The following is a 115,343-nucleotide window of genomic DNA, read 5'->3' as shown; positions in this document are numbered from 1 at the left end:
ATGTTTAAACCAATGGCTAATGGAATTAAACCTAAAATAGTTGTAATTGCCGTAAGTAAAACGGGTCTTAAACGTGCTTTACCTGCTTTTAAGATGCTATCAAATAAATCTTCTGTTTTTAAATAATCAGTTTCACCAAGATTTAAGTCATTCTTCTTTCTGTCAATTAATAATTGAGCGTAATCTAAAAGAACCACACCATTATTCACTACAATACCAGCAAGCGAAATGATACCAACCATGGTCATCATAATTACGAATGCACTACCTGAAATTACAATACCTCCAAATACACCAATGAAACTTAGGAAAATAGCAATCATTATAATGGTTGGTCTAGAGATAGAGTTAAATTGAAATATTAATATGAAGAAAATTAACCCAAGGCCAGTGAAAAATGCTCCCATTAAGAAGGCCATTTGTTTGTTTTGTTCTTCAATCTGCCCTGTGTAATCAATATGAATACCTTCAGATAGATCTTCAAAACTTTTCATTTCATTCTGAATCTGAGTTACAATAGCTCCAGCATCTGTAAAACCAGGTGCTAATGCAGAATATACAGTAACCACACGTTTAGCATCTTTGTGCTTTATAGCGTTAAATCCTGAGTTGTTTCTCTGTTTTGCAACAGCAGATAATGGTACTTCTTTAAGTTGGCCTGTATTATCTCTAAACGTTATATTTTGATTGAATAAGGCACTCGTATTATATCTGTTTTCTTCATTAAAACGCACATAAATATCAAAATCGTCACCATCTTCTTTATAAATTCCGGCTTTAGATCCAAAAATAGAATTTCTTAATTGGCTACCAATTTGATTTGCTGTAACGCCTAATTCACCAGCTTTTTGTCTATCAATTTCAACAAGCATGGTTGGCTTATCTTTATTTACATCAATTTTAAGCTCGTCAATTCCTGCAACGTTTTTAGAGTTTATAAACTCGCGCATTTTTTCTGCAGTAGCAATAAGCTCAACGTAATCATCACCTTCAATTTCAATATTAATTGGTGATCCAGCAGGTGGTCCATTAACATCCTTTTCAACAGAAATTAAAACGCCTGGATAAATACCAACCAAAGCAGCTTGTACTTTTTGTCGTAAAATTTCACTGTCTTCACCACGACGGTATTTATACTCTCGCATGGATGCTGTGATTTTTGCTTTATGCGGCATTTCTGCGGCAGAACCAGAATCGGTATTCGGATTTCCGGCACCTTCACCAACTTGTGATACTGCACTTTCTACAAGGAAATTTCTGTCACCATCCATGTAGTGCTCTTGATTGATAACTTCATAAACGCGATTCTCAATTTGTTTAGTAATAGCGTTTGTTTTTTCTATCGCAGTGCCTTCAGGATATTCGATGTAAACAATAATCTGATTGGGTTTATTATCAGGGAAAAACTCTATTTTAGTACGTTGTGTTGAAACTGAAATTCCGAAAGCAATAAAAGAGGCAAACAATAAGACAACAGTAATTGCCGTTAAAATTTGAGGTTTCCAACCTGTTAATGCCCAACGTAATTGACGTTCGTACCAATTTTCTAATTTTACTAAAGATTTGTTTTGAAAACTATTAGCCCATTTTCTTATGAAAAAGCGATAAGCCCAAAGCATTATAGCTGTGAAAATCATTATAGTTCCTAAACCTCTGTAAGTACCTCCAAACAAAAGAATAAGTATACCAATAGCTCCTACAATAACGGTAATTCTTATAATTTGATTTATTGGCATATCCTTATCTTCAATAGTCATGTATCGAGATACTAGAACAGAGTTGAAAAATATGGCAACAAATAATGAAGACCCTAAAACAATAGATAATGTTATTGGTAAAATCTTCATGAATTCTCCCATAATTCCTGGCCAAAGACCTAATGGAACAAAGGCAGCAACGGTTGTTGCTGTAGAAATAATAATAGGAAAAGCAATTTCACCAATACCTTTTTTGGCAGCTTCAATTCTGCTCATGCCTTCCTCTTCCATTAATCTGTAAACGTTTTCAACAACTACAATTCCGTTGTCTACTAACATACCAAGTCCCATAATTAAACCAAAAAGAACCATAGTATTTAAACTATAACCAATAAGACTTAATATCATTAGAGACATAAACATTGACATTGGTATAGCAAAACCAACGAAAAGGGCGTTTTTAAATCCTAAGAAGAACATTAAAACAGTAACCACTAAAATAACTCCAAAAATAATGTTGTTAACCAAATCATCTACTTGCCCAATGGTTTTCTCAGATTGGTCGTTGGTAATAGACACTACTAAATCTTGAGGAAAAACATTTTCTACAGCGTCATTTACAATGTCTTGAATTTGCTCAGCAGCTGCCACCATGTTTTTTCCTGCTCGTTTTTTAACATCGAGCATTACTACTGGTTTTCCAGATTTTCTAGCAAAAGTTGTTTTGTCTTCTTCGTTAAAAGAAACAGTAGCCACATCTTTTAGATAAATAGCATTACCATTTTCGGCTTTAACAACAAAGTTTTCTAATTCAGATGGTTTTTGTATTTCTCCAATAATTCTAATCGTACGACGTTGTCCACTAGTTTTTAAATTACCAGCAGATTGTGTAACATTACCATTACCAATAGCTCCAAGAATATCATTAAATGTAACTTTAGCAGCCATCATTTTATAAATATCAACGGCAACTTCTACTTCTTTTTCTTGAGCACCTCTAATATCTGCTTTTTTGATTTCTTGTAAGTTTTCAATTTTATCTTGAAGATATTCCGCATAATCTTTAAGCTTTTCAACAGTGTAATCTCCTGAAATATTAATGTTAAGAATTGGCATTTCTTCTGAAAGACTTAGTTCAAAAACGTCAGGTTCTACTTTAGCACCATTAAAAGTTGGCCAATCTTCACTTGCTGTTTCGGTATCAATCTCATCTTTTACTTTTTGCAAAGCACGTTCAACTGTAATATTCTCGTCAAACTCTACAATAAGCATCCCATAATCTTCTTGAGAGGTAGATGTCGTTTCTACAACATTACTCACCGTTTTCAGTTTGTCTTCTAAGGGATCTATAATTAGCTTTTCAATATCTTCAGCAGTGTTACCTGGATATACTGTGCTAACGTAAATTTTAGTTTCGTTTACCTCTGGGAAGTTTTCTCTAGGCATGCTAAAAAAAGCAGAAACACCTAAATAGAAAAAGACAGCAATTAGGACATACATGGTCGTTTTGTTGTTAATGGCCCACGACGACATCCCGAATTCCTTTTCGGTATTTTTTTTCTTTTTATTGGTCATTACCTTCTTCTTTATAGTTGATTACTTCTACCGATTGTCCATCTTTTACACTACGAGCACCTTCGTTAACAATTTCGGTTCCTTTATCAAGGTTCTTTAAAATTTCAATAATGTTACCTTGAGTTTTTCCTGTTTCAATAATGACACGTTTAGCTGTTCCAATATTTTTTTCGTTTTTATCAGTTACGATATAAACAAATTGTTCTCCATCTGCATTTTCTGAGATTACACTTTGTGGAATTAAAATAGCATTTTCGCTCGTGTAATCATTAATTTTTAATCGTGCTGTAAGGTTCGGTTTAATGTCCTTGTCTTTGTTGGCAACTTCAATCTCTACTTTAAAAGTTCTGTTGGCAGGATTGATAAAATCACTTGCTTGACGAATTGTTGCATCAATTGTTTTTCCTAAAACAGGAATTTCAACTTCAACCTTTTTACCCTTTACAACATTAGAAATGTAGCTTTCTGGCACTTCAACCTCAATATACATTTCATCAAGGTTTACAATACGCATTAATGGTGATTGTCCTGCAGCAACAACACTTCCTTGTTCTGTAATAACATCGTCAATGGTGCCAGAAAAAGGAGCTTTAACGGCTGTTTTAGCAACTTGTTGTTGTAGTTGACTTACAGCTTCTTGTTGAGACTCGTAAGTAGATTTTGCTTGTAAAAACTGAATTTCACTTCCTATGTTTTGATCCCAAAGACGTTTTTGACGTTCGTAAGTTGTTTTTGCTAGTTCCGATTGAATTTTTAATTGAGCAACTTGTTGGCTTAAACCACCATCATCAATTTTGGCAAGTAGTTGTCCTTTTCTAACGCGTTGACCTTCTTTTACATAAACATGTGTTAAAATGCCACTGTACTCTGGTGTTATAGTTAAAAGGTTTTTTGTTGTTACATTACCTTGAAGCTCTAATACATGTTCAAACTTTTCTGCCTTAGCTGTAAAAGTTGTTATTAACGGAACGTGTTTGGTGGTATCTAAAGTTTTTATTTTTTCATCTAACAATTTAATTTGATCGTGAATGGCTTGTTGTTCATTTACAAGTTCTCCTCTTTTTTTACGAATAGATTCTAAACTATTACTTTGTAATACATTCTCCGTGGAGTTTTTTTGTTCGCCTCCACACGAGACTAAAAGTAAAGTAATAACTAAAATTGAATATATGTTTTTCATGATTGGTTAGTTTAATGATATGGTATTTAATGCGGTTTCTAATGTTGCTTTGGTATTGATAACATCTAGCATAGCTTGAAGCAACTCTTGCTGTGCAGAATATAATTGGGTTTGCGCTTGGCGAAGTTCAAAACTAGTCCCAATACCTTCAAAAAATTTGGTTTGGTTTTTAGTTTCAATGCGTTCAGCCAATGCTAAGTTTTCTTTCTTGTTTTCGTAATCTTCAATAGCGAATTGATAATCGCTTTTAGCAGATGCTATCTGAAGTTTTATACGTTGTTCTGTCTCTGTTAAATCTGTTTTAGCTTTTTCTAGATTGATTTCTGCACGTTGTGTAGAAGCACTTCTCATACCAGAACTAAAAATTGGGATATCTAGACTTACACCAAATAATGATGAACCAAACCAATCTTGACTTTTCTGAGTAAAAGCAAACTCGTCACCATAACCAGAATAACCTCCATTAATAAAAGCATTAAGTGTTGGTAAAGCTTTACTTTTTTCTAGTTTAACTAAGAGCTCTTTTGCTCTAGTATCATTTTGTGCAATTAAGTAATCTATGGTGCTTTCTGGGTTGTTTTCTGCCTCAAGAATTGACAATGAGATATTTTGGTCTGTTAGTGTTTCTAGATTGTCAGTTAACTCTAATTCATTGTAAATATCTAATCCCAAATTGATGTTTAGCATTTGGTAGGCAAGTATCTTTAATCTTTCAACATTATTAAGATTACTTTTTACACCAGACAATGTAATTTGAAGTTGCTCTACACTTTCTTCTTCTCCCAATCCGTTTTCATATATTTTTTGGGTTTCAAAAAGATTTTTTTCAAGTACCTCTATATTACGCTCAAAAATATTGATACTTTCTTCTGCTAAAAGCACATTTCCGTAAGCTTCAATAACCGCTTTTCTAACTTCAAGATCTGTTTTTATTTTGGCATTTTTAGAAATCTCTAAATACACTTTAGCAGATTGCAAGCCTACTAAATAAGAACCATCAAATAATTTTTGACTTAAGGTTGCAAAGGCAGTCATGCTATGTTTTGTTCCGAAAGTGATAGGGATAAAACCTTCAGGAGCGTCAGGTAGCGGCTGAATTTCTAGAGCATTTAAATCGTAATACTCCTCTAATTGTCTAATACCATTTAGTGGATCAAAGGCAGATGCAGGTAATAATGATACTTGTTGTTTTAAATTGTTTTGGTAATCTACACTTGCACTTATTTGAGGTAAACCAGTGGCAGTAGTTTCCTTTTTTTGTTGTTCAGCGACTTCAATATCACGAGCAGCATTAATGGCAGTTCTATTGTTCTCTAGTGCAAAGTCAATGGCTTCTTGAAGCGAAAGACTTTTGGGTTGGTCTTGCGAAAATCCCATTTGAAAAAAAATGAAACTTAAGACTATTATTAGTGTTTTTTTCATCACTTAAATTTGGTTGGTATTTAATTGTGTTAGTTTTTCTAAGCCTTTGGTTGAGCAAATGCCTCTTAAGTGGTATTCTAAATAATTATTCATTAACATCACCATCGAGAAATTTTCGCGAGGAAAAATGTTTTGGTCTTTTAAAGACACCATGCCATTAAAATAAAGTCGCGCTACAAAATCTATTTCTATAGAGTCTCTATAAAGACCTTGAGTTACACCACGTTCTAAATTTTGAGTTACGCAGCCTAACATTTTTTGAAATTGCTTACCTTTTACAGAGGCATAAATCTTGGGATAATACTTTTGAAGTTGGTATTGTGGAGACGATTTCTCATCCTTAAGATTGTGCATTACAAATCTTTTAATTTCATAAACCTCTTCAATTGGGTTTTTATTTAACGCACAAATATTATCAATACCACACGAAATATTTTCAAAAACATGCAAAGCTGTGGCTTCAACTAATTTTGTTTTATTCTGAAAATGCTGATAAATGGTTTTTTTAGAAATACCCATTTCATTAGCAATATCATCCATCGTAACGCTCTTAAAACCTAAGTTTAAGAACAAGTCCGTAGATTTAAATATTATTTTTTCTTTCATTTTTTTAAGTTCCGTTGGGTCAGAATCATTTTAATTATGGCGCAAACTTACAACAGGAAACTTTAAAAACCTAAAAAGTTTCCAAAGTTTTAATAATTTTTTAACATAGCCAACATTAGCTTAAAATATGTTTAAAACATTATTTTTGTCTCATGCAACATATTGAACAATATCAAAAGTCGTTTCTAAACCATTTAGAAGGATTTACAGTACACAAAGAGCCCAAAAATTTGTATAATCCAATTAACTATATATTAGAGTTAGGAGGAAAAAGGTTACGACCAGTTTTAACTTTAATGACGGCTGAGGTTTTTGGAGTAAACGCTCAAACGGCTATGGATGCTGCCTTATCTATTGAGGTGTTTCATAATTTCTCTTTAGTACATGATGATATTATGGACGATGCACCTTTACGCAGAGGCGAAGAAACTGTGCACGAAAAATGGAATTTAAATACAGGAATTCTCTCAGGAGATGCTATGCTCATTATGGCATATCAACTTTTTGAGAATTATGAAGCTGAAACGTTTCAGGCATTAGCTAAACTTTTTAGTAAAACCGCTTTAGAAGTTTGTGAAGGTCAGCAGTATGATATTGATTTTGAAACTAGAGATGATGTAACCATCATTGAGTATTTAAAAATGATTGAATACAAAACAGCCGTTTTGGTTGGTGCTGCTATGAAAATGGGAGCAATTGTTGCTAAAGCGTCTAATGAGGACCAGAATTCTATATATGAATTTGGAAGGCTTTTAGGCATCGCATTTCAGTTACAAGATGATTATTTAGATGCTTTTGGTAATCCTGAAACTTTTGGAAAACAAGTAGGAGGCGATATAATTGAAAATAAAAAAACCTATTTAGTTTTAAAGACTTTAGAGTCAGGATCTAAAGAAACTCAGTCTGCTTTAAAGAAATTAATGTCTAACTCAGAACTTTCAAATGAAAACAAGGTAGATAAAGTAAAAGTGTTATTTACTAATTCGGGTTCAGCCGAAGCAACCCAAGAAGCTGTGAAAGATTATACCAATAAAGCCTTTAAAGTTTTAGAAGGCTTAAATATACCTGAAGATAAAAAACAATTACTTAGAGTATTTGGTGAGCAGTTAATGACCAGACGTGTTTAATGAGTTTACCATCTAATTTTGAGGATTTAATTTCGGAAGCAGAAGGACTAAACTTATATAAAAAACTAATTCTTCAGTTAAATAAAGATTTATTGTACGCTAATATTGATTTAGAATTTGATGAAGAAACGTTGCCTACGAGTTTAAAATTTGTGTTACAAGAAATCGTTTTTAACCTCATAAATTCTAAATTCTCAGACTATCTTAATTTGCTTTATATTGTAGATGTTTCTGAAGCAAAAGTTAGAAGTTTAGATGGTAGCGATGCTCTAAAATTATCTGAAGATGTCACTTTTATTATTTTGCAACGCGAATGGCAAAAGGTTTGGTATAAAGCTAAATATTCTTAATAATAAATTATATCGGATAAAATTGTCTTGTATTTAAATTATTAGTACTTTTGTATTCTAATTTAGTCTCAAACTATATGTTTTCTAAAGCTTGTGAATATGGAATTAAGGCCGCAATTTTTATTGCTGTAAACTCGTCTGAAAATAAACGAGTAAGTCCTAAAGAAATCTCAGAAGAGATAGATTCACCACAAGCATTTACTGCTAAAATTCTTCAAGCATTAGTGCGACATCAAGTTGTTAAATCCATAAGAGGTGCTTATGGTGGTTTTGAAATAGAAAAGGATAAAATTGCAACTATAAAATTAGCACAAATAGTTTATGCTATTGACGGAGATAATATTTATAAGGGTTGTGGTTTAGGCTTACATACTTGTAATGAAAATCATCCTTGTCCTGTGCACGATAAGTTTAAAGTGGTTAGAGAAGAATTGAGAGAGATGTTAGAGAATACAAGTTTAGAACAATTAGCGTTGGATATTAAATCTGGTGTATCATTTTTAAAAATCTAAAAAAATTTGAATACAAATAGGATAAATTTATCCGAAATAAAACTATAATATGGAAACACTTCAAGAAAATACAACAAAAGAAATAGGACAGTATGTTGCAGACGATTTTAGAACAGCAGCAATCTTTTCTAAATACAAAATTGATTTTTGTTGCAATGGTAACAGAACAGTAGAAGAGGCTTGCGACAAAAAAGGCATTGATAGCACTATCTTATTAGATGAATTAAACCAAGTTTTAGATTCTAAAGGTGGTGAAAGCATTGATTATAAATCTTGGCCATTAGATTTGTTAGCTGAGTATATAGAAAAGAAGCATCATAGATATGTAGAAGAGAAAATTCCTGTATTGCTTCAATTTTTAAATAAATTATGTCGTGTGCATGGTGAACGTCATCCAGAATTATTTAAAATCAATGAATTGTTTACAGCTTCTGCAGGCGAATTAGCATCACATATGAAGAAGGAAGAATTAATTCTTTTTCCTTTTGTAAAAAGAATGGTAAACGCTACTCTAAAAAATGAAGCGATTCAATCACCACAATTCGGAACTGTTGAAAATCCGATTGAAATGATGATGGAAGAACACGATACAGAAGGACAACGTTTTAGAGAAATAGCAGAATTAACGGATAATTACAATCCACCAGCAGATGCTTGCAATACTTATAAAGTAACGTATGCTATGTTAGAAGAGTTTGAAAAAGATTTGCATTTACATATTCATTTAGAAAACAACATATTGTTTCCTAAAGCTATAAAATTAGAACAACAATTTGGTTAATAGCAATCCCTAATTAGTTTCTACTTTTGAAAAAAAATCCTGAGATGTTTTCCCTAAACATTTTGGGGTTTTTCTTTTTCTAATTCGTAAATTCAACCGATGCCAAAAAAGTTAGTAGTAATATGTTTAATTAATTTTCTCATTGCTGCGTTAATGGGTTTGGCATTACGCTTTTCATCTCTTGAAGCCATTGGTTTAAATTACAGATTTCTAACACACGCACATTCTCATGTTGCTATGTTGGGCTGGGTTTATTTAATGTTATATACGCTATTTGTACATTACTTTATTCCAAAGCAACCTAAAGTTTTCAATCGATTATTTTGGTTAACGGAATTTGCTGTGGTTGGTATGATGCTCAGTTTTCCGTTTCAAGGTTATGCTGCTATTTCTATTTCCTTTTCTACACTGCATATTTTTTGTAGTTACTACTTTGTTTATCTCATTTTTAAACATCATAAAACCAATTCTGTAGTAAGTGAAAAACTATTAAAAACGTCACTCATTTTTATGGTGGTTTCTACTATAGGTGTTTGGTGTTTAGGTCCTGCAGTTGCAATGCTTGGACAAGCTTCTGCGTTTTATCAAATTGCGATTCAGTTCTTTTTACATTTTCAGTTTAATGGTTGGTTTTTAATAGCTGTGGTTGCTGTCTTTTTTCATCTTTTAAAGGTTGAAGATTCTAAACAATTCAGACATTTTTTTACATTATTAATAGTCTCGATGGTATTAACCTTTGCATTACCCATACAATGGTTTTTACCACATCAATCGTTACTATTTATTAATGGATTAGGTGTGCTGCTTCAAGTTGTAATGCTATATAAATTCATTCAACTTCTAAAACCTAAATTAGAGGTTTTGATGACTAATGCACATAAACTTATGAAGCATATGTTCATGTTTGCGCTTGTTTGTTTTGTCTTAAAAGTAGTGTTTCAATCCCTTTCCATTTTACCTGAGTTTTCGGCAGTTGTTTATGAGCATCGCAATTTTGTAATTGGTTTTATTCATTTATTAATGCTCGGTGTTATTTCAGGATTTCTATTTGCTTTTATCTTAAAAAGTGGTTTGGTAACGAATTCTAAAAGCCTAACTGTTGGCATATATAGCTTTGTTTTAGGATTTCTTTTAACCGAAATATTATTATTAATTCAAGGAATAATGTTCTTTTATGGTATAGGCATACTTCCTAATTATTATCTGCTACTATTTCTGTTTAGTGTCTTTTTGCCTTTAGGAATCGGCTTCATTTTATTTAATATCTATGGAAACACAAAAGATAAATTCACATAAAAATTACGTCCTTGTCTCGGGAAGTTATTCCAATCTGCATAGGTAGAATATTTAGTGTCTAATATGTTTTCAATACCATATTTTAATACTGTTTTTCCGAGTTTATTATGGAAAACGTTTCCTAAATTAAGATTTAGAATCGCATAATCAGCAGTTTCATTTTCACCATACTTGCTACTATAATTACTTTGGTTTCCGTTACCATCTAATTGCAATGCAGCGTTAAATTTAGGTGTATTGTAGTTGAATTCAGCAAAGTAAGAAAACGGTTTTATGAGTGGTAAATTTTCACCATCATTCCCTTTTCCATAATTGTAACCAACCGTTCCGTTGATTGCAAAACGTTCCGATAGTTTATAACTACTATTTACATACGTATTAAAAATAGAGGCATGGTCTAATGCTGTATAAACACGTACACCATTTGCACCAATAGTCATTGAGCTTACGTCTGGCGCAATCTCACCAATAATATAATCCATAATATGGAAATAGGATGATTCTAAACCAATTTCAAAATCATTGAATTTTTGTTTAAAGCTGAAGTTGGCTTCTAAAGCTTTTTCGTCCTTTAAATTTGGATTGCCTATATAATCGTAATTATCAAAACTGTTGAATAAGAAAAAGCCATAACCTTCACTAACAGAAGGTGCGCGTTCGCCATAACCTATACCAACAGATAGATTATAATTCTCTTTTTTAAGTTGATATGTAGATGCTAAACTCACCAAAAACCTATTGTTTTGTTCGTCTACAGTATCATGAAAAATTTGAAGACTTTGTACACCAACTTCTTTTGCTATTTTGTTATTGTGATAGCCTAAGCGTATAGAAGATGCCAGTGTTTCATGGGTACTAAAATGAAAATCATCTTTAATAAAAATACCAGAATATAGGGTTCTAATATCTGGCCAAGTGTACATAAACATGTCTGGTTCACTTGGATTATTAGAAAACATAGTCATTTCTGCAAGTGATTTATTATAGAATCCATTAAGATTAAGTGTGAAATGATGTTTGTTTTTCATCAGTTCGGCTTTACTGTAAAATCCATACGTATCACTCCAACCAGGCATGTCCATTCTTATAGCAACAACAGGTCGCTTAGTATCATCCATAATATGAGTTATGGTATTAAAATACAATTTGGTTTCTAAAGATTTTAAGGCTTTATCTTCTGGTTTGTAGTAGTGCGTTAGGGATGCAATTAAAGCTTCAGCTAAAGAAACATCCATTGGCAAAGCAGGATATCCTACATCTGTAGCTTTATCATAAATAACATTGGCATCTATGCTTTGCGTTTCTGAAAACTTGTAGCCCGTTTTTAACGAGATATTATACTTTTCGAATTGAGAATATAAGATTTCTTCATTGCCACCTGCATCATAATTATCAGATTTTCTATAAATACCGTCAGCGCTAATAAAGAATTTATTGCCTGTGTATTCTAAATCTAGTCCTGTTGCTTTATAGTTGCCGTTAGTTTCATAACCTAAGTCTAATCCAGATTTAAAACCAGAACCATTAAATTTAGAGGATGGTAATTTTAAATCAATGCCACCACCAATTGAATGTCCGTTTTCTGTGCCTTCTTGACCAGAACCAATAGTTACTTTTTCGAGATTAGAAACATCAACGTAAGACGTTATTGGGTCCATTTTATCTGTACAGGCACCAAAAATTTGCATACCATCGATAGTCACCACTAAACGCTCACTCGTCATGTTGTTTATGGTTGGTTCCCAAGCGTAATTACCACGTTTTATCATGGTTACTTTATTAGATTTTTCGAGATAATCATCAATGCTAGACAGTGTTTTTTCTTGTCTGTGATTGCTTAATTTGCGTCTTGAAAGCACGAGGACTTCTTCTAATTTTGTAGTGTCTTTTTTTGTCTCTTTATTGTTGTCTTGGGCAAATCCTAAAGAAGACAATAGCAGACATAGAATGACTGTTATTAGCGTTTTCATAGCTAAAAATTTTAGTGTTTAAAATAAAGGGGTAAAAGGTGTCATAGACGTTAGAGGCGAAACTGAAGAATCACAACCACTATTAAAGTTGGGATTCTTCACTTCGTGCCTCGTTCTGAATGACAGTAAGGAATAAATTAAAATTCCAGTTCTAAATACAAGCTACTCGCTTCGTTTTCATCGGTAACGTCTTCGCCTTTTAAAACATCATCATTAGTGTTCATTAACTTTAGGTTTAGTTTCCAATAACCTGTCATTGTTAATGATAAATCGGCATAATAGAAATTATCAGCATTATTATACGTTAAATCTGTATTGTTAGGTGATGTATGATTTCCCATACCTGGCATACGTGGATCTAAAGCGATAGTATAATCTTCTACAACAGGAAACGTCATCATGTTTTCCATTTTAAACAAACCAACTTTCATTTCGTTTACAGCAATACTTGGGTCTTTTGGTTCAATGAGCGCAAGGATATAATTGGTGCCATCGCTACCCATAAAAGTTGCTGTGTTTTGGTTTTCATATTGCATTACAGAGATAGTTTCAGTAACTGAATAATCTGTACCATCTATATTATAGTTTAAAGTTAATGACCAACCAGAACCATCTGTATTTGTCATTTGGTAGATGATAAAACCTTCATAAACGGTATCTTTTCCTAAAGCTTTTGAAATTGTAGATTTAGGCGAAGAATGTTCCATAGTTGGCATTTGCATCATTGGCATCCAAGAAAGGGTAGCATCTTCAATATAGCTATCTGTTGTGTTGTCTTTAATTCTAAGACTAATCATATTATAGCCAGTTTCAAATAGACCTTTCTCGTTGTAAAGCTCTATAGTTTCGTTGCCATTAACAATGGTTTGAATAAGTTCTAATCCTTCAACTTCATTAACTATTGTTGTGTTATCGTCGTCGTCTGTTGAACATGAAAAGAATAGCGCAATAAATGCGATTGGTAATAAATATTTAAGTTTCATTTTAAAGTGTTTAAGTTATTTTTAAATGTAATTATCCTGTTTGAAGCCGATTTGGTTTCAAAAAATAGAAGTTTGCCCTAAGTAGAGCTTCAAAAAAAATTAACTTAAATCTGGTGGAGGCGTATGGATAGAATAAAAGCCAGAAACAGGTTGTTTTATTCTGTAATGTGAATTGTTTTGGAATCTTGATAATTGATTGAAATTATCAATGGTGTGGTTTGCAGTTTCATAAATAACAAAAACGTCTAAGCGCGTTCTGTCAGTGGATGGTAATGGTGCGTCCGAGCTCGAATCTGTGTTACTCTGTGCGAGTTGCTTTGCTAAATGACATTTACCATTACAACCTTTTTGGTCGTCTTTTTGAATACAAAGCGTTTTAGCAATAAAATCTTGGTTCACCACAAAATCGGCTACAATAACCACGTTGTTAATATTGTTCGCTAATAAAACGAACGTTAAAAACAAGGCAATGGCTTTATATATAACCTTTAATATCATATTGCTAAATTCGGACTATTTTGTCCTTAATTAAATGATTTTTATCAGTTAATCTTAAAATATTCAAAATAAGTGGCTGTTAAGCGTTGCAAATTTGTCACTTTTTTCTCTAATTCTGAAGTGTTTTCTACATCTTTTATATCTGTAATTTCTTCTAAAATAGGAACGAGTACCACATGAAGCTGGTCGTGCGCTTCACCTTCCATATCGCAGCTTTTTATAATATAGCTTGTTTGTTTTGAAAGTACGTCGCCTAATACTTTTCCACTTGTTGAAGTATTATTCTTTAAAATAGAATCAATACGCTTCATGCCAATATGAGTTTCTTCATTAGCAATCCACTTTTCGTTATTGTTGAGTGCTAAACCTTCTAGTTGAATTGCTGAATGTATTTCAGGCTTAACAGTTTCGTTTTTACAACCAAAAGTTAATGCTAATAGCAACGTGATTATTACATATTTTATTGTCATGATTCTAAATATTGAGATACTAATTATTGACTAAAAATCTTTTTTCTTTGATTTGAATACGATGCGTAAAACAGGCATCACAACCCAAATGGTAAGCATTACGAAAGATACGATTAAACCAAAACTTGTTCCGAAAAATTGTTTGAAAACAGCACCAGTATAACCTAATAAGGCTGAAATGTCTAGTTTTAAAAGAATAAGTGTTCTAGATAAATCTATAGGATTAAGCATAGTGCCAATAAGCGATACTTTATCTAGTGGGTAATCTTCAAATAAAATTAGTGTCATTAAAAAGAGTCCATCATAAATAACGGCCAAAAACAACCAAAGTAAGATGGCATAACCAAAGCCTTTAATTTTATTTTCATTAGATAATGCAATATTGAACGCTAAAGCGGTAAAAATTAAGGTTAAAAATGTACCTGTAATTAGTAACAGTGAAAAGTCCCAAATGGCACTGCTTTCAAATAAACCATAAAACACAAACGGGATGCCTAACCCTAAAATTAAACTCATAGATAATGATAAGGCAACACCTAAATATTGTCCTAAGAATATGGACGAACGTTTAATGGGTTGTGCTAAAAGTAGCTCGGTAAATTCTTGTGAATTATAATAATACATAACGCCAAAAATGGTGCCTATTAATGGTACTAAAACGATGATGACATTCATTAAAGTAATAACTGCTTTTGATAAATCGTTATTCAAAAACAACAAGACAACACCTAATAGTAAATAAAAGGCGAAATACACGTAACTCCAGCGACTACGCATAAGGTCGTAAAAACTATATTTTAATATCTTAAGCATGGTTATCGGTTAATATAGACGCAATCGCATGTTCAAAATCGGGTTGATTGGTCTTGGTTTTTAATTTTTGAATAGAGCCTTTAAAATAAATTTTACCTTCTAGGATAAATACAATTTCATCTGAAATTTCTTCAACAAAACTCATGATGTGCGAGGTAATAAGAACTGTTTTTCCTTTGGCTTTTTCTGCTTTAATTAAATCTTTTAATCTAATGAGTGAAATTGGGTCTAAACCTGTGGTTGGTTCGTCTAAAATAATTAACGGACTATCAAACATAAAAGTTAAAACGAGATTCACTTTTTGCTTAGTTCCACCGGAAAGATTACCTAATTTTTTGTCTAAAAAAGGTTCTAATCTAAAAAGCTCAATTAAGCGTTCATCTTCATTGGTTGGTTTACGTAAATCCTTAATCATTTTGATTAATTCTTTAACACGTAGGTTACTCGGAAAGTTGGCTATTTGCGGTAAATAATCAATTTTATGTCTGTATTCAGAATTCTTTTTAATGTTTTCGCCAAGTACAGTGATGTTTCCTTTATCTGGAATTACCATACCCAAAACCGATTTTATCAAAGTGGTTTTACCTGAACCATTAGGTCCAAGTACGGCGAAAATTCCGCCTTCGCTAATGTTGAGGTCAACACCGCTTAGCACTTGGTTTTTCCCGAATTTTTTATGTAGATTTTCTATGGTTACCATGTTAGTTTTTTTATTTGTGGGTTGTTGTCCAATAAATCATCTGGTGTAAAAACAGGTGATACTTTTTCAGAAAAGTCAATGATATCTATAAACATACTTCGCAGTAAAATGATGGTTTCTGGTGTACGATTTACGATATAAGAAAAGAGTTTTACTGGTCGGTAAGGGATATCTCCAATACCATTTTTATCTAAGTCGTATCCTGTGTAACTGCTCCAGTAATTTTTGTCAAATTCATTGTCATTGACTTTACTGTTGTAAGCAATATCAAAGGAATTGTACAAAAAGTTGTTTTCTGTAAAGATGTTAGTATAGCAAGCGCCTTTCACTTTAATGGCCCAACCATTATTTGAAAATGTATTATGCTTGTAATTAATACGATTAGAACCTTCAATATTAATTCCAATAGTATTGTTCTCAAACGTATTGCCTACAATTTCAGCATCATTAATTTCTTTTAGCAACAGACCGTAAGAAGCTGTTCCCCAATTTTCTTTAAAAATATTATTAAACATTTGTATCCGTTTTGAAAACATCACAGCAACACCAGCACCATTATTTTCAAAGGTGTTATCTTCATATGAGTCGTCGTTAGAAAACATAAAGTGTAAGCCGTAACGTACGTTTAATGCACTGACATTATTTTTAATAACACAATCATTAGAAAATTCTAAATAAATGCCATCTCTAACATGCTGTACAAAATTATGTTCAATTTGAACATTTCTACTGTACCATAGTTGAATACCATTTCCAGAATTATATTCTTCTACAGCTTCTCCAATTATTTTGTTGTGAAAGACTTTTCCATCTCTTGATTTTTCGATGTATATACCAAAGAATAATTTTTCTAAAACTAAATTCTGAATTAAGAAATTTTTGCTGTTCTTAACACGGATGGCTGCATAATCTGCTGTATAACTATTACCAACGTTAATAATGAATAAACCGTCTACAGTAACATTATCTGAGGTAACAGTAATTATTTCACCTTTTAATTCACCATCAATAACAGGATAATTTTCACCAATAATAGTTAAAGGTTTATTGACAAGAACATTATGTTCTTTGTACGTTCCTTTTTTAACCACAATGGTGTCAAAATCTTTTGCCTGTGCAATACCATCTTTTAATGTTGAAATAGGACATGTTTTACAAACCTCGACAGTTTGGGCAACAGTAAGTTTAGCCATTAAAATGACTGCTAATAATACTAGAATATGTCTCATGTTACTAGTCTTTAAATTTGGCTAGTAAGGTTTCCCAAGTGTATAAATCGCCTCCTTTATCTGCTTGAAATTTTTTAGCATCTGCCTTATCTTTAAAGGCTGAAAGGTAAGCACCCATAGGGCTTGGTATATTTTTGCTAATTAAAAATGTCGCTTTTGTAGCATCAATTAATGCTTCTGGTGTGGTGTAGTTATTAGATAAATAAAGTTGAATTTCAGTTGTATCAAAATCTTTCGTGTAGTTAATCATACATTCTGTAGCATCAAATTTATAAACTTTACCTTTTTTAGTGACAATTTCTGCAGCGTGAACCTTATCTACTATAGTCATTTTACAGAATTGACAACCGTCACTTCCATAATCTATAGGTTCTGGTGATACATTACAACTGAAAAATAAGAGTAGTAGTGCAAAAATTAAATAGTGTTTTAGTGTTTGCATGATTTTTAGTGTTTTAGTGTTTGTGAAAATTACAGTCTTAACTTACTGTGTTGTTTTTCTCAGGCTTGCTTTTCTGCCAAGCCAATAAGCAACAAGTGTTAGTGCCATACCAATAAACATAAGGTAACCTCCTATGTGTGGCAATGAAGTTACGTCAAAATTTAGTAATTTTTGAAAACCTAATAGTGGTGGTTTGTAAGACATTGGTGTGCCATCAGGATTTGTTACTTTTATAATAGCATGAGGATCTAAGTTACTTCCGTAATCTATGAGCCAGTTATTAAAATCGTACATTCCTAAAACACCTAATATAGACATAAATAAGAACCAACCTAAAAAGTACTTGTAACTTACTTTTTCTAAATAGCCTAATAAGCCTATGATTACTCCTAAAATTACCATTGCGATAATTACTTTAGGAAAAACTGAAAACTCCCACATATCTTCTGCTTTCGGAATGGTTTTCATTCCAATATAGTGGTTTAAACCGTCTATGTTTTGCAGATCGAACTCTTGTACACCTTTAATACCTTGAATATAAATATTCATTCCTAATGGTTCTGGGTATTGTGGAGCACCTAACATGATGTTCCATAAAGGGAATTTAAAAAGTCCAAGCAACAATAAGGATCCTAATATCATTATAATTCCAGCCTTTTTCATAATCTTATATTATTAGCTAATTAATCATTTAGTGATACCAAATTTTATAATCAAGTAGTTTGAGTTTATTTGGTGTGATTAGTGATTTGAAAAGAAAGGCGAGAGCGACATGTCAACTCTCGCCTTATATTAGGGAAATAAACACTAAAACAAAATTTCCCTAAATTTTTATAAGTAATAAACTATTCTCCTAAAGACCAAGACAATTCAATGTCTGAACTAGCTGGAGATACACGAACATAACCTTGCATTTCTTGGTGTAATGCAGAACAGAAATCTGTACAATAGAATGGCCAAACACCAACTCTTTCAGGTTCCCATGTTAATGTTTTTGTTTGACCTGGTGCAATTAATAACTCAGCATTTCTAGCACCAATCATTGCAAAACCATGCGGTACATCAAAATCTTGTTCTAAGTTGGTAATATGAAAGTATACTTTGTCTCCAACTTTTACACCTTCAATATTATCTGGTGAAAAGTGGCTACGTATCATAGTCATATAAATATGGACGTTTTTACCATCTCTAACAACCTTAGTATCTGCATCGCTAAGCGCTTTTTTAGGATGTTGGTTCTCTGATAACTTAAAGATTTTACGAGAGTTATTTTTAATAATTTCGGCAGGAATTGCTGCTGCATAGTGAGGTTCACCATGAGTTGGGAAATCTAAAAGTAGTTCCATTTTTTCTCCTGAAATATCATATAGTTGCGCCGAGTGTTCCATTTCTGGGCCTGTAGGTAAATATCTATCTTTTGTTATTTTGTTCATTGCGAACATGTATTTACCAAAAGGTTCTGCTGAGTTTCCGCCAGGAATTGTTAAGTGACCTACAGAATAATATGTTGGTTTTCTATCGATAACTTCCCATGTGCCTAATTTCCATTTTACAACTTCAGAAGAAATAAAGAACGTTGTATATGCATTTCCTTTACCATCAAATTCAGTGTGTAAAGGTCCTAATCCTGGTTGCTCAACTGAACCTGCTAAAACATCTTCGAAATTTAAAATTGGAATACCATAAGCTTCGCCAGCAAATTTCTCACTCTCAATAGCAGCTAACATTTTTGTAAATGAGTGTACTGTTAAATTAGCAGATAATTTACCATTACCTACAATGTATTCTCCAGAAGGATCTACATCACAACCATGAGGTGATTTTGGTGTTGGTAATAAATAGACTGCTCCAGGAACTTCTGAAGGATTGACAACACGTACTTCTTTTTTCATTGTAGAAGTAGCTGTGTGTGTGTCATCACTATACACATTGTGTGCATAATTAGCAGGCATCATTGTACCACCACCATTATTTACATATTCTTCAATTTTTTTCCAGTTTATAGCTGCAATAAAATCTTTATCATTTTGAGATGCATTAACTTCTAATAGTGAGTTTGCTTCTTCAGTATTATAAGTGGTGAAGAAGAACCAACCATGAGATTTTCCACGTCCAGGATGTGATAAATCATAGTTGAAACCTGGCATCAATACTTGAAATTTAATATCCATGTGTCCATGTTCTGGATCTACAGATATAAAAGATAAAGCACCTTTAAAGTTTCCTTTATAGTCTTTTATAGACATATCCTTTTGTGGAATTGGCACAGAAAAACGTGTTCCTGCAACTACATACTCAGTATTTTCTGTAATGAATGAAGAACTGTGGTTACCTGCACTGTTAGGAACTTCAATTATTTCTTCAGTCTCAAAAGTAGTTAAACTAATTCTTGCAATACGAGGTGTATTGTTACCATTAATGAAAATCCAACGACCATCCAATTTTCCTTTAGTTTGAGAAATATCTGGGTGATGCGAATCGTCCCAAGGTACAAAACCAAAAGAAGTCTCTAACATCGGTTTAGTTTCTTCAGAATACCCATAACCATTTGTTGGAAATTGTGAGAAAACAGGAATTTCTTTAAACATTCTTCCAGAAGGTAAGCCATAAACGGTAAGGTTACCACTATAACCACCAGATAGAAATGCATAATGCGAATCGTGCTCTCCTGGTGCTATATATACTTTTTCTGCGTTGTTGCTAGATAAGGCTCCAGAATTACTAGACTTACCAGAATTATTACAACTTGTAAATGCGGCAAAAACCGCTACAATTGCAAGTGTTGATTTTAGTATTTTTTTCATTGTTTATTGTTTTAATTAGCGTTAGAATTATTTAGTTGGAGGTAATAAAACTTTGTCAATAACGTGTACAATTCCGTTACCAGCCTTTATACTTGCCAATATTTTTGCTCCTCCAATCATAGGCTCTCCGTCTACGACTTCTACCTTTACATAATCATTATTAGCTTGACCTAGTTTTTTAAATTTCTTTAAAAAATCTTTTGAGTAGTTACCAGGAGTCACATGATACTTTAAAATATTAGCTAAAGCATCTTTATTTTCTGGTTTCAATAAGTTCTCAACAGTACCTTCTGGTAATGCTGCAAATGCCTCATTTGTTGGAGCAAATACCATTAAAGGACCTGCGTTAACTAAAGCATTTTCTAATTGAGCTGCTTGAACTGCAGCAACTAAAGTGGTGTGATCTTTAGAGCCAATAGCAATACTTAAAACGGTTGTACTGCCATCATCTTCAATAAAGGCTTGGCCAGTCCGTTCTGTAGATTGTGTTTCGGTTTTTAGTTCTGATGACGTGGTTGAAGCGTCTTTGCTCGCATCTTTGCATGAGCTAAAAAGAGAAGCAATTGCAAAGACAATAAACAGGTGTTTGGTTAGTTTCATAAATATTTATTTTAAGGTTCTAAAATATTCTAAGACAGCTCTTGCTTCTTCTTCTGTAAGGTGTTGGTTCGCCATAGGTGCACCATTGAATTCCATTAATAAGTCCTTAGCTAGTGGATCTTCTTTAACCATTTGTTCTGGATTAAGAATCATATTCATTACCCATTCTGGAGTTCTTCTTTTTAAAATTCCTGTTGGTGCAGGACCAATAAATTTTTTGTCTGCCTTATGACAAGCGGTACACATTTTTGCATACACTTCTTTACCATGTGCTGCCATGTCTTGGTTAACTTCTGCTTCTAATGTTACAGATTTAATTGGGCCAACTCCTTTATTAGAGAGTTCTACACGTTGTGAAGCTGCCTCTTTCTTTTCTGTTTTTACAGGTGCTTTTTTACCATAACCAGTTTCTGCTTCTTTCTTTTTATCACCACCTCCGCAACTAAAAACAGTTGCAATAGCGATCATTGTTAAAATTTTTAGTGATTTCTTCATTGTTTTAGATTTAATTTTTGTCAAATTTAAATAGGCTAACATGAAAAATATATGATATTTATCATGTATTAGGATAATTTTATCCTATTTAATAATTAATCATGTCTTTTCAGTAAGCTTGAATACAATATTTTTTTGTAATCAACTATATTAGTTAGTGTTAAGGTGAATTTTTGGCGTGAAATTATAATAAAACCCACAAGTTTGATTGCGGGTTTTATTATAAGGAAATTTGTGTTTTGTAGTAATTATAATTTTAGTAAATCTATTTGAATCAACTTTTGTTAAAATCTAAACCTAACAAAAGGCATCCATGCTTCAGAATACACACTTTTATCTTTGTCGTAAAGCATATCGTATCTAATACCAATGGTTACATTGCTACTAGTGTAACCAGCACCTATAAATAGAGCTGGGTACCAATAATTGTCATCTTCGTTAGTTATGTATTTTTCGTCGAAATTTCGACTAACATGTAATTGTTCAAATTCTGTAGAAACCTGTATTTCTCTTATAGGATTAAATAAACCTATAATACTACCTCCTAGTACAGTAGATTTAAATACTTTTTTTTGAGAACTATAAGAAAAATTTAACCCAATGCCAGTAGCTATATAAGGACTAAAACGATATAACGCATTTGGAGTTATAGAACTACTAAAATAGCCATCACCAAAATTTAAGCCCAACCCTCCACCAAATTCTACTTGACTCCAAAAGTTATTAGTTTTAGAGATTGGTTCTTGTGCGAAACAACTGATTGTGAAAAAGAAAATTATAGAGGCAGTAAGTAAGGATTTTTTAAAGGAAATATAATTGTTATTCATAATGAAGGTATTTGTTTTTTTCTATATGTTATAAATATAATAAAACCTTATCTATATTTAGTAAAAGTTGTATTTTTGAATAAATTATGTTGAAACGAAAACGTCTCAAAAAGTATAATGGATAAATATTCTTTTCTTAACGCGGCACATACGGCATATTTTGCTGATTTATATGACCAATACCTCAAAAATCCCGATTCTGTAGAGCCTAGTTGGCGTGCCTTTTTTCAAGGTTATGATTTTGGATCCGAAAATTACGGCTTAGAAGGTGAAATTATTGAAGGTGTTTCTACGCAAATGCCAGAACAACTTCAAAAAGAGTTTCAACTTATAAAACTTATAGATGGCTACAGAAGTCGAGGGCATTTGTTTACAAAAACAAATCCAGTAAGGGCAAGACGTAAGTATGCACCAACACTTGAAATTGAAAACTTCGGCCTATCAAAATCCGATTTAAATACGGTGTTTTCTGCTGGTGAAGTTCTTGGTTTAGGTACATCGTCTACTTTACAAACAATTATTGATCATTTAGAAAAAGTATATTGTGAATCTATTGGTGTAGAGTATATGTACATCAGAAAGCCTGAAGAAATTGCATGGATTCAGAATAAGTTGAATGTTAATGATAATCATCCACAATTTTCTGTTGAGAAGAAGAAACATATATTAAGAAAGTTAAATGAAGCAGTGTCGTTTGAGAACTTTTTACATACCAAATATGTAGGTCAAAAACGTTTTTCTTTAGAGGGTGGCGAAGCTTTAATTCCGGCTTTAGATGCTTTAATTGAGCAGGCATCTGAATATGATGTAAAAGAATTTGTTATGGGAATGGCGCATCGTGGTCGTCTTAGTACATTAACTAATATCTTTGGGAAGTCTGCAAAAGATATCTTTAGCGAATTTGATGGAAAAGATTATGAGCAAGAGGTTTTTGATGGAGATGTAAAATACCATTTAGGATGGACGAGTGATCGTGTTACAGATACAGGAAAACACATAAATATTAACATTGCACCAAACCCGTCACATTTAGAAACAGTTGGTGCGGTTGTAGAAGGTATTTCTAGAGCTAAACAAGATGATAAATACCCAGATAATCCATCGCAAGTATTACCTATAATTGTTCATGGTGACGCAGCAATTGCAGGACAAGGTTTAGTTTATGAATTAGTGCAAATGGCACAATTAGATGGTTATAAAACTAATGGTACAATTCATATTGTAGTAAATAATCAAATTGGTTTTACAACCAATTATTTAGACGCTAGGTCAAGTACCTATTGTACTGATGTTGGTAAGGTAACACTTTCGCCTGTTTTACATGTTAATGCAGACGATGTTGAAGCTGTAGTACATGCTACATTATTTGCGTTACATTTTAGAATGAAATTTAAACGTGATGTCTTTATTGATATGCTAGGATATAGAAAATATGGACATAATGAAGGAGATGAACCTAAGTTTACACAACCATTATTATATAAAGCAATAGCAAAACATAAAAATCCTAGAGATATTTATGCAGCAAGACTGTTAGCAGAAGGAGTAATTAATAATGATTTTGTTGCCAAAATAGAAAAAGAATATAAAGATAAGCTTGAAGAAAAGCTTGAAGATTCTCGTAAGGTTAAGAAAACGGAAATTACACCATTTATGCAAAATGAATGGGTAGATTTTGTATCTGTACAAGAAGATAAAATGATGATGTCCGTGGATACAACGTATTCTAAAGAAGGACTTAGAGAAATTGCAGAAGTAATATCTAACTTACCAGAAGATAAAAAATTTATAAGAAAAATTCAACGATTAATCGAATCTAGACAAACGATGTTTGATGAAGATCGATTAGATTGGGCCATGGCAGAGCATTTGGCATATGGATCTCTTTTATTGGAAGGTAATGACGTTAGAATTTCTGGACAAGATGTAGAACGTGGTACATTTTCTCATCGACATGCTGTTGTAAAAGTAGAAGATAGTGAAGAGGAAATAATCCTTCATAATAAGTTAAGTGATCAACAAGGGAAATTCTTTATTTATAATTCCCTATTATCAGAATATGGAGTAGTTGGTTTTGATTATGGTTATGCTATGGCAAGTCCTAAAACTTTAACTATTTGGGAAGCACAATTTGGTGATTTCAGTAATGGAGCACAGATAATGTTAGATCAATATATTTCTGCAGCAGAAGATAAATGGAAGCTTCAAAATGGTTTAGTAATGTTATTGCCACATGGCTATGAAGGGCAAGGAGCAGAACATTCATCTGCAAGAATGGAGCGTTATTTACAGTTATGTGCAAAAGATAATATGTTTGTTGCTGATTGTACAACACCTGCGAACATGTTTCATTTGTTAAGACGACAAATGAAAGCAAATTACAGAAAACCTTTAATTGTATTTACACCAAAGAGTTTATTACGTCATCCAAAAGTGGTATCAACAGTTGAAGAATTTGCAAATGGAAGTTTTCAAATGTTAATTGATGATGCTAATGCTAAAGCAGATAAAATAAAAACATTAGTTTTTGTTACAGGTAAGTTTTATTATGATTTATTAGAGGAACAAGAAAATCTAGAAAGAGATGATGTTGCTCTAGTTAGAATAGAACAATTATTTCCATTGCCTGCGGATGATATGAGAGCAATGATGAAAAAATATAAAAATGCAGAAGATGTTGTTTGGGCTCAAGAGGAACCAAGAAATATGGGAGCATACAGTCATTTATTAATGCATTTTGACGAAGCTAGACAATTTAGATCAGCAAGCAGAAGACCTTATGGAGCACCAGCAGCAGGAAGTTCAGTACGTTCTAAAAAACGTCATAAAGAAGTTATAGATTACGTTTTTGATAAAACCAAAAACAACCAGAGATAAATATAATTAACGCAACGCAAATTAGAGCTTAACAAAACGAAAAAAGCATGATTTTAGAAATGAAAGTGCCTTCACCAGGCGAATCAATTACTGAGGTGGAAATTGCAGAATGGTTAGTGCAAGATGGAGATTATGTAGAAAAAGACCAAGCAATTGCTGAGGTAGATAGCGACAAAGCAACTTTAGAGTTGCCAGCAGAAGCTAGTGGAACAATTACACTTAAAGCAGAAGAAGGTGATGCCGTTGCTGTTGGTGCTATAGTTTGTTTAATTGATACTAGTGCAGCAAAACCAGAAGGAGGTGAAGTGCCTGCAAAGACAGAAAAGAAAGAAGAGGCTCCTAAAAAAGAAGTTTCTCAGCCAATTGCTGAAGCGTCTAAAACTTATGCAACAGGGACAGCAAGTCCTGCTGCTAAAAAAGTATTAGCTGAAAAGGGAATTGATGCTAGCTCAATTTCAGGGACAGGTAAAGATGGAAGAATTACTAAAGATGATGCTGTAAATGCAGTGCCTTCAATGGGAACACCAACAGGTGGAAATAGAAGTACAACGCACAGTAAGATGTCAATGTTACGTCGTAAAGTGGCTGAGCGTTTGGTAGAAGCTAAAAATACAACGGCAATGTTAACCACATTTAATGAGGTTAATATGACACCAATTTTTGAATTGCGTAAGCAATATAAAGAAGACTTTAAAGCAAAACATGGTGTAAGCCTTGGCTTTATGAGTTTCTTTTCTTTAGCCGTGGTTAGAGCTTTAAAAATGTATCCAGCTGTTAATTCTATGATAGACGGTAAGGAAATGTTAACTTATGATTTTGTTGATATTAGTATAGCCGTTTCAGGTCCAAAAGGATTAATGGTACCTGTAATTAGAAATGCTGAGAATTTATCATTTAGAGGTATAGAATCTGAAGTAAAGCGATTAGCACTTAGAGCTAGAGATGGTCAAATTACTGTTGATGAAATGACAGGTGGAACGTTTACTATTACTAATGGTGGAGTATTTGGTAGTATGTTATCTACACCAATTATTAATCCTCCTCAAAGTGGAATTTTAGGAATGCACAATATTATTCAACGTCCTATCGCTGTAGATGGCAAAGTTGAAATTCATCCTATGATGTATGTGGCGTTATCTTACGACCATAGAATTATTGACGGAAAAGAATCTGTTGGATTTTTGGTAGCTGTAAAAGAAGCATTAGAAAATCCGGAAGAATTATTAATGGATAATAATGTTAAGAAGGCTTTAGAGATGTAGGTCTTAAAGTAAATAAAATTTAAAAAGCGCAATTCCTCTGGATTTGCGCTTTTTTACTCCTAACTAACAAATATTTATATATGTAGTTTTGGTTAGTTTTTATTGCTGAATAAATGTAAAATCTCCTGTAGGAATTACCATTTTAGTATATGTAGGCGGATTTCCTTCTACTATTGTAGTAGGAGCATTTCCGTAAATAAACCCTTCAATAGCAGGTTGTCCGTCAATAGTATTAGTAACAAGTTTTAGTGTAAGTGTGCCTTCTAGACCAGATATGAAGTCTCGGATAATAACCTCTACTCTTCTTTCACTGGCAGGACAACCACTACAAGGTGGTTTATGAATATTTTTTAATAAAGAATTGCCATATATACCAATATTCTGATCATTAGTATTACTAAGTGTATTGGCTATTTCAACGCCATTTTCAATATATTGGTATTCACCGGTAAGATAATCGGTATAGAATTTCCCAGTATATTGTATCGTAGTTTTAATTAATACAATTTTAAAAGATGTATTTCCATTTGTGTATAGCCACGTACCTTCAAAAGGGTCTATAAAATTATTAACATCTTTATAATAAGCGTTTTATACTGATTCACCATCCCATCCATCTAAATCAATAATTAGGGATTGAGCTTTACAAGAAAACGTGATTATAAAAAGTATAACCAAAAATATATAGTGCATATTATTACTGTTTTACCATTGTATATTCTCCAAATGGTACTCTTAGATTTGTAGGTGAATCTTCGCTTGGTAATATCACACTATAGTCATCGTTTACTGTAGCAGTCATTTTTTCAGGATTAGTCTCATCTAAAAGGTAGCGTAAAACTACTGATGTGGATAGGTATGACCGTTCAGGGTCATAAAAACTAAGTCTTAGTCTTCTTTCATTATCATCACAATCGTTGCAGGCAACATACCTGTCCTTAGGAATAATCTGTCTTCCAGATATTTTATGTCCATGAGCGATAACTCCACTACCCTCGTCTAATAATGGTAAAAGATTTACAATCTCAATACCATTCTCCACATATTTATATTCTCCAATAAGTATATCTTCATAATGTTCACCGTCATAAAATAGTTCCAATTTTTGAAGCTCAAAAGTAAGTGTTGTTAAACCATTAGTATAAATCCAAGTGCCAACAAACTTATCGAGTTCGTTATCCAAGTCTTTAATATAACCTCCTTCTGGTGTATTGTGTATATAGGTATCTAAAGGCATAATAGGGGATTGTGCTTTGCAATCAAAAGATGTAATTAGTATTACAGCAATTAATATGTTACATTTTACCATTTAATTGTGTCGCTTTTTAATAATTATTTTTCCAATCACATCTTTGTCATTTCAATATTATTAGGTACGCTAAAATAAGGTTCATTAGGATGTTCGTCGTGGTAAGAATTACTACTTTCAAATTTATCAAGAGCAAATTTCAATTTATTATGTTCATTTATTCCTGTAGAAATTAGAGTTAGTTCCAAACTAAATATCTCATTATTTCGCTCGTAATCTGTAAATGTTATATCTAATACTCCAAATTCTTGTATAATACCTGACGGATGAGAATCAATGACTGAATCATAAGTTAATACATTATTCTCATATTTTTGATATTGAATTTTTAAACCATCTTTATAGTAATCTATACTAGCTTCGGGAAGAATAACATGAAACATTTCAACTTTAGTTAAAATAATTCTGAACTCTTCATTTTCGTTAATATACTTCCAAGTACCTAGATAGGGTTGCATATAGTTGTTAATGTCCTTTACATAATAAGTTCCATTTTTTGTTTCATTAGTTATCGATTCATCTGCCATATCTATAACTGTTTGAGCAGTTATTGATACTGATATAAGTAATAATAGTGTTGTAAATAGTATTTGTTTCATAATATATCTGATTAATTAGCAATCTGTTTTATTAATGTCATTTTCATCTTCATTAAGTTCTAGTTTTTTCCAATTTTCAAAGTTAGCATCAGCTTCATACAAATCTATACCAATGTTATATTCTTTCATGAATTTTAAAAAACCTAGATTTTGATCTTTCTTCGGCTTGCCGTGTTTAATTTTATTTTTTCGATAATAGTCTTTTACTTCCTTTGCAAAACCATCACTACCCATAAGGATAGTAAAATCAAGTAGTTTAGTTCCATCTTTTACTTTCATAACATAGTTCCCTTCATCACATACCAAATAGTATGCCATCTCGTGCTGTAATAAAGGCGATGGAGAATCATCTGAATTTGAATCAGTAAATATATTATTAAAATTAGTAATATCCTTAGGTGAAAATGTACCTATGTGCTTGCGTGTTCCCGAGGCATTTTTTAAATGGTTATGTGCATAAGCCTTAAGAACTGGGTGTGAATTGACAATACCAGAATGATTTTCATCACCATCAACGATTGGTCCACAAGCAGGATTAGATACAGGAGGATTAAAATAAGTTCCGTTATAAATTCCAAAAGCCTTTTCTATATCACCAGGTATTGCATCCGCTAAAACTTGCATGCGCTGTTTAAAAGTTGTGTTTTCAGAATTTTTTCTAAGTTCTTCACAATCTTTAGTTTCATTGGGCACCAAAATCGCAGTAGCGTCATCCATGCAATTACCCTCAGCATCAAGTTCTAGACAATCTTGGGTGCCGTCTGGATCAGTAGTGTCTGGGTCATCTGGATCTGTTTGGTTTGGATTACCAGTTCCGTCTCCAATACCATTACCTCCACCTAATAATCCACCAAAAGGGTCAGAACCTGTACCAGGATTAGCACCACCACCACCAGAGGTGTCACCATCGTCATCCCAAAAACCGTCATCAGAATCATCAGTTGGACAGGGAACTTCTGCCTGTATATTTATAGTATGGCTAGCACTAATATCTCTAGGACTAATAATTGTAATGGTCTGTGCCTCGTAACATGGTTCTCCAACAGATTCTCTGCTCATCATGGAACTAACAAACGTTTTCTGTGCGATATCTATAGGTGTATTTCCTGCTTTTATAGCTTGTTTTTCAGAATCTGTTAAATTATAACTAACAACAGAAGCCTTATAAGAACCATCTACTTGTTTACTGAGCACCAAGTTTTCTACCAAGCCATTGTATTGGTTTCTATGTATGGCAAACGTATAAGAGTCGTAATTACCATAGGTAACATAGTTAACGGTTTCATCATCTACATAAAAATCGTACGCTTCAATATAGACAGATCTTCCTTGTAGATTTGTACTACTATGTAATATGTCGTCAACTTTTGGGAAAGGCGTCTATGATAGCGTTAACATTTTTGTTTTTAGTAACTTCGGCATAATTAATAACTTTAAGCTTAAATGCTAAAGCAGGTTCTTCTGAGGGCACTGCATCGTCTTTTTGGCAAGTATAACATAGCATTAAAATTCCAAAGAGTAGAATGTCAAATTTGAAATAATTTTTTGATTGTTTTTGTCTCATAGACTATTAGGTTAACGATTTAAATTTATTGTGTTTTTATATATTTTAAAATCTAGAATGAGTGAAATAGCACTTTGAGTAAGTAAAAAGCGCAAGTCCATAAGACTTGCGCTTTTTTACTCCTAACTAACAAGAGATTATCTAACTAAGATTAACTAAAAAAATTAACTGCGATATTTGCAGAGATTACGATTACAGAACTTACAACTAATAAAAATATAAATATTTTGTCAGTTTTTGCAGGTGATTCATTTTTCGTGGTTTCCATAAATTTCATGTTTTAAAAAAAGCTCTGAATTATAAGTCAACTCAGAGCTTTTTAGAATTTAACTTGAGACATTGATTAATAGCTGATGTAAAATTGCACAATATTTTAATGCAATACTATACGTAGAACTACGTATTTTTTGACTTATTTGTATAAAAAAAGTCTCGGATTAACTATCCGAGACTTAATGATCCCTAAGAACTAACTAATAGCTCGTTATTAACCCTTAATTAATAACAATGATTAATTGATAACAACTAAATCACTGATGTAAATATCTTAAATAAATGAATGCAAAACTATACGTAGTACTACGTATATTCAGAGAAATCTCAAATTTTCTTTTGCAAATAAATACAAACTTGCTGATTTTGAGTCTAATGCGAGTTTTGTTCTAATGTGACTTTTATGTTTTTCTACAGTTCTAACCGATATATTTAGCTCTTTTGCGATTTCAGTAGCCGTTTTATTGCCTCCAATAAGTTTAAAAATGTTCGTTTCGGCCTCAGTTAGAGTCTTAATTTTGTCAGGAGCATTATTAATTTCGATATAAGATAAAAGTTCTGGACTAAAATAAGGTTTGTTATTACTAACGGAAGTAATGCAACTTTCAATCTCATCTAAAGCAAATTCTTTTAGAACATAACCATAAGCGCCTAATTCCTTTGCTTCATTATAGGTGTTTTCGTCTTTTTCGAAAGTAATTAATACGATTTTCGTTTTAATATTGCTCGCTTGGCATTTTTTTGCAATTTCTAAACCAGTAAAAAAAGGCATTTTTATATCTAAGATAGCAATGTCTGGTCGATGGGCTTTAATTAAAGCTAATGCTTCTTTTCCATTTTTTGCACTGGCTATAACATTAAATTTGTTTTCGTGTAAAAAATCATGTAGACCTTTAAGTACAAGGGGATGGTCATCTGCTATAATGATGGTAGGGTTCATTTTTTTGCTATTAATTCAAATGAAGGGTTAGCTTTAAAGGTAAGAAAAATCTATATTTTATAATGCTTATTTTAGTTTTAAGTACAAGTATTTTTTTTCGTAATCTATAATGCCTTTGCCTTTTTTTAAAACATCTGCACCAATAATGCCATCAACAGGCTCTGCATTATGGTTAATGAGTCCGGTATTAACATGGGATAAATTAAATAAAATTAATGATAAACGATTTTTTTTCCATTTTCCTACTTTTATAGAATTAGATGTAGAAATCTGTGTCATCATATTAGATGCTCCTGCGCCAACGGCTTTGATTTCCGAATCTTTTACCTTGAGATTAAATCGCTCAATAGCCTCAAAACCAACGCAACTATTGGAAGCTCCTGTATCTAAAATAAAACGTCCTTTAATACCATTTATTGAAGCTTTAATTTCAAAATGATTTGTTTTAGTAAACTTTAATTTAATTTTAGAATAACCCTTGCTAATAAGGAAGTCTTTCAGTGTTTCCATTATTTTAATTTGTGCAAAGATAGTTTACTTTTGTAAAATGATAATTACAGATACACACACGCATTTATATAGTGATGCTTTTGATGATGATAGAACGGAAATGATGCAGAGAGCTATTGATGCTAATGTAAAGCGTTTTTTTATACCTGCTATAGATTCAACTTATACGGAAGCAATGCTTCAACTCGAAAAAGATTTTCCAGAGTATGTTTTTTTAATGATGGGCTTGCATCCAACATCTGTAAAAGAAAATTACAAGGAAGAACTTAAGCATGTTGAGGATTTCTTGAAAAATCGAAAGTTTTGCGCTATTGGAGAGATAGGAATAGATCTTTACTGGGATAAATCTACTTTAGATATTCAGATTGAGGCCTTCAAATATCAAATTAATTTAGCTAAGCAATACAAATTACCAATAGTAATACATTGCAGAGAAGCGTTTGATGAAATTTTTGAAGTGTTAGAACACGAAAAGCCAGATGATTTATATGGGATTTTTCACTGTTTCACGGGTGATTTAGAACAAGCAAAACAAGCCATCTCTTATAATATGAAATTAGGAATTGGTGGTGTTGTCACTTTTAAAAATGGCAAAATAGATCAATTTATTAATCAGATTGACTTAAAGCATATTGTTTTAGAAACGGATTCTCCTTACTTAGCACCAAAACCTTTTAGAGGTAAACGAAATGAAAGTGCATATGTAACTAAGGTATTAGAAAAATTATCGGAACTTTACAACGTAAGCGAAGAAGAGATCGCAACTATTACCACAGAAAATTCAAAAGCTATATTCGGAATCTAAATGATAAAACAACCACATATTCTATTAATATATACAGGAGGAACTATCGGTATGGTTAAAGATGTTGAAACTGGTGCACTAAAGGCATTTGATTTTAATAGCTTACTTGTTAAAATTCCAGAACTACGTTTATTAGACTGTACAATTGAGACTATTTCATTTGAAGAGCCGATAGATTCATCCAATATGAATCCTATTTATTGGGCAGATATTGCAACAATTATTGGAGATAATTATCTAGATTTTGATGGCTTTGTTGTTTTGCATGGTAGTGACACTATGAGTTATTCTGCATCTGCACTCAGTTTTATGTTAGAGAATTTAGCAAAGCCAGTGATATTTACAGGTTCTCAATTACCTATAGGAGATTTACGAACAGACGCTAAGGAAAATCTAATTACATCAATTCAAATGGCATCTTTACAAAAGGAAGGAGTGCCAATAATTAGAGAAGTAGGTTTGTATTTTGAATATAAATTATACAGAGGTAATAGAACTACAAAATTAAATGCTGAGCATTTTGAAGCTTTTGAATCTCTTAATTATCCGCATTTGGCAGAATCTGGTGTGCATTTAAATGTGAATTCGGAATATTTATGGAAACCAAATCTTAATGAAAAATTAATTGTAAGAACTGCAATGGATGCTAATATTGGAGTGTTAAAATTGTTTCCAGGAATATCAAGGCCAATTTGTGAAGCGATTCTTACAAGTAAGTTGATAAAAGGCCTCATTTTAGAAACTTATGGTTCTGGTAATGCAACAACAGAATCTTGGTTTATCGCGTTATTGCAAAAGGCTATTAAAAATGGGCTATATATTGTAAACGTTACACAATGTGTAAGAGGAAGTGTAAACATGGGACAATATGAAACAAGTTCGCAGCTAAAAACAATTGGTATGATCTCAGGCAAAGATATAACCACAGAAGCTGCAATAGCTAAAATGATGTATCTTTTAGGTGAAAAAGTAAAACCAGAAGAATTTAAGTTTTATTTTGAAACTTCACTTAGAGGAGAAATGTCTTAAAAATAACACAATAAATTTTAGTGTTTGAAGTTTTTTTCGTTATTTGCCCTAGTGTAATATAACATTAAAATTTAGAGAGAGGTGGCCGAGTGGTCGAAGGCGCACGCCTGGAAAGTGTGTATACTCCAAAAGGGTATCGAGGGTTCGAATCCCTTCCTCTCTGCTGATATTTTTACGTTATAATTGCATATTTTTTTATATCTTTAACACTTTAACTAATAAAATTAAGATTCAGAACAATGAAAAGATTATTTTCTATCCTTGCCATAACATGTTTAATGGCTATCGGAACTGTTAATGCAAATGCAACAACAGCCTTTGCAAGCGCAACAGCAACTGTAACAACTGTAACTCAAGCAGAACCAGCTTCTGAAGACTTGACGTTTCATCAAGAATTAAAAAAGCGTTTTATTGAGGGTGGTCCAGGCTTTATGGGTATTGTACTACTATGTTTAATTCTTGGATTAGCAATTGCTATTGAGAGAATTATCTTTTTAAACCTTTCAACAACAAACACTAAAAAATTAACCCAAAATGTAGAAGATGCATTAAATTCTGGTGGTATCGAAGCTGCAAAAGAGGTTTGTAGAAATACAAAAGGACCTGTTGCTTCTATATTCTATCAAGGTTTAGATAGAGCAGATGAAGACATTGATGCTGCTGAAAAAGCTGTTGTAGCTTATGGTGGTGTTCAAATGGGTCAATTAGAAAAGAATGTGTCTTGGATTTCTTTATTTATCGCTTTGGCACCAATGCTTGGTTTCATGGGTACGGTAATTGGTATGATTCAAGCCTTCGATAAAATTGAAGCTGCGGGTGATATGCAACCTTCTTTAGTTGCAGGTGGTATTAAAGTAGCACTTTTAACAACAGTATTTGGTCTTATTGTAGCTATTATACTTCAAATCTTTTATAATTATATCATTGCTAAAATTGATAGCATTGTAAATGACATGGAAGATGCATCTATCACATTGATGGATTTACTAGTAAGACACAAAAAATAAAAAATAATTATGCACAAAATATTAAAAATAGTAGCCGCTGTACTAAGTTTAGCTGGGATTATATCTCTAGTTAGAATTATTGCTGCTGGAGACGAAGCAATAAAGACTGGTGAAAGCGCTGGTCTTGTAGACCCAATGGCTTATATTGCTTATGTTATATTAGGATTAGTTTTAGCATTTGTAGTGTTTTTTGTTTTAAAAAATCTATTTACAAATACAGCAGGTCTTAAGAATACCTTAATCGGTGTTGGAGCTTTTGTTGCAGTATTAGTTATATCTTATGCTGTATCAGGTAGTGATTTACCTATACAGTATAAAAATGGTGATACATTTGCAACTGAAGGAGAATCAACAATGGTTGGAGCTGGCTTAGTTGCCTTTTATATATTATTAGCAGTTGCCGCAATTTCTATGATTTTCTCAGGAGTAAAAAAAGTAATTAGTAAATAATATAAAAATGGCAAAAAGAGCAGCACCCGAAGTGAATGCAGGATCAATGGCTGACATTGCCTTCTTATTACTTATCTTTTTCTTAGTTACAACAACAATTGAAAAAGACAAAGGATTATTAAGAAGTTTGCCACCTATTGATGACTCTGAAGTTACACCTCCTATTATTAAGCAGAAAAATTTATTTACTGTTTTAATAAACCGTCATAACCAATTATTAGTGGAAGACGAGGAAATGCAATTAAAGGATTTGAGACAAGCAGCAGTTGAGTTTTTAGACAACGGTGGAGGAACTAATGCGGCTGGTGAAACTTGTACGTATTGTAAGGGTAAGAAAGATGAATCTTCATCTGACCATCCAGACAAAGCTATTATCTCAATGAAGCATGATAGGGAAACGACTTATGAAAAGTACATGGATGTACAAAATGAGCTTGTTGCAGCTTACAATATCTTAAGAGAAAGAGAAGCAACAAGATTGTATAAGAAGTATTATCCTAATGCGGAAAAAGTATTTACCGCAATGTTAGAAGAGAAGGAAAAGAACCAATTTAGTAAGGATGAAGTGCTTAATGAGCGTATTGAGACCATTAAGAATTTATTCCCTATGAAGTTGTCTGAAGCAGAACCAGATAAAGACTAAAAGAAACAAATATGTCAAAATTTAGAAAGAAGGAAAAAGGTGAGTTACCGGCAATTTCGACGGCATCACTTCCAGATATTGTATTTATGTTACTTTTCTTTTTTATGGTTGCAACCGTAATGCGAGACAGTTCTTTAATGATTGAAAACCGATTACCTAGTGCAGATCAAGTTGAAAAACTTAAAAAAGATAGAACTATTTTTATCTACGCAGGTAAACCGAGTAGTCAATATAAGCAATTTGGTGTAGAGCCAAGAATTCAGTTTAATGATGCATTTATTGGTTTAGAAGATGTACAGTCTTCAATTTATCAAGGTATTAGTGAAATGAATGAAGAACTGCAAAGTAAAGTAGTAGTAGGTCTTAAAGTTGATAAAGATACCAACGCAGGTTTGGTTTCAGATATTAAACAAGAACTACGAAAAGCTAATGCATTAAAAGTAATGTATATTGCTAATGCAAGAAAAGATGAATAATAGTTATAATTTATAATTATATAAATAGGCGTCCTGATTTTTTCAGGACGTTTTTTTTATGCAAAAATGAATTAAAGATTTTGTAATTTTATAAATATGAAAAATTTTGTTTTTGTGCTTTTAGTATTAATTGGTGTCATTGGATTCTCACAAAATAATAATACTAATAAAGAAGATGTATCTGCACTCTATAAGGATTATAGAGAAGATCAGTTTTATGCATCTGTAACTTATAATTTATTGAATGAAAAACCGTCAGGTGTAAAGCAAAGTGGCTTTTCATCAGGTTTTAATTTAGGCTTTATTAGAGATATGCCTATTAATGAACGAAGAAATGTTGCTATAGGTTTAGGGCTTGGTTTATCTGCAAATTCATATAATCAAAAAAACATATTGATCTCTGAGACGACTAATGACATTGAATTTAGTATTATTGACGAAAGTGATTATAACGTAACAAAAAATAAGTTTACGACTTATTTGATTGAAGTTCCTTTAGAAATTAGATGGAGGACATCTACAGCAAGTGATTATAATTTTTGGCGCATATATACAGGTTTTAAAATAGGTTATTTACTCTATAATTCTACCAAGTTTATGAGTGATATTGAGAACAGTAAACTCTCTAATATAGACAGTTTTAATAAGCTTCAATATGGGCTTACTTTAAGTGCTGGTTATGGCACATGGAATTTTCATTTGTATTATGGTCTTAATCCAATTTTTGATGCAAATTTACAATCTGATAATACAAGTGTTGATATGAAATCCCTTAAAATAGGACTCATGTTTTATGTATTATAACCAATAACTAAGTAGAAAAATTTGTGGAGTTAGGCCCGTAAATAAGCCTATTATTAATTCTTGATTTGTATGGGCTTTTAAATGCAAACGAGATGTAGCAATGGCTCCAAGAATAATCAGCATTAGAGCTATCGTTCCATTTATATTTATTTTGTAATGCAAGCCAATGGCTACGGCAAACATTGTAAAACCTGAGGCTGCAATCATATGTATACTGGCTTTTATTTTAAAAATAGCTAAAATAAAACAAGTTAAAGTAGAGCAAAGAATCCCCAAAAAGAAATAATATAATTCTATAATTTCACTAGGTGTTAGTACTCTTATAAGAATTAATAAGGTAATTACAGAATTAATAAAGAGCGGAATTAAACGCTCTCTAGTACTTTTCAAGTAAATTGAATCGACTTTATTTATGGTTTTAAGCAAAAAAAAGAGTAGAATAGGTAAGATGATAGTGAGAATTACTATTGAAAAAATCTTAGCTTTCATTACAGGCACTGGAATAAACCTAGGTGTTTTAGAAAAGTAGAAAATGACACCCAATAATGGCATTATTAACGGATGAAACACAAACGATATGCCTTTTAAAATAAATTCTTTCATCCAAAGGGCTTTTTAAAGTTCTTTTCTTAAACGAGCCACAGGAATATCTAATTGTTCTCTGTATTTAGCAACTGTACGTCTTGCAATTGGATAGCCTTTTTCTTTTAAGATTTTAGCAAGCGCTTCATCGGTCATTGGCTTCTTTTTGCTTTCTTCTTCAATTACAGTTTCTAGAATTTTCTTAATTTCTCTTGTAGAAACCTCTTCACCTTGATCGTTAGTCATGGATTCTGAAAAGAATTCTTTAATTAGTTTTGTACCGTAAGGTGTATCTACATATTTACTATTTGCAACACGAGAAATGGTAGAAACATCCATTTCAATTTCGTCTGCAATGTCCTTTAAAATCATAGGTCGTAAATTACGTTCATCACCAGTTAAGAAATATTCTTTTTGGTAATGCATAATAGAACTCATCGTAATAAACAATGTTTGTTGACGTTGTCTAACAGCCTCTATAAACCACTTTGCTGCATCTAGCTTTTGCTTAATAAACATTACAGCATCCTTTTGGGATTTAGATTTCTCTTTGCTCTCTTTATACCCTTTAAGCATATTGTTGTATTCTCTTGATACATGCAATTCTGGTGCATTTCTACCATTGAGAGTTAGCTCTAATTCACCGTTTACAATCTTAATAGCAAAATCCGGTACAATGTGTTGAACAATTTTATTATTACCAGCATAAGAACCACCTGGTTTAGGATTAAGGTGTTCAATTTGTTCTACAGCATCTTTAAGTTGTTCTTCATCAATGTTAAATTTTTGCATTAACTTTTTATAATGCTTCTTTGTGAATTGCTCAAAACCTTTATCTATAATAGCCGTTGCCATAGCAACATCAGGACGTTGTTCTTTTCTATGCAGCTGAATACTTAAACATTCCTGAAGGTTACGAGCACCAACACCTGCTGGGTCTAACTGATGTACTATTTGTAATACTTTTTCAACCTCTTCTTCTGTGGTATATACATTTTGAGTAAACGCTAAATCGTCTGTAATATCAGATAATGAACGTCGTATATAGCCACTTTCGTCTACACTACCAACCAAGAAATAAGCAATTTCTTCTTCTTGATCCGAAAGTCTAAAGGTATTTAATTGATTTATTAAATGTTGTGTAAAGGATGTACCAGCAGCATAAGGCACAGATTTGTCTTCATCATCTGCACTATAATTATTGGCTTGAGTACGATATTCTGGGATTTCGTCGTCACTTAAATATTCGTCAATATTGATGTCTTCTGCCTCAATGGTTTCATTGTCATCATAAGTCTCATCAGAATTATCGAATTCGTCAAAGGCATCATCAGATTCATCAGATTCTTTTCCTGTATCTAAGGCAGGGTTTTCTTCTAACTCTTGCTTTAAACGTTGTTCAAAGGCTTGTGTAGGCAACTGAATCAACTTCATAAGTTGAATCTGTTGAGGCGATAGCTTTTGTGATAGCTTAAATGATAAAAACTGCTTTAAAGACATAAAATTTCTGTTGCTTATAAATGTAGTGAAAAAAACGTGACAGGTTTTTAAAATCTGTCACGTTAAATTTAATAACAATTAAAATTCTGCATTTTGAGGTGTTCTTGGATAAGGAATAACATCTCTAATATTTCCCATACCTGTTGAGAACATTACTAAACGCTCAAAACCTAATCCAAACCCAGAGTGAACTGCAGTGCCATATTTACGTAAATCTAAATACCACCATAATTCTTCTTCAGATATATCTAAGGCTTTCATTTTTTCTTTTAAAACGTCTAAACGTTCTTCTCTTTGAGAACCTCCAACCATTTCACCAATACCTGGGAATAAAATGTCCATAGCTCTCACTGTTTCTCTTCCTTCACTGTCTGGCTCATTTAAACGCATGTAAAATGCTTTGATGTTTGCTGGATAATCAAATAAAATTACAGGACATTTAAAGTGCTTTTCTACTAAGAATCGCTCGTGCTCAGATTGTAAATCTGCTCCCCATTCTTCAATGATATATTTAAATTTCTTCTTCTTATTTGGTTTACAGTTTCTAAGAATATCTATAGCTTCAGTATAACTTACACGTTTAAAGTTGTTATCTACAACAAACTTAATTTTTTCAATTAAGCTCATGTCGCTACGTTCGGCTTGTGGTTTTGATTTTTCTTCTTGTAATAGGCGATTTTCTAAAAACTCTAAATCTTCACTATTTTTTTCTAGTACATAACTTAAAACTGATTTCATGAAGTCTTCCGCTAAATCCATGTTGCCAGCTAAATCCATAAAAGCAACTTCTGGCTCTATCATCCAGAATTCTGCTAAATGACGGGTTGTATTAGAGTTTTCCGCTCTAAATGTTGGTCCAAAAGTGTAAACTTTACCTAAAGACATGGCATAAGTTTCAGCTTCCAACTGACCAGAAACTGTTAAGTTCGTTTCTTTTCCGAAGAAATCTTCTTTATAATTTACAGAACCATCGTCATTTAATGGTGGGTTTTTTGCGTCTAAAGTAGTTACTTTAAACATTTCACCTGCTCCTTCAGCATCACTTCCGGTTACAATAGGTGTGTGCATATAATTAAAGCCATTCTCATTAAAATATTTATGCACAGCAAATGATAAAGACGAACGTAAACGCATTACAGCACTAAAGGTATTTGTTCTTGTGCGTAAATGTGCATTCTCTCTTAAGAATTCAAAAGAGTGTTTTTTAGGTTGAATAGGATATGTTTCTGGGTCAGAATCCCCTAAAATCTCTAATGTTTTTACAACGATTTCTACCGACTGTCCTTTTCCTTGGCTTTCAACTAATTCTCCAGTTACATGAACTGCAGCTCCTGTAGTAACACGTTTTAAAAGGGCTTCGTTAAAATTTTCAGAATTAACAACACATTGTATATTATTAATGGTAGAACCATCGTTTAATGCAATAAATCTATCATTTCTAAAAGTTCTTACCCAACCTTTAAGAGTAACATCTTGTAAGGTTCCATCTTGCGATAATAATTGAGCTACAGTTTTTGAAGTCATTTTATAATTATTTTAATGCTAATATATATTATACCAAATGAATTTTAAAATAAACCATTTAATTCAAATGAATTATGGCCTATTTTAAAGTCATGTTAGTCTTATTAATTTTTTTGTTCTGAATCTTCCTCTTCGTCATCATCATCTTCTGAAGGAATAATATTTATTGAAGGTTTTCGCAACACTTCTTTGTTTGCAATATTACGCTCTAAAGATAATAATAGAGAAGGTAATAACAATAAGTTAGAAAGCATTGCAAACAGTAATGTTATAGAAACTAAAGCACCTAAAGCTACGGTTCCACCAAAACTTGAAATGGTAAACACCGAAAACCCAAAGAATAGTACTATAGATGTATAAATCATGCTAACACCAGTTTCTCTAAGTGCTGCGTAAACGGATTTTCTAATTTTCCAATGATTGGCTTGCAATTCTTGCCTATACTTAGCTAAAAAGTGAATAGTATCATCTACTGAAATACCGAACGCAATACTAAATACCAAAATAGTAGAAGGTTTAATTGGTACTCCAAGGTAGCCCATTAAGCCTGCTGTGACTAACAACGGTAACAAATTAGGGATTAATGATACAATAATCATTCTAAACGAACGAAAAAGGTATGCCATAAATAACGCAATAAGAACAATGGCTAAGGTTAACGAAATGGCTAAGTTTTTAACCAAATATTTTGTCCCTTTTTGAAAGACAAGGGCTTTACCAGTTATAATAACATTATAACGTTCTTTAGGAAAGACTTTATCTATTTTGGTTTGTAGATCTTCTTGGATGCGTTCCATTTTTGCCGTACCAATATCTTTCATAAAGGTAGTAATACGAGCATATTGACCAGTACTATCTACAAAATTGCTAAGCATGTCAACATTTGAAGTTGAGTTTTTAGCATAAGATAAAATAAAGTTGTTTTCTTGACTAGTTGGTAATTGATAGTACTTAGGGTTGCCGTTATAATAAGCTTGTTTACTATATTTTACTAAACCAACCACAGAGATTGGTCGAGATAATTCAGGAATGTCATGAATTAACTCTTCTAATTGTTCCATACGTTTTAAAGTCGCTAATTTCATAACTCCCTTTTTACGTTTGGTATCTATCATAATTTCTAATGGCATAATACCATTAAATTCAGTTTCAAAAAACCGTATGTCTCTAAAAAATTCAGTGTCTTGAGGCATGTCTTCTATAAGACTTCCAGAAATTTTAATTTGATAGATCCCAATAATACTTCCAACAATTAATAGTAAAGCTGTAGCATAAATGGTAATTTTTCTATGTTTTACCATGTTCTCCATCCAATTTACAAAAGCACCAATCCATCGTTTGTTTAAATGCTCTAAGTGACGTTCTTTAGGATATGGTAAAAACGTGTAAAGGATAGGAATAATAAGCAAGCATAATATAAAAATGGCTATAATGCTTAGTGAAGCTACAATACCAAACTCTTTAAGCAATTTACTCTCAGTTAGAATAAATGTAGCAAAACCTGAAGCTGTTGTAATATTGGTCATTAAAGTTGCATTACCAACTTTGGTGATTACACGTTGTAAAGACCTTACTTTATTACCATGAGATTTTACTTCTTGCTGATATTTATTAATTAAGAAAACACAATTAGGTATACCAATTACAATGATTAATGGTGGTATCAATGCGGTAAGTACAGTGATTTCATAACCTAGTAGTCCTATGATACCAAACGTCCACATAACTCCAAAACAAACCACAATAAGAGAAATAAATGTAGCTCTGAATGATCTAAAAAATAAGAAGAAAATTAAGGAAGTCACAAATAGTGCAGCTCCTATAAAAATCGGAATTTCACCAACTATAGTTGTTGCATTTAAGGTCCTAATGTAAGGCATACCAGATATGCGAACATCGAGTCCTGTTTCAGCCTCAAATTTTTGAACTTTTGGAAGAAAATCATCTAAAATATAATCTTTTCTTGCAGAGGTGTTTACTATATCTTTCTTTAGATAGATGGCAGTTCTTATGGTTTTCGTTTCTGCATTAAATAAGAAATTATCGTAAAATGGATATTGTTTAAAAAGCTCTTCTTGAAGTAGATCTATTTCTTTAAGGCTATGTATTGAGTCTTTAATAAATGGTTCTAAGTCAAACTTTTCTTCTTTTGTATTTTTTACTAATTTTTGAAGATCTTTTATAGAAAGCACAGACTCTACTTCATCATAACCTTTAAATGAATCGGCAAGTTTGTTCCAAGCATTAAGTTCTTTTACTGAAAACAGACTCGAATCTTTAACCCCTAAAACAATAAGGTTTCCTTCTTCACCAAAAACATCTAGAAAATTATTATAGATAAGATTTACTTCGTGATCGTCTGGTAAAAGATTGGCTTCAGTGAAGGTAAAACGCATGTGTTTCCATTGCAAACTAAAAAACACTGTGGTTAATACAATGGCAATAAGTATAAAGATTTTATTACGTAGAATAAGTCTCGCAATAGCTTCCCAAAATCCTGTGGTTAAAAGTTTAAACATGCGCTTAATAAAATAAGCCGCAAAGGTAGAAAAAAGCTAAGGATTAGTACGGTAATTAACAGTATTATAATTTTGATTATAATGAAATATTGAAGGTAAACTTAAAAGCCATATTATCTTCTAATTTTGGCAGGTGATAACTGCCATAACGATATGCGAAACTCAGTCCAAAACCAAAAAATAATTTATTGATTTCTAAACCAGATTCTGAATATAATTTCTCAAGAGTATTAAAATCAAAGCCTTCATGTCTGCTTTTACTAGTCATTTCACCTAATGCATATCTCGATATTAAAACTAGTTGTGGTTTAAATCGTTCTGATATTTTAAAAGGCTTAAAAGCATGTTTTAATTGAAGTGTAGAAAATTTATCACTAAAAAACTCATTAAAATACATGGTTTCAAAACTGTTGATTCCGGCTACAGAGAAGCGTTGTAAAATGGTTTCTTTTGTAATATTATTTGGATAGGCATGGTACAAATGCGTTAGTGGAGTATCTCCGCCTGCAATTCCTGCAACTAATGTAATATTGGTTACAGCTTCATTTTTATGATTAAATTGGTGAATGGTTCTAAAATCGAGTTTTGAAAATGTAAAATCACTTCCAAAAACAGATTTAAAGCCTTGCGTAAGTTGTAAAGCAAACTTAGGGTAGCCGTCTTTGGTTTCTTTTATTTTATCATTTACTAACTCAAAATGGCTAAAAGGACTCCATTGCATACTAACTTTTGCGGTACTTAAATCATAAGAATGATAACTTTTTCCATCTAAAAGATAATTATAGTAATATGTTGGTGTTATTTTAGAAACTGCCAACTGTGTTTCTGAAAGTAGGTGATTGGTTACTTTATGTTGTAATGATACAGACTTGGTTATGTGTCTATAAAATAAGTTGATATTGATTAAACGTGGCTCAAAAAAGGTGAAAAAACGTTTATCTGTAAGAAATTTTGAGCTTCCAGATTCTTGTAAATCATCTGTGTAGGCAAGATTTACCCATGTGTTTGAAGCTTCATTTACTCTAAAACCTCCACCAATTTTATATTTAAATTTATCATCCCTAAAGCCATACACTAAATAACCATCTAAACGATAGCGTTCTGAAAATTCATCATTGGTAATGCCACCTAAACCTGTTCTAAAACCTTCGTACTGATTAAATTTTATAAGATATCTTAAGTCGAGATTAAAGTACTTAAAAGGGAGGTAACCATTACCAATGGTTTTTAAAAATTCTGTTTTTTTAATAGAATCTTGAGCGTGCTGGGTTGAGTCTTTTTCTGGTCTAGGAGGTTGTTGTTGCGCATAGCTATATGATACGAGCATCAAAAGAAAAACAACAAGCTGACGCTGTAACATTTATGATTAAAATTATGTTTGAAGAAAAATATCTCAAGGAAATTTGAGATGTATACTCTAGTGTAACAGTTAAACCGTCATTATTTCTTTTTCCTTAACCTCTAAAATAGCATCAATTTTCTTAACGTAAGTATCCGTTAATGTTTGCACATCGATCTCAGCGTTTTTTTGTAGATCTTCGGAAACATCAGAATTTTTTATGTCATTGTTTGCTTCTTTACGTGAACTTCTAATACCAATTTTAGCATCTTCGGCCTCTGTTTTAGCTTGTTTTGCTAAATCACGTCTTCTTTCTTCCGTTAAAGGTGGAACATTTATTATAATAGTATCACCATTATTCATTGGATTAAAACCAAGATTAGCAATCATTATACCGCGTTCTATTTCTTGAAGCATAGATTTTTCCCATGGCTGAACAGTAATAGTTCTACCATCTGGAGTATTTACATTTGCTACTTGGCCCAAAGGTGTTTGAGAACCATAATAATCTACCATTACGCTTCCTAACATTGCAGGACTAGCTTTACCTGCTCTAATATTAATTAATTGCTTTTCTAAATGCTTTATTGCAGCATCCATAGCTTCTTTTGCTGAATCTATTATAAATTTAATGTCTTCGTTCATAATGTTGAAATTTTAATTAGATTTTATCAAAATTTGAGTCAAAAATTATTGGTTGACTTTAGTACCGATGTTTTCACCAGTAACTACTTTTAATAAGTTGCCTTTTTTATTCATATCAAAAACAATAATTGGCAGATTATTTTCTTGACTTAGTGTAAACGCTGTTGTGTCCATAACTTTAAGTCCTTTCTTTAAAACGTCTTCAAAAGAAATACGATCAAACTTTACTGCCGTGCTATCTTTTTCTGGATCAGCCGTGTAAATACCATCAACACGTGTGCCTTTTAATATGACATCTGCTTCAATTTCAATGGCACGTAATACCGCAGCAGAGTCTGTAGTAAAATAAGGATTACCTGTACCACCTCCAAAAATAACAACACGTCCTTTATTTAAATGACTCATTGCTTTACGTCTAATAAATGGTTCAGCAACCTCATTGATTTTAATAGCAGTTTGCAAGCGGGTTTTTATACCAGCGTCTTCCAATGCATTTTGTAGCGCTAAACCGTTAATAACAGTCGCTAGCATTCCCATATGGTCACCTTGAACGCGATCCATACCATGCATAGCACCTGCTACTCCTCTAAAAATATTTCCACCACCAATAACAATAGCAACTTCAACACCTAATTCTGTGATTTCTTTAATATCCTTAGCATATTCAGAGAGTCTTTCTGGGTCTATACCATATTGACGATTTCCCATTAAAGCTTCGCCAGATAATTTTAGTAGAATTCTTTTATATTTCATTAGATAGTTTAAAAGTTGAGCAAAGCTACGTAATTATTAGCATCTGTAAAAGTGAAAAAAAAGCCAAAATTGATTTTCTTAAAAAATCTATTCCTTAATTTTTAGTTTTACGTCATTGTTGAGTTATATAAAACAGAAAACCACTATATCTTAGCGATATAGTGGTTTTTATAATCCCGAAACTTGGGACTGTTTGAATATATTTGATTAACCTACAGTAGCACGTTTAAAACCAGTAACTGCAACGTCACCATAAGTTTTAACGTATTCAGCAACAGTTTGCTTATCATCTTTAATAAACTTTTGATCTAATAAACATTGTTCTTGATCTAAAGTTGTGTTATCAGAAATAAAACGTTCCATTTTACCAGGTAAAATTCTATCCCAAATTTGCTCTGGTTTACCTTCAGCTTTTAATTCTGCTTTTGCAGCTTCTTCAGCTTCAGCAATAACTTCTGGAGTTAATTGAGCCATAGAGATGTAACTTGGTACATTCTTTAACGTTTTACCTAAACGTCCTAATTCAATATTATCTTTTTCAATAACTGCGATACGCGCTTCAGTTTCTGATGCAATAAACGCAGGATCAAAATCTTTATAAGATAATGAAGTTGCTCCCATTGAAGCTACTTGCATTGCAACGTCTTTTACTAAAGTTTCAACATTGTCAACTTTGGCAGATAAACCTACTAAAGCAGCAATTTTGTTAATATGAACGTATTGTCCAACGTATGGTGCATCTAATTTTTCAAAAGAAGTGATGTCTAATTTTTCACCAATTACTCCTGTTTGCTCAATTAATTTTTCAGCAACAGTCATACCTCCAAAATCAGCAGCTAAAAATGCTTCCTTTGTATCGTGGTTTAAAGCAATATCTGCTAATTCGTTAGCTAATGCTACGAAGTTTTCGTTTTTACCAACAAAATCAGTTTCACAACCTAAAACGATAGCAACACCAGAAGTGTTATCAGCATTTATTTTTGCGATTGCAGCACCTTCAGAAGAATCTCTGTCAGCTCTTTTTTCTGCAACTTTTTGTCCTTTTTTACGTAATACTTCAATGGCTTTATCAAAATCTCCACCAGCTTCAACTAAAGCTTTTTTACAATCCATCATACCAGCACCAGTTGCTTGTCTTAGCTTGTTTACTTCTGCTGCTGTAATTTTTACAGTATTTTCCATAGTTTTTAAAATTTAAAAAGTCATTTAATTAATTTTCAAAATGAAAAGAACCAAATGACTTTTAATATTGTATAAATGTTATTTATTCTTCTTCTTCAGATACAACAGCTTTTTCTGCTTTTTTAGCTGGCTTTGCTGTTTTTGTTTCTGCTTTATCTGCTTTTTCAGCTTTTCTTTCGTTTAAACCATCTGCGATAGCAGAAGTTACGATAGATAAAATTTTATCTACAGATTTAGACGCATCGTCATTTGCAGGAATTAAATAATCAACTTCACGTGGGTCAGAGTTAGTATCTACCATTGCAAAAATTGGAATATTTAATTTTTGAGCTTCTTTAATTGCAATATGCTCACGCATAATATCAACTACGAATAAAGCACCTGGTAAACGAGTCATGTCAGAAATAGAACCTAAATTCTTTTCTAATTTTGCACGTAAACGATCTACTTGTAAACGTTCTTTTTTAGATAAAGAGTTGAATGTACCATCTTTCTTCATTCTATCAATAGAAGCCATTTTCTTAACGGCTTTTCTGATTGTAACAAAGTTAGTTAACATTCCACCAGGCCAACGCTCAGTAATGTAAGGTTGGTTTACTGCACCAGCTTTTTCAGCTACGATGTCTTTAGCTTGTTTTTTAGTGGCAACGAATAAGATTTTCTTTCCTGATGCTGCTATTTTAGCTAAAGCTTCAGAAGTTTCTTCAATTTTTGCTGCTGTTTTGTAAAGGTTGATAATATGGATACCGTTACGTTCCATATAAATGTAAGGAGCCATGTTTGGGTTCCACTTACGTGTAAGGTGACCGAAGTGTACACCTGCTTCAAGTAATTCTTTTACTTCTACTTTTTCCATTTTGTAATAGTTTACGTTCTGTTAAATTAGCAATGTTCCATTTGGCTTTTGCCGTTGGCTTCATTTAGATGCTAAACTTTAAGTTCTGAAATTGTTTCAGAATCTTTTTAATAAAATAAAATAATTCAGAACTCGCATAAGCAAGTTCTGAACTATGTGTTGTTTGGATATTAACGTTTCGAGAATTGGAATTTCTTTCGAGCTTTTTTCTGTCCGAATTTCTTTCTTTCTACCATTCTTGGATCTCTAGTTAATAGACCTTCTGGCTTTAATACTAGTCTGTTTTCAGGATCTAGTTCGCACATAGCACGACTTAATCCTAAACGTATTGCTTCTGCCTGGCCGGTGATACCACCTCCATATACGTTAACAGTAATATCAAAGTTGCCATCATTGTTAGTCAAGGCTAAAGGTTGGTTTACTTTATACTGCAATGTTGCAGTAGTAAAATAATCCGCCATGTCTTTTTTGTTCACCGTGATTTTGCCACTTCCTTCGGCAAGGTACACACGAGCAACAGCCGTCTTTCTACGGCCAATTTTGTGAATTACTTCCATTTAGTTAATTTCGTTTAATTTCATTGTTTTAGGTTTTTGAGCTGCATGAGCATGCTCTGTACCAGTAACAACTGTTAAATTTCTAAAAAGAGCTGCTCCTAATTTGTTTTTAGGTAACATTCCTTTTACTGACTTCTCTACTAATCTACTTGGGTCTTTCCCAAATAATTCAGTAGCTGTCAAACTTCTTTGACCACCTGGATAACCTGTGTGACGGATGTAACTTTTTTCCGTCCATTTGTTACCAGTTAAGTTGATTTTTTCAGCATTAACAACAACTACGTTGTCACCGCAATCAACGTGTGGCGTAAAATTAGGCTTGTGCTTACCTCTTAAAAGTATTGCTACTCTCGAAGCTAAGCGACCTAAAGTTTGTCCTTCAGCATCAACTAAAACCCACTCCTTATTAACGGTAGCTTTGTTAGCTGAAACTGTTTTGTAGCTTAATGTATCCACACTAATTTGATTTATATTTACGCTTCACAGCGCAAAAAGATTAAACATTCCTCTTCTTAAAAAAGAGTTTGCAAATTTACGATAAACTCTGAGATAACCAAACCTAGATGCAGGTTTTTTTGTGCTGAGAATCAGTGGTATTAAGTTTCAGGATTTTTGTGTTAAGTTTTTTGAGTTAAAGTACTATTGTAATTTACGGCTAATTCTATAAATAAAAGTCCTTTCTGAGAATCTAGTTCGTTCAATCTCTATATGTAATTGAAGCTTATTTTTATCAGCGATATTTGTAATTTTTTGAATATCACAATCTTCGGATAAAATCATTAGAATAGTATGGTCAGATCTTTTTGATAATTGTGGTAATAAATTTTCAAAATATTCAAAATTTTCTCCACAGAACCATGCTTGTTCTTTTACATTTTTTGGGTCTTTAGGATAATAAGGTGGATTGATTATTACGTAGTCGAAGCTTTGGTTTTCAATTTGGTTGAATAAGTTAGAATTTATTATTTCTAGCTCTAAGTTATTTTTAATCTTGGCATCTTTTAGTGCTTTAAGCGCAATACTATTTATATCAGAAGCTGTGACTATGGCTTGCTTAGATGCTGCAAATAATGATACAATTCCAGATCCACAACCCAACTCTAAAAAGGTTTTACTTTTTAAGTCTATAGATGATATGTACTCTAATAGTATTTTTGTACTAAAGGTGTAATGAGGAGGAAAGACTTCTGGCATTACTATAACCTCAATGCCTTCATGCGCAAACAACCTTGGTTTTGCGAAGAATTTTTCCATTCCAAATTTAAGGAAAGGATGTATGGCTTTTTTTAGTAGTTTTCTTATCATTCTGAATAGAACCCTTCTATTTCGGGTTGTCTGTATTTCCAAATTTTATGTAAAGCTTTTATTTCATAAGGCATTTGATATATACCGTATTTATATCTGTAACCAGAGACTAGTTTTAAAATGTTCTTTTTATATCCTTTTATTTTGAAATCTGATACGGTAGGATAATAACCATTCATTACGGTTTCAAAATTTTGAATTTTATCTATCATGTAAGGTTTTAACCAAGGTGTTAAGGGATTTTTGCGTAAGTCAAATTTCTCCCAACTTGGTGCAATCCATTCTTCTAAAGTTTCAGGGAATGAAAAACCAGCATCAATAATTTGTTGATATAATTTTGAACCCTCTGTAGGGACAGGACTATATAAGTAGATAATAATTTCTGCGTTTGGATTAATAGATTTAATTTCTTTGATAAAATTAATATCCCATAGAATTTGTTCGTACACCTTTTTTTCGTCTATACCAGGAAGTCCTAATACAAAAGAAAGTTCAGGAATAATGTCTGCCTTTTTCATGCGTAAAACAAAATCCTTAATCATTTGACCACTTTGTGTGCCTCCTTTATTCATTTGTTTTAACACTTCATCATTACCAGTTTCTGCTCCTAAAAATATCATTTTACAACCTGCTTTTCGCATTAATTGTAGTTCTTCATCAGAATATTTATTTAGTGTATCTATGCGTCCTTCGCCCCACCATTGAATCTCATCATGTAGCACTAATTTAGAAAATTCTAATACGCGTTTTTTAGATGTGAAAAAATTATTGTCATGGAACTCTATAGCATCAATATTATAGTTCTCTTTAAAAAACTGAATATCCTTATATACAGTTGCTGCTGATTTTGCCTTCCATTTGGCATTATATATGGGTACAACAGCACAAAAGGAACAGGTGAAAGGACAACCCATGCTAGAGTGGTAGGCTAAGGTTTTTTGTCCCATAAACGTCTTAGCAAGGTAACGTTCTAAGGGGTAAATGGTATTGAAATATTGATAAGGATATGGTGGTAAGGTATCTTGATTAAGAAGAGCTTCTTTTACTGTTTGAATTATTTTACCATTCTCATCTCTAAAAATGAGATTGCGTATTAACATCAGTTTTTGGTCTGTTTTTCCTTCTAAAACATCTAATAGTTGAGGAAAAGTATTATCTCCTGGTCCATTGACAATATAATCTACATATCCAGAGTTCATGCAAACTTTATATTGATTTGAAGCAAAATATCCTCCCCAAATGGTGATGGTATTTGGAAATAATTCTTTTATTTTTTTTGTGTAAGGAATGGCTTGTTTTAATTGTGGACCAGGCATTACTGTAGAACAAAAATATTTAAATTCTCCAGTATGGAAGTAATTAGAAATAGTTTGCCATGGATCACTTTCCATATTACCATCTACAAAAACATAGTTGTATTTTCCTTGTATAGCAGCACCAACCTGAATAATGGAGTTAGGTATTCTGTGCTTAGAATTAGCGCTTTTTGGGTTAAATATTAAGATTTTATTTCCCATTATTGGATTGTTTTTGCAAAAATATTACCATGGATATTTTCTATGTTCATAGCTCTTATTTTCACGGACATTTCATCAGTAGTTATCCAGTTTTTAAGTTTTAATTGTGGCTTTTCATTAAGAATATAATTAAAAGAATAATTTCCTAAGGTATCTATTTTAGATAAGCATAACAATGTCTCTTCTATGAATCCTCCTGTAAATTCAAACTCAATTATAGGAATCTTATGGTTTAAGGTTCTTAAAATTTCATATTCATAACCTTCTGCATCAATTTTACAAAAATCTGGAATTCCATATTTTTCAATTTGAGAATCTAAAGTTACAACTTTAACCGTTTCTTTTTTATTCCAATAAATGTTTTCAGTGGTGAAGTAGGTTTTGAACTTGCTTGATAACGTTGCTATTTCAATATGATTTCCTAAGAATAAATCTAATTCACCATTTTTAGACCCAATAGCTTTTTTATTTACCTCAAAGTTGGTGTGCTTCAGTTTAATTTTTTGTAAACTTTCATAACATTTGGCTTGTGGTTCAAAAGCGATGACCTTGGCGCCTAATGATAAGTATAATTTGCTCTTAACTCCTAAGTTTGCTCCAATATCAAAACACAAAGCATTTTTTTTAATCAATTTTCGATAAAAAAATAAATTTTTGAAAGTGTTAATTAATTGTAGCATATAGATTTATTGTCTATTTGAGTTAGAGTATAAACCATAAAAGATAGATGGTTTTTTAGGAAAAAATAGTTTTACAGCGTTTTTTAATAAATTGTAAGAATTTAGTTTTATATCATTTTTTTTAAACCAAATCTTATCATTAAAATCCAAAAATCCTTTTGAAGGACTATAAAATAAAGGAATATTATAGCGTTTTTTAAATTCTGAATTTTTTAATTCAAATTGCTGCTTAATTAATGAGGAGTTCTTGTAAAATGCTAACCCAGTAAAAATAATTTTACCATTAGGACTTAACATTTTTATTGCATCATTTAATATAGCTTCATGATTTTGAAAAAACGCCCAATTTCTATTAAAAATAATGAGGTCAAATTTTTTCTCAATTCTATATAATTGGTCAGCATGCATTTGTAATAATGTGAATTCAGTGTCGTAATAAACGTTTGTTTTTAAGCCGTCAAATTCATCATTAAAAAAATTAATCCCAGTTAATTTATGTCCTTTTTTTGAAAGGTAATTACACAACCAGCCATTCCAAGACCCAACATCTAATATCTCTAACTGTTGTTTGTTTTGTATTATTGAATCTATAATTTTTGCGTCTTTTTGCCTTTCTATCCATTCTGTCGTATGTATTGAAAAAGGAAGGTTTTTATACAAATTTTTATCAGTAATTATTAAATTATTTGATTTTCTATAATCTTGAAAAGCATTTAAGAAATAATTTAATTTTGATTTTTCATCCTCAGATATTATGGAATAAAAGCCATCGGAATAGTAGCTTTTTAATTCATTTAATGAACAATATTCGTCTTTATTTGGGTGTAGTATTTTCATTTAATTAGTTTAAATTTATAAAAACATAAAAAACTACATTGGTTTATAAATACACTTATAATTGCTCCCATTATGCCCATTTTTTGTATCAATAAAAATGTGAGAACCAAGTTTAAAAGCGCATTTATAAAATTGATTTTTAAAATAGAGCTTTCTTTCTTATTCCTGTAATACATCATTATATCTACAATAAAGAAATAAGTAGGTATGGAAGCTAAACCTCCAAAAACATAAAAACTTATAGGTAAGTTTAGGATTGCTATTTTTTCTAAAATAAACCATAGAACTGCAGTACATAGAGTTACAAGTGGAAATGAGGTAAAGGCTAAAATCTTTTTAATTTTAGCAATTGATTTTTCAGGAAGTCTATACAAATGTTTAGTAAATGGTAAAATAATTAAGTATGATAATGACTGAATTAATAAGAAAGCAGTAATTGCAATTTGGTACTCTGAAATTTGAGCTTTTGGCATGGTAAAGTTCACAATATATAAGTCAGCTTTTGAGGCAACCCAACCACTCAATCCAAGCATAAAAAACCAAAATGGAGCTATGAATTCTTGGAGCGAAACTTTAAGGTGAAAATGTGCTTTCCACAATTTCATAGCAATAATTAACCATAAAAGTTTGAATAAAAATGCAGCACAATACAGTTTTAAAAACGTTTCTAAGCTAAAGTTGTTAAAATAAAAAATACTACTAAAAATAAGCCCGAAAGCAATTAACTCTGCGGCAAACTGTGCTCCAAATTTTTGGTGGAATATTACTAAACTTTCTAACGCATTATACGAATGCATTAGTAGTACTAGCACAATGCACCAAATAGCAATTGTTATTGGAAAGAATAACAAAAGAATCAATGCTAAAGGGAGTAAAAGGCTTCTGCTAAAAAAATTAGAATAAAATGCTTGATAGATTTGAGAAGGTTGCTTGCTGTATTTTCTAATTAAATAATCTTTATTTCCCCAACCGATAATAAAAACGATTAAGAAAACGGATAAGAGTGCATTAATCATGGTTCCCCAATCTTCTTTTCCAAAAAATTTAATTCCAAATAGTGTAATTAAGAAATTGAACATTGGGCCAGAAAATCCTCGCAATGTATTAATTCCTATGAGTAGTAATCTATTCATTATATAGTTTTAAATAGGATTGAATACCGGAGTCATATTTGTTTAGAGATACACGTTGTTTGTTTGGTGTTTTCGGGTCATTAAGTATGTTCTTTAAAGTTTCTAACATTTCTTTTTCGAAATCGCAAATTCTCCATGTTTCTATAGATTGTGCAATACCAACATCAAATGAAACAATTTGCATACCCGAATATAAGGCTTCTAAAAATACATATCCAAAGGATTCATATTTGCTAGTATGCAACAGTACTTTAGCTTGCGACATTTTTTTTAGAACGGCTTGTCTTGGTAGTTGCCCAATAAGAGTAATATTATTCTTTAGTTTTAAGAATTCAATTTGTTTCTCTAAAAGAACTCGCAACGATCCTTCTCCAATGATTTCAGCCTTGAGATTAGGATTTGTTTTAACTAAGTTGGCTATAATAGTCATGAAGACCGAATAATTTTTGACTTTATTTAACGAGCCAACACTTAAAATGTCAATAGTACTTTCTTGTAATTCAGGGAATGTTGTTGAGTCTAAATCCCACGGAATTATTACAGAATCTAATTTGTAATTTTTAAGTAAGGTTGCTCTATGGTTTTTAGAAAGAGTTACAATTTTTGTGTTACTATTTTTTAATGGCTTTACATAACTGTTATTAAGATTCGCATCTTGTCCCATTACTGTTGTGATGTGCTTAATATTATGCTTTTTAGAAAATCGAGAACCAATTAAAGAGCATTCACCAACCCAAAAACTATGTACTGTAGTTATTGGGTTTTTCAAGTGAATTTTGTTAAGCACTTGTAACGCCTTTTTCCAGGTCCATAGCTTTTTTAAATACTCGTTTTTGCCATTTAAAGGAATAACATCTATACCATGCCATTTATAAGGTTTGTTGGAAAAAGGAAATTGAAATGTTATTAAGGTCAATTGGGTATTTGGCAGTATTAGTTTCAAGCTTTTCAGGTAAACCTGTAAGGCAGGAATAGTTGTGCTGTCTGTTTCAGATTTAGCAAAACCTGGAGTCAAAAAAACGATATGTGAGGTTTTAGTTTCCACTATTTTGAGCTAAGATTTTACGTTTTATTTCATAAAGTTTCCAGCCCTCAAGACCTTCTTCTAGTATTTTTAATTTGTAATTATGTTTAATGTTTTCCCAATTAAGCATTGGATTTTTACCCTTCCATTGGCTTTTAAATTTTTCAGGATTAAATAAAACCAGATCATTAGTGTTAAACTTATCATATTGTTCAATCCACATATTTTTATAATCAAAATCTAAGTCTCTGCCTTTTAGCGCAACATCTATATCAAAACTGTAAAGTGTTTTGTTTTGGTAAGGTTTCATTAACGTTGCGATACTTTTTTCGAATTTATTTCTTTCATAAAAAGGGCGAAAAAGGTAAAGGCATAAAAATATCTGAGTTAATATTAGTAATAAAAATGCGCTATTTATTACCGTTTTGTGTGCCGAAAATTTGTCGATTATATATTGAAAGGTAGGAAATAATAAAACCAAAGCTAAACCAAAGTTTAAAACTAAAAAACGAGAGTTTTGAAAAGGTATTCCTGCCAAAAACAAGCTGTATAACAAATAGGAAATGACTAAAGGTTTGTTTGGTTTGAATTTTAGATTTTTAAAAATAATGGCAAGTATTAAACCAATACCTAGTACAAGAAATTTAGGATGGAATAAGTTATAAAAGGCATAAATAATATTTGGTAATTTATTGTGAGAGATGCCATCAACAGTATTGAATTCTGATTTAAAAAAATTCAATGGAGACCATTTCTGAAGCCAGTCGTGATTTAAAAAACCAGAAACATTCTCACTTCTAATGTAAAAATGCGGAACAGTTAGAAGACCTACAATTATTAAAATAGGAATGAGGTGTATAAGCTGACGTTTAGTTTTTAATAATTTTAGAAGAATAAAAACGCCAAAGGGCAAGAGGACTACAAAACTGGCATAACGCGTCATTATTGCAGATATAGCAAATACAGCTGCAAAGTATAAATTTTTAGAACTATTGTATTTATTAAATTTTAATGCATGGTATATACTAAGAATTATAAAACATGCAGATAATAAATCTGACATTACAACAATACCTAAAATAATTACAGAAGGGGAAAAAATAAAAAACAGAACAATAAAGTGTAGAGTGTAATTGGTATTAGTATAGAGTAGTTTTATAGTCTTGTAGAGGTATATAGAACTAATTATTAAAGCACCAAGACTTATAAAGTTTAAAGTAAATAATATATTGCCAAATATATAATTTGCTAAAGCGCCAAATAAAGGGTAGTACAAGGGCCAAAAATAATCTCCTGCAGATTCACCTCCGTTAAAGGCATTAAATAATGCTTTTGAATATCTTAAATATTCGTAGGAATCTTGCCCATATAGCCCATCAAAACCTAAAGCTCTAATACATATAAATATAAGAACAGGTACTAATGTTAGTACCAGATATGATGTGGGTGAGATGTTGTTCTTGTTGAGATTCAATTATTTAGGGCTGTTGGAAATTTATTGTTTTTTATAGCGTAACCACGGAAAAGGCGAATCCTTTTTAAGTAAAATTTTATTTAGAAATTTATTTTTATTCGAATATAATGTTTTGAATTCTAGAATATCATCAACAGAATGATGAAAATAATTAGATGCCATTTCAGGAAATCCTATGGATGTATAATAATTAAGCGTTCTTTTTTTAGCTTCAGTAATGGCATCGTTTTTATAAAACGGACTATCAATAATATGAATTTCGCCAGTTGGTTTTAAAAACGATTTTAAGGTAGAAAACAAAGTTTTAAAATCTAAAAAATATTGAACACAACTATTTAGTGTAATGATATCGAATTGGCGAATAAAAGCATCTTCAATTTTAAAAATATCACAATAAACAAACTGTAAATTTTGCCTTTCAAAAACACGAGCAGCTTGTTCTAATTCTTCACTATTAACATCGAGTCCTATGACTTCATTTTTTTCAGAAACGGTAGCTAGTGCATTCGTAAACCAACCATTGCCACAACCAATGTCTAGAATATTTAAGGCTTCATTTTTAGAGCTTATGTAATTTATAAATCGCTCTGTAGATTTAATTCTAAACTCCCATTCATTCCGTTTTATATAAGGTAGTAATGCAACGTCTTCATCTGTTAAAACACGTTGTTCTTTATCTCTAACAGCAATGTAAATATCAGAGAATAAATTAGTCGCTTCCGTGAGATAAATAACCTTGTTTTTTATATGTGATTTACTAAAATCCATTATCCTCTATATAATTTCATCGCAGTTTGTGCTAAAATAGATTTCGTTTTTAATTTGAAAGTAGTCAGAAGGTTTTTATCAGGTCCTTTTAAAATTTCCTTACTATAATTAACCTCGTTTACAATGCGTCTCACTGCATAATCATAATACTTTCGAGAATGAGTTCTTGTAAAATCAATATCTCTATCTGTTGAAGTTTCCCAATTAGGTTGCACCGTTATTTTATCTTTAATTTCGTTATATAAAGATGTGCCTTTTATTGGGTATGCCACAGTAATTGTAAAATGTGTTGGGTTGGCAGCTTTTAAATAGGTAATGGTTTCGTTAATGTCTTTTTCATCTTCGCCAGGATAACCAACCATAATAAAAGTACCGGTTTCCATACCTAATGCATTCGTATTTTGAATGGCAGACTTTACAACATCTACATCGACACGTCTATCCATGGCGTCGATGATTTTTTGAGAACCACTTTCTGCACCAATCCAAATTCTAAAACAGCCTGCTTCTTTTAATAATTGCAAAATTTCGTCATTGAGTCGTTCTGCTCTGGTAATACATTCAAAAGGAATTATAGCATCTTGTTTAAGGACTTCTTTATGAAATTCTCTTATCCATTTATGGCTCACAGAAAACACATCATCTACAAACCAAATACCATCCGGATTGTAAGTGTCTTTTAACATTCGCATTTCTGCAGCCACCATTTCTGCTGGTCGTCTTCTGTAACTTTGTCCGTAGACAGCAGTACTGCACCATTTACACGTGTATGGACAACCACGCTGTGTGCTTATGGTCATGGAGCTTTTGCCATGATGTGTTTTCCAAGTGTTTAAATATTTTTCTACAGGAATAGCAGCTCTGTTAGGTAAGGGTAAATCTGAAAGGTCTTTCATTTTAGCTCTTGGAGGCGTTTTTATAACGTTTCCGTTTTCTAAGTAAGCAATACCTGTAATTGCGCTAAAGTCTTCATTATTGGTAATAGCATTATATAATTCTAAAGTGGTTTGTTCACCTTCTCCAATGATGAGAAAATCGACACCAGTATTGAGATAGTTTTCGCAATTATAGGTAATATCTGGACCTCCTAAAATTAGTTTTGGAAAACCATATTTAGCGTCGGTTTTAAGGATTTTCACCAACTTAATTACATTAATTTTTGTCATTAAATTGGTGTAAATGGCGACAGCTTTAGGTTGTTTTTCTTCTATAAAATTTAGTTGTTCTGCTTTAGAATAAAAAGTGGAATCATAGACATGGTTTTCAATAGAATTCTCATCTAAGTAAGCAGAAATATATAACAACCCAAGTGGTGCATAGGGTTTCATAATTTTCTGTTCCTTGTCATCTTCAAGAAGATAATAAGTATGTGTGAGTATAATACTCATAGTTTAGTGAGTTCTATTAAAAAGTGATCAGCATATTTAGACCAAAACGATCCTGTCATTATGGTGTCAACACTTTTTAAAATGGATAAAAAAGGTTGTTTAGATAAAAATGATTTTTCAAGATAAGAAGGAGGTATAGCAAATCCTATCGGTTTTATGTTTTCTTTCTTAAACGATGATTTAGAACGCTGCAGAATATCTTCAGGATTATAATACCATGTTTTAACTTTTATGCCATCTACATTAGCAAAAACAGATGCTGTTGATTGCCTTCTTTTGGCATTTTTAAAATCACCTTTAAGTGAAAAATATAGTTTTTCCCACAAACAATGTTTCGGCATAATCACTAAAACTATCTTCCCATTAGGATGAAGCAAATGACTTGCTGTTTTAAAAAAAGTTTCAATTTCGGTTGTTGATAAACAATTAAAGCCTCCAAAATTTGAAAAAATTACATCGAATTTTGTCTCAAATGAGTTTTCATGCAAAGTGTTTATATCTTGAATTTGGAAACTGACATTTTTAGATTTTGCTTTTGCTACGTTTATCATGCCTTCAGAAATATCTGTAGCAATAACATGATGTCCTAATTTTGAAAATTGAATAGCATCTTCTCCAGTACCACAATTCAATTCTAAAATCGAAAGCTTTTTATCTTGATGAATTATAGGATTGAGATACTTAAAAACTATGCGTCGCTGTGCCTTTCCAATATTAGAAAACGTAAACTCAGCATCATACTTACTAGAAGCACTATCAAAATCATTAACCATTAGACAGTTCCATGTTTTTAAGTTGAATTTTATCTAAAAAAGCAGAAGGCAAATAGTAGCCTAATAACACAATTGATCGCCATTGAGGTTTCGATAACTTAAAAGGGTTTTTAACTAATGTTTTTAAATTTTGAAACGCTTGACTTTTTCGATATTCCTTATGTACATAGCGCTGCAATTTTTTATAATATTTAGAGCTGTAAGTGCCTTTAAAAAGCATCGCTAAATCATCAGAGTCTGTCCAGTTGGCTTTTAGTTTTAAATCGTCTTTTACCTTATCGTAAAATGGGGTTCCAGGAAGCGGGTAGGAAACCGAAACTCCAATATTATCTGGTGCCAATTCTTTAATCATGGCAATAGTTTTGGCAATGTCGGCTTTAGTTTCACCCAAATAGCCAAACTGAATAAAGAATGCTACACGTATATTTTTAGCTTTTAATAATTGCGTAGCTTCATAGATTTGCTCCACAGTGGTTTCTTTATCCATGGCATCTAAAATCTTTTGAGAACCACTTTCTGCACCAACCCAAACTTCTTTTAGTCCGCTTTCTGCTAAAGCATCAATAGTATCTTCTTTTAAGAGTAAATCAACTCTACTTTGAATGTAATATGAAATCGAAAGTTTCTCTTTTTTAAGTTCTATATTAAAATTCTGAACCCAATTAGGTTTCAATCCAAAGATATCATCGCACATCCAAAAACGATTCACGCCATAGGTTTCCGATAAATATTTGATGTGCTTTGTAATGTATTCTGGTGAGTGCGAATTGTAGCGATTGCCGTAAATAGGTTTAGCGCACCAATTACATTTAAAAGGGCAACCACGAGTGGTGGCGATGTTTAAAGTGAATTCATTTCCTCCACTTTTCCAAATGTCTTTATAGGCATCAATGTCAATTAAATCCCAAGCAGGTAAAGGCAAAATATCTAAATCTCGTAAAACGGTTCGTTTTGGGTTTTTAATTATTTCTTCTTCATGTTTAAAGATTAATCCTTTAATTTCGGAGGTGTCTTCATGTTTTTCTAAAGTGTCTAAAAGTTCTTTTAAGGTAATTTCTCCTTCGCCTTGTATTACAAAATCGGCTCCAACATCTAAATATTTTTCATAATGATCTGTGGAATCCGAACTGCAAACCACCACATTACAATGTTGCTTTTTAGCAATTTTTATCATTTCAAAAGCAGCTTCACGCATGGTGGTTAAGCACATTTTTGTGAGATAGTTAAAGCCATCATCGTAAAGCACAAAGGTTTTTGGAGACTGTTTGTCTATGTAAGGTTCTATGGTTTTAGGATCGTCTAAAAGATTGGCATCAAAAACGCCAACATCATACCCGTTTTCTCTTAAATATGAGGCAGCATATAAAGTGCCTAATGGAGGATAGGGAGTTTTATTTTGCCACTGCTTAGGGTCAAACTTATAATAATATGAATGAGAGAATACAACATCAAGCATGTTCCATGGTTAAGTTTAGGTTAAATGCCTTGTTTTTAATGTTGTAGCGCTCGTTTAGCGACACAATTACATGTGTTTGAAAATCTTGAGGGTGATGTTTAGAGACATCATTAGTAGATTTCATCGCAATCTCAAATTCTTTTTTCTTGAGGTGTTTAAAATTAGATTTCCATTTTTTCAAGGTGATTTTTTTAAAAGACTGATCTAGTTTTTCTCCGAGTTTATTGTTGAATAAAACTTCCATAGTGCGGCTCCAAATAGGTTTTTTAAAATCCTCAGCGAGTGATGCTGTATTTATCGCTTTATTTGGGTAATAATTAAAAGCCCAATGGTTTTCAGAAACAAATGCATTGAAAACCGTTTTACCGTAAATAGGTATAAGCGTTATTAATTCCGTAGCCGTAAATTTATTTTGTTCTGCTATTTTTAATTGGTCAGAACTAATAAAATAATTCACACAAAAATATTTTTTTGAATTTAATAGAAAGAGCTTTTTAAATAGAATTAAAAACGTCCTAGCTAACCATAATTTTTTTGGTTTTGTAATGATAAAAAAATCGATATCTCCTTGGTCGTCGTAGTAATTTTTGGCTAATGATCCTGAAATACAAACAGATTCAATATAAGGAAAAGACATAATAAGTTTTGCTCTTTGCAATGCTTTAGGCATAATGTTTTGTGCCATTGTATTGCCCTTAATTCGTCTTTGTACTAATGTAGCATCATTGATATCTGTATAATAATTACCTAGTTTGTAAATTATCTTTTTTTCAATCAAGGTGCGCAGATCTTGTTCAATATCTTCCATACTTTGAGATGAAGAAAATGCATAGATTTCCTCTTTGGTTAAAGGGTATTTGAAAATTGAAAAGTAGATAATAACTTTTAAGGCATTCATTTTTTTAAGCAGCAATTTTTTATAAAAATAAGGCTTAAATTTAGATTAATAGAAAGTGAGGTCTAATTCGTAAGTGCTTTTGCGTTGCTTATCGTTTTGACTTATACTAATCTAGCTTACGAAATACCTGCTATTTGAAAGGCTATTTTTTAAGTGTTTTTTCTTTTAAAAATGATGATAAATATAATCAATTGAAGTTAAAAGCGACTTATTTGGTTGCTCTAGTCAATCTGTCATTTATAGATTTACCTAAGCCGTAATTTGGAAATTCTTCGGCAATAATAATATCAAGATGCATTTTATCTAACTGATGAAGCACATCATATAAATTTGAAGCTGATTCGGCTAAATCACCAGATGTTGAAAGTGCTATTTGAACCTCAATATTAGGATTGTCAATTTCAGACTGAAACGTTATCAGTCCAACACGTTTGTTTTTATGAAGTTTTAATGCCTCTAAGATATTATCCGTTAAAATCGTTTTCGTTTTTGGAGCGTAATGACGTGCCAACATACCAGGAGCATCAGGACTGACTTCTTTGGTATTTTTAATTTCAATGTTACCAACAACGGCTTCAATGGCTTCAATAGCGGTTGAGCCTAATCTGTAAATTACAGGCTCATCGCCTTCAAAACCAATAATAGTAGATTCTATACCACTTGTACATGCTCCACCATCTAAAACCATTTTAATATCATCTTTAAAATACGTTTCTACGTGTTGCGCTGTGGTTGGGCTAATATTGCTAAAAGGATTGGCGCTTGGTGCTGCTAATGGAAAATCTAATTGATTTAATAATTCTAAAGTTGTTGGGTGATTAGGGACACGCACGGCAACAGTATCTTTTCCACCAGTTATTAAATCGGGAATAATCGCTTTCTTTTTTAAAACCAAAGTGATTGGTCCTGGCCAAAACGCTTCTGCTAATAATTGGGCTTTTTCAGGAATATAAGCGGCAATATCAGTAAGTTGATCAATAGACGGAATATGAACAATAAGCGGATTGAAAAATGGACGCTTTTTAGTTTCAAAAATCGACTTTATCGCTTTTTCACTATAGATGTTTCCTGCTAGTCCATATACTGTTTCAGTTGGAATAGCAACAATGTCTTCAGCCGTTAAAAGCGCAACAGCTTTTGATATGTCTTTTGAAATGATACTCATAATCTTAAAATACAGCTGCAAAATTACTTCAAAATCTTATACCACTAGGATTTAAGACGCTTATTTTTCTTTTCCTGTTTTTGTTGTTAAAGCGCATAACCTAATACTGCCATTTCTAAACCTAAAATAGCAATTTTGGCTTTCTTGCTTTTGATTAATGCACTTGTTAATCCTAATACTTTTGTGATAATCATAATGGTTTATTTAAATGTAAATGATGAATTTCTCTTAAAATTAATTAATAAGGAGAACAAAAATTGACTGAAACACGATTAGAATTGACTGAAATAAAACGTTATATAAATTTATTCACAATTAAAAATAATGACTTACCATTTAGTAGTTTTGCAACTTCAAAATTCATAACATGATTTCAGTAGATAATTTAGCGGTAGAATTTAGTGGTCACACACTTTTTAGTGATGTGTCTTTCACTATAAATGAGAATGACAAAATTGCCTTAATGGGAAAGAATGGTGCGGGAAAATCGACCATGATGAAAATTATTGCAGGTGTCCAAAGCGCTACTCGTGGCCATGTGAGATTTCCAAAAGATGCCGTTATTGCTTATTTGCCACAACATTTGCTAACAGAAGATAATACCACTGTTTTTGATGAAGCGTCTAAAGCCTTTAAGCATGTGTATGAAATGCGTGATGAGATGGAAGCGCTCAACAAGCAATTAGAAACAAGAACGGACTACGAATCTGATGAGTACATGAAAATCATTGAACGTGTCTCAGATTTAGGTGAAAAATACTATGCTTTAGAAGATGTAAATTATGATGCTGAGGTTGAAAAAGCCTTAAAAGGATTAGGTTTTAAACAAGAAGATTTTACCAGACAGACCAATGAGTTTTCTGGTGGTTACCGTATGCGAATTGAATTGGCTAAAATTCTACTTCAAAAGCCAGATTTAATTTTATTAGATGAGCCAACCAACCATATTGATATAGAATCGGTGATTTGGTTAGAAGATTTCTTAGTGAATAAAGCCAATGCTGTATTGGTAATTTCGCACGATAGAGCATTTATAGATAATATTACCAATCGTACTATAGAAGTCACTATGGGACGCATTTACGATTACAAAGCTAATTATTCGCATTACTTGCAATTGCGAGAAGATAGACGTTTACACCAAATAAAAGCCTACCAAGAACAGCAGAAGTTTATTGCAGATAATATGCAGTTTATTGAGCGTTTTAAAGGTACATATTCTAAAACCAATCAAGTATCGTCACGTGAGCGTATGCTAGAGAAATTAGAAAAAATAGAAATTGATGAAATTGACACATCGGCTTTAAGGTTACGTTTTCCGGCTACGCAACGTTCTGGCGATTATCCGGTAACGGTTAAAGATGTTTCTAAATCTTATGGTGATCATGTGGTGTTTAAGGATGCTAATATGTCTATTGCTAGAGGTGAGAAAGTGTGTTTTGTAGGACGAAATGGTGAGGGGAAATCTACAATGATTAAAGCTATCTTAGGCGAAATTGATGTAGAAGGGACTTGTGCTTTGGGTCATAACGTTAAGGTGGGTTATTTTGCCCAAAACCAAGCTGCTTTGTTAGATGAAGATTTAACTATTTTTCAAACCGTAGATGATGTTGCTAAAGGTGATGTAAGAACACAGATTAAGAGCATCTTGGGTGGTTTTATGTTTAGAGGAGACGATATTGAGAAGAAAGTGAGCGTTTTATCTGGTGGAGAAAAAACCAGATTAGCGATGGTAAAACTCTTATTAGAACCTGTTAATTTATTAATTCTCGATGAGCCTACCAATCACTTAGATCTAAAATCTAAAGACGTGTTAAAAGAAGCGCTACAAAACTTTGATGGTACTTTAATTTTAGTGTCTCACGATAGGGATTTTTTACAAGGCCTTTCTAAAAAGGTGTTTGAGTTTAAAGAAAAACGCGTTATTGAACACTTTGAAACTATAGATGATTTCTTGGCTAGAAATAGGGTAGAGAGTTTAAAAGGTTTGGATTTGTAAACACACCATAACTGGTTTTATTTTCATCTTAGAGGACGCAAACTAGGAGGTCAAAAAAGTTTTTAGTGTTAAAATCATTTTTGGAATCGTTTTTGTAATTTGCTTGAGTACAATAATTTATTCGACTTTAAAGTTATTTCTGTATGAGAGTATTAGTGTTCATTCTATTTTTAATTCAAACTATCTTTTCGTTTGCACAGTTAGATTCTGGTTTTAATACCAATGAAGCTAAGCAAACTATTGCGATGTGTAATAGTTTCAATTTTATAAAACAATTTGATTCTGCTCATGGTATTATTCCTGAAGGCTTTAATCTCAGCTATACGTCAGATGTTTTAAGCATGGATAATAAGTTTCAGGTGTACGAGAATGGTAAAGTTGGTATCATTAACTACAGAGGTTCTACTAACAAAGTGATTAGTTGGGTAGAAAATTGCTATTCGGCAATGATTCCTGCAAAGGGAAGTATTACTATAGAAGGCAAACCCGCTGAGTATGCGTTTTCAAATGTTAAAGATGCAGCCGTACATGCTGGTTATGGTTTAACGATAGTTATATTGTCTGAAACCATAAAAGCCCAAATAAACGCCTTAAACTCAAAAGGAATTTATAATATTATCATTACTGGCCATAGCCAAGGTGGTGCTTTAGGGACTTTAACACGTGCTTACTTAGAACATTTACCAGTTGGAGAATTATCAGAAAAGAACACCTATAAAACGTATGTGTACGCACAACCTATGTCTGGTAATAAAGAATTTGCCGCAGACTATAACATTCAATTTAGTGATGAAGGCACAAGCTACTCTATAATTAACCCGAAGGATCCAGTGCCTTATTTGCCTGTTAATTATGAAGAAGAAACACTAGTTACTAAAGATAAAATTAAAGGTTGGTTATTTGGTGAGGAAAAATTTAGTGCTAAGGAATTAGGTAAAAATGCCTTTATAAGATTATTTGAAGGAGGACTTACCAGTTATGTAAAGAACAGTAACTCCTTAATGAATAAAATTCTTGGATTACAATTAGGCAAAATAGAAATGCCAGAATTTGTAAGAGATATTAATTATTATCCTACAGGTCACCTTAAAGAAATAGAAGCTTTTGAATACCCTAAAATTGAAGTTGATGTTAGCGATCTAAATGAAGATGAACGAAAAGAATTTACGCAAGGAGACGACGGCAAGTGGTACAAAACAGAAACGAAGTTTTTCCAGCATAGTGCTTATAATTATTATGTTGGTCTGCTTAAAAAATGGGATACAATTTCTTACGACAATTTAGATATGACTTATTTGGAATCTGATTTGTAGTTAACCAATTGAGAGTTTTGCAGCATCTTTCCATAAATAATGAGGCATAGGTTCTTCAAGTTCCCAATTAATACTCATTGGTTTAGAGCCATAATAGTCTTTCAGTTTACCTTCTCCAATGAAAACATAGCCTAAACTATTACCAAATTCATTTTTTGCTTTTTCATACAATATAAGCTTTTAAATCACTGATTGTTATGTTGTTGCTTTTGTTTTTGTTATATTTATGTATGTGAAATCAAACAAGATAATGTATGTATACAATTATAAGTGAAGAAGAAAAGCTAAGACATCCATATTACAAGATTATGGATTTGAGTAAAGATAAACTTCAAGTTGAATTGAACTCTTGGTGTCGATTGGATTTAATTGATTGGTTAGCTTGGAATGATAGAAATGGTATTTATAGAGACGAAGATTCACTTCTTGAAATGGGTAATATTTTAGGTAAAGCAGATGCTATTGAAATTATAAAACGACAGATTTTAGAATAGTAAAATGCTACTAATTGTATGTTGATTGCCATTAGTTTAGGTTATATTTTTGTTAAAAATATTAATATTATGAAACCAACTAGAAAAGGTGAGATAGTAAAATATCAAGGACTTGAAGAAAATTTTAATCAACTTTATGTAATATTAGACTTTATAAATAATGGTATTAGGTCAAAAGCTAGATTACATGATTTAAAAACGGGACAAGTAAGTATGGGATTTGCTAAAGATTTAGAAGTTGATGAAGGACAAACTTTTGAATTAGATTATTATCTTGAACATGGTGAGCATGATTTATTTTAAGTTGTCTTTCCATGATATATTTAAATTAAATCATCAATATCATCTTGAAAAACATTGTTTCTATGGTAATCTAAATACATTTCTCTGTCTTCGGGGAAAATCCTCATTTTGTTTTTTGCATTAGGATTAATATTAAGTTTCTCCCATGTATAAGAACTCAATTGTGTACCGCATATTAATTCTCCATTGTTAGTGAAAGTTATGTAGCCTTGGTCAAATAATTTGTCATATGTCGGTGATAACGCCAGCCCATTTAAATAATCTAAGGCTTGGTCATTCTCTTTGTTTTTTATGCAAATATTATAAGGTTTTATGTGACTTGCAATTAATAACCTCTCATCTGTAATTTTTGAAAACGGACATTGAGGCATGTAGTTTATAACTTCACGTCTATACTTTTCGGATCCTTTTCTATGTGTTCTCTTTATTTCTCCAGATTCAATTTCTTCTTTTTCTAATTCTTCTTCAGTAGTCAGTGATTTTGGATGTACAAAAGACCTAAATTGATAGTCGAGTAGGATTCTAAAATAAAATAAAGGTTCTGCATTTTTATTGTCAACTGGAACTAATTTTAAAATAGATAAATAACTAATACTCGGTAATATTAATTCCCTCCATAATCTCCATATTGAATTGTCAGAACGAATATATCCTCTATTCTGTCTTTGCAAAATATTGTCAGAAGCATCATAAATACTAAAGAATATTTGGTTTGTTTCGAGATTATTTACTTCTTCTAATCTTTCGTTATAATATTCGCTAATATTATTGTGATAATTTTGTTCTTGCGCAAAATACTCTGTTTTAGCATCTCTCAAATACTTCTGAAAATTAGCTTTGCTAAAAAAACATCTATTTTCACTTATTAATGCACCACTTTCTTTAGCAGACTCGAAAGTTTTTCTTTTTTTATTGGAGTCATAGTGTTCTTTTCCCCAAGTTGAATAATTGAAAAAATTAGCCATTCTTTCACCTTTTTCACCATTATAAGTTCCTACATGTTTTTTTGATTCGCCGTTTCCTCTGAATTGAGCTAGCTTATTTTTTCTGTGTATAAAACTATCTTCTGCTCTAAAATCTTGAATAGAATCTATAATGAGATATTCTTTACCTTCAATTTTTATTTTTTGTAGATTCTCCATAAATTAATTGAGCATATTTAGTTGTTTTCTTCTTCTAATTGATTGAATTTTTCTCTATGAAAGTTGAAGTAAGACCTATTGTCGTCATTAATGTCAATTATATTTTCTTCACGAGTTAAAATACTTGATTTTAATTTTAGGATAATATTTTTTTCAAGTCTATTCGATGTCCAAAGTAAGTTACCAGTTTCATCAAATGTGATTAAGAATCTGTCAAATAATTTGTCAAAAGTAGGGGTTAACAATAAACCATTATGGAAATCTCTTCGTTCAATATTTGTAGACTCTTTCCATGGTTTAATATGGCTTGCAATTAGTAACTTAGGATCATTTATATCTGTAAATATGCATGTGTTTAAATCTGAATTCAAAAGATCACTTCTGAATTGAGATTGACCTACTCTAATTTTAGTAATAGCCTCCATAATTGTTTCTCTTTCTCTCTCATTTGTTATTAACTTTTCTATTGAGTTAGAAATTATATCTTCTATATTATCTGAAGAATACATTACCACAGGTGCATATGTTAGATCCCATGTAACTTTAAATAAATCATCTTGATAGTTTTCAAAATTAAAATTTAAAAATGATAATTTAGGGATTAAAAATTCTTGAATTAACCTCCATTCATTGGCAGAATTCTTCTGAGTAAACCATTTAAAATAAGGCTTGGATGAATTGTTGTCATGGATGTAGACTAAGTCGGAATTGAAAAGTAGATAATCGCCTTCAATTGCCATTAATTTCTTTTTTACTAAGTCGTAATCTAAGTTGGGGTTATGATATGAACTACAGTGTTCTTCAAGAAATGATTTTAAAAAAGGTAGTAATGAAATTAAACTTTTTTTACAGATTTTATGTTCAACTAATATCCCTTCATTTTTCTGAATTGCGATTGGGTTTCTTGTTCTATCATTTAATAAGTTTTTAACTCTATTAAGCTCAGTTATTAGTTTTATATTGTTATCAAGTTTGCTGATAAAAACTTCATTTGTACCCAAATAGAATATGTTATTACCACCTTTAGCATCATGTATTTTGAGTTTTCGATTATCTCTTTTAACTCTTTTAACTACCTCATTAGCAATTTCAAAAGGCAAATCAAATATCTTCATTATATCCCGTATTTAGTGATATCCATTTGTTTTAATAATGCTATAAGTACATCAACGACAATGCTATTTCCCGCCTGTCTATACATTTGAGTGTCGCTAACTTCTTGTTTGAAATCGTCTCTGAATCCCATTAGTCTTAAACATTCTTTAGGTGTCAGTTTTCTTATTCTTCCCTTGTTATGTGTGACGTAATTATCAACGCCAGCTCGATGCATTTTGTGCATAGATTGTAGTAAAGGTCTTGCAACTTCTAAATCTGTTTTTATTGAAGTTTTAAAGTTTTTCGTTCCTTCCGTTAAAACATATTTTTTTGTTTTTTCAAGAAGGTAATATTTTTCTTCTACTTCATTAACATCGAAGACTAGTTCATTAAATTCAGGAACTTCTTGGCTCTCAAATATAAAGTCACCATGCCAGTTGAATTGCTGATTTGCTTTTTGACAAATTGCAATATCTCCATTTATTTGAGTATATCTTTTTTTTCTGTTTTTAGAACTTGTAACAAATTTTACTCCTTTTTCCTTTAAATAGTATTTGCTATCAGTATAATCTTCAAGGAAATCTTGCATTTTATACTCTAGTCTAATGGGCTTTGGAAATTCAAACTTCACTTTTTTATCTTTGAATCCAACGACAAAAATTCTTTCTCTATGTTGTGGTACTCCGTAATTTTTAGAATTTAAAACTTGATAAAAGTATTTATATCCAAGTTCATCAAATGTTGCTTTTATTGTTTCAAATGTGTTTCCTCCATCGTGATTAATTAACCCTTTAACATTTTCAAAAATGAAAATTTTAGGTTGACTTTCTTTTACCACTCTAGCAAATTCATAAAAAAGTGTCCCTCTAGTATCTTTAAAACCTTTACGTTTTCCAACCATTGAAAACGATTGACATGGACTTCCTCCAACTAATAAATCTACTTTTCCTTTATATTTTTTACCTTTTATTTTTTGAACATCATCATACCAATTTTCTTCTTCTATATTATAATTAGCAAAATAACTTTGTTTAGCATATTTGTCAATATCACTAGCGAATACAATTTCAGAATCTAATTTAAGCCTTCTAAAAGAATATTCAATAGCTCCAATTCCTGAGAACATTGTCGCAACCCTAATTTTTGCTTTTGGATTAGAAAATTCCATTTCAGTCCAATTTTTGGATTGTTTAGTATTTGCGTAATGAAACTTTAATTGTTCTTCAACTATATTTAGGACATCTTTATAATGTGGATAATCTTTAATTTCTTGAGTAACTTTTGAAGAATAATAATGATTGAGAATATTCTTTTGTTCGGTTTCTAATATTTCAGCTAATGGACTTAACAAGTTTTCTGATAAATTTCTTTCTTCTCGTTCTATTTTTCCAAGTGTTGAGGTATCAATATCTAGATGTAGAGCTACTTTTTTTAATGGAAAGCCAAGTTCTGTTCTACGTTGTTTAATATATTCGCCAAAAGTTGCTGTCATATTTAATATCTTATTTAGGACAAAAATAGTCCAAAAATATGGAATTATAATATGTGTTTATGATTTTTAAATTACATAATTTATCAATGCGCCTCCAACCAATTCAAACCAGTATCCACCTCAACATCCAAAGGTACATCCATAATAAATGCACTTTCCATTTCGGTTTTTATTAAGGTAGTGAGTTCTTCGAGTTCTGGCTTGTAGATGTCAAAGACCAATTCATCATGTACTTGTAAGAGCATCTTCGATTTATAATTACCAGCTTCAAGCTTGTTATAAATATTAATCATCGCGATTTTGATGATATCAGCAGCACTTCCTTGTATGGGTGCGTTAACGGCATTTCGTTCTGCTGCACCTCTCACCACAGCGTTACGTGAGTTGATGTCTTTTAAATAACGACGACGACCCAAAACGGTTTGCACATAGCCATGATCTCTAGCAAAATCGACTTGCTTACTCATGTAGGCTTTTAATTTTGGATAGGTTTCGTAATAGGTGTCAATGAGTTCTTTGGCTTCACCACGCGATAAATCGGTTTGGTTACTTAACCCAAAGGCAGACACACCATAGATGATTCCGAAATTAACGGTTTTAGCGTTGCTACGTTGCTCTCTGGTGACTTCAGCTAATGGGACATTAAATACTTTGGATGCGGTTGAGGCATGAATATCTTCACCGTTTTTAAAGGCTTCAATCATGGTTTCTTCTTCACTTAAAGCGGCAATGATTCGTAATTCTATTTGCGAATAATCGGCAGCCAGTAAGATGTAGTCTTCGTTTCTTGGTACAAAGGCTTTACGTACTTGACGACCACGCTCGGTACGAATTGGGATATTTTGTAAATTCGGATTGTTACTACTTAAACGCCCAGTTGCTGCAACGGTTTGCATATAATCGGTATGCACACGACCTGTTGATGATTCTACTTGTAACGGTAAAGCATCTACATAGGTGCTCTTTAATTTTGAAAGGCCTCTAAAATCTAATATTTTCTGAATGATATCATGGTCTTTTGCTAAATAGGATAAGATATCTTCGCCAGTCGCATATTGACCTGTTTTGGTTTTCTTTGGTTTATCGACCAATTTCATTTTTTCAAACAACACAATACCTAATTGCTTGGGAGAGGCAATGTTGAATTCTTCGCCTGCTGTGGCATAAATCTCTTGTTCGAGTGTTGCGATGTCGTTATTCAAATCTTCAGATAAGGAGTCTAGAAAGTCTTTATCGAGATTAATCCCTTCTAATTCCATGGCTGCTAAGACACGTAGTAGCGGAATTTCAATCTCATCGAATAATTTTTGGGTGTTGGCTTCGCCTAATTCCGTGGTGAAATGTTCTTTTAATTGTAAGGTAATATCGGCATCTTCTACGGCGTATTCGGTTAGTTTTTCTAACGGCACATCGCGCATAGACAATTGATTCTTTCCTTTTTTACCAATGAGTTCTGTAATAGAAATTGGTGTATAGTTTAAATAGGTTTCTGCTAAGACGTCCATATTGTGACGCATATCGGCATTAATTAAATAATGCGCTAACATGGTATCGAAGAGTTTGCCTTTAACGGTAATGTTATATTTAGCTAATACTTTGATGTCGTATTTTAAATTCTGACCTATTTTTTCGATGGTTTCACTTTCGAAAAACGGTCTTAGTATTTCAATCAGTTCTTGCGCTTCCGTTCTATCTTCTGGAAAAGGCACATAAAAGCCTTTGCCTACTTCCCAAGAAAATGCAATCCCGACTAATTCTGCGGTTAATGCATTTAAGCCTGTGGTTTCGGTATCAAAACACACTGACGTTTGACTCATTAAGTTCTTAACAAACAATTTGGTTGCCATACCAGGCGCTACACTTTGGTAAAAATGTGAGGTAGTTTCGGCTGTTTTACGCGTAAACTCAGATACAGCTTCCGTTGCTGATGGTTCTGCGCCACCAAATAATGAAAACTGTCCAGCACCTGCAGATTTTTCTTCAGTTGGAGTCGTTTTAGGAGCTTCCTTTTTATCTGCTGTTGGAGTTGAAGTTCCAGCAGATTGCATAGCTTCAGCAGAAAAGGTTTTATTAAAATTATCAATGAGACGTCTAAATTCTAATTCTTGAAAAATTTCAGTCACTTTTGGAATATCAGGTTCTGACATTTCAAAATCTTTTTCATTAAACTCTACAGGCACATCGAGCATAATGGTAGCCAATTGTTTTGATAATAAGCCGAGTTCTTGATTGGCTTCAATCTTTTCTTTCATTTTGCCTTTTAGCTCATGCGAATTCGCAAAAAGGTTTTCCATGCTGCCGTAAGCTGCTAAAAATTTCTTAGCTGTTTTTTCACCAACACCAGGTAGTCCTGGAATATTATCAGAAGCATCTCCCATCATTCCTAAAAAGTCAATGACTTGTAGTGGATCGGTAACTTCAAATTTCTTTTGTACTTCTGGAATTCCCCAAGTTTCGTAACCACCACCAAAAACTGGTCGGTACATAAATATGTTTTCTGAAACGAGTTGTGCAAAATCCTTATCTGGAGTCACCATAAAAGTTTTATAACCTTCTTTTTCGGCTTTTTTAGCTAAGGTACCAATGACATCATCCGCTTCAAAACCTTCTTTCACCATGATTGGAATATGCATGGCTTTAAGAATTTCCATAATATAAGGCACAGCGGTTTTGATACCTTCGGGAGTTTCATCTCTGTTGGCTTTGTAGGCTTCGAACATTTCTACACGGTCTGCACTTCCGCCTTTATCAAAACAAACGGCTAAATGATCTGGTCGCTCGCGTTTAATGACATCTAAAAGGGAATTCATAAAGCCCATAATGGCTGAGGTATCTTCTCCTTTAGAATTGATTCTTGGGTTTTTTATAAAAGCGTAGTAGCCACGGAAAATTAGGGCGTAGGCATCAACGAGAAATAGGCGTTTTTGATCTGACATTTTATATCATATTTTATTTAAGTGAGCTTTGCAAAATGCTCTTTTTTCATTTCTGCTTCAAAATAAAAATGAAACGTAGCTATGGCTATGTTTAATTTTTCTTTCTCGCATCATCTAAAAAAATCATCATTTTTTGTGTCAGCTAACCTAAACAAAAAATGATATTGCGTTAATTTGAAAATTAATGTCACATTGAGCGCAGTCGAAATGCTTAAGTACTATAGCTTTTGACATTTCTCAAATGTGCCTAAAACTAATAGTGTAAAATGTTTTTGATTGTGCTAATGAGAACAGCCTGCAAATTACAAAAACTAAAGCGTTTATTTAAAAAGCAATTCGTAATTTTCCAAACTTAAATGATACTCATGAAAACATATTCTATAGCCATTCACGGAGGAGCAGGAACTTTAGTAAAAGGGATGATGACGCCTGATTTAGAATCTCAATATAAAGACGCCTTAAGATTAGCCTTGGAGGCTGGTTATACATTTTTAGAGGAAGGTAAAACAGCGATTGAAGCCGTTGAAGAAGCTGTAAGGTTATTAGAAGACTCTCATTTATTTAATGCCGGAAAAGGCTCTGTGTTTACAGCCACCGAATCTCATGAAATGGATGCCAGTATCATGGATGGGAAAACCTTGAATGCAGGAGCAGTGAGTTTAATTACGGGTATCAAAAACCCGGTGTCGTTGGCTCGTGATGTGATGGAAAAAAGCGAACATGTGTTTTTAGCAGGAGATGGAGCCATGCAATTTGCTAAAGAACTCGATTATAAGTTAGAAGATGCATCTTATTTTTATGATGAGTTTCGACACAAACAATGGTTAGAGATTAAGGATACTGATAGTTTTCAGTTAGATCATGCTAAAAAGAAAGATTCAAAATTCGGAACCGTTGGAGCTGTTGCATGTGACCAAGAGGGTAATATTGCGGCCGCAACCTCAACAGGTGGAATGACCAATAAAAAATGGGGACGCGTAGGAGATTCACCAATGATTGGAGCAGGAAATTACGCTAACAACAAAACTTGTGCAATTAGTTGTACAGGTAGTGGTGAGTTTTTTATTAGAGGTGTTGTGGCTTACGATGTAGCGTGCTTAATTGAGCACAAGAGTATGTCTGTAAAAGAAGCTTCAGAAGAAGTCATCAATAAAAGAATCTTAGAGATTGGAGGCGATGGTGGATTAATCGCAGTAGATGCAAAAGGAAACATAGCGATGCCTTTTAATACCGAAGGGATGTATCGTGGTCAGAAATCTTCGAATGGGATTGATGCTGTTTCTATTTATAAATAAAAATAAATCCTTTTGAAGAAAAGGATCAAAGCATTTTTTATTTTGGGCGTTACCTAAAGGTCGCGCTTTCCGTTATATCTTTTGCGAAAAGCAAAAGGATGCCACTACAATCGCTAACGCGGTTATAAGGATTCATTTAAAATTACAAGATAGTTTTATGAGATTTTTTTTACAAAGGGATGTGTTAAATAAAAGGAGCTTCAATAGGTAACACCTTCACTTTTCGGGTTTTAATATTGTATTCATCACCATTAGAAAGTACGTGAATCGTAAGATTAGCCATCGTCATAGGTGTACCTTCTTTAAGAATTTTTTCGTTATTATGAGTTAATGTACTTCCATCAAAAACAATGACCATCCCAGAACCAATTACGGTACATTCATTTCCATTTCTAATAATCATACCTGTATCTTCAGCGAGTCCAAATCCAATAAGATTCGGGAATTTAGCAACCGCTTCAGACTGTCTTCCAAAACGACCACGACGAATAAAATGAGTATCAATAATTAATTCAGGAATCAATCCTAAACCTTTATACATATTTACAGCTCCTTTAATAAAGGATTCAGAAGCGCTTCCGCCTGCAATCATTTCATTAGCCATTACCATAGCGCCAGCACTGGTGCCTGCAATAACAAAACCTTCATCGTTTTTATAACGTTCTATTAAAATCGAATGAATCGTTGTACCTCCAATTTTATCTGTAATTTTAGATTGGTCACCACCAGAAAGCATCACACAATCCGCATTTTTAATCAATTCAATGGCATGTTCGGTTTCAGAATCTTCTTTAGAACGAATGTCTAAGACTTCAACATGTTTACAACCTAAAGTAGAAAATGCAGTTAAGTAATTTTCACCAACTTCAACCGGAATACTTGATGCTGTTGGAATCACTACAATGTTTGCGTCAACACCACCAGCGGCTTCTACCACATGGAACAAAATACCATCATCAATAAATTCTAAAGTGTAAATTTCACTTTCCTCAATACCTTTATCTTCATTTCCGCCAATTGGTATTAGGGTTCCTTTAATCTTCTGCATAATTTTCATCTAAAAATATTGCGCAAAAATAAGCCAATTTTTTTAGTGAAAAATACTATATTTAGAATCTTTCAATAACTAAAACAAACCAACTAACATGAAAATACGCGAAATTAATGCGATGAGAGGACCTAATTATTGGTCAGTAAGGAGACATAAATTAATTGTAATGGTTCTCGATCTTGAAGAGATGGAAGAATTACCCTCTAACAAGATTGAAGGCTTTCCGGAGCGCTTAAAAGCCATGTTTCCGAGTATGTATTCGCATCGTTGTTCGGAAGGTTGTGAAGGTGGTTTTTTTATGCGTGTAGATGAAGGTACATGGATGGGTCATATTATTGAGCATATTGCTTTGGAGATTCAAACCCTTGCAGGTATGGATACTGGCTTTGGACGCACACGTGGTTATGGAGAAAAAGGTGTGTACAGTGTTGTTTTTTCATATATGGAAGAATCTGTTGGACGCTTTGCTGCTAAAGCTGCTGTTAGAATATGTGAAGCCTTAATTGCTGGAGAGGATTATGATATGTCTGAAGATATTCAGGAAATGAGAGAATTGCGTGAAGCGGATCGCTTAGGGCCAAGCACAGGTTCTATTGTTGCAGAAGCGGAAGCGAGAGGTATTCCTTGGATTCGTCTTAATAAATATTCGCTTTGTCAGTTGGGTTATGGTGCGAATCAAAAACGTATTCAAGCAACCGTTACGTCTGAAACAAGTAGTATTGGAGTAGAGTTGGCTTGTGATAAAGAAGATACCAAGTATTTATTAGAACAAGCTGAGGTTGAAGTGCCTCGTGGAGATATTATTAGACGAGAACGCAGTTTAGAAGAGGCTTGTGATTATGTTGGTTATCCCTTAGTTATTAAGCCTATTGATGGCAATCACGGTCGTGGTATCACTGTAGATATTCAAAATTATGAGGATGCTTTAGCGGCTTTTCATCATGCGAAAGAAAGTTCTAAAAGTGGTGCGATTATCGTTGAGAAATTTATCGTAGGTCAGGATTATAGATTGCTGGTTATTAATAATAAGTTAGTGGCTGGAGCGATTAGAACTCCTGCTCATGTGATTGGAGATGGTACATCTACAGTACAAGAATTAATAGATAAAGTTAATAGTGATCCGCGTCGTGGCTTTGGACATGAAAACGTATTAACACAGATTACAGTAAACGAATTAACCAAAACCATTATTAAAGATGCTGGTTATACTTTAGATTCTGTTATTGCAGAAGGTGAACGTTTAATTTTAAAAGACACAGCTAATTTAAGCACAGGAGGTACTGCTGAAGATATTACCGATATTATTCACCCTTCTAATGTGAGTATGGCAGAACGTATTTCAAAAATTATTGATTTAGATATTTGTGGTATCGATATAATGACTACGGATATTTCGCAACCCTTATCTGATACAGGAGGAGCTGTGTTAGAAGTGAATGCAGGTCCTGGATTTAGAATGCACTTGGCACCAACATCTGGATTACCTCGTAATGTGGCGGCTCCTGTAATTGATAAATTATTTCCTCAAAAAGGAGATACAGGTCGTATTCCAATCGTTGCCATTACAGGTACCAATGGAAAAACGACCACTTCAAGATTAATAGCACATATTGCTAAAATGAATGGCTATCGCGTGGGTTATACTACTAGTGATGGTGTTTATATTCAGAATCGCTTATTAATGACAGGTGATTGCACAGGTCCTGCAAGTGCAGAGTTTGTCTTAAAAGATCCAACGGTGAATTTTGCAGTTTTAGAATGTGCACGTGGAGGTTTGTTAAGAGCCGGTTTGGGCTTTAAAAAATGTGATGTGGCTATTGTAACCAATGTGGCAGCTGATCATTTGGGTCTCAAAGGGATTCATACTATAGAGCAATTGGCGAAAGTAAAAGGAGTAGTGCCAGAAACGGTATTACCAGATGGCTATGCGATTTTGAATGCCGATGATGATTTGGTGTATGACATGAGACGCAATTTAGATTGTAATGTGGCCTTGTTTTCTATGGATGAGAATAATCCACACATTAAAGCTTTACAACGCTTAAATGGTATTACAGCAGTATATGAGAATGGTTATGTAACTATTTGTAGAGGGGAATGGAAAATGCGTTTAATGAAAGCTGAAAATATTCCATTGACTTACGGAGGGAAAGCAAAATTCATGATTCAAAATGTACTAGCAGCCGTCTTAGGAGCACATGTTCAAGGCATAAGTATCGAAGATATGAAAGCCGGTTTAGAAACCTTTATTCCTTCAGCAGCACAAACACCAGGACGCTTAAATTTATTTGAATTTAAAGATTTTACGATATTATTAGATTATGCACATAATCCAGCCGGAATGCGAGCTTTACAGAACTTTACAAATGAACTTGAAGCAACGGTAAAAGTAGGTATCATTGCAGGTATTGGAGATAGACGTGTTGAAGATAACAATGAAATGGGCGCTATTGCTGCCGATATGTTTGATGAAATTATTATTAGACAAGACAAACGCTTAAGAGGTAAAACAGAGCAAGAATTGATTAAAATGCTCGATGATGGGATTAAGAAACGAGATCCTAATAAGAAGACGACTATTATCCCTTCAGAGAAAGAAGCGATTAAATATGCTGTAAAAAATGCGGTTAAAGGTTCGCTTATTATATTGTGTAGTGATGTGATTCCGGATGCTTTAGAATTGGTAAAGAAATTTAAAGAGCAAGAAGCGAATGGTGAATTGAACTATGCAGATTAAAAGATTACTATTTCAGGTATTTTAGATCTGGATGTATAAAAATAAAAAAGCCGAAACTTACGTTTCGGCTTTTTTTCAACAATATATGGTTAATAGCAATATATATATGGTTAATAGCATTTTTTGTTATGGCTTAACAAAGCTTTACGGTCTTTACTTTAATTTGAAGACTCTTTCTGTAAGCTTTGATACTGATAATTTCATTACTCTTTTTACGATTCATTTTTAAAACCTTAGCTTTTACTTCTGCAGAAACATTAATGGTTTTAGCTGATGCATTTTCTTCTTTAACTGTTTCAACAATTTCAGTTTCAGTACTAACTGTTACCTCTTGTTGTGCGAATCCTGTAAAAGATACTGTTAAGAATAATATGAAGATTAAAGCATTTTTCATAATCGTAAGAAGTTATATTTGTTTTAACTTCGAGTCAAAGAAACAGAACATCCTGAGTGTAGCTGAAATTTTTAGATGAAACAGGTCGATAAATAGATAACAGGAGGACGCAGGTAAAAAACCTCGATGAAATACATAAATTGCGTTGTTAGCCCTTTGAAATCAGTGAGTTTAATGCTAAACAACACTATTTATAGGATAAAAAACACTTCTTATTTAGTTGTATCGACGAAATGCATGAAATCAACTCGAAAAGGGCATAAATAGAACTTATATGATGAATGACTTTAGTAATAATCCATATTATGAATTGTTTTCTAAACAATACAACAATCAATATACTATAGGTAATCGTACTTACAAAAAAAGAATTAAGACGTTGAATGCTTTGCAACGTGCAATTGAGACGACCTATAGAGCACAGATCCAAGAAGCCTTGCAAAAGGATTTGGGTAAACCGGTAGTAGAAGCAGAGCTCACAGAAATCTATGCCATCATTGGAGATATTAAACATGCTAAAAAGCATTTACACCAATGGATGCGGAAGCAAAGTGTTGCAACACCATTATCAATGTTAGGCTCTAGCTCTCATATTGCATATGAGCCTAAAGGAGTTTGTTTAATTATTTCACCTTGGAATTTTCCTTTCAATCTTACTTTTGGTCCTTTAGTATCTGCTATAGCTGCAGGTAATACAGTTATTATTAAGCCTTCTGAGATGACTCCTCATTCTTCGGATCTTATGTCTATAATTATTACAGATGTGTTTTCAGAGGATGAAGTGGCTTTGGTACAAGGTGAGGTTGAGGTCTCTACCCAGTTGTTAAAACTTCCTTTTAATCATATCTTTTTTACAGGCTCGCCAAACGTGGGAAAAATAGTTATGGAAGCAGCATCTAAACATTTGGCTTCTGTAACCTTAGAACTTGGTGGGAAGTCACCAACTATAGTAGATAAAACCGCTAATATTGATAAAGCCGCAAAAAAGATGATGTGGGCAAAATTTCTGAATTGTGGACAGATTTGTGTGTCTCCAGATTATGTGTTGATAGATGAAGTTATAAAACCTCAATTTATAGACGCTTGTAAAAAGTGGCTTAATACATTTTACGATGACAATCCAAGGATATCAGATTCTTACGGAAGAATAGTTACAGATAAACATTTTGATCGCTTAAGTTCTTATCTCAAAAATGCAAGAACTCTAAATGCAAAGTTTGAAGTAGGAGGTGAAACCGATAGTGCTTCAAAATTTATAGAACCCACTATTATTTCAGATTTAAAACCGGAAGCTAAATTATTAGAAGATGAAATCTTTGGACCTATTTTACCTATAGTCACTTTTAATAATTTAGATACAGCAATTACGTACATTAAGTCCAAGCCACGACCACTAGCACTCTATATTTATAGTAAAAGCAAAGCCAATACTAAAAAAATAATGAATAATACTAGGGCAGGAGGGACGTGTATTAATAATAGTGTGCTGCACTATGCTAATCATAATCTACCGTTTGGAGGCACTAACAATAGTGGCATTGGTAAAAGTCATGGTTTTTTTGGGTTTAAGGCATTTAGTAATGAACGTTCGGTAATGAAGCAACATACGTTTGGAGTCACTGAATTGTTATTTCCTCCTTATAGTGGTTTTAAGGAGAAATTGGCAAGATGGACCATAAAGTGGTTTTAAAAAGAAAAAGTCGCTCCCTACAGCGACTTTTTTCAAAACTCAATAATTTATACTAAGATTAATAGCACTATAAAATTACATTAAGTATACTAAGATTTTAGGTTTTTTTAGTGAATGCCCCCTTTTCTTTAGTGAATAGTATATGGAACGATTTATATCAATGGCTGAAAACGAAAAAGCCGCTCCCTACAGCGACTTTTTCCTCAAAAACATAATCGTTCTTTAAACAATTATTAATTTTTTAATCTTCTGTTGTATTAGTATTTTCTTCTAAAGCTAAAAGTCTTGCTTCTAACTGTTCTAACTTGCTTAATTGTTGTTTTAAGTTTTTATTTTCAGCTTCTAAAGTTTCTACTTTGGTGTTTAGTTCTTGTATGGCTTTTACAGTTACAGGAATAATATCCGAGTAATACACACCTAGATTTGTTACAGGACGCATTTCTTCTGCACCCGTTTCTTCATCTATAGTTACAGATTCTTCTGTTACAACAACCTCAGGAATAGTTTCTAATAAGTTCTGTGCAGAAAAGCCAATCTTAGTAGCTTGGTTGGTTGCATCTTTCCATTTGTACGTAATAGTCTCTACTTGCATTAACTTATCTAAACCATATTCTAAAGGTTTAATATTCTTTTTTTGTCTTAGGTCGCTGGTGTTAATTGTACCATCTACTGCCCAAAGTGATTGCCATCTCCAATTTGAAGTGCCTAAAGATCTTGCATTATCATCATACGGTAATAATCTTCCATGAAGCATAACGTATAAATTACCAGCATCATGTAAGAACTCTGTACTTCCAATTCCTACTGTTGTATCTCTATTGTTTCCGCCAAGTTCAAAATCTGCAACATAGTTTATTGTAGTGCTTAATGAATTTACCGTTCTTGTATTGCCGTTCTCTGCATATCCAGCAGTATCATTATTTCCAAATCTTATAACATTTGCACTAGCATCTAACCAAAATAAATAGGGTCTTGTATCTGACTCCATTCTAAAATCATTTACTGCTGTTCCAAGTTCATTAAAAACAGTAGCTCCATTACCATGTATTCTGTGATTTACGGCGTTATCTTGGTAAAGATCTAAAACACCATCGTCGGCACTATCATAAAGTCTGGCTAATATATCTCCTCCGCTTACAGAACCGTCTCTAAGGTAAATATCATCAGAAAAGAAAGAATTACCTGTAACATTAAAGGTGCCTGCATTATTAACAGCGCCTATAGATACTCTGTTGAGCCCTGCGTCAAGGTTAAACATTCCACTATTTGCATTTGATTCTATTCTAAAATTTCTATCTAGTCCTTGTTCGTTAAAAACAAATTGTGAATTGGTATCTAAGTCAACTGAAACAATTCCGTTTTCCATTATTTGAAGTCTACCATCATCTGCATCATCTATAAATCTTGCTATTACTGTAGATGTAGAGTTAGAATTTTCATCTCTTATATATAGGTCACCACCAAGGACAGTATCACCAAAGGCATTAACTTCAAGTTTATTAACGCCAGCATCTTGTACTTTAAATGTTCCAGTACTGTTAATATTTATATTTAAATCGTTAACTCCGTTGGTTATTGTTGTATTCTGAATAAGACTTCCACCAAGTCTAATATCATTTGCATATGTAGTAAGTCCATTTGTACCAACAGCATTAAGAGTTACATTACCCGTTGCTCCTCCTCCTGTAAGACCAGTGCCTGCATTAACTTGAATGATGTCGCCTCCACTATCTAAAGCAGATAAATTAACAGATTGAGATGTGCCATTTTCTATGCCAACTGTGAGCATATTTGTTGATGAATTAAACCCTAAGCTTTGAATGTTTTGATCATCGGTTCCAGTTCCGTCTTGAAGCGATGCAAGATTAACCGTTTGTAAAGGCTGACCGTCATTTTCTAAAGAAAGTCTTAATGTTGTTCCGCTTAAACTAAGATTGTCAATGGTTTGGTCATCGGTTCCTGTTCCATCTTGTAATGTAGCTAAATTGATAGAGGTTCCTGTTCCGTTTTCTATACCTAAGTTTAAGGTTGTTCCAGTTAAATTAGGTGTTAATAGATTTTGATTATCGGTTCCAGTTCCGTCTTGAAGCGATGCAAGATTAACCGTTTGTAGAGGCTGACCATCATTTTCTAGAGAAAGTCTTAATGTTGTTCCGCTTAAACTAAGATTGTCAATGGTTTGGTCATCGGTTCCTGTTCCATCTTGTAATGTAGCTAAATTGATAGAAGTTCCTGTTCCATTTTCGATACCTAAGTTTAAGGTTGTTCCAGTTAAATTCGGTGTTAATAGGTTTTGATTATCGGTTCCAGTTCCGTCTTGAAGCGATGCAAGATTAACTGTTTGTAAAGGCTGTCCATCATCTTCGAGTGAGAGTCTGAGAATTGTTCCAGATAAGCTTAAGTTGTCAATAGTTTGGTTATCAGTTCCAGTTCCATCTTGTAGGGAAGCAAGATTAACGGTTTGTAAAGGTTGTCCATCATCTTCGAGTGAGAGTCTGAGAGTTGTTCCAGATAAGCTTAAGTTGTCAATAGTTTGGTTATCAGTTCCAGTTCCATCTTGCAGAGAAGCTAAGTTCACAGAAGTACCAGTTCCGTTTTCAATACTTAAATTAAGTGTAGTGCCAGTTAATGTAGCTGCATTAAGATTTTGGTCATCAGTATTTGTGAAAAGTGCAGATGCATCTACAAAACTTAATTGCCCACTTCCATCAGTTGAAATAATTTGATTTGAGCTACCATCCGTTAAAGGCAAATTGTATCCATTTCCTAGTGTGGTTCCTACATAAACTCTACCTATAAAAAAACCTGCCCAATTGTTGGTTCCTCCAGAAGTACTACTAATTTCAGAATAGACACCATATTTAGGTCCAGTTCCTGTACCATTTACAAATAAACTAGTTCCATAATAGTTTGCTGTACTTGTGCCAATAACATGTGTGTAATTACCAAATTTATTCCCTGTAGAATTACCACCAACAAAATTTCTAATGGCATATTGATCTCCAGCTCTAGAAGATCCTAGATTATTTTTAACTCCATAGGATTCACCAGTGCCAGTAAACATATTAATAGAGTTAAAAGTTCCAATCATTTCTCCACTACTATGTCCTGTAATTTGGCTATCAACACCTGTTCTATCTCCTGCAGAGTCATTGAAAAAGGTGTTGTTAATTCCAATTTGTTTTCCAGAAGTATCTGTCCAAAAAGCAGAGTGAATTCCAATTTTTTGACCTGTATTTGCTGTATTATTAAAGAGGTTGTAGACACTTTGATTATTGGTGTTTCCAGTCTGTCTATTATCTATATGAATACCATAGTTTTTATCAGATAGGATATCTAATTTACCATCTGGAGCACTTGTTTTTCCAATACTAATGTCTTCTGAGATTCCTTCGGAAGGATATAAGAATGTGCCAGCATCAAACCACTCAGAACCTTTGATGCTTATCCAATTAGTAATAGTTTGATCCCAATAATAAAACCCTTTGCCATCTGCTGCTGTACCTGTATAAAAAATGAGCATACCATCTCTGGTTGCACCAGGAGAACTAGGAAAAGCGCTCATACGAGGTATTAAAATACCATCGTTATTTGCAGGACTAGATGCATTACTCGCAGAAATGTCTAAACTTGCTTGTGGATTAGTATTGCCCACACCAACTTGTGCAGCAACAGAAAAAATAAATAGAAATGTAAATGAACATGAAAGTAGTAATTTTGTTTTCATAATAACACGTTTTTGAGTAGTCTACTTTTAAAAACAACTAGAGAAAAAATCTTTGTAGAGAAGTTATTATTAAAGCATAATGACTGATTAATAGCAGAATAAATCTAGTTTAAAATCAGAGCTTTAGCGTGTTATTTTTAGTGAATGCACTTTTTTTTATAGTGAATACAGATTAACGTAAGAAATGTGTTTTTCACTGAGTTCCGTTAATCTTAACTATATGCTTTTTAGCCTACTAACGACTAAACTTTTTTGTGAAGCACTTACAGGAATACTTTCATTACTAAGGGAAATGGTGTTTTTGTCAACACTAAGAATGTGTTTTAAGTTGACCACATAAGAACGGTGCGTTTTAATAAAATTATAGCCTTGTAATTGTTCTGAAATGTGTTTTAAAGTATGAGGTACTAAATAGGTTTCTGTATTTGTAATTACATAGCAATAGTTATCAAATGCTTTTAAATATTGTATTGAGTTCTGATTAATACGATGTAGTCTACCTTCGTGTTTTATGGTTAAAAAATGTTGTTTTGATTCGTTGTAATTATGCCATGCCAATTCAATATTGGTTCTTAAACTGGTTTCAGTGAAAGGCTTAACAATATAGCCAAGTGGATTGGTGTGTTTAACACGTTCTATAGTATTAGGATCAGTTTGAGATGAAAGAAATAAATAAGGAATGTTTTTTTTATCTAACTCTGTAGCCAAATCTACACCATCTTTATCTCCAGAAAGTTGAATATCAAGAAGCGTTAAGTCTGGTTTTAGTAATTCTATATCTCGCAGAGCGGTTGTGTAATCTTCAGCATCACCAACAGCAAAAAAACCTTGTTTGCGTAATGCGACTTCAATAGTAGAAACTATTAAAGGTTCGTCTTCAACGATAAAGATGTTTAGGGATTTCAAACTTTATTTATTTAGAGTCTTAATCTAGTTTAAACGCTTTGTTAATGGTCTCTTTTTTTAGTGAATGCCTCATTTTATTTAGTGAATAAGATTTTTAGTATTCCTAAAGAAGCTTATATTTATTTATAACTAAGGTGGCTTCTGTGCCTTTGTTTAGTTCTGATTTATAATTTAAAGTAGCCTTGAGCTTTTTAGACAATGCTTTCATTAAAGTGATACCAAAAGAAGTACTTTTTATTTCTCCCTCAAACCCTTTACCATTATCAATGACTTTTAATACTAATTGTTCTGCTTCTTTATAAAACTGAATACTAATTTTACTTTTGGGTGTCACCTTATCAAAAGCGTGTTTTATGGTGTTTACAATAAGCTCATTTAAAATTAGGCCTATTGGAGTAACGGTTTCAATGTCTAAAACCAAAGATTCTACATTTAATTGGTATTTGATGACTTCTGATTCAAATTGATGACTTTCAAAAATGTCACGTACTAAATCATTAAAATAATCTTGCGTATTAATGCCTACTAGTTCATCCTTGTTGTATAATCTTTGATGAATTAACACCATAGAACGGACTCTGTTTTCAGCTTCTTTTATGGCAATTTTAGCTTCTTTGTCTACAACACTTTCAGATTGTAAATACAAGAGACTAGATACAATTTGAAAACTATTTTTTACGCGATGATGTGTTTCTTTAAGTAGTACATTTTTTTCATCTACGGATGCTTCTAATAGTTTCTTTTGTTTGGCTAGTGTAATACTCTGCTTTTTATTTCTGTAAGAGAAAAATCCTAAAACTAAAACTAACAGCAAACCTGATGCTGCTAAGTAAGAATACAATTTACTTTGTTTTTCTCTAGCTTCTAATTCAATGGCATTTAATTCTTGAGTTTTATTAAACTCATATTCCATTTCTTGTTCTGTCTGTTTTTTTATGTTGTTTTCATTAAAAATAGAATCTTTAGTCTTGGTGTATAATTGGTAGTTTTCTAAAGCCATGTTATAGCTTCCTGTAGATTTATATGATTTGGATAAGCAATCGCAGGCTTCAGAAGTTAATTCTAAATTTCCTGCTTCTAAGGCTAAATCTTTAGCAGTATTACAATTTTCTATGGCTAAATCGTATTTTTCAATTTCGAAATAAAGATTACCAAGATAATTTTTCGCGATGGTTAAGTTTTCTGTAACACCAGCTTTTTCATAGTAATCATGAGCTTGTTTCAAAAAGATTAAAGCTTCGTCATAGTTTTTTAATTTTGAATGTGCATTTCCAATATTTAAGGCCGAACTCATAATAAAACGCATAGGAGCATTTCCTTTTTCTTTTAATACTTTTCCTTTTTCAAATTGTGTTAACGCTTTTTGATAACGACCTTGATTTAATAGCATTTCACCTTCATTAGAAATAATAATTCCAGCATTTACATAAGAGTCAAGACTCAAAGACGCTTTGTAAGCATTTTTATAATAAATGGAAGCCTTGTCAAATTCTTCCATTTGGTTATAATAGTTAGCTAATGAATTATTAAGTACAGAGCTTTCTCCTTTGAATTTACGACGTTGATTTTCATCTAATTTTAACGTGTCAATTTTATCTAAAGCACGTTTAGAATTTAACATGGTTGCAAGTGCTAAAGGAATGTTGCCGTGTTTTCTATAAATGGCACTTTTGGTCATTAAATTAGAGGCTCTTAAAAAGGGCATGGTCTCATCATTGACATAAGAAATGGACTTGTCTAAATATGTTTCAGCGGAATCTAATTGACTGTTGTAATAGAAGAAGTTTCCTAAGGAATAGTATGAATTAGCAAATAGCTTAGCATCATTGTTTGTTTTAGAAATGCTGATGGCTTTATCAATTAAAGCACGCGAATCTTTTGAATACCGAAATTGGCCAGCATTACTTGTAAGGACTCTTATTTTCTCATAATTATCTGTGTAAGTATCTACAGTGCTAATTAATGAGTCAATGACTTTTTGCTTATCTGAATTGTTCTGTGCTGGCAGAAAACTTAAAAAACAGAGCAAGAATATAAAATAAGTATATTTCAATATTATGTAGGTTGGTTAATTTCCTACAATTTAAGCATTTATGTTTTATTATAATAATCCGATTGAATTTGTTCGTTTTTTTCATCTTGAAATTTAGTCATGCTAAACCACTGATGAATTGAATAGCTTCCTATTTCACCTTGCTTATTTACAGCGATATAACCAACCTGAAAGTTCTTGTAATTACTGTTTGGTTTAGTCACAATTCTGCCTATAGCTTCTTCACAAGCTTGTTGCGGTGTTTTACCTTGTCGCATTAATTCTACAACCAAAAAACTACCAACGGTTTTTACCACTTCTTCACCTAACCCTGTGGCTACACAGCCACCAATTTCATTATCTACAAATAATCCAGAACCTATTATTGGGCTATCACCAACACGTCCTCCTATTTTATAAGCCAAACCACTTGAGGTACAAGCACCAGCAATATCTCCATTTTTATCAATGGCTAACATGCCAATGGTATCGTGGTTTTCTATATTAATTATGGGTTTATATTTGGCTTCAATTTTCCATTTTTCCCATGCCTTTTTTGAAGCTTCTGTTAATAGATCTTCGGGTTGAAAGCCTTTTGATATGGCAAATTGTTTAGCTCCTTCGCCAGCGAGCATCACATGTGGTGTGTCTTCCATCACTTTTCTTGCCACAGAAACGGCATGCGTAATATTTTGAAGGTAAACCACAGACCCACAATTACCATGCTTGTCCATAATGCACGCATCTAAAGTAACGTTGCCATCTCTATCAGGTAAACCGCCTTTGCCCACGGTTTGATTTTTTTCATTGGCTTCTTCAAGTCTGCAACCTTGTTCTACGGCATCTAGAGCATTTCCTCCTGCTTGTAGTACTTCCATGGCTTTTGCAGTAGCCTCTTTAACATGCCATGTGGCAACGACTAATGGTAGCGCTTTTAAATTGGCAATAGCTTCTTTGTTTTGTAAGACCGCTGTTTTAGTGTTGATTTCATCACAATTAACCAAAGTACTTCCAAGTGTTAAACCCACACTGGTTAGGGATGCCGTTTTTATAAATTTTCTACGCTTCATGTGTTGATTTTCGAGAATTTTTATAGCCATACCAAAGTATATAAGCATAGCAAACAATAACAAATCCAAAGGCTGCTTTAAATCCGATAATATCAGTAAAGTAACCATAAAGGGGAGGGATAATTGCACCGCCAACAATAGCAGTACATAATAGTCCAGAAGCTTTAGGTTTTAAATCACCAATACCATTAAGTGCTAATGTGAAAATGGTTGGGAACATAATAGAATTAAATAATCCAACAGCTAAAATGCTCCACATACTCACCAATCCAGTGGTGCTAATAGAAATAACAATTAACGCAATGGCGATGGATGCAAACATACCAAGGACTTTTCCAGGCTTCATGATTTTAGTTAAATATGAACCGACAAAACGGCCAATCATTGCACCAGACCAATAAAAGGTAACAAAGACTCCAACGATAGCTTTGTTGTCGTTTTCTGCGAGTCCGGAATTAAGAATTCCTTCTGCAATGGATTTCATAAATCCGTTTTCTTTAATGACTTCAACCAAATTCATATCTAAAAAATAGTTGACTAAATAACTTCCAATGGCCACTTCTGCACCGACGTAAAATAGAATACCAAGGACTCCGAGCATTAGATTTTTTTGTTTGAAAACATCTGCATAAGTCCCTGAAGATTCTTCGCTAATAAGCTTAGGTAGTTTTGCAAACAGAAAAATACCAGCGATAAAAACAATGAATAAGGCCAAGCCTAGAAAAGGAGTTTGAACCGCTGATGCTTCTGCGGCTAAATAGGTTTCTTTTGCAGTGCCCACTAAAGCTGCAATTTCGTCTTTCGTTTTAATTTTATCACTTAATATGAATAAAGCTCCTATAGCAGGAGCAATTGCTGTACCTAAGGAGTTAAAGGCTTGAGATAGATTTAATCGGCTAGAGGCTCCTTCTTCAGACCCTAAAACCGCCACATACGGATTTGCCGCTACTTGAAGAATCGTCATGCCACCAGCTAAAATAAAATAAGCTAACATAAAAATCCCAAACTCACGATAAGACGCTGCAGGATAAAACAAGATGCAACCCAATGCCATGGTTAATAAGCCTAAGATAATACCGCGTTTATAACCAATTATAGATAAGATATAACTGGCAGGAATTGAGAGTAGGAAGTACGCACCGAAAAAAGCAAATTGTACCATTCCTGCTTGAAAATATGATAACGTAAAAAGTTCTCTAAGTCTCGGAATTAAAGAATCTACTAAAACCGTAATAAAACCCCAAAGGAAGAATAGAGTAGTTAACAGTATAAATGAAGAACGATAGGATTTTTGTTGGTTCATGGTTTTATTAGTTAGTTTTTATTTCACCAGGCTTTTTTAGCCTGAAATATATTAGTTAGAGGTTTTATTTTATTGAAATTTCATCTACAAAAATCCAGCTGCGACCATCTGTAGGATATCCTACATGCCATTCTGGGACTTTACCGAGTGTTTTTGCTACAATCTTTACATATTTATAATTGGCATTCGGTGTATTAAATTTAATCGTTTTAATTTCTAAATCGCTATTCTTTTCTGCCGAATTAATAGTTTGTGGAGTTAAAGCTTTAAATGTCTTATTGTTTTTTGAAACAAAACACTGTACTTCCGTTGGATAAAAAATCCAAGCTCCTTGATCTTGTAAAAAATTAACAGTTATTAAATTAATGGGTTTCTCAGTACCTAAATTTATGGTTGCAACCATATCTGTATCTTGATAGCCTTGCCAGCTTCCTGTTCTATAGTTTTTGGTGCTTCTAATACCATCAATAAGCGCATCGTTGCCTCCCGCAGAATATTGATTAGCATACTCACTTTTAAGCGTAATACTTAAATTAGGGTCAATTTTGAAGAATGGAGTAGTTAATTCCGGACTTTTTAAGTCTCCTTTTTCAGAATATAATTTCAATTTGGTGTCTTCAGAAATGGTAAATGGAGCAGCATATAAATTGAATTCATTATCATCTAAAGCGTAATATATTTTAGCCTCAACTTCAGAAGTGGATAGAACAACTTCGGTTGAATCTCTAAACGTAATATCTCCTTTTGCTATAAATGGAGACGGCAGAATTATATAATCTGTAATTTCTGTTTTAGGTGCTGTACCTTCTATTGTTCCCCAAGTTGAAGGTTGATTGGTCATATTAAATTCTAGAGAACCGCCAGAAACAATTGCTGAATGACTTATAAACGTTTCATTTAATGCTTTACCATTGAGTTTCACACTTTCAATATACGTATTTGAATCGCTGAGGTTATTGGCGGTGATGTTGAATTGCTTTCCATTTTCAAGATTAATCGTTGCCTTATCAAAAAGTGGAGTTCCAATGATGTATTCATTACTACCAGGAGTTACGGAATAAAAACCCATGGAGCTCAACACATGCCAAGCACTCATTTGTCCACAATCTTCATTTCCTGAAACACCATCGGGATCATTATGATACAATTCCGTTAAAATCTGATGGACTTTCTCTTGGGTTTTATGTGGCTTGTTAACAAAATTATAGAGGTAAGCCATATGATGACTTGGTTCATTGCCATGTGCATATTGCCCAATTAGTCCAGTAATATCCGATTGATGGCGTCCGGAAATTTCTGTTTTGGCGCTGAATAATTCATCCAGCTGAGCTTCCAATTGATCTTTTCCCCCAAGTAGTTTTATAAATCCTGAAACATCTTGAGGGACATAAAAACTGTATTGCCAAGCATTGGCTTCTGTGTAATTAAAATTTACCTCATATGGATCAAAAGGAGTGAACCATGTATTTCTAAAACGGCCTCGCATAAAATTAGTTTCCGGATCAAATACATTTTTATAATACTGCGCACGCTGAATGTAAGTTTTGTAATCATCTGTTTTACCCATGGCTTTTGCCATTTGTGCAATGGTCCAATCATCATAAGCGTATTCTAGTGTTTTAGATACGGATTCGCTTTCTTCATCTACAGGAATAAACCCATATGTTTTATAAGCTTCAAGTCCAAATTTATCTCTTGTAGCGGAATGCTTCATAGCTTCAAAAGCTTTTTCGGTATCGTAATCGCGCAAGCCTTTTAAATAGGCATCTGCGATAACTGGTACGGCATGATAGCCAATCATACAATCCGTGTAATTTCCTGCTAAATCCCACATAGGCATAATGCCACCTTCATCGTATTTTGCTAAAAAGGTTTCTATAAAATCATTGGTGCGGTCTTGTTCAATAATAGTATAAAGTGGATGTGCAGCTCTATAGGTATCCCAAAGTGAAAACACTGAATAATAGTTAAAATCATTTGTTTCATGAATCTCTAAATCCATGCCTCTATAACGACCATCAACATCTTGATACAATTGTGGTGCTAGCATGGTATGGTACAATGCCGAATAAAAATTGGTCTTTTTATCTGCGTCGTTGCTTTCAATAACTATTTTTTCGAGTTGCGATTCCCAAATCTGTTGGGCTTCTTGTTTAACGGTTTCAAAATCTTTGTTTAAAACTTCGGCTTCCAAATTTTTACGTGCACCATCTATATCAACTGCTGAGATGCCGACTTTAATATAAACAGGTTCGTTATTTGGGTTTATAAAGTTTAAAGCAGACCGTCTAGCGCCTGGCATTCCTGTTTCGGATGGAGATTGTAACACATCATTAAACGGATGCGATGTTTTTACAATAAAGTATAAACGTTGATCTTTTGCCCAAGCTTCAGAATGACGATAACCCACAATTTCAGTGTCTGAGATCTTTTCAATCTTAGCATCTAAAACTTTATCGCGATGTACTAAATCTAAAATTACAAATTGATTTTCAGAACTTGGGAATTTATATTTATGGATACCACTTCTCTGTGCCACGGTAAGCTCCACGTCAATATTAGTAGAGTCTAAATGTACTTTGTAATAGCCTGGTTCTGCGAATTCATTATCATGACTGAAATGTGCACGATAGCCTTTTTTACCATTAGCTCCATTATTAAAATTAATTTCATTGGTTGGCATTAAAAGCACATCTCCGTAGTCGCTAATGCCTGTTCCACTGAGATGTGTATGCGAAAATCCGTAAATATATTCGTCTGTATAATGATAACCAGAGCAACCATCCCAGCCGTCTAAACGTGTGTCAGGACTTAATTGCATCATCCCAAAAGGCAGTGTTGCACCAGGATAGGTGTGTCCATGACCTCCAGTGCCAATAAAAGTATTAACGTAGTGGGTTAATGGTTGGTCTTTTTGTTTAGAAGCATTATTTGTGTTCTTATTGCAACTAAAAATAAAGAATAATATAATTATGAAGGTGGTTAGTTTATAATACATCAAAAAAGGTAACTCATTTTAATGCATCTAAGATAGTAAAATGCAATTCAGTAAAGTTCTGACGAGATTCCTTTTTTACATTGTTGTTGGTGAACGGGTTTTGATAAAATAAAATACGTTTAGCATTAAGGTCTTCAAATTAAAACCTTTAACACTTTCATAAGATAAGAACCATTTCATAGTTTTAAATTTGTATTCTAAAAGTAAAAGTCGTGATGATTCGTTGGGTGTTTTTTTCTATTTTATTTATAATACTGACTATTTACGGTTTTCAGGCTGTAAAAACGGTAACCAAGCAACCTTGGGTTTATTTTATCTATTTTGGGATTACACTCATTGTCGTTGGTAATTTTATTTTTCAGTTTGCGATGAGCAATGAAGGTCGCGTACTAACACTGAGTAAAAGTTATGCCTTTGGGTTTTTATTGGCGTTTTCAGCTTTTAATTTAGTGTTGTTGCCTTTTTTAATTGGTGAAGATATTATTAGAAGCGCTATTGGTTTGTACGAAAAAGTAATGACTCAAAAAGATGCCTTTTATTTACCATCGCGGAGAAAGTTTGTGAGTCAAGTTGCTTTAGGAATCGCTGCTATTCCGCTTTCCTCTTTACTTTATGGTATGTTTCAGGGTAAATACAACTTTAGAGTTTTAAATTATACCCTTCATTTTGATGATTTGCCTGAAGCTTTTGATGGTTATAAAATCACTCAGATTAGTGATATTCATTCTGGTAGTTTTGATAATAAAGAGAAAATTGAATATGCTATTGATTTAATTAATGAGCAAAAATCTGATGTATTGTTATTTACAGGAGATATGGTAAATAATAAAGCCTCTGAAATGTTGCCATGGATGGAAACCTTCGGTCGATTAAAAGCTAAGGATGGCAAGTTTTCTATTTTGGGAAATCATGATTATGGTGATTACGTAGATTGGAATAGTAAAGAAGAAAAAAATCAAAATCTCGAAGAATTAAAAAACATTCAAAAAGAGATGGGTTTCGATTTATTACTAAATGAAAGTCGTTATCTCGAAAAAAATGGTCAACGATTAGCGTTAGTTGGTGTTGAGAATTGGGGAAAAGGACCTTTTAAAAAAGCAGGAGATTTAGAAAAAGCAGCATCGCAAATACAATCAGAAGATTTTAAAATTTTAATGACTCACGATCCAAGTCATTGGGAAGCTAGGGTTTTAAGAGATCCTTATCATTACCATTTAACGTTAAGCGGTCATACACATGGTATGCAATTTGGAATTGAAATACCTGGTTGGATTAAATGGAGTCCAGCAAAATGGAGATATAAATATTGGGCAGGTATTTATACTGAATTAAATCAACATATTAATGTTAATAGAGGATTTGGCTATTTAGGTTACCCAGGACGTGTTGGTATTTGGCCAGAAATCACAGTGATTGAGCTCAAAAAAGGAGCTAAAAGTGCATAATTGTAAAGAATTGCGTATTTTTATATTATTGAGCATCTCATTTAAAACGTTTACTGTTTAATTTTTGTAGGTCTGAGGTGCTTGTTAATTTGACTAAAACGAAAATCTATGTCAAAATTTGGTGAATTAATTGATGTTGAAATTCCAGTGTTATTGGACTTTTATACTGAACAAAACGATCAATCTATAGCTATGCATCCAATACTCAGGGATGTTGCAGCAGCATTAGGCGATAAAGCTAGAGTAATAAAAATTGACGTTGATAAGAATACGGAACTTGCAGAGGCTCTACGTGTAAAGGGTTTACCGACCTTAATTATCTACAAAAATGGTGAAATGAAATGGAGGCATAGTGGTGAGCAAGATGCCAATACTTTAATAGCGATTATACAAGAATACGTCTAAGGTCCGTGACTTTTCTTTAAGATATAATTTAAGGAACACAAAAACTTTCTTTCACGGCTTAAAAATACCTTTAAATTCATAGCCCTTTTCACTATAATATTCCAAAACCTTTGGGAGTACATATTTTAAATTTCTTGATGCTTTCACGCTATCATGAAATACAATGATACTACCTTCTTTGGCTGCTGAGGTTACATTTTTAAGACAAGCTTCTTCTTTTACAGTGTGATCCCAGTCATAAGATAAAACATCCCACAATATAATTTTATAGCCTAATTTTTGAATTTGTTTACTCTGTTTCGTTTTAAACTTACCGTATGGTGGTCTAAAAATTTTGGCTGAGTTTACCGCATTACTGTCCTTAAATGTTGAGTTTTGAATTTGAAACTGCATTACAGAATCTGTAAATTCTATATTTTCAACATACGTTTTGGTTTTTGTTTTCCAACCTTTTAAGTGATCGTAAGTGTGATTTCCAACGGAATGCCCATCTTTAATTATGTTTTGAAAAATTTCTGAATGCTTTTCAATATTTTTTCCAATGCAAAAAAAGGTGGCTTTTGCATTATAATCTTTTAATGTAGCAAGTACCCAATCTGTAATTTCGGGAGTGGGACCATCATCAAAAGTGAGGTAGAGTTCTTTATTGCTAGTGTTGATATTCCAGATAAAATTTGGGAACAATGATTTTACAAAGCCTGGTGTTTTAGCTGGAATAATCTTCATATTCAATTAATTCTCAGGAGCGATTCTTTCTATAGTATCTTTTATAACATTTTGCATGTCCATATCATCTGGTACTTCTGGTAACTCATCATCACTGTAGCGATCCATTAGCTCATCAAATAGGGTTAAATAGCTATTAAAGGTCTTTGTCTCTTGTAAAGCAAAATCTTTATCATTATAGATGACTAAAATATCTATTAATGCTCTGTAACGTTGAATGTCTAAATAAATTTCTTCTCCAACTTTTTGTTCTTGGTTTTCTATAGATAGACCACTGTAATATACCAAGTTTTCTTGATATTTTTTAGCTACATCTTTATAAAGTGCACGTCCCTTTTCTACATTTCCAATTTCATAATATGCGCTAACGTAAGGTTCGAGTAAAGAATAGAAACCAAATTTATCCACAGGCATTTTTTCCATAGCGATGTCTGCAATTTCTTCTGCTTTATCTAGTTTTTCCTCATTGATAAGACTTTCAATTAAACGGGCTAAATTTCCTCTATAGGTAATACCGTTTCGTCTAGTTTCAATATCGTAGTACATATCTTCACCACTGCCTCCCCATTCCCAGTTCTTCACCATATCATACATAAGGTCAGGATCTACGCGTCCCATATCATAAGGATTAGCTCTATCTACAGCCGTTTTAATAGGTACTAGTTTATAACACATACCATCTAGTTGTAAATAATCTTTTAACCAAACGTAATCTTCTGCTCCAAATGCACCACCTGTAAAGTATATTGGTCTTTCCCAATTGTTATTTGCAAGGATATCTAACATCAAAAGGCGATTTTTATAGATGTAACTTCCGCTAACCTGAGTATAAAGGTGATCTACTATTTTATCTGCATCTTTTGGTTTAACTATTCCATTTTTAAGCACCATTTCCTTGTTAACAGGAATACTAATATTACGGGTTGGGTAATAATTTGAATTTAATAAGTGTTTAGGGTAACGCTCAGGATCATCTTGTTGTGCTTCAACAGCAAACTTTACTTTGGTGTTAGGTTTTTCACTAGAAATGAAATCCATAAATTGCTTAATATCTAGGGTGTCTCTAGCAATTTTCTCACTGATCTCTTTATAAGCAATAACGTCTCTAGTTCCGCCTCTATATTGATTGTGTGTTAATTGCGAAGGAATAGGGTCACTGTCATATGCTTTTCGTTTCATTTGGTCAATGTACCAATCGGTTTGAAATAAACTAGTGTTAACCACACGCACATCTGTTCGTACTCCTTCTATTTCTTGTAAATACCAAAGTGGAAATGTATCGTTGTCTCCAATGGTAAATAGAATTGCATTTGGCGCACAAGACTCTAAATATTTGCGAGCCATAGAATTTGTAGTATATTTTCCAGAACGATCATGATCGTCCCAATTATTTGCAGCCAACACTCCTGGCACTATAATAATACAAACCAAAGTAATGGCTGGTGCTAAAAATTTCGTTTTAATGCTCGATCTTAATAAATCATAAATCGCATAAACTCCAAAACCAATCCAAATAGCAAATACATAAAACGAACCTACAACGGAATAATCACGTTCTCTAGGCTCAAAAGGTCTAATATTAGTATAAAACTGAATTGCTAAACCTGTTAATAAGAAGAATACTAATAATACCCAAAAACGTTTTAAATCGGAATACATTAAGAAAAAGAAACCAACTAAACCTAATATTAGTGGCAAGAAGTAATAGGTGTTTCGCGATTTGTTTTCTAAAACGTCTGTTGGTAAATTATCTTGTGAAACGCCTAAATGCATTTCATCAATAACGTTTATTCCAGAAATCCAATTACCATTTTTATACGTGTATCTTCCTTGAATATCGTCTTGTCTACCTGTAAAATTCCACATAAAATATCTCCAATACATGTAACCAAATTGATATTGTAACATGTACATAATATTGTCTGTAAACGACGGTTTTTCGATAACCAAATATTGTTGCCCGTAACGCTTTAAAAACTGATTGTAATCTTCATAATCAATTTCACCTCTGGCCACTCGCATTTTAAAATCATTTACGAGTTGGTCAAATTGTTGCTTCTCACCCAAAGCATATCGTCCAGATTGTTCTTCTGATAAACCTGCATTCATTGCTTCATTGTATGCACGTGTTTGCAGGTTAGGATCTACTTTAAAGTCAATTAAACCAGTAAACATCATGTAATTTTCAGCATGTTCAGAACTCCACATTCTTGGAAGAATAGAAGCGTGCTCATGGTTATAGTTCTGTTTGCTCTTTTCCCAGTCGTTAATAATAACATATTTACCAGCTTCTTCATCGCGCTCGTAATTCTTTTTATCGTCTACAAAAGGTTCATCTTTATCAGCGCCAGAATAGATTTCTGTAAACTGTGGTCCATAAAATAAATGCGTTTCTGGATATTGTTCTAGATTATAATAAGCTAAAAGTTCTCTAGCATCGGAAGGGTTATTTTCATTAATAACTACTTGTGCGTTTGCACGAATAGGTAACATCATCCAAGATGAGAAGCCTATAAAAATAAACATTAAACAAAGGACTAGAGTATTCGCATGTTTCAATCCTTTTTTTTGTGTAACATTCAATCCGAAATAGAACAATCCTATAACCATTAATCCTGTAATTATAGTTCCAGAATTAAAAGGTAATCCAATAGAGTTTACAAAAAACACTTCTAAATAACCGAAAAGCTTTAATGTAGATGGTAATAATAATTTGAATATAAATAATAGAATTGCAGCAGAAGCAATATTTGCAATGATGAAATTCTTAACTGTAATAGTTTTGTAGTTTTTAAAGTAATAAAGAAGACCAATAGCAGGAATAGTTAATAATCCCATAAAGTGAACACCAAAAGATAAACCAATAACAAAGGCTATTAAGATTAACCAACGGTTACCTCTAGGTTCGTTCATATCTTGTTCCCAACGTAATCCTAAATAAAATAAAACGGCCATAATTAAGGTTGCCATCGCATAAACTTCAGTTTCTACAGCATTAAACCAAAATGAATCTGTAAAAGTAAAAGCTAAACTACCAACCATTGCACTACCTAAAATAGCATATGCCTTACTTGGACTATCATCTTTATTATATTTTACAAGTTTTACAAGTAAAATACTTATGGTCCAAAACATAAAAAGAATGGTAAATGCACTTGCAACACCACTCATCATGTTCATTATAGCACCAATTTGAGAAGGTTCTAAGGCAAACATTGAGAAAAAAGCTCCAAACATTTGAAATAAAGGTGCTCCTGGTGGATGACCCACTTGTAATTTAGAAGATGTAAGAATGTACTCTCCAGCGTCCCAGAAACTAACGGTTGGCTCAATAGTAAGACCGTAAACTACAACTGCTACGGCAAAAACAAACCACCCTAAGATGTTGTTCCACTTTTTAAAGTTAAAATCTGTCATGAAAACCTTGCTTATTAATGCTGGCGAATTTACTAATTATTCCCTAAACGCCTACATTTTTAAGTTAACGTTAAGTATTTTCAAATATTTTGTTGTTTTTTTTTGTCTAAGTGAAACTTTGTATTAAATTTGCACCCTCAAATTGAGAGATTGGCCTATGGTGTAACTGGTAACACGTCTGTTTTTGGTGCAGAAGAGTCTAGGTTCGAAACCTAGTGGGCCAACCAGAAGAAAAAAATCCTAATCATTACTGATTAGGATTTTTTCGTTTTTATCATATAAGCTTGCGTTTTAATAGCGAAGCCGTTGGTTTTTAAATTTTAAAAGTAATTACTGGTCGTTTAGCGTGGTTTACTAAATCTTCACTGATGCTACCATTAAAGAAATGGGCAATACCTTGTCTTCCGTGCGTGCTAATCCCAATTAAATCTGCATTTAAATCCTTAGAGACATTCAAAATACCTTGTTCTACCGTAGTATCGTTGTGTATGGTTATGGTGTAATTATCAAATTTTTGACCAGAAATAAAATCATTGATTCTACTTTTTGCTTCATACGTTGTCATAAAATTACTAGAAGTAATAACTAATAATAAATGAATTTTTGATCCAAACGCTTCAGCGAATTTAACAGCTTGTTTGTAAGTGTCTTTGTTATCATTTTTAAAATCTGAAGCAAATACAAAATCAGATACATCAAAACTATTGTGCTCATTTTTAATTACTAAAACAGGTACTTCAGAAGTGCGAACAACTTTTTCTGCATTAGAGCCTACAAACATTTCTTTAAGACCAGTTGCGCCATGAGAGCCCATTACAATAAAATCTATATCTAATTCTTTACAAGAATCTTTAATTTCATTAAATGTAATATCGGCTTTTACAGTTTCATGTACAGTAATGCCTTGTAAATAGTCTTGCTCCATAAGATCTGCAAATCTTTTTTGTGCCAATTTCATAAAAAACAGAGTTTCAGGAATATCACTATAAGCGTTTGCAGGATCTGTATGTTGCATAGGAATTTCCATCATGTGAAGCAAATAAATCTCAGCATTATAAGTTTTAGCAAGCATTGCTGCTACTTTTAGAGCATTCTCCGCTTGATCTGAAAAATCCGTAGGAACTAATATTTTATTCATTTTTGTTGTTTTTGATTAGTTTTCTAAATCTAAGAAAATTATTCGACAATACATAGCTTGGATAAATTAATATAAATGTCGTATATTTGCACCGTTGTTTACTAAAAATAAATAAGCGAGAGGACGAAAAGTCCTCTCTTTTTATATCAAATAATGTTTAAGAAAACAGTAGAAGACTTATTACAAACCGCATTAGACGAGAGACAAGATCTATTTTTAATAGACTTCAGTTTGTCTGGTGATAATGCTGTTAAAATTGTAATAGACGGAGATAATGGTGTGCTAGTAGAGGACTGTATGTTTATTAGTAGAGCCATTGAACACAATATTGATAGAGAAGAACATGATTTTTCTTTAGAAGTTTTATCATCAGGCGCTGCGACACCTTTAATTTTACCAAGACAGTATAATAAGCATGTAGGTAGAAATTTAGAGGTTAAGACGTTAGATGGTCAAAATTTTGAAGGAGAACTTACTGAAGTAAATAATGACGGTGTGGTTTTGAGCTGGAAAGCAAGAGAGCCAAAACCAATAGGAAAAGGAAAGGTAACAGTAGCTAAATCAGAAACTGTTGCTTTTGATAATATTAAAGAAGCAAAAGTTAAAATAAAATTTTAATTCATATCAATTATGGAAAATGTAGCGTTAATTGAGTCATTTTCAGAATTTAAGGACGACAAATTAATAGATAGAGTTACGCTAATGGCGATTCTTGAAGATGTGTTACGTAATGCATTGAAGAAGAAGTATGGTGATGACGATAACTTTGATATCATTATAAACCCAGATAAAGGAGATTTAGAAATTTGGAGAAACCGAATCGTTGTTGCAGATGGTGAAGTTGAAGAACCAAATCAAGAAATTGCATTATCTGAAGCTCAAAAAATCGAACCAGATTTTGAAGTTGGTGAAGACGTTGCAGAAGAAGTGAAGTTAATTGATCTTGGAAGACGTTCTATCTTAGCATTAAGACAGAATTTAATTTCTAAGATTCACGAACACGATAATACTAACATTTACAAGCACTTTAAAGAGCTTGAAGGTGAGATTTATACAGCAGAAGTTCATCACATTCGTCATAGAGCAATCATTTTGTTAGATGATGATGGTAATGAAATTATACTTCCAAAGGACAAACAAATTCCTTCAGATTTCTTCAGAAAAGGGGAAAATGTAAGAGGAATTATTGAAAGTGTAGAATTAAAAGGAAGCAAGCCAGCGATTATAATGTCTAGAACATCTCCTGTGTTTCTTGAGAAATTATTCGAACAAGAAATACCTGAGGTTTTTGATGGTTTAATTACGGTTAAAAAAGTGGTTCGTATTCCAGGAGAAAAAGCGAAAGTTGCAGTAGATTCTTATGATGATAGAATCGATCCAGTTGGAGCTTGTGTTGGTATGAAAGGTTCAAGAATTCACGGTATTGTACGTGAGTTAGGAAATGAGAATATCGATGTAATTAATTATACAAACAATGTTCAACTTTTTGTAACGAGAGCATTGAGCCCAGCAAGAGTAACGTCTTTAAAATTAGACGAAGAAAATATGCGTGCTGAGGTGTTATTAAAACCAGAAGAGGTTTCAAAAGCTATTGGTAGAGGTGGTCACAACATTCGTTTGGCTGGTCAACTAACAGGTTATGAGATTGACGTATTTAGAGAAGGAGCAGAAGAAGATGTGGAATTAAAAGAATTCTCTGATGAGATTGAAGGTTGGGTAATTTCAGAATTTAGCAAAGCTGGTTTAGATACTGCAAAAAGTATTTTAGAGCAAGATGTTAATGATTTAGTGAAGCGTACAGATTTAGAAGAAGAAACAATCTTAGATGTCATTAGGATTCTAAGAGAGGAATTTGAAGAATAATATCAGCTAATTTTAAAATGATTTTTTAGTATTTCATTTTGAAGTTATATTGGTATAACATATATTTAAGTATTTTACAGGCAGTTTATGGCTCAAACAACAAGATTAAATAAAGTATTAAGGGAATTAAATATCTCAATAGATCGTGCTGTGGATTTTTTAGAATCCAAAGGTATCAATATTGAGAAAAGCCCTAATACTAAAATTTCGCAAGAGGTTTATAACACGCTTTCAGGTGAATTTCAGACTGATGCATCTAAGCGTGAAAAAGCTCAAGAAGTAAGTGAAGCAAAACTTAAAGAAAAAGAAGAGCTTCGCGAACAGAGAGAGCGCGAAATTGAAGAAAAGCAAAAGCAAAAAGCAGAACGAGAATCTGTGGTTAAAGCGAAAGCTGAGTTAAGTGGGCCAAAACAAGTTGGTAAAATTGACTTAGATAAAAAGCCTAAGGTTGAAAAGGAGGAAACTCCTAAAGCTCCTGAGGTAAAGGAAACTCCTAAAGCTGAAAAACCAGTAGAAAAGTCTGAAAAACCTAAGGAGGAAACTAAAGTAGCTGAAAAACCTAAAGAAACTGAGAAAGTTGAGAAGGTAGAGAAAGTTGCTAAAGTGGAAACTCCAGAAAAGGTTGAAAAAGTTGTTAAAGCTGAAGAGACCAAAATAAAAGAGAGTACTAAAAAAGAGATTCCTAAAAAAGAGGAAGCTAAAAAAGAAGAGCCAAAGCAATCAACAGAACCTGTTGAAGAAACTCTAAAGACTCAATACAAAAAGCTTACTGGTCCAGTTACAACTGGTAAAAAAATTGACTTATCTCAATTTAATAAACCTAAGAAGAAAAAGGAAGTTAAACCAAGTGGTGCAGGCGATGCTAATAAGCGCAAAAGACGTAGAATTAGTAAAGGTGGAAATGATTCTGGTGCAAAACCAAACTTCGATAATAAAAGAGGTGCACCAAAAGGAAGAGGTGGTAATACGAGACCTAAAGTGGTTAAGGAAGAGCCAAGTGAAGAAGATGTACAAAAACAAATCCGTGAAACTTTAGAAAAGCTTCAAGGTAAATCTAATAAAGGTAAAGGAGCAAAATACCGTAGAGATAAAAGAGATCAACACCGTCAACAAACGGAAATCGACCAAGAAATCGCAGCTGCAGAAAGTAAAACACTTAAGGTTACTGAGTTTGTAACGGTAAGTGAAGTTGCTACAATGATGGAGGTTGGTGTAACTCAGGTTATTTCGGCATGTATGTCTTTAGGTATGATGGTAACCATGAACCAAAGATTAGATGCAGAAACATTAACTATTGTTGCAGAAGAGTTTGGTTATGATGTAGAATTCATTAAAGCTGATATTGAGGAGTCAATTGAAGATGTAGTGGATGATCCAAAAGATTTATTACCTCGTGCACCAATTGTTACGGTAATGGGTCACGTAGATCACGGTAAAACTTCATTATTAGATTATATACGTAAAGAGAATGTAATTGCTGGTGAATCTGGTGGTATAACGCAGCATATTGGTGCTTATGGAGTAGAGCTAGAAAACGGACAGAAAATTGCATTTTTAGATACACCAGGTCACGAAGCCTTTACAGCGATGCGTGCTCGTGGTGCTCAAGTAACAGATATTGCTATTATTGTTGTTGCAGCAGATGATGCTATAATGCCACAAACAAAAGAAGCTATTTCTCATGCACAAGCGGCTGGTGTGCCAATCGTTTTTGCAATAAATAAAATTGATAAACCAGATGCTAATCCTGAAAAAGTAAAAGAAGGTTTAGCACAAATGAATCTCTTAGTAGAAGATTGGGGTGGGAAAATTCAATCTCATGATATTTCTGCTAAAATGGGAACAGGTGTAAAAGAGCTTTTAGAGAAAGTATTACTTGAAGCAGAACTATTAGAATTAAAAGCTAATCCAAATAAAGCAGCTAGTGGAACAGTAGTTGAAGCCTACTTAGATAAAGGTAGAGGTTACGTTTCAACTATTTTAGTACAAGCAGGTACGTTAAAAGTTGGTGATTATGTTTTAGCAGGAAAAAATAGTGGTAAAGTAAAAGCGATGCAAGATGAGCGAGGACAAGATGTTAGAACAGCTGGTCCTGCAACTCCGGTATCTATACTAGGTTTAGATGGAGCGCCTCAAGCAGGTGATAAGTTTAATGTCTTTGCAGATGAACGTGAAGCGAAACAGATTGCAACTAAACGTACACAGTTACAGAGAGAGCAATCAGTAAGAACGCAACGACATATTACACTTGATGAAATTGGAAGACGTATTGCACTTGGTGATTTCCAAGAGCTTAATATTATCCTTAAAGGTGATGTAGATGGATCAGTGGAAGCTTTAACAGATTCTTTCCAGAAATTATCTACTGAAGAGATTCAAGTTAATATTATTCATAAAGGTGTTGGTGCCATTACGGAAAGTGATGTGTTATTAGCAACAGCTTCAGATGCTATTATTGTTGGATTTAATGTACGTCCTGTTGGAAATGCAAGAATGATTGCTGATAAAGAAGAAATTGATATCAGAACTTATTCAATTATCTATGCAGCCATTAACGATCTTAAAGATGCAATGGAAGGTATGTTATCTCCAGAGTTAAAAGAAGAGGTTACTGGTACAGCAGAAATTAGAGAAATATTTAAAGTATCTAAAGTAGGTAACATTGCTGGTTGTATGGTAATGAACGGTAAAATCTTTAGAAATTCTAACATAAGAATCATTAGAGATGGAGTTGTTGTTCATACAGGTACGTTAGATGCCTTAAAACGATTTAAAGACGACGTTAGAGAAGTTGCAAAAGGCTACGATTGTGGTATGCAAATTAAAAACTATAACGACATTGTTATTGGAGATGTAATTGAAGCTTTCCAAGAAGTAGAAGTTAAGAAAAAGTTGAAATAATTACTTATAAGAAATAAAAAAACCGACAAGCAATTGTCGGTTTTTTTATGGGATAAATATACGTTTCTAATCGTCTGTCTTAGGCTGAAGAATATTTGCGTACATATATTTTTTCTTAATCTTTACTAAAGCTCTATCTGCCTCTAGTCGTGTTGCAAAATTCCCTACCCATACCTTATAGTTTGGAGTATTCCATACAATTTCAACAGGCCATTCATTATAAGAATTTAAAAAATTTGCTTTTTCGCGTTGTGCTTTATCAGGATCTATGCTATTATACACTTGTATTTTAAAAACCTTTGAGGTTTTAATGTCTTTTTTATATTCTAGCAATTTATCTATGGCATCATCTTGACTAATAGTTACCACACCTTCTTGGGCTTGCAGTGTCAAGGCTAAGAGAGTGCTTAAAAGTATAAGGTAAACGGATTTGCTGTTTAATTTCATATAGTTAATTTTTTGTTTTTTGTTAGTGTGTATTGTTCTCTAAAATCATTGTATTAAAAGATGAAATTTTGAACATATTATTAATTACTATCAAGTGTAGTGGCAAAGGTAGAGTTTTCAAGGAAACATGTGTAATTTTTTTTCGCTGTATTTCATAGTGTAATCAATTGCGCTTCAAGCGGTCTATATATTTGGAACGATTATTCATGCTTAAAATTTCAAAATACTTTATTTAGAATTGGTATAAATTATATATTAACAGTTCTCTAAGATTTTCAAAATCCACTTTAAATGTTACTTTTGCCAGAGTTTTTATAAAGACGTTTTTTTAAGTTTTTAATGAAAAAATCGTACCAAAGTTTAGAAGATAATCCAACTAATAATATGAAACAGGTGATTTACTGTAGTTTAACCTCAAAGATGTATCGTCTTTGTCTTGTTCTATTGCTTACGTTTTCAACCTCACTTATAGCTCAAGAAGGTGATCCAGTTAATGGGAAATCACTTTATAATTCTAATTGTGCAGCTTGTCATAAATTAGATAAGGCAATGACAGGTCCAGCTTTACGTAACATTGAAGCTAGATTAGCTGATGAGCAAGGTTTAGGTAGAGAATGGCTTAGTGCTTGGATAAGAAATAGTTCTGCGCTTATCAAGTCTGGTGATGCGTATGCTAACAAGGTGTTTAACGATAATAACGGAATTGCTATGACAGCATTTCCTCAGTTAAGTGATCAGGATATTTCTGATATCTTGGCTTATACTGCTGAAGAGAAAAAAGAGCCTATTGTTGCACAGAACGCTGTTGCAGATGCTGGTGCTCAAGAAGGCGGAGTTTCAAATGATTTAATACTTGGAGCTTTAGCTGTATTGTTTGGGTTATTGGCAATGGCTTTAGTTTTAGTAAAGCGTACGTTAGATCGTTTTGCTGATGCTAAAGGGATAGATGTTGTAGGTCAATCTAAAAGAACACCGTTATGGAAGGCTTTTGCTCAAAATCAATTTTTGGTTTTAGTAACTGCAATTGTCTTTTTATTAGCTAGTGGTTACTTTGTGTATGGGTATTTTATGCAGGTAGGTATAGATCAAGGTTACGAACCTGTTCAGCCAATACATTATTCGCATAGAATCCATGCTGGTGATAATGGTATTGATTGTAAATATTGTCACTCTTCTGCTAGAGTAAGTAAAACTTCTGGTATTCCTTCTTTAAATGTTTGTATGAATTGTCATAAATCAATTTCAGAAGTGGCTCCAGAAACATTGGCCGAAGGAACCGAGTATGGTGTAGATTACAATGCTGAAATTCAGAAATTATATGAAGCTGTAGGATGGGATGGTACTGGTTATACTGGTGATTCTAAACCTGTAAAGTGGATAAGAATACACAACTTACCTGACTTCGCTTATTTTAATCACTCACAACACGTTGTGGTTGGTGGTATAGAGTGTCAGACTTGTCATGGTCCTGTTGAAGAAATGGAAATTATGTATCAACATGCTCCATTGACTATGGGTTGGTGTATTAACTGTCATAGAGAAACAGATGTAAAAGTTAAGGATAATGCTTACTATACTAAAATTCACGAAGAACTATCTAAAAAATACGGTGTTGATAAATTAACCGTAGCACAAATGGGTGGTTTAGAATGTGGTAAGTGTCACTACTAATAATTGTATATTAGTAGAGAAAGTACTGTGTAATGGAAATCTCATTATAGAGAAAAGAAAATAACAAAAAAATTACGATTGACGAATTACGAATAAAGAGTATAGATAAAGAGTCGTAAATTGTAAATCAAAAAATTATAAATAAACACTATGTCATCAAACAAGAAATACTGGAAAAGTGTTGAAGAGCTAAACGAAAATAGCTCTATTGTTGAGGCGCTTCAACAAAATGAGTTTGTGGAAGAAATTCCAACTGATGAGTTTTTAGGAGATAAAGATTCATTAGGGTCTTCATCAACTTCGCGTCGTGATTTCTTAAAATACGTTGGTTTTAGTACAGCAGCTGCTTCGTTAGCGGCTTGTGAAGGACCAGTGATTAAGTCTATACCTTATATTGTTCAGCCTACGGAAATTGTTCCAGGTGTGGCTAACTATTATGCAACAACAATTGCAGATGGTTATGATTTTGCTAGTGTTTTAGTAAAGACAAGAGAAGGACGTCCAATTAAAATTGAGAATAACACTGATGCTGGCACAAATGGAGTGGCTAATGCAAGAGTTAATGCTTCAGTTTTAGGTTTATATGATAGTCTTAGAGTAAAGTCACCAATGAAAGGTGGTTCTTCTATCTCTTGGGAGACTTTTATGTCTGAAACATCATCAAAATTAAATGGATTAAATGGTAAAGCAATTGTGTTGTTAACGCAATCTATGCCAAGTCCATCTACAAATAAATTGATTGCTGAATTCAAAGCTAAATACGGTAATGTAAGTCATGTTGCTTACGATGCTGTTTCTGAATCTGCAACATTAGATGCATACCAAGCAAAGTATGGAACTAGAGGAATGGCAAATTATGATTTCTCTAAAGCAATGACAATTGTTTCTGTTGGAGCTGATTTCTTAGGGGATTGGCAAGGTGGTGGCTTTGACTCTGCTTATGCTAAAAAACGTATTCCTGATCATGGTAAGATGTCTAGACATATTCAGTTTGAATCTAATATGTCATTATCAGGTGCTAACGCAGATAAACGTGTTCCTTTAACGCCAAGTCAACAAAAATTAGCTTTAGCTAAATTATATAGTAGTATTACAGGTAATTCGGTAGGAAGTATTAATCTTCCTGAGGCCTTAGCTAGTGCAGTTCAGTCTGCAGCTAATGAATTGAGTAAAGCTGGTAGTAATGGTGTTGTAGTTTCTGGTATTCAAGATGTCAATGCACAAACTACTGTTTTAGAAATCAATGAGTTTTTAAGAAGTAAGGCTTTTGATCCTAAGACTACTATAAAAACAAGACAAGGTAATAATAATGCAGTTACTCAATTAGTAGCAGACATGAAAGCAGGTAAAGTTGGTGCCATCATTATGAATGGTGTTAATCCAATGTATACGTTACCAAATGCTTCTGATTTTAAGGAAGGCTTGTCTAAAACAGAATTATCTGTTGCGTTCTCTATGAAACAAGATGAGACGTCAACAAATTGTCAATACATAGCAGCTGCACCTCATTATTTAGAATCTTGGGGAGATGTTGAATTGAAATCTGGTCATTATTCAATGATGCAGCCAACAATTAGACCTTTATTTGATACTAAACAATTTCAAGAAGTATTAATGGGTTGGACTAACAAGTCTGGTTCATATAGAGATTATTTAAAATCAGTTTGGACACAAGATATACTAAATGGTTCTTCATTTAATAAAGCGGTTCAAGATGGTGTTTTTGTTATGCCTGCTTATAGAAGTGTTTCTGGTTCAACAGGTTCTTCTTCAACAATTGAAACAACTTCAACAGAATTAAAGGATAAAAAAGACAGAACCTTTTTAGGTGGTGTTATTCATGATGTTGCAGTTGGTGTTGGAATCAAAGATGAAGATAAAAACGAATACGTAACAAGTACAACTTCTACCAATGTTAGTAATGGAGATGTAAGTGCTGTTGGTTCGGTTTCAGCCTTATCAGGTGGTGAAGCTGCAAGAGCATTAGCTAAAACTACTGTTGCAAATGGTATGGAATTGTCACTTTACACTAAAACGGGTATGGGTGACGGTCAACAAGCTAATAACCCATGGTTACAAGAATTTCCAGATCCAATAACTAGAACAACTTGGGATAATTATTTAACCCTTTCCCAAGCAGATGCTGATAGATTAGATATAAAAAATTGGAATGTAGCTAATGGTGGTTTAAATGGTAGTTATGCTAAAGTTTCAGTAAATGGAGCAGAGGCTATAACTGTACCTGTAATTATTCAACCTGGTCAAGCAAAAGGTTCAGCTGGATTGTCTTTTGGTTTTGGTAGAACATCCAAAGCTTTAAAAGAAGAAATGAAAACGGGAGTGAATGCTTATCCGTTGTATCAAAACTTCAGTTCAGTTCAAGATGTTACTATTGAAAAGGCTTCTGGTGAACATGAGTTTGCTTGTGTACAGTTGCATAATACTTTAATGGGGCGTGGAGATATCATTAAAGAAACTAACTTAGAAATTTTTAACACGAAGTCTAAAGAACACTGGAATGCAATTCCTGTTGTTTCTCTTAACCATATAGAAACTCCTGTAACTTCTCCAGATGTAGATTTATGGGATGAATTTGATAGATCAATTGGTCATCATTTTAATTTATCAATTGACTTAAACGCTTGTACAGGTTGTGGTGCATGTGTTATTGCATGTCATGCGGAAAATAACGTTCCTGTAGTTGGTAAGACTGAAATGAGACGTAGTAGAGATATGCATTGGTTGCGTATTGATAGATATTACTCTCATCAAGATACATTTGAAGCTGATGATGCTAAGAAAGATGGTTTTTCTGGTTTATTTGGTGATAATGGATCTTTAGGAGGCTTTGGTGAGATGGAACATCCTGCTGATAATCCTCAAGTAGCATTTCAGCCAGTAATGTGTCAGCATTGTAATCATGCACCTTGTGAAACGGTTTGTCCTGTTGCTGCAACAGCTCATGGTCGTCAAGGTCAGAATCACATGGCTTATAACCGTTGTGTAGGTACAAGATACTGTGCAAATAACTGTCCTTATAAAGTGCGTCGTTTTAACTGGTTCTTATATAATAAGAATGATGAATTCGATTACTATATGAATGATGATTTAGGACGTATGGTCTTAAACCCAGATGTTGTAGTACGTTCTCGTGGAGTTATGGAAAAATGTTCTATGTGTATTCAAAAAACACAGAAAACGATTCTTGATGCAAAACGTGACGGACGTGAAGTTAAAGATGGTGAATTCCAAACTGCATGTTCTGCAGCTTGTGGAAATGGTGCAATGGTATTTGGTGATGTTAATGACAAGCACAGTAAAATTACAGAATTAAAAGAAGATGATCGAATGTATCACTTGCTAGAGAGCGTAGGCACAAAACCAAACGTTATCTATCAGACAAAAGTGAGAAACACATCAAAAGCATAATAATTAAAGAAACAAGTATATAATTATGGCGTCTCATTACGAAGCACCTATTAGAAGACCTTTAGTTACTGGAGAAAAATCGTATCACGATGTTACAGTAGATGTAGCAAGACCAGTGGAAGGCAAAGCCAACAGAGCATGGTGGATTGTTTTCAGCATTGCTTTAGTAGCATTTCTTTGGGGAATAGGTTGTATTATTTATACCGTATCAACTGGTATTGGAGTTTGGGGTCTTAATAAGACCGTAAACTGGGCTTGGGATATTACTAACTTCGTTTGGTGGGTTGGTATTGGTCACGCAGGAACATTAATTTCTGCGGTACTATTATTATTCCGTCAAAAATGGAGAATGGCAATTAACCGTTCTGCGGAAGCTATGACCATTTTCTCAGTAGTACAAGCTGGTTTATTTCCAATTATCCACATGGGTCGTCCATGGTTAGCGTATTGGGTTTTACCTATTCCAAATCAATTTGGATCTTTATGGGTAAACTTTAACTCACCGTTACTTTGGGATGTATTTGCAATCTCTACGTACTTATCTGTATCATTAGTTTTCTGGTGGACAGGTTTATTACCAGATTTTGCGATGTTAAGAGATAGAGCTGTTAGACCTTTTCAAAAGAAAATTTATTCTTTAGTGAGTTTCGGTTGGTCTGGTCGTGCAAAAGACTGGCAACGTTTTGAAGAAGTATCTCTGGTACTTGCTGGTTTAGCAACACCTTTAGTACTTTCAGTACACACTATTGTATCGTTTGATTTCGCTACATCTGTAATTCCAGGTTGGCATACAACGATTTTTCCACCTTACTTTGTGGCAGGTGCTGTATTTTCTGGTTTTGCTATGGTGAACACGCTTCTTATTATTATGAGAAAAGTGTGTAATCTTGAAGATTATATTACAGTACAACATATCGAATTAATGAACATCGTAATTATGATTACAGGTTCTATAGTTGGTGTGGCATATATTACAGAGCTGTTTATAGCTTGGTATTCTGGTGTAGAATACGAACAATATGCATTCTTAAATAGAGCTACTGGACCTTATTGGTGGGCTTATTGGGCGATGATGTCTTGTAATGTGTTCTCACCACAATTTATGTGGTTCAAGAAATTGAGAACGAGTATTATGTTTTCATTCTTTATATCAATTGTAGTAAACATTGGTATGTGGTTTGAGCGATTTGTAATTATTGTGACGTCATTACATCGAGATTATTTACCATCGTCTTGGTCTATGTTCTCTCCTACATTTGTAGATATCGGAATTTTTATTGGAACAATAGGTTTCTTCTTTGTGTTATTCTTATTGTACTCTCGTACATTCCCTGTAATTGCGCAAGCAGAAGTGAAAACAATTTTAAAATCATCGGGTGAACGTTATAAGAATATTAGAGAACGCGGTGAAAGTTTAGTAGGTACAGGTGCTGATGCAAGAACATCTAATTTAGGTGCAACTGCTGTTACACCAACTAAACCAATTATAGAAAAAACACCTTCTGTTGATAATACAACAAAAGTAACTGACCTTTTAGGAACGATTGGTGCTTTTGATGCTGCTACAGAAACTGCAGATGATTTGAAGAAAGTAAACGGCATTGGTCCTAAAATGGAAGAAGTACTTAATAGTATTGGTATTTACACATTCCTACAGGTAAGTAAGATGACGAAAAAAGAATATGACTTGTTAGATTCAATTACAGGTTCTTTCCCAGGAAGAGCAGAACGTGATGATTGGTCAGGACAAGCTAAAAATTTATTAAACAACTAATATAGTCTATGGAAGCTTCGAAAGTAATTCATGCTATTTATACAGATGATGATGTATTAATGTCTGCCGTTAAAACGGTAAGAGCAGAAAAGCATCACATTGAAGAGATATATACACCTTTTCCGGTTCACGGACTAGACAAGGCAATGGGTTTAGCACCTACACGATTGGCTATTACAGCATTTATTTATGGTTGTATTGGTATTACGGTAGCTACTGTAATGATGAATTTTATAATGATTAAAGATTGGCCTCAAGATATTGGAGGTAAGCCAAGTTTTAGTTATTTAGAAAATTTACCAGCATTTGTACCTATTATGTTTGAGCTTACGGTATTTTTTGCTGCGCATTTAATGGTAATTACATTTTATTTAAGAAGTAGAATGTGGCCATTTAAGAAGGCTGAGAATCCAGATCCAAGAACTACAGATGACCACTTTTTAATGGAAATTGCGGTTCATAATAATGAAGAAGCACTAACTAACTTGTTGAAAAATACAGGAGCAGTTGAGATAAATATTGTTGATAAAGATGAAGACGCACATTAATATGAAGATAGTCACAAAATATATCGTAGTATTAGTCATATTGGTAGGATTTACTTCTTGCCAAAAGAACTCTAGACCTAACTATCAATACATGCCAAATATGTATGAATCTGTTGGTTATGAAGCCTATCAAGAATCAGATGCATTTGGTAATGGAGTTGAAGCACAATTACCAGCCGAAGGGTCTATACCAAGAGGTGATTTTATGCCTTTTGAAATAGAAAATACAAATGAAGGTTTTGCTTATGCAAAATCTAATTTAAAAAGTCCTTTAGATTCTTTACAGGTTAACTATGAAGAAGGTAAAATGTTATATGATATATATTGTGGTATTTGTCATGGAACTAAAGGAGATGGTAAAGGTAAGTTAGTACAACGTGAAAAGATTTTAGGTGTACCTGCTTATAGTGATGTTGGTCGAGCTATTACAACTGGAAGTATATACCATGTCATTTATTATGGTAAAAATACAATGGGTTCTTATGCTAACCAATTGAATGAAAATGAACGTTGGCAAGTTGTTGCTTATGTTGAGAAGCTTAAAGCAGATTTAGAAAAGTAAGATTTAGATAAAGATTATATAAATGGAATATAAAATTTCAAATCGTTTAAGAATAGGAGCTTTCGTTTTAATAGTTTTAGGACTATTAGGTGTTGGTTACGGCTTTATGGATGCAAATAGTGTCAATGAAGATAATATAACTGAATTTCTAGCAAACGAAGATCATCATGATGATGCTCACGCTGAAGAAGCTTATACTGACTCTCATGGAGAAACTGCTTTACATGTAGAAGATAATCATGGTGAAGAAGCTCATGGAACTTCTCATGCTGAGGAAGGTCATGGAATGAGTCATGAAGAGCATGTATTACATCAAATACATAATAGACCATGGTCTGCATTATATATAGCGGCTTTCTTTTTCTTTATGATTGCTTTAGGTGTATTGGCTTTTTATGCCGTACAATATGTTTCTCAAGCAGGATGGTCTCCAGTATTATTTAGAGTGATGGAAGGTATTACGTATTATGTTTTACCAGGAGGTATCATTGTATTATTGATTGCGTTTTTTGCTGATAGCCATTTATTTGTATGGTTAACAGATGGTATGACTACTGAAGGTAGTGAAAATTATGATGCATTAGTAGCAGGAAAATCAGGATGGTTAAATAAACCTGGATTTTTTATAAGAGGTTTTATTTTCTTAGCAGGTTGGTCACTATACCGTTATTTCTCAAGAAAATTTTCTTTGGCTCAAGATAATGCAAATGATAACCGTAATTTTAAAAAGAACTTTAGAATTTCAGCAGGATTCTTGGTATTCTTTATGTATACTGAATCTATGATGTCTTGGGACTGGATTATGAGTGTAGATCCACACTGGTTTAGTACATTATTTGGATGGTATTTATTAGCTGGTATGCTTGTTTGCGGTATAACTGTTATTGCAATGATTGCTATATATTTAAAGTCTAAAGGTTTATTAGAACATGTAAATGACAGTCATATTCATGATTTGGCTAAATTTATGTTTGGTTTCAGTGTATTCTGGACATACCTATGGTTTTCTCAATTTATGTTAATTTGGTATTCTAATATTCCAGAAGAAGTAACATATTTTATAACACGAATAGAGGATTATAATTTACCGTTCTTTGGTATGATAGCTATGAATTTTATATTCCCACTATTATTATTAATGAACAGTGATTTCAAACGTGTAAACTGGTTTGTAATAATGGCAGGAGTTGTAATACTTTGTGGTCATTATGTAGATATTTTCAATATGATTATGCCTGCAACTGTAGGTGATAGATGGTTTATTGGAATTCCTGAGATTGGATCAATTTTATTATTTGGTGGTATATTTTTGCTTGTAGTTTTTACAGCGCTTAGCAAACATCCATTATTGGCAAAAAGAAGTCCATTCATTGAGGAAAGTAAACATTTCCATTATTAATATAAAAAAAGAACAGAAACTATAATGACTGCTTTATTAACGATTATAATTGTACTCTTTGTTGCTGTTGCCTTATGGCAAATGGTAAAGATTTTTGATTTGGCTCAAGTGGGCACAACCACTAGTCAAGTTGCTGATGACCATGATAACAAAATCAATGGTTATTTAATGATAGGATTTTTAATTTTTATCTATGTAATAACAATTTTAAGCTTTTGGTATTTAGGTGATTTGCCATTAATGTCTAATTCTGCATCAGAACATGGTGTTGAAGTAGACAATCTTATGATTATCTCTATGGTAGTTATTTTTATAGTGCAAACACTAACTCAGTTTGTCCTTCATTATTTTGCTTACAAATACAGAGGAGAAAAGGGTAAAAAAGCATTATTCTATGCAGATAACACAACTTTAGAGTTTATCTGGACGGTAATACCAGTAATTGTTTTGGCTGGTTTAATTATTTATGGTCTCTTTACTTGGAATGATATTATGAATATCGATGAAGATGAAGATCCAATGGTAATAGAGTTATATGCGCAACAGTTTAACTGGAAAGCACGTTACAGTGGTGCTGACAATGTTTTAGGTAAAGCTAACGTTAGATTAATTGATATAGATCGTGCTAACGTATTAGGTGTTGATGAGGATGATCCTAATGCTCAGGATGATGTTATTGTAACAGAACTTCACTTACCTGTAGGACAACCAGTAGTATTTAAAATGCGTTCTCAAGATGTATTACACTCTGCTTATATGCCACATTTTAGAGCACAGATGAATTGTGTACCTGGTATGGTTACTCAATTTGGGTTTACACCAACAATTACAACGGCAGATA

At 32.9% G+C, this 115,343-nt stretch carries 97 protein-coding genes, 2 tRNA genes and 1 pseudogene (2 of these 100 cut by a window edge); 35 read left to right on the top strand and 65 right to left on the bottom strand.

The window, feature by feature from the left end:
- The 4 genes in view from DFQ10_RS08905 to DFQ10_RS08890 are tightly spaced (at most 6 nt apart) and all read right to left on the bottom strand, a layout consistent with a single transcriptional unit that may run on beyond the window.
- Positions 1 to 3,272: the 5' portion of an efflux RND transporter permease subunit gene (locus DFQ10_RS08905; protein WP_115817063.1), read on the bottom strand. The gene continues 271 nt to the left of window position 1, outside the view; only the first 3,272 of its 3,543 coding nucleotides appear in the window; its start codon is at positions 3,270 to 3,272; the stop codon falls past the left edge of the window.
- Positions 3,262 to 4,452 (bottom strand): efflux RND transporter periplasmic adaptor subunit, encoded by a 1,191-nt coding sequence (locus tag DFQ10_RS08900; protein ID WP_115817062.1) that lies wholly within the window; start codon positions 4,450 to 4,452, stop codon positions 3,262 to 3,264. Before DFQ10_RS08900 ends, DFQ10_RS08905 begins: the two co-directional genes overlap by 11 nt.
- Positions 4,453 to 4,458: 6 nt before the next feature.
- Positions 4,459 to 5,874 (bottom strand): TolC family protein, encoded by a 1,416-nt coding sequence (locus DFQ10_RS08895; RefSeq protein ID WP_115817061.1) that lies wholly within the window; start codon positions 5,872 to 5,874, stop codon positions 4,459 to 4,461.
- A gap of 3 nt (positions 5,875 to 5,877) precedes the next feature.
- Positions 5,878 to 6,480, bottom strand: a complete 603-nt coding sequence (locus DFQ10_RS08890; RefSeq protein ID WP_115817060.1) for a TetR/AcrR family transcriptional regulator — start codon at positions 6,478 to 6,480, stop codon at positions 5,878 to 5,880.
- Between the two features lie 152 nt (positions 6,481 to 6,632).
- On the opposite strand from DFQ10_RS08890, the gene DFQ10_RS08885 reads away from it, so the two are divergent.
- The 5 genes from DFQ10_RS08885 to DFQ10_RS08865 all read left to right on the top strand — a co-directional run bounded on the left by DFQ10_RS08885 (position 6,633) and on the right by DFQ10_RS08865 (position 10,546).
- Positions 6,633 to 7,607 (top strand): polyprenyl synthetase family protein, encoded by a 975-nt coding sequence (locus DFQ10_RS08885; RefSeq protein ID WP_115817059.1) that lies wholly within the window; start codon positions 6,633 to 6,635, stop codon positions 7,605 to 7,607.
- Entirely contained in the window at positions 7,607 to 7,957 is a 351-nt protein-coding gene (locus tag DFQ10_RS08880; RefSeq protein WP_115817058.1) for a hypothetical protein, read from the top strand. The genes DFQ10_RS08885 and DFQ10_RS08880 overlap by 1 nt, the downstream gene beginning before the upstream one ends.
- A gap of 77 nt (positions 7,958 to 8,034) precedes the next feature.
- A complete protein-coding gene (locus DFQ10_RS08875) occupies positions 8,035 to 8,469 on the top strand; it encodes an RrF2 family transcriptional regulator (protein ID WP_115817057.1) in 435 nt (144 codons plus the stop codon).
- A 49-nt stretch (positions 8,470 to 8,518) separates the two neighbouring features.
- Positions 8,519 to 9,250, top strand: a complete 732-nt coding sequence (ric, locus tag DFQ10_RS08870) for an iron-sulfur cluster repair di-iron protein (protein ID WP_115817056.1) — start codon at positions 8,519 to 8,521, stop codon at positions 9,248 to 9,250.
- 99 nt (positions 9,251 to 9,349) lie between these two features.
- Positions 9,350 to 10,546, top strand: coding sequence for a hypothetical protein (locus tag DFQ10_RS08865; protein WP_115817055.1), 1,197 nt, complete (start codon positions 9,350 to 9,352; stop codon positions 10,544 to 10,546).
- On the opposite strand, the gene DFQ10_RS08860 is transcribed toward DFQ10_RS08865, so the two are convergent.
- From DFQ10_RS08860 to DFQ10_RS08800, 13 genes are all read right to left on the bottom strand, one after another.
- Positions 10,516 to 12,516, bottom strand: a complete 2,001-nt coding sequence (locus tag DFQ10_RS08860; RefSeq protein ID WP_115817054.1) for a TonB-dependent receptor plug domain-containing protein — start codon at positions 12,514 to 12,516, stop codon at positions 10,516 to 10,518. The two genes, DFQ10_RS08865 and DFQ10_RS08860, sit on opposite strands and share 31 nt — an antisense overlap.
- A 137-nt stretch (positions 12,517 to 12,653) precedes the next feature.
- Entirely contained in the window at positions 12,654 to 13,499 is an 846-nt protein-coding gene (locus DFQ10_RS08855) for a hypothetical protein (RefSeq protein ID WP_115817053.1), read from the bottom strand.
- 99 nt (positions 13,500 to 13,598) lie between these two features.
- Positions 13,599 to 13,997 carry a hypothetical protein gene (locus DFQ10_RS08850; protein ID WP_115817052.1) on the bottom strand — a complete coding sequence of 133 codons (399 nt, stop codon included), beginning with the start codon at positions 13,995 to 13,997 and terminating at the stop codon, positions 13,599 to 13,601.
- A gap of 44 nt (positions 13,998 to 14,041) precedes the next feature.
- Positions 14,042 to 14,467 (bottom strand): hypothetical protein, encoded by a 426-nt coding sequence (locus DFQ10_RS08845; protein WP_241695513.1) that lies wholly within the window; start codon positions 14,465 to 14,467, stop codon positions 14,042 to 14,044.
- Between the two features lie 30 nt (positions 14,468 to 14,497).
- The gene (locus DFQ10_RS08840; protein WP_115817051.1) at positions 14,498 to 15,280 is read right to left on the bottom strand and encodes an ABC transporter permease; all 783 of its coding nucleotides are present in this window, start codon (positions 15,278 to 15,280) and stop codon (positions 14,498 to 14,500) included.
- Complete coding sequence (locus DFQ10_RS08835) at positions 15,273 to 15,980, bottom strand: ABC transporter ATP-binding protein (RefSeq protein WP_115817050.1); 708 nt, start codon at positions 15,978 to 15,980, stop codon at positions 15,273 to 15,275. Before DFQ10_RS08835 ends, DFQ10_RS08840 begins: the two co-directional genes overlap by 8 nt.
- Complete coding sequence (locus DFQ10_RS08830) at positions 15,974 to 17,209, bottom strand: nitrous oxide reductase family maturation protein NosD (protein WP_245940664.1); 1,236 nt, start codon at positions 17,207 to 17,209, stop codon at positions 15,974 to 15,976. Before DFQ10_RS08830 ends, DFQ10_RS08835 begins: the two co-directional genes overlap by 7 nt.
- Positions 17,210 to 17,213: 4 nt before the next feature.
- The gene (locus DFQ10_RS08825) at positions 17,214 to 17,651 is read right to left on the bottom strand and encodes a nitrous oxide reductase accessory protein NosL (RefSeq protein WP_115817049.1); all 438 of its coding nucleotides are present in this window, start codon (positions 17,649 to 17,651) and stop codon (positions 17,214 to 17,216) included.
- 42 nt (positions 17,652 to 17,693) lie between these two features.
- Positions 17,694 to 18,314 (bottom strand): hypothetical protein, encoded by a 621-nt coding sequence (locus DFQ10_RS08820; protein WP_115817048.1) that lies wholly within the window; start codon positions 18,312 to 18,314, stop codon positions 17,694 to 17,696.
- 182 nt (positions 18,315 to 18,496) lie between these two features.
- Entirely contained in the window at positions 18,497 to 20,455 is a 1,959-nt protein-coding gene (gene nosZ / locus DFQ10_RS08815; protein ID WP_115817047.1) for a Sec-dependent nitrous-oxide reductase, read from the bottom strand.
- A gap of 27 nt (positions 20,456 to 20,482) precedes the next feature.
- Positions 20,483 to 21,055, bottom strand: coding sequence for a fasciclin domain-containing protein (locus DFQ10_RS08810; protein WP_115817046.1), 573 nt, complete (start codon positions 21,053 to 21,055; stop codon positions 20,483 to 20,485).
- A gap of 6 nt (positions 21,056 to 21,061) precedes the next feature.
- A complete protein-coding gene (locus DFQ10_RS08805) occupies positions 21,062 to 21,550 on the bottom strand; it encodes a c-type cytochrome (protein WP_115817226.1) in 489 nt (162 codons plus the stop codon).
- Positions 21,551 to 21,834: 284 nt separating this feature from the next.
- Positions 21,835 to 22,377: an alpha-ketoglutarate decarboxylase gene (locus tag DFQ10_RS08800; protein WP_245940662.1), complete on the bottom strand. Its 543-nt coding sequence runs from the start codon at positions 22,375 to 22,377 to the stop codon at positions 21,835 to 21,837.
- Between the two features lie 117 nt (positions 22,378 to 22,494).
- On the opposite strand from DFQ10_RS08800, the gene DFQ10_RS08795 reads away from it, so the two are divergent.
- Together DFQ10_RS08795 and odhB are read left to right on the top strand one after the other, a co-directional pair.
- Positions 22,495 to 25,254: a 2-oxoglutarate dehydrogenase E1 component gene (locus DFQ10_RS08795; RefSeq protein ID WP_115817045.1), complete on the top strand. Its 2,760-nt coding sequence runs from the start codon at positions 22,495 to 22,497 to the stop codon at positions 25,252 to 25,254.
- 47 nt (positions 25,255 to 25,301) lie between these two features.
- Complete coding sequence (odhB, locus tag DFQ10_RS08790) at positions 25,302 to 26,516, top strand: 2-oxoglutarate dehydrogenase complex dihydrolipoyllysine-residue succinyltransferase (RefSeq protein WP_115817044.1); 1,215 nt, start codon at positions 25,302 to 25,304, stop codon at positions 26,514 to 26,516.
- 99 nt (positions 26,517 to 26,615) lie between these two features.
- Here odhB and DFQ10_RS18785 read toward each other — a convergent pair.
- The 7 genes and pseudogenes from DFQ10_RS18785 to DFQ10_RS08760 form a co-directional block, all read right to left on the bottom strand.
- Positions 26,616 to 27,080: pseudogene (locus DFQ10_RS18785) on the bottom strand (DUF6705 family protein); the annotation flags it as partial.
- 133 nt (positions 27,081 to 27,213) lie between these two features.
- Positions 27,214 to 27,825: a DUF6705 family protein gene (locus DFQ10_RS08785; RefSeq protein ID WP_147299198.1), complete on the bottom strand. Its 612-nt coding sequence runs from the start codon at positions 27,823 to 27,825 to the stop codon at positions 27,214 to 27,216.
- 35 nt (positions 27,826 to 27,860) lie between these two features.
- Complete coding sequence (locus DFQ10_RS08780; RefSeq protein ID WP_115817042.1) at positions 27,861 to 28,424, bottom strand: DUF6705 family protein; 564 nt, start codon at positions 28,422 to 28,424, stop codon at positions 27,861 to 27,863.
- A gap of 15 nt (positions 28,425 to 28,439) precedes the next feature.
- A complete protein-coding gene (locus DFQ10_RS08775) occupies positions 28,440 to 29,621 on the bottom strand; it encodes a hypothetical protein (RefSeq protein WP_220352448.1) in 1,182 nt (393 codons plus the stop codon).
- 163 nt (positions 29,622 to 29,784) lie between these two features.
- Entirely contained in the window at positions 29,785 to 29,988 is a 204-nt protein-coding gene (locus DFQ10_RS08770) for a hypothetical protein (protein ID WP_115817040.1), read from the bottom strand.
- A 589-nt stretch (positions 29,989 to 30,577) separates the two neighbouring features.
- Positions 30,578 to 31,201, bottom strand: a complete 624-nt coding sequence (locus tag DFQ10_RS08765) for a response regulator transcription factor (protein ID WP_115817039.1) — start codon at positions 31,199 to 31,201, stop codon at positions 30,578 to 30,580.
- A 66-nt stretch (positions 31,202 to 31,267) separates the two neighbouring features.
- Complete coding sequence (locus tag DFQ10_RS08760; protein WP_115817038.1) at positions 31,268 to 31,711, bottom strand: retropepsin-like aspartic protease; 444 nt, start codon at positions 31,709 to 31,711, stop codon at positions 31,268 to 31,270.
- Positions 31,712 to 31,748: 37 nt separating this feature from the next.
- On the opposite strand from DFQ10_RS08760, the gene DFQ10_RS08755 reads away from it, so the two are divergent.
- From DFQ10_RS08755 to DFQ10_RS08720, 8 genes are all read left to right on the top strand, one after another.
- Positions 31,749 to 32,516, top strand: a complete 768-nt coding sequence (locus DFQ10_RS08755; RefSeq protein ID WP_115817037.1) for a TatD family hydrolase — start codon at positions 31,749 to 31,751, stop codon at positions 32,514 to 32,516.
- The gene (locus DFQ10_RS08750) at positions 32,517 to 33,545 is read left to right on the top strand and encodes an asparaginase (protein ID WP_115817036.1); all 1,029 of its coding nucleotides are present in this window, start codon (positions 32,517 to 32,519) and stop codon (positions 33,543 to 33,545) included. It abuts the gene before it with no gap.
- Between the two features lie 75 nt (positions 33,546 to 33,620).
- Positions 33,621 to 33,708: transfer RNA gene (locus DFQ10_RS08745), tRNA-Ser, on the top strand.
- A 76-nt stretch (positions 33,709 to 33,784) separates the two neighbouring features.
- Positions 33,785 to 34,552, top strand: a complete 768-nt coding sequence (locus DFQ10_RS08740) for a MotA/TolQ/ExbB proton channel family protein (RefSeq protein WP_115817035.1) — start codon at positions 33,785 to 33,787, stop codon at positions 34,550 to 34,552.
- A gap of 9 nt (positions 34,553 to 34,561) precedes the next feature.
- On the top strand, positions 34,562 to 35,002 hold the full coding sequence (locus DFQ10_RS08735) for a hypothetical protein (protein ID WP_115817034.1): 441 nt from the start codon (positions 34,562 to 34,564) through the stop codon (positions 35,000 to 35,002).
- A 7-nt stretch (positions 35,003 to 35,009) separates the two neighbouring features.
- Positions 35,010 to 35,645, top strand: a complete 636-nt coding sequence (locus tag DFQ10_RS08730; RefSeq protein WP_115817033.1) for an ExbD/TolR family protein — start codon at positions 35,010 to 35,012, stop codon at positions 35,643 to 35,645.
- 11 nt (positions 35,646 to 35,656) lie between these two features.
- Positions 35,657 to 36,121 carry an ExbD/TolR family protein gene (locus DFQ10_RS08725; RefSeq protein WP_115817032.1) on the top strand — a complete coding sequence of 155 codons (465 nt, stop codon included), beginning with the start codon at positions 35,657 to 35,659 and terminating at the stop codon, positions 36,119 to 36,121.
- 96 nt (positions 36,122 to 36,217) lie between these two features.
- On the top strand, positions 36,218 to 36,925 hold the full coding sequence (locus DFQ10_RS08720) for a porin family protein (protein WP_115817031.1): 708 nt from the start codon (positions 36,218 to 36,220) through the stop codon (positions 36,923 to 36,925).
- Here the strand turns inward: DFQ10_RS08720 and DFQ10_RS08715 are convergent.
- From DFQ10_RS08715 to DFQ10_RS08600, 24 genes are all read right to left on the bottom strand, one after another.
- Complete coding sequence (locus tag DFQ10_RS08715) at positions 36,920 to 37,528, bottom strand: hypothetical protein (protein ID WP_115817030.1); 609 nt, start codon at positions 37,526 to 37,528, stop codon at positions 36,920 to 36,922. The genes DFQ10_RS08720 and DFQ10_RS08715 overlap by 6 nt on opposite strands.
- 12 nt (positions 37,529 to 37,540) lie before the next feature.
- The gene (rpoN, locus tag DFQ10_RS08710; protein ID WP_115817029.1) at positions 37,541 to 39,007 is read right to left on the bottom strand and encodes an RNA polymerase factor sigma-54; all 1,467 of its coding nucleotides are present in this window, start codon (positions 39,005 to 39,007) and stop codon (positions 37,541 to 37,543) included.
- Positions 39,008 to 39,085: 78 nt separating this feature from the next.
- Entirely contained in the window at positions 39,086 to 40,531 is a 1,446-nt protein-coding gene (asnS, locus tag DFQ10_RS08705) for an asparagine--tRNA ligase (RefSeq protein WP_115817028.1), read from the bottom strand.
- A 104-nt stretch (positions 40,532 to 40,635) separates the two neighbouring features.
- The gene (locus DFQ10_RS08700; protein WP_115817027.1) at positions 40,636 to 43,050 is read right to left on the bottom strand and encodes an efflux RND transporter permease subunit; all 2,415 of its coding nucleotides are present in this window, start codon (positions 43,048 to 43,050) and stop codon (positions 40,636 to 40,638) included.
- A gap of 76 nt (positions 43,051 to 43,126) precedes the next feature.
- On the bottom strand, positions 43,127 to 44,410 hold the full coding sequence (locus DFQ10_RS08695; RefSeq protein ID WP_220352446.1) for a DUF5686 family protein: 1,284 nt from the start codon (positions 44,408 to 44,410) through the stop codon (positions 43,127 to 43,129).
- Between the two features lie 69 nt (positions 44,411 to 44,479).
- On the bottom strand, positions 44,480 to 45,034 hold the full coding sequence (gene frr, locus DFQ10_RS08690; RefSeq protein WP_115817026.1) for a ribosome recycling factor: 555 nt from the start codon (positions 45,032 to 45,034) through the stop codon (positions 44,480 to 44,482).
- A 45-nt stretch (positions 45,035 to 45,079) separates the two neighbouring features.
- Complete coding sequence (gene pyrH / locus DFQ10_RS08685) at positions 45,080 to 45,787, bottom strand: UMP kinase (protein WP_115817025.1); 708 nt, start codon at positions 45,785 to 45,787, stop codon at positions 45,080 to 45,082.
- 207 nt (positions 45,788 to 45,994) lie between these two features.
- Complete coding sequence (gene tsf / locus DFQ10_RS08680) at positions 45,995 to 46,969, bottom strand: translation elongation factor Ts (protein WP_115817024.1); 975 nt, start codon at positions 46,967 to 46,969, stop codon at positions 45,995 to 45,997.
- 82 nt (positions 46,970 to 47,051) lie between these two features.
- Positions 47,052 to 47,825 (bottom strand): 30S ribosomal protein S2, encoded by a 774-nt coding sequence (gene rpsB, locus DFQ10_RS08675; protein ID WP_115817023.1) that lies wholly within the window; start codon positions 47,823 to 47,825, stop codon positions 47,052 to 47,054.
- Positions 47,826 to 47,995: 170 nt separating this feature from the next.
- The gene (gene rpsI / locus DFQ10_RS08670) at positions 47,996 to 48,382 is read right to left on the bottom strand and encodes a 30S ribosomal protein S9 (protein WP_115817022.1); all 387 of its coding nucleotides are present in this window, start codon (positions 48,380 to 48,382) and stop codon (positions 47,996 to 47,998) included.
- The gene (rplM, locus tag DFQ10_RS08665; protein ID WP_115817021.1) at positions 48,383 to 48,838 is read right to left on the bottom strand and encodes a 50S ribosomal protein L13; all 456 of its coding nucleotides are present in this window, start codon (positions 48,836 to 48,838) and stop codon (positions 48,383 to 48,385) included.
- A gap of 183 nt (positions 48,839 to 49,021) precedes the next feature.
- Positions 49,022 to 49,687, bottom strand: coding sequence for a methyltransferase (locus DFQ10_RS08660; protein WP_115817020.1), 666 nt, complete (start codon positions 49,685 to 49,687; stop codon positions 49,022 to 49,024).
- Entirely contained in the window at positions 49,684 to 51,204 is a 1,521-nt protein-coding gene (locus tag DFQ10_RS08655; RefSeq protein WP_115817019.1) for a B12-binding domain-containing radical SAM protein, read from the bottom strand. Before DFQ10_RS08655 ends, DFQ10_RS08660 begins: the two co-directional genes overlap by 4 nt.
- Positions 51,204 to 51,836 carry an FkbM family methyltransferase gene (locus DFQ10_RS08650; RefSeq protein ID WP_181897611.1) on the bottom strand — a complete coding sequence of 211 codons (633 nt, stop codon included), beginning with the start codon at positions 51,834 to 51,836 and terminating at the stop codon, positions 51,204 to 51,206. Before DFQ10_RS08650 ends, DFQ10_RS08655 begins: the two co-directional genes overlap by 1 nt.
- Before the next feature lie 54 nt (positions 51,837 to 51,890).
- Positions 51,891 to 52,721 (bottom strand): methyltransferase domain-containing protein, encoded by an 831-nt coding sequence (locus tag DFQ10_RS08645; RefSeq protein ID WP_115817017.1) that lies wholly within the window; start codon positions 52,719 to 52,721, stop codon positions 51,891 to 51,893.
- Positions 52,718 to 53,854 carry a polysaccharide biosynthesis protein gene (locus DFQ10_RS08640; protein ID WP_115817016.1) on the bottom strand — a complete coding sequence of 379 codons (1,137 nt, stop codon included), beginning with the start codon at positions 53,852 to 53,854 and terminating at the stop codon, positions 52,718 to 52,720. The genes DFQ10_RS08645 and DFQ10_RS08640 overlap by 4 nt, the downstream gene beginning before the upstream one ends.
- Positions 53,847 to 54,899, bottom strand: coding sequence for a glycosyltransferase (locus DFQ10_RS08635; protein ID WP_115817015.1), 1,053 nt, complete (start codon positions 54,897 to 54,899; stop codon positions 53,847 to 53,849). The genes DFQ10_RS08640 and DFQ10_RS08635 overlap by 8 nt, the downstream gene beginning before the upstream one ends.
- Positions 54,889 to 56,352 carry a glycosyltransferase family 39 protein gene (locus DFQ10_RS08630; RefSeq protein WP_115817014.1) on the bottom strand — a complete coding sequence of 488 codons (1,464 nt, stop codon included), beginning with the start codon at positions 56,350 to 56,352 and terminating at the stop codon, positions 54,889 to 54,891. Before DFQ10_RS08630 ends, DFQ10_RS08635 begins: the two co-directional genes overlap by 11 nt.
- 21 nt (positions 56,353 to 56,373) lie before the next feature.
- Complete coding sequence (locus DFQ10_RS08625; RefSeq protein WP_115817013.1) at positions 56,374 to 57,120, bottom strand: class I SAM-dependent methyltransferase; 747 nt, start codon at positions 57,118 to 57,120, stop codon at positions 56,374 to 56,376.
- Positions 57,120 to 58,508 (bottom strand): B12-binding domain-containing radical SAM protein, encoded by a 1,389-nt coding sequence (locus DFQ10_RS08620; RefSeq protein WP_115817012.1) that lies wholly within the window; start codon positions 58,506 to 58,508, stop codon positions 57,120 to 57,122. Before DFQ10_RS08620 ends, DFQ10_RS08625 begins: the two co-directional genes overlap by 1 nt.
- Positions 58,505 to 59,281: a class I SAM-dependent DNA methyltransferase gene (locus DFQ10_RS08615; protein ID WP_115817011.1), complete on the bottom strand. Its 777-nt coding sequence runs from the start codon at positions 59,279 to 59,281 to the stop codon at positions 58,505 to 58,507. Before DFQ10_RS08615 ends, DFQ10_RS08620 begins: the two co-directional genes overlap by 4 nt.
- On the bottom strand, positions 59,274 to 60,737 hold the full coding sequence (locus DFQ10_RS08610; protein ID WP_115817010.1) for a B12-binding domain-containing radical SAM protein: 1,464 nt from the start codon (positions 60,735 to 60,737) through the stop codon (positions 59,274 to 59,276). Before DFQ10_RS08610 ends, DFQ10_RS08615 begins: the two co-directional genes overlap by 8 nt.
- Positions 60,730 to 61,635 (bottom strand): nucleotidyltransferase domain-containing protein, encoded by a 906-nt coding sequence (locus DFQ10_RS08605; protein WP_115817009.1) that lies wholly within the window; start codon positions 61,633 to 61,635, stop codon positions 60,730 to 60,732. Before DFQ10_RS08605 ends, DFQ10_RS08610 begins: the two co-directional genes overlap by 8 nt.
- 208 nt (positions 61,636 to 61,843) lie before the next feature.
- A complete protein-coding gene (locus tag DFQ10_RS08600; RefSeq protein ID WP_115817008.1) occupies positions 61,844 to 62,800 on the bottom strand; it encodes an L-threonylcarbamoyladenylate synthase in 957 nt (318 codons plus the stop codon).
- 367 nt (positions 62,801 to 63,167) lie between these two features.
- Between DFQ10_RS08600 and DFQ10_RS08595 the strand changes: the two genes are divergently transcribed.
- Together DFQ10_RS08595 and DFQ10_RS08590 are read left to right on the top strand one after the other, a co-directional pair.
- Complete coding sequence (locus DFQ10_RS08595; protein ID WP_115817007.1) at positions 63,168 to 64,799, top strand: ABC-F family ATP-binding cassette domain-containing protein; 1,632 nt, start codon at positions 63,168 to 63,170, stop codon at positions 64,797 to 64,799.
- A 143-nt stretch (positions 64,800 to 64,942) separates the two neighbouring features.
- Positions 64,943 to 66,112, top strand: coding sequence for a lipase family protein (locus tag DFQ10_RS08590; protein WP_115817006.1), 1,170 nt, complete (start codon positions 64,943 to 64,945; stop codon positions 66,110 to 66,112).
- Here the strand turns inward: DFQ10_RS08590 and DFQ10_RS08585 are convergent, their stop codons facing one another.
- Positions 66,113 to 66,283, bottom strand: a complete 171-nt coding sequence (locus DFQ10_RS08585) for a hypothetical protein (RefSeq protein ID WP_181897610.1) — start codon at positions 66,281 to 66,283, stop codon at positions 66,113 to 66,115. It lies immediately after the preceding gene.
- 83 nt (positions 66,284 to 66,366) lie between these two features.
- Between DFQ10_RS08585 and DFQ10_RS08580 the strand changes: the two genes are divergently transcribed.
- Positions 66,367 to 66,606, top strand: a complete 240-nt coding sequence (locus DFQ10_RS08580) for a hypothetical protein (protein WP_115817005.1) — start codon at positions 66,367 to 66,369, stop codon at positions 66,604 to 66,606.
- Positions 66,607 to 66,675: 69 nt separating this feature from the next.
- Entirely contained in the window at positions 66,676 to 66,909 is a 234-nt protein-coding gene (locus DFQ10_RS08575; protein ID WP_147299196.1) for a hypothetical protein, read from the top strand.
- Between the two features lie 20 nt (positions 66,910 to 66,929).
- Here DFQ10_RS08575 and DFQ10_RS08570 read toward each other — a convergent pair whose 3' ends face one another.
- The 4 genes from DFQ10_RS08570 to polA all read right to left on the bottom strand — a co-directional run bounded on the left by DFQ10_RS08570 (position 66,930) and on the right by polA (position 73,574).
- The gene (locus DFQ10_RS08570; RefSeq protein ID WP_115817003.1) at positions 66,930 to 68,051 is read right to left on the bottom strand and encodes an HNH endonuclease; all 1,122 of its coding nucleotides are present in this window, start codon (positions 68,049 to 68,051) and stop codon (positions 66,930 to 66,932) included.
- 17 nt (positions 68,052 to 68,068) lie between these two features.
- Positions 68,069 to 69,166, bottom strand: coding sequence for an HNH endonuclease (locus tag DFQ10_RS08565; protein WP_115817002.1), 1,098 nt, complete (start codon positions 69,164 to 69,166; stop codon positions 68,069 to 68,071).
- A complete protein-coding gene (gene dcm / locus DFQ10_RS08560; protein ID WP_115817001.1) occupies positions 69,166 to 70,638 on the bottom strand; it encodes a DNA (cytosine-5-)-methyltransferase in 1,473 nt (490 codons plus the stop codon). The genes DFQ10_RS08565 and dcm overlap by 1 nt, the downstream gene beginning before the upstream one ends.
- A gap of 83 nt (positions 70,639 to 70,721) precedes the next feature.
- Positions 70,722 to 73,574 (bottom strand): DNA polymerase I, encoded by a 2,853-nt coding sequence (polA, locus tag DFQ10_RS08555; RefSeq protein WP_115817000.1) that lies wholly within the window; start codon positions 73,572 to 73,574, stop codon positions 70,722 to 70,724.
- Positions 73,575 to 73,939: 365 nt separating this feature from the next.
- Here polA and DFQ10_RS08550 point away from each other — a divergent pair, with 365 nt between their 5' ends.
- The gene (locus DFQ10_RS08550) at positions 73,940 to 74,869 is read left to right on the top strand and encodes an isoaspartyl peptidase/L-asparaginase family protein (protein WP_115816999.1); all 930 of its coding nucleotides are present in this window, start codon (positions 73,940 to 73,942) and stop codon (positions 74,867 to 74,869) included.
- A gap of 184 nt (positions 74,870 to 75,053) precedes the next feature.
- On the opposite strand, the gene DFQ10_RS08545 is transcribed toward DFQ10_RS08550, so the two are convergent.
- The gene (locus DFQ10_RS08545) at positions 75,054 to 75,917 is read right to left on the bottom strand and encodes a cyanophycinase (RefSeq protein ID WP_115817223.1); all 864 of its coding nucleotides are present in this window, start codon (positions 75,915 to 75,917) and stop codon (positions 75,054 to 75,056) included.
- Between the two features lie 97 nt (positions 75,918 to 76,014).
- On the opposite strand from DFQ10_RS08545, the gene cphA reads away from it, so the two are divergent.
- The gene (cphA, locus tag DFQ10_RS08540; RefSeq protein WP_115816998.1) at positions 76,015 to 78,657 is read left to right on the top strand and encodes a cyanophycin synthetase; all 2,643 of its coding nucleotides are present in this window, start codon (positions 76,015 to 76,017) and stop codon (positions 78,655 to 78,657) included.
- Positions 78,658 to 78,790: 133 nt separating this feature from the next.
- On the opposite strand, the gene DFQ10_RS08535 is transcribed toward cphA, so the two are convergent.
- Positions 78,791 to 79,051, bottom strand: a complete 261-nt coding sequence (locus DFQ10_RS08535; protein WP_115816997.1) for a hypothetical protein — start codon at positions 79,049 to 79,051, stop codon at positions 78,791 to 78,793.
- Between the two features lie 274 nt (positions 79,052 to 79,325).
- Between DFQ10_RS08535 and DFQ10_RS08530 the strand changes: the two genes are divergently transcribed.
- Positions 79,326 to 80,741 carry an aldehyde dehydrogenase family protein gene (locus DFQ10_RS08530; protein ID WP_245940660.1) on the top strand — a complete coding sequence of 472 codons (1,416 nt, stop codon included), beginning with the start codon at positions 79,326 to 79,328 and terminating at the stop codon, positions 80,739 to 80,741.
- Positions 80,742 to 80,982: 241 nt separating this feature from the next.
- Here the strand turns inward: DFQ10_RS08530 and DFQ10_RS08525 are convergent, their stop codons facing one another.
- The 6 genes from DFQ10_RS08525 to DFQ10_RS08500 form a co-directional block, all read right to left on the bottom strand.
- Positions 80,983 to 84,468, bottom strand: coding sequence for a tail fiber domain-containing protein (locus DFQ10_RS08525; RefSeq protein WP_115816995.1), 3,486 nt, complete (start codon positions 84,466 to 84,468; stop codon positions 80,983 to 80,985).
- A 216-nt stretch (positions 84,469 to 84,684) separates the two neighbouring features.
- A complete protein-coding gene (locus tag DFQ10_RS08520) occupies positions 84,685 to 85,374 on the bottom strand; it encodes a LytR/AlgR family response regulator transcription factor (protein WP_115816994.1) in 690 nt (229 codons plus the stop codon).
- Positions 85,375 to 85,477: 103 nt separating this feature from the next.
- Positions 85,478 to 87,427: a histidine kinase dimerization/phosphoacceptor domain -containing protein gene (locus DFQ10_RS08515; RefSeq protein ID WP_147299195.1), complete on the bottom strand. Its 1,950-nt coding sequence runs from the start codon at positions 87,425 to 87,427 to the stop codon at positions 85,478 to 85,480.
- A gap of 38 nt (positions 87,428 to 87,465) precedes the next feature.
- Entirely contained in the window at positions 87,466 to 88,476 is a 1,011-nt protein-coding gene (locus tag DFQ10_RS08510) for a N(4)-(beta-N-acetylglucosaminyl)-L-asparaginase (RefSeq protein ID WP_115817222.1), read from the bottom strand.
- Positions 88,466 to 89,779: a sugar MFS transporter gene (locus tag DFQ10_RS08505; RefSeq protein ID WP_115816992.1), complete on the bottom strand. Its 1,314-nt coding sequence runs from the start codon at positions 89,777 to 89,779 to the stop codon at positions 88,466 to 88,468. Before DFQ10_RS08505 ends, DFQ10_RS08510 begins: the two co-directional genes overlap by 11 nt.
- 64 nt (positions 89,780 to 89,843) lie before the next feature.
- A complete protein-coding gene (locus DFQ10_RS08500; RefSeq protein ID WP_115816991.1) occupies positions 89,844 to 92,777 on the bottom strand; it encodes a GH92 family glycosyl hydrolase in 2,934 nt (977 codons plus the stop codon).
- Positions 92,778 to 92,992: 215 nt separating this feature from the next.
- On the opposite strand from DFQ10_RS08500, the gene DFQ10_RS08495 reads away from it, so the two are divergent.
- Positions 92,993 to 94,222: a metallophosphoesterase gene (locus tag DFQ10_RS08495; protein ID WP_115816990.1), complete on the top strand. Its 1,230-nt coding sequence runs from the start codon at positions 92,993 to 92,995 to the stop codon at positions 94,220 to 94,222.
- A 108-nt stretch (positions 94,223 to 94,330) separates the two neighbouring features.
- Positions 94,331 to 94,627 (top strand): thioredoxin family protein, encoded by a 297-nt coding sequence (locus tag DFQ10_RS08490; RefSeq protein WP_115816989.1) that lies wholly within the window; start codon positions 94,331 to 94,333, stop codon positions 94,625 to 94,627.
- Between the two features lie 51 nt (positions 94,628 to 94,678).
- Here the strand turns inward: DFQ10_RS08490 and DFQ10_RS08485 are convergent, their stop codons facing one another.
- A complete protein-coding gene (locus tag DFQ10_RS08485; RefSeq protein WP_115816988.1) occupies positions 94,679 to 95,353 on the bottom strand; it encodes a polysaccharide deacetylase family protein in 675 nt (224 codons plus the stop codon).
- 6 nt (positions 95,354 to 95,359) lie between these two features.
- Entirely contained in the window at positions 95,360 to 98,770 is a 3,411-nt protein-coding gene (locus DFQ10_RS08480; RefSeq protein WP_115816987.1) for a glycosyltransferase family 117 protein, read from the bottom strand.
- 151 nt (positions 98,771 to 98,921) lie between these two features.
- Between DFQ10_RS08480 and DFQ10_RS08475 the strand changes: the two genes are divergently transcribed.
- A tRNA-Gln gene (locus DFQ10_RS08475) sits at positions 98,922 to 98,997 on the top strand.
- 86 nt (positions 98,998 to 99,083) lie between these two features.
- Here DFQ10_RS08475 and DFQ10_RS08470 read toward each other — a convergent pair.
- Positions 99,084 to 99,908 carry a universal stress protein gene (locus DFQ10_RS08470; protein ID WP_115816986.1) on the bottom strand — a complete coding sequence of 275 codons (825 nt, stop codon included), beginning with the start codon at positions 99,906 to 99,908 and terminating at the stop codon, positions 99,084 to 99,086.
- A 153-nt stretch (positions 99,909 to 100,061) separates the two neighbouring features.
- On the opposite strand from DFQ10_RS08470, the gene rimP reads away from it, so the two are divergent.
- The 3 genes from rimP to infB all read left to right on the top strand — a co-directional run bounded on the left by rimP (position 100,062) and on the right by infB (position 104,672).
- Positions 100,062 to 100,526 carry a ribosome assembly cofactor RimP gene (gene rimP / locus DFQ10_RS08465; protein WP_115816985.1) on the top strand — a complete coding sequence of 155 codons (465 nt, stop codon included), beginning with the start codon at positions 100,062 to 100,064 and terminating at the stop codon, positions 100,524 to 100,526.
- A gap of 12 nt (positions 100,527 to 100,538) precedes the next feature.
- Entirely contained in the window at positions 100,539 to 101,771 is a 1,233-nt protein-coding gene (nusA, locus tag DFQ10_RS08460; protein WP_115816984.1) for a transcription termination factor NusA, read from the top strand.
- An 87-nt stretch (positions 101,772 to 101,858) separates the two neighbouring features.
- Positions 101,859 to 104,672: a translation initiation factor IF-2 gene (infB, locus tag DFQ10_RS08455; protein WP_115816983.1), complete on the top strand. Its 2,814-nt coding sequence runs from the start codon at positions 101,859 to 101,861 to the stop codon at positions 104,670 to 104,672.
- A 66-nt stretch (positions 104,673 to 104,738) separates the two neighbouring features.
- Here the strand turns inward: infB and DFQ10_RS08450 are convergent, their stop codons facing one another.
- On the bottom strand, positions 104,739 to 105,119 hold the full coding sequence (locus DFQ10_RS08450; protein WP_115816982.1) for an SPOR domain-containing protein: 381 nt from the start codon (positions 105,117 to 105,119) through the stop codon (positions 104,739 to 104,741).
- Positions 105,120 to 105,503: 384 nt separating this feature from the next.
- Between DFQ10_RS08450 and DFQ10_RS08445 the strand changes: the two genes are divergently transcribed.
- The 7 genes from DFQ10_RS08445 to DFQ10_RS08415 form a co-directional block, all read left to right on the top strand.
- Positions 105,504 to 106,790, top strand: coding sequence for a c-type cytochrome (locus tag DFQ10_RS08445; RefSeq protein ID WP_115817221.1), 1,287 nt, complete (start codon positions 105,504 to 105,506; stop codon positions 106,788 to 106,790).
- Between the two features lie 150 nt (positions 106,791 to 106,940).
- The gene (locus tag DFQ10_RS08440; protein WP_115816981.1) at positions 106,941 to 110,219 is read left to right on the top strand and encodes a TAT-variant-translocated molybdopterin oxidoreductase; all 3,279 of its coding nucleotides are present in this window, start codon (positions 106,941 to 106,943) and stop codon (positions 110,217 to 110,219) included.
- A gap of 25 nt (positions 110,220 to 110,244) precedes the next feature.
- Positions 110,245 to 111,993, top strand: coding sequence for an NrfD/PsrC family molybdoenzyme membrane anchor subunit (gene nrfD, locus DFQ10_RS08435; protein WP_115816980.1), 1,749 nt, complete (start codon positions 110,245 to 110,247; stop codon positions 111,991 to 111,993).
- 8 nt (positions 111,994 to 112,001) lie between these two features.
- On the top strand, positions 112,002 to 112,541 hold the full coding sequence (locus tag DFQ10_RS08430) for a DUF3341 domain-containing protein (protein ID WP_115816979.1): 540 nt from the start codon (positions 112,002 to 112,004) through the stop codon (positions 112,539 to 112,541).
- A 1-nt stretch (position 112,542) separates the two neighbouring features.
- Positions 112,543 to 113,103, top strand: a complete 561-nt coding sequence (locus DFQ10_RS08425) for a c-type cytochrome (protein WP_115816978.1) — start codon at positions 112,543 to 112,545, stop codon at positions 113,101 to 113,103.
- 22 nt (positions 113,104 to 113,125) lie between these two features.
- Positions 113,126 to 114,502, top strand: a complete 1,377-nt coding sequence (locus tag DFQ10_RS08420; RefSeq protein ID WP_115816977.1) for a quinol:cytochrome C oxidoreductase — start codon at positions 113,126 to 113,128, stop codon at positions 114,500 to 114,502.
- 24 nt (positions 114,503 to 114,526) lie between these two features.
- Positions 114,527 to 115,343: the 5' portion of a cytochrome c oxidase subunit II gene (locus tag DFQ10_RS08415; protein ID WP_115816976.1), read on the top strand. It continues 242 nt past the right edge of the window; 817 of the gene's 1,059 nt are visible here — the first part of the coding sequence; it begins with the start codon at positions 114,527 to 114,529; the stop codon falls past the right edge of the window.

The organism is Winogradskyella eximia (assembly GCF_003386165.1).
In the GTDB taxonomy this organism is placed as follows: domain Bacteria; phylum Bacteroidota; class Bacteroidia; order Flavobacteriales; family Flavobacteriaceae; genus Winogradskyella; species Winogradskyella eximia.
Note: the sequence above shows the minus strand (reverse complement) of the source record. Positions and strands in the feature narration are given on the sequence as shown.

Coding starts and splice junctions, on each gene's coding strand:
- DFQ10_RS08900 (WP_115817062.1), bottom strand. CDS start 4,452: ATGAAAAACATATATTCAATTTTAGTTATTACTTTACTTTTAGTCTCG.
- DFQ10_RS08895 (WP_115817061.1), bottom strand. CDS start 5,874: ATGAAAAAAACACTAATAATAGTCTTAAGTTTCATTTTTTTTCAAATG.
- DFQ10_RS08890 (WP_115817060.1), bottom strand. CDS start 6,480: ATGAAAGAAAAAATAATATTTAAATCTACGGACTTGTTCTTAAACTTA.
- DFQ10_RS08885 (WP_115817059.1), top strand. CDS start 6,633: ATGCAACATATTGAACAATATCAAAAGTCGTTTCTAAACCATTTAGAA.
- DFQ10_RS08880 (WP_115817058.1), top strand. CDS start 7,607: ATGAGTTTACCATCTAATTTTGAGGATTTAATTTCGGAAGCAGAAGGA.
- DFQ10_RS08875 (WP_115817057.1), top strand. CDS start 8,035: ATGTTTTCTAAAGCTTGTGAATATGGAATTAAGGCCGCAATTTTTATT.
- ric (WP_115817056.1), top strand. CDS start 8,519: ATGGAAACACTTCAAGAAAATACAACAAAAGAAATAGGACAGTATGTT.
- DFQ10_RS08865 (WP_115817055.1), top strand. CDS start 9,350: ATGCCAAAAAAGTTAGTAGTAATATGTTTAATTAATTTTCTCATTGCT.
- DFQ10_RS08860 (WP_115817054.1), bottom strand. CDS start 12,516: ATGAAAACGCTAATAACAGTCATTCTATGTCTGCTATTGTCTTCTTTA.
- DFQ10_RS08855 (WP_115817053.1), bottom strand. CDS start 13,499: ATGAAACTTAAATATTTATTACCAATCGCATTTATTGCGCTATTCTTT.
- DFQ10_RS08850 (WP_115817052.1), bottom strand. CDS start 13,997: ATGATATTAAAGGTTATATATAAAGCCATTGCCTTGTTTTTAACGTTC.
- DFQ10_RS08845 (WP_241695513.1), bottom strand. CDS start 14,467: ATGACAATAAAATATGTAATAATCACGTTGCTATTAGCATTAACTTTT.
- DFQ10_RS08840 (WP_115817051.1), bottom strand. CDS start 15,280: ATGCTTAAGATATTAAAATATAGTTTTTACGACCTTATGCGTAGTCGC.
- DFQ10_RS08835 (WP_115817050.1), bottom strand. CDS start 15,980: ATGGTAACCATAGAAAATCTACATAAAAAATTCGGGAAAAACCAAGTG.
- DFQ10_RS08830 (WP_245940664.1), bottom strand. CDS start 17,209: ATGAGACATATTCTAGTATTATTAGCAGTCATTTTAATGGCTAAACTT.
- DFQ10_RS08825 (WP_115817049.1), bottom strand. CDS start 17,651: ATGCAAACACTAAAACACTATTTAATTTTTGCACTACTACTCTTATTT.
- DFQ10_RS08820 (WP_115817048.1), bottom strand. CDS start 18,314: ATGAAAAAGGCTGGAATTATAATGATATTAGGATCCTTATTGTTGCTT.
- nosZ (WP_115817047.1), bottom strand. CDS start 20,455: ATGAAAAAAATACTAAAATCAACACTTGCAATTGTAGCGGTTTTTGCC.
- DFQ10_RS08810 (WP_115817046.1), bottom strand. CDS start 21,055: ATGAAACTAACCAAACACCTGTTTATTGTCTTTGCAATTGCTTCTCTT.
- DFQ10_RS08805 (WP_115817226.1), bottom strand. CDS start 21,550: ATGAAGAAATCACTAAAAATTTTAACAATGATCGCTATTGCAACTGTT.
- DFQ10_RS08800 (WP_245940662.1), bottom strand. CDS start 22,377: ATGAATAACAATTATATTTCCTTTAAAAAATCCTTACTTACTGCCTCT.
- DFQ10_RS08795 (WP_115817045.1), top strand. CDS start 22,495: ATGGATAAATATTCTTTTCTTAACGCGGCACATACGGCATATTTTGCT.
- odhB (WP_115817044.1), top strand. CDS start 25,302: ATGATTTTAGAAATGAAAGTGCCTTCACCAGGCGAATCAATTACTGAG.
- DFQ10_RS08785 (WP_147299198.1), bottom strand. CDS start 27,825: ATGGTAAAATGTAACATATTAATTGCTGTAATACTAATTACATCTTTT.
- DFQ10_RS08780 (WP_115817042.1), bottom strand. CDS start 28,424: ATGAAACAAATACTATTTACAACACTATTATTACTTATATCAGTATCA.
- DFQ10_RS08770 (WP_115817040.1), bottom strand. CDS start 29,988: ATGAGACAAAAACAATCAAAAAATTATTTCAAATTTGACATTCTACTC.
- DFQ10_RS08765 (WP_115817039.1), bottom strand. CDS start 31,201: ATGAACCCTACCATCATTATAGCAGATGACCATCCCCTTGTACTTAAA.
- DFQ10_RS08760 (WP_115817038.1), bottom strand. CDS start 31,711: ATGGAAACACTGAAAGACTTCCTTATTAGCAAGGGTTATTCTAAAATT.
- DFQ10_RS08755 (WP_115817037.1), top strand. CDS start 31,749: ATGATAATTACAGATACACACACGCATTTATATAGTGATGCTTTTGAT.
- DFQ10_RS08750 (WP_115817036.1), top strand. CDS start 32,517: ATGATAAAACAACCACATATTCTATTAATATATACAGGAGGAACTATC.
- DFQ10_RS08740 (WP_115817035.1), top strand. CDS start 33,785: ATGAAAAGATTATTTTCTATCCTTGCCATAACATGTTTAATGGCTATC.
- DFQ10_RS08735 (WP_115817034.1), top strand. CDS start 34,562: ATGCACAAAATATTAAAAATAGTAGCCGCTGTACTAAGTTTAGCTGGG.
- DFQ10_RS08730 (WP_115817033.1), top strand. CDS start 35,010: ATGGCAAAAAGAGCAGCACCCGAAGTGAATGCAGGATCAATGGCTGAC.
- DFQ10_RS08725 (WP_115817032.1), top strand. CDS start 35,657: ATGTCAAAATTTAGAAAGAAGGAAAAAGGTGAGTTACCGGCAATTTCG.
- DFQ10_RS08720 (WP_115817031.1), top strand. CDS start 36,218: ATGAAAAATTTTGTTTTTGTGCTTTTAGTATTAATTGGTGTCATTGGA.
- DFQ10_RS08715 (WP_115817030.1), bottom strand. CDS start 37,528: ATGAAAGAATTTATTTTAAAAGGCATATCGTTTGTGTTTCATCCGTTA.
- rpoN (WP_115817029.1), bottom strand. CDS start 39,007: ATGTCTTTAAAGCAGTTTTTATCATTTAAGCTATCACAAAAGCTATCG.
- asnS (WP_115817028.1), bottom strand. CDS start 40,531: ATGACTTCAAAAACTGTAGCTCAATTATTATCGCAAGATGGAACCTTA.
- DFQ10_RS08700 (WP_115817027.1), bottom strand. CDS start 43,050: ATGTTTAAACTTTTAACCACAGGATTTTGGGAAGCTATTGCGAGACTT.
- DFQ10_RS08695 (WP_220352446.1), bottom strand. CDS start 44,410: ATGTTACAGCGTCAGCTTGTTGTTTTTCTTTTGATGCTCGTATCATAT.
- frr (WP_115817026.1), bottom strand. CDS start 45,034: ATGAACGAAGACATTAAATTTATAATAGATTCAGCAAAAGAAGCTATG.
- pyrH (WP_115817025.1), bottom strand. CDS start 45,787: ATGAAATATAAAAGAATTCTACTAAAATTATCTGGCGAAGCTTTAATG.
- tsf (WP_115817024.1), bottom strand. CDS start 46,969: ATGGAAAATACTGTAAAAATTACAGCAGCAGAAGTAAACAAGCTAAGA.
- rpsB (WP_115817023.1), bottom strand. CDS start 47,825: ATGGAAAAAGTAGAAGTAAAAGAATTACTTGAAGCAGGTGTACACTTC.
- rpsI (WP_115817022.1), bottom strand. CDS start 48,382: ATGGAAGTAATTCACAAAATTGGCCGTAGAAAGACGGCTGTTGCTCGT.
- DFQ10_RS08660 (WP_115817020.1), bottom strand. CDS start 49,687: ATGATAAGAAAACTACTAAAAAAAGCCATACATCCTTTCCTTAAATTT.
- DFQ10_RS08655 (WP_115817019.1), bottom strand. CDS start 51,204: ATGGGAAATAAAATCTTAATATTTAACCCAAAAAGCGCTAATTCTAAG.
- DFQ10_RS08645 (WP_115817017.1), bottom strand. CDS start 52,721: ATGAAAATACTACACCCAAATAAAGACGAATATTGTTCATTAAATGAA.
- DFQ10_RS08640 (WP_115817016.1), bottom strand. CDS start 53,854: ATGAATAGATTACTACTCATAGGAATTAATACATTGCGAGGATTTTCT.
- DFQ10_RS08625 (WP_115817013.1), bottom strand. CDS start 57,120: ATGGATTTTAGTAAATCACATATAAAAAACAAGGTTATTTATCTCACG.
- DFQ10_RS08620 (WP_115817012.1), bottom strand. CDS start 58,508: ATGAGTATTATACTCACACATACTTATTATCTTCTTGAAGATGACAAG.
- DFQ10_RS08615 (WP_115817011.1), bottom strand. CDS start 59,281: ATGGTTAATGATTTTGATAGTGCTTCTAGTAAGTATGATGCTGAGTTT.
- DFQ10_RS08610 (WP_115817010.1), bottom strand. CDS start 60,737: ATGCTTGATGTTGTATTCTCTCATTCATATTATTATAAGTTTGACCCT.
- DFQ10_RS08605 (WP_115817009.1), bottom strand. CDS start 61,635: ATGAATGCCTTAAAAGTTATTATCTACTTTTCAATTTTCAAATACCCT.
- DFQ10_RS08600 (WP_115817008.1), bottom strand. CDS start 62,800: ATGAGTATCATTTCAAAAGACATATCAAAAGCTGTTGCGCTTTTAACG.
- DFQ10_RS08595 (WP_115817007.1), top strand. CDS start 63,168: ATGATTTCAGTAGATAATTTAGCGGTAGAATTTAGTGGTCACACACTT.
- DFQ10_RS08590 (WP_115817006.1), top strand. CDS start 64,943: ATGAGAGTATTAGTGTTCATTCTATTTTTAATTCAAACTATCTTTTCG.
- DFQ10_RS08580 (WP_115817005.1), top strand. CDS start 66,367: ATGTATACAATTATAAGTGAAGAAGAAAAGCTAAGACATCCATATTAC.
- DFQ10_RS08575 (WP_147299196.1), top strand. CDS start 66,676: ATGAAACCAACTAGAAAAGGTGAGATAGTAAAATATCAAGGACTTGAA.
- DFQ10_RS08570 (WP_115817003.1), bottom strand. CDS start 68,051: ATGGAGAATCTACAAAAAATAAAAATTGAAGGTAAAGAATATCTCATT.
- DFQ10_RS08565 (WP_115817002.1), bottom strand. CDS start 69,166: ATGAAGATATTTGATTTGCCTTTTGAAATTGCTAATGAGGTAGTTAAA.
- dcm (WP_115817001.1), bottom strand. CDS start 70,638: ATGACAGCAACTTTTGGCGAATATATTAAACAACGTAGAACAGAACTT.
- polA (WP_115817000.1), bottom strand. CDS start 73,574: ATGTCAGATCAAAAACGCCTATTTCTCGTTGATGCCTACGCCCTAATT.
- DFQ10_RS08550 (WP_115816999.1), top strand. CDS start 73,940: ATGAAAACATATTCTATAGCCATTCACGGAGGAGCAGGAACTTTAGTA.
- DFQ10_RS08545 (WP_115817223.1), bottom strand. CDS start 75,917: ATGCAGAAGATTAAAGGAACCCTAATACCAATTGGCGGAAATGAAGAT.
- cphA (WP_115816998.1), top strand. CDS start 76,015: ATGAAAATACGCGAAATTAATGCGATGAGAGGACCTAATTATTGGTCA.
- DFQ10_RS08535 (WP_115816997.1), bottom strand. CDS start 79,051: ATGAAAAATGCTTTAATCTTCATATTATTCTTAACAGTATCTTTTACA.
- DFQ10_RS08530 (WP_245940660.1), top strand. CDS start 79,326: ATGATGAATGACTTTAGTAATAATCCATATTATGAATTGTTTTCTAAA.
- DFQ10_RS08525 (WP_115816995.1), bottom strand. CDS start 84,468: ATGAAAACAAAATTACTACTTTCATGTTCATTTACATTTCTATTTATT.
- DFQ10_RS08510 (WP_115817222.1), bottom strand. CDS start 88,476: ATGAAGCGTAGAAAATTTATAAAAACGGCATCCCTAACCAGTGTGGGT.
- DFQ10_RS08505 (WP_115816992.1), bottom strand. CDS start 89,779: ATGAACCAACAAAAATCCTATCGTTCTTCATTTATACTGTTAACTACT.
- DFQ10_RS08500 (WP_115816991.1), bottom strand. CDS start 92,777: ATGTATTATAAACTAACCACCTTCATAATTATATTATTCTTTATTTTT.
- DFQ10_RS08495 (WP_115816990.1), top strand. CDS start 92,993: ATGATTCGTTGGGTGTTTTTTTCTATTTTATTTATAATACTGACTATT.
- DFQ10_RS08490 (WP_115816989.1), top strand. CDS start 94,331: ATGTCAAAATTTGGTGAATTAATTGATGTTGAAATTCCAGTGTTATTG.
- DFQ10_RS08485 (WP_115816988.1), bottom strand. CDS start 95,353: ATGAAGATTATTCCAGCTAAAACACCAGGCTTTGTAAAATCATTGTTC.
- DFQ10_RS08480 (WP_115816987.1), bottom strand. CDS start 98,770: ATGACAGATTTTAACTTTAAAAAGTGGAACAACATCTTAGGGTGGTTT.
- DFQ10_RS08470 (WP_115816986.1), bottom strand. CDS start 99,908: ATGAATAAAATATTAGTTCCTACGGATTTTTCAGATCAAGCGGAGAAT.
- rimP (WP_115816985.1), top strand. CDS start 100,062: ATGTTTAAGAAAACAGTAGAAGACTTATTACAAACCGCATTAGACGAG.
- nusA (WP_115816984.1), top strand. CDS start 100,539: ATGGAAAATGTAGCGTTAATTGAGTCATTTTCAGAATTTAAGGACGAC.
- infB (WP_115816983.1), top strand. CDS start 101,859: ATGGCTCAAACAACAAGATTAAATAAAGTATTAAGGGAATTAAATATC.
- DFQ10_RS08450 (WP_115816982.1), bottom strand. CDS start 105,119: ATGAAATTAAACAGCAAATCCGTTTACCTTATACTTTTAAGCACTCTC.
- DFQ10_RS08445 (WP_115817221.1), top strand. CDS start 105,504: ATGAAACAGGTGATTTACTGTAGTTTAACCTCAAAGATGTATCGTCTT.
- DFQ10_RS08440 (WP_115816981.1), top strand. CDS start 106,941: ATGTCATCAAACAAGAAATACTGGAAAAGTGTTGAAGAGCTAAACGAA.
- nrfD (WP_115816980.1), top strand. CDS start 110,245: ATGGCGTCTCATTACGAAGCACCTATTAGAAGACCTTTAGTTACTGGA.
- DFQ10_RS08430 (WP_115816979.1), top strand. CDS start 112,002: ATGGAAGCTTCGAAAGTAATTCATGCTATTTATACAGATGATGATGTA.
- DFQ10_RS08425 (WP_115816978.1), top strand. CDS start 112,543: ATGAAGATAGTCACAAAATATATCGTAGTATTAGTCATATTGGTAGGA.
- DFQ10_RS08420 (WP_115816977.1), top strand. CDS start 113,126: ATGGAATATAAAATTTCAAATCGTTTAAGAATAGGAGCTTTCGTTTTA.